An 88,800-nucleotide genomic window follows, 5' to 3' on the forward strand; every position below is an offset into this window, starting at 1 on the left:
GGGCTTCGTCGCGCCGGGCTGCGTCGTACCGGGCTGCGTCCCGCCGGGCTGCGTGCCGCCGGGCTGCGTCGTCTTCGGCGGCCGCACCGTCGGTGCAGAAGCGTCAGGCGAGGGCCGCGGCTCGGGCGTCGGCTTGGTGCGCGGCGCCTTCGCTCCCGCTTTATCGGCCGCTGTCGCGGCCCGTTTTGCCGCCGAAATCGCCGGCCGGGCCGGCTCGGGCGGCGGCTGCGCCGGGCGGTCGAAGCCGGCCGGCCGCCTCACCGTCGCCTCATCCGCGAACCGTTTCGAGGGCGGCGAGCAGCTGCGGCACGATGCGGTTGACGTCGCCGCAGCCGAGGGTCACGACGAAATCACCGTCGCGGGCGATGCTGGCCAGGTAGTCGGCGGCATCCTGCCAGTCGGGCACGTAGGCGACGTGGGACGGGTCGCGGAACTTTTCCGAGACGAGCGCACCGGTGACGCCGGGCTCCGGGTCTTCGCGGGCGCCGTAGACGGCGAGCACGATGGTCTGGTCTGCCGAGGCCTCGAGGGTGTCGGCGAATTCCTGGGCGAACAGCCGGGTGCGGCTGTACAGGTGCGGCTGGTGCACCGCGATGATGCGGCCCTCACCCACGACGGTACGGGCCGCGGCGAGGGCTGCGGCGACCTCGGTCGGGTGGTGGGCGTAGTCGTCGTAGACGCTGACGCCGCCGACCGTGCCGTGCAGTTCGAACCGACGCTGGGTGCCGCCGAATCCGGCGATGGAGTCGAGGCTGGCCACCGGGTCGAAGCCGAGGCCGACCAGCACGGCGAAGGCTCCGGCCGCGTTGATGGCGTTGTGCTTGCCGGGGATGCGCAGGGTGGCGCTGTAATCCTGGCCCTGCCAGGCGACGCTGAAGCTCACCGGCCCGGTCGTGGTGATGGAGTGCACCCGAACGGTGGAATCCGGGTGCTCGCCGAACGTGATCACGCGGGCCGCGGCATCCGCTGCTGTGATCGCCTCGGTGACCCGCACAGCGCCGACATCGTCGGAGGAGATGACGACGAGTTCGGTCGCCTTGCGGCTGAATTCGACGAAGGCGGCCTCGAACGCTTCGAGCGAGCCGTAGTGGTCGAGGTGGTCGGGGTCGACGTTCGTGACCAGCGCAACCGCTGTGTGGTACAGCAGAAAGGAGCCGTCGGATTCGTCTGCTTCGACCACAAACAGGTCGTCGGCGCCGCCCGCGGAGCTGACCCCGAGGGATTCGATCACGCCGCCGTTGACGAAGCTCGGGTCCTGGCCGAGGCCGAGCAGCCCGGTGACGATCATGCCGGTCGACGTGGTCTTGCCGTGCGCGCCAGCCACCGCTACCAGGCGCTGGTCCCGAATGAGCCAGGCCAGGGCCTGGGCGCGGTGCAGCACCGGAAGTCCGCGTTCATTCGCGAGCACGTACTCGGGGTTGTCCTGCCAGAGGGCGCCGGTGACGACGAGAGTGTCAGCCGCGCCGACGTTGGCCGCGTCGTGCCCGATGAACACGGTGGCACCGAGGTCGCGCAGCGCCTGCACGTTGGGCGATTCCTTCGCGTCAGAGCCGGTGACGGTGTAGCCACGGTTGAGAAAGAGGCGGGCGATGCCGCTCATACCGGATCCGCCGATGCCCACGAAGTGCACACGTCCGAGCTGGTCGGGGATGGTGAGGGTGAGGTCTGGTTTGATCACGGTGGTGCGCTCTTCTCGATTGCAGCCAACAGATGTCGGCTAGTAAATGTGCAGCCAATAAAACAGGTCGTGCGGGCACTACGTTACGCGTGCGGCCGCTCGCGCGGCGACGCGAGGGCGCCGTGAACGAGGTCGAGCATGCGGGCCGTTCCGTCGCGCACACCAACGGATGCCGCTCCCCGCGCCATAGCCGCCACCTTCGCCCGGTCACCCAACAATGTCACCAGCTCACCCTGAACCCAGGCCGGCACGAAGTCGGCGTCGTCGACCAGCAGGCCCCCTCCGGCTGCCAGCACAGGCGAGGCATTGAAGCGTTGCTCCCCGTTGCCGACCGGGTAGGGCACGTACACGGCGGGGATGCCGAGCGCACACAGTTCGCTGACCGTCGCCGCACCCGCTCGGGTCACGGCAAAATCGGCCGCGGCGAGAGCGAGGTCCATCCGGTCGCAATACGCGACCAGGTGATAGTCGGGCAGACCGGGGTCGACCACCTCAGCTTTGAGGCCGGTGATGTGGAGCACCTGCCAGCCGGCGGCGGCGAGAGCGGGGGCGCACTCGACCATGGTGGCGTTGAGTCGGCGTGCGCCGAGCGAGCCGCCGGTGACGAGCAACACGGGTCGGTGCACACTGAGATTGAAGAACCCGAGCGCCGCATCGCGGGTCGACGAACGGTCGAGTTCTTCGATTTCGGGCCGCAATGGCATGCCGACGAACCGGGCGTGCCGAATGGGGGTGCCGTCGAAGGCGACACCGACATGCCGGGTCAGCCGGGCACCGAGCTTGTTGGCCAGCCCCGGCTTGGCGTTGGCCTCGTGGATGACGATCGGCACCCCGGCCCGCCGGGCGGCGAGGTAGGCGGGCGTCGAGACGTAACCGCCGAAGCCGACCACCACATCGACGTGACGCGAGCGCAGAACCTGCGCGACGGCGTTCACCGCGGCGGCGAAGCGCGGCAGAAAACGTACGGCGGCCGCGTTCGGCCGGCGCGGAAACGGAACCCGGGGTACGACGATGAGCTCATAGCCGCGGGCCGGCACCAGGCGCGCCTCGAGACCCTCACTGGTGCCGAGAACGAGGACCGTGGCATCCGCTTCACGCGCACGGATGCGGTCGGCGACCGCGAGCAGGGGGTTGACGTGGCCGGCGGTTCCGCCGCCTGCCAAAAGGTACGTGGTCATGCCCGGTCAGCCTCGATGAAGTCGTTGGGGGGTTCGCTCGAACGGTCGCCGCGGGCAAAGGACAGTACGATTCCGATCGCGACGAGGGTGGTGAGCAGAGCGGTACCACCGGCCGAGATGAGCGGCAGCGGCACCCCGAGCACGGGGAACACTCCGAGCACGACGCCGATGTTGACGAAGGCCTGGCCGATGATCCAAACCATGGCGGCGGCGGTCGAGACCTTCGCCTGCACGGTCGTTGCCGTGCGCATGATGCGGAGGAAAGCGAAGGCCAGCAGGATGAACATGCCGAGCACTACGACGCAGCCGATCAGGCCGAGTTCCTCGCCGATGATGGCGAAGATGTAGTCGTTGTCGGCAGCCGGCAGCCACGACCATTTGGCCTTGGAGTTGCCAAGGCCCACACCGAGCACTCCCCCGTTGGCCAGCGCCCAGGTGCCGTGCAGGGGCTGCCAGCAGCTCTGCGAAATCTCCCCACTCAGCTCGGTGCAGCCCTCGTTGAGAAAACTCATGATGCGGGTCAGCCGGTTGGGGCTCGCGATGGCCAGCACGACGGCACCGCCAACCCCGATCAGCAGTGGCACAGCGAGCAGGCGCAGCTTGACTCCGGCGAAGAACAGCGCCCCGAACAGGATGCCGGCCATGATCATCACCGTGCCGAGGTCACCGCCGATCATGACGAGCAGCACCGCGCTGCCGCCGACCCCGAACACCGGGATGAACACGTGCTTCCAGTCGTCGAGCTGGTGCTGTTTTTTTGAGAGGATCACGCCGAGCCAAATGACCAGGGCCACCTTGATGCCCTCAGACGGCTGGAACTGGATCCCGAAGATGTTCAGCCAGTTGGTATTGCCTCCGGTGCCGCGTCCGAGCCCGGTCGCCACGACCAGAAACTGCAGAAAACAGGTGATCACGAGCGACGGCCAGGCCACGCGCTGCCAGAAGGCGAGCGGCAGGCGGCTGACGACGAGCATGAGCGGGATGCCGATCAGGGCGAACATGCCCTGCCGCAGCAGCCCGCCGAAGAAGCCCATGTCGGCCAGAAAGGAGTCCACCGACGACGAGGACAGCACCATGACGAGACCGAAAATGACCAGGAACAGGGTGGTGCCGAGCAGCAGAAAGTAGTTGCCGCCTTCGGCTTTGAACACCCGACCCAGGTTGATGCGAACCTGCGGCCCGGCCGGGGTGTGCTCCGCCGCCGGTTTCGTGGGTGCGGCGAACGGCCGCCCGCCTGCAGCCTGGCGCGCCCCGGGGGTGGGTCGGGAAACGCGAGACGGCGTGCTGCCCGGTTGGTGAGCCACCGGCCCGAGGCGCCCGGCGGAGGGGCGCGAGACGGGGTTACGCGAAGCGGGGTTGCGCGGCACCTGTACCATCCGCGTCACCTGCCTAGAAGTTCGTGTACTGCCTGATTGAAAAGCCGGCCGCGTTCGGCGTAACTCTCGAACTGGTCCATCGACGCGGCCGCCGGTGCGAGCAGCACCGTGTCACCGGCCCTGGCGATTCGAGCTGCCAAGCGCACCGCCGCCGTCATCACCGCTTCGGTACCGTTCGATCCGCTGCTGTTCGATCCAGTGTCGTCCGGGTCGATCTCGAACACGGTCAGGTCGGGGGCGTGTCGCGCGAATGCCTCGCGCAATGCCAGGCGATCGACGCCGATGATGATCGCGCCGCGCAGGCGACCGACGTGTTTCTGCACGAGCTCGTCGATGTCGACGCCCTTGAGCAGCCCGCCGACCAGCCAGACGACCGACTCGTAGGCAGCGAGGGAGGCGTCGGCGGCGTGCGGGTTGGTGGCCTTGGAGTCGTCGACCCATTCCACGCCGTCGCCGACGGCGACGGTTTCGATGCGGTGCGCGTCGAGGTGGAAGTCTTCCAACGCCGTGTGGATGGTGGCCGGCAACACCCCGTACGACCGGGCCAGGGCGCTCGCGGCGAGCACGTCCATGATCACGTGCGGGGCACCGAGGCCGGCCTCGACGAGGTGCGGCACGGTGGTCAGCTCGAGGGCGCGTTCGAACCGGTCCTCGAGAAAGGCCCGATCACAGACGATACCGTCGACGATGCCCAGTTCGCTCGGTCCGGGCACGCCGAGGCCGAACCCAATCGCCCGCGCGCCGTCCTGAACGTCGGCCTCCTGCACCATCGTGAGGGTCGCGGCATCCGCCGTGTTGTAGACGCAGGCGACGGCGGTGTTCAGGTACACCTTGGCTTTGGCGGCGCGATAGGCGGCGGCGGAACCGTGCCAGTCGAGGTGGTCGTCGGCGACGTTGAGGCAGAGGCTGGCCCAGGGTGCCAGAGCACCCGGTCCGCTCTGCGGCAGGTGGTGCAGTTGGTAGCTCGAGAGTTCAACGACGAGCACGTCCCAGCCCTGTGGGTCACGAATGGCGTCGAGTACGGGCACACCGATGTTGCCGCAGGGGGCGACGCGGCTGCCGTGGGCGGCGAGCATGGTGGCGGTGAGCTGCACGGTGGTGGTCTTGCCGTTGGTGCCGGTCACCAGCATCCACTCGGCCGGAGCACCGACCTTGTCGCGCAGCCGCCAGGCTAGTTCGATGTCGCCCCAGACCGGCACGTCGTGTGCGGCCGCCCAGTTGAGCAGCGGGTGGTCGGGATGGAAGCCGGGCGAGACGATGATGACCTCCGGATGCTGCGCCGCGAGCTCCGCAGGCACCTCGCGCAGGTCAGCCTGCACGAACGGCACCCCCAGCACGTCGAGCAGGTCGAACCGTTCGTCGGGTCCGGGTGAGGCCAGAACGAGCACGTTGGCGCCGAGTTCGGCGAGGGTGTCGGCGGCGGCGAAACCCGTCACGCCGAGGCCAAGGACGGCCACGCGCAGACCGCTCCAGTCGGCGTGCCAGCTGGTGAGCAAATCCAGACGGTCGGGTGAGGCAGCGTCAACACTCACTAGCGCGACAGCCATTCGAGGTAGAACGAACCGACGCCGGCGGCGACGAGCAGTCCGCCGATGATCCAGAACCGCACGACGACGGTGACTTCGGCCCAGCCCTTGAGTTCGAAATGATGATGGATCGGACTCATCAGGAAGATGCGTTTACCGTGAGTGATTTTGAAGTAGATGCGCTGCACGATCACCGATCCGGCTTCCATCACGAACAGGCCGCCGATGAGCACGAGGAGCAGTTCGGTGCGGCTGAGGATCGCCAGGGCGGCCAGGGCGCCGCCGAGGGCGAGCGAACCGGTGTCGCCGAGGAAGATCTTCGCCGGTGAGGTGTTCCACCAGAGAAAGCCGATCAGGCCGCCGACGATGGTCGCGGCCACGATGGCGAGGTCGAATGAGTCGGGGCCGAGGTAGCACTTGTACTGGTCGGCGGCATCCGCTCCTCCGAAGCAGCTCTGGTTGGACTGCCAGAAGCCGATCACGACGAAGGATCCGATGGCGAAAATTGAGGCCCCGGTGGCGAGGCCGTCGAGACCGTCGGCGACGTTGACGCCGTTCGAGGTCGAGGCGACAATCAGGCAGATCCAGAGCAGGAACACAGCGACGCCGATAGTGGTGCCGAGTTTCATGAAGTCGAGCGGCAGGTCGCGAATGAACGAAATGCTGGTCGATGCCGGAGTCTGGCCGTTGCGGTCGGCGAATTGTAGGGAGAGGATGCCGAAGGCACCGGCGACGATGACCTGCCCGAGCACCTTGGACCAGCCGCCGAGGCCGAGGCTGCGCTGATTGCGGGTTTTGAGGAAGTCGTCGAGAAAGCCGACCAGTCCGAGGCCGACCATCATGAACAGTACGAGCAGCGGCGACGGCGTGAACGGTCGTTGTTCGATCAGCATGGCGGTGAAATAGCTGATCAGAACGCCCAGGATGATGATGATGCCGCCCATGGTGGCGGTGCCGCGTTTGGCGTGGTGGCTTTTGGGGCCGTCGTCGCGAATGAACTGGCCCCAGCCGAATTTCTTGAACAGTCGGATGAACAGCGGCGTCAGAAACAGCGTGAACGCGAGGGAGAACGCGCCGGACAGCAGAAGGACTCTCACGAGAACAAGTCTCCCAGTCGATCGCCGAGAAATCGCAGACCCGCGGAATTGGACGATTTCACCAGTACCGTATCTCCCGGATTCACGCTGTTGCGCACCAGTTCGAAGGCTTCGTCCGGCGTGTCGACATAGGCCGATTCGCCGTCCCAGGATCCCTCGTTGATGGTGCTGATGTGCATGCGACGCGCACCCTGACCCACCACGATCATCTGGGAGATGTTCAGACGTACGGCGAGCAGGCCGATGCGATCGTGCTCCTCACCGGCCAGTTCTCCGAGTTCGGCCATCTCACCGAGCACCGCGATGGTGCGTCGGCCGGGGGTGCCGATCTGGGCGAGCGTCTTCAGTGCGGCGCTCATCGAGTCGGGGCTCGCGTTGTAGGCGTCGTTGATAACGGTGACATCGTCTTTACCGCCGAGCACCTCCATGCGCCAGCGTTCGGCCCTGGTGGTCGCTTCGAGTGCGGCGACGATGTTCGTCAACGACACCCCGAGTACCTCGGCGGCGGCGGCGGCAGCCAGCGCGTTCATGACGTGGTGCTCGCCGAGCACCGGGAAGGCGACCGGGGCGCTCTGCCCGTCGGCGAGGTGCAGGGTGAAAGTGGTACCGGTGCGTCCGGGGTGCAGGTCGCTCGCGCGCACGTCGACCTGGCCATACTCGCCGAAGCGAACGACGCGGGCGGGGGTGAGCGCGGCCATCTGCGCGACGCGCGGGTCGTCGGCGTTCAGCACCGCGACATCCGTTTCGAGAAGGTCGGTGACCATCTCCGACTTGGCGCGCACGGTGGCGTCGAGGTCGCCGAACTCGCCGGCGTGGGCGAGCCCGATGGTGAGCACGATGCCGACGTCGGGCCGGGCCAGGCGCACGAGGTGCGCGATGGCGCCTTCGCTGCTGGCACCCATCTCGATCACGAGGAACCGGGTGTCGGCGGTCACTTCGAGCATCGTCATCGGCGCGCCGACCTGGTTGTTGAAGGATCCGCGTGGGGCGACGGTGGGACCGACCCGTTCGAGCATGCTGCGCAGCAGGTTCTTCGTCGTGGTCTTGCCGTTGGACCCGGTGACGGCCACAATTTTGAGCGCTCCGGCTGCGCGCACCCGCGCGACGACCGCGGCGGCCAGGTCGCCGAGCGCGGCGACAGCATCGGTGACGACGATCTGGGTCACCGGCAGGTCGAGCAGTCGTTCAACGATGAGCAGTGCGGCACCGCGCTCAGCGGCGATGGGCGCGAACAGGTGCCCATCGGTGACCGCTCCGGGCTTGGCGACGAAGATGGAGCCGGGTTCGATCAGCCGCGAGTCAGTCTGCACCGAACCGTCGACGAGGTCGGTGTGTGCAGCGCCGGCGGTGAGGTGCAGCGCACCGTCGACGGCCTGGCTCATCTCGGCCAGGGAGAGGGCGATCATTTACAGCCACCCTGCGTCGCGCAGTGCCTGGCGGGAATCTTCTCTGGCCGAATACGGCAATTTCACGCCTTGTACCTCGTGGTAATCCTCGTGGCCTGGGCCGGCGTACAAAATGGTGTCTCCTTCGTGTGCGAGTGACAACGCCGTGCGGAATGCCGCACGCGGGTTGGCCACTTCGTAGAACTCGCCGTCTGGCACGGCGTCGCGCGCTGCCGCCAGCAGCACGGCACGGATGCTCGCGGCATCTTCGAATCGCGGGTGAAAGTCGGTCACGACCACGATATCGCTGCCCTGGGCGGCAATGCGGCCCATATCGGCGCGTTTCGTGGTGTCGCGGTCGCCGTCGGCGCCGAACAGCATGATGAGCTTGCCCGGGGTGAATTTGCGCAGGGCCGCGAGCGTGTTGAGAAAAGCGTCGGGGCTGTGGCCGTAGTCGATGTAGACGAGCGGGCCTCGATCGCCGGAGATACGCTCCGCGCGCCCAGGGATGAAAGCCACGATGCCGCCGTCCCGACGGAGCGTGTGCGCGATCGCGTCGAGGTCGAACCCGCTCTCGACGAGCATGACGATGGCCAGGGCGGCGTTGGCGGCCATGTACCAGCCGAGCAGCGGCACCCGGGTGTGCAGGCGGCGACCGTCGGGGCCGTCGAGTATGAACTCGGTGTGGCTGGCGGATTCACCGACCACGGTCATGCGCCAGTCGGCGTCCACATCGGCCCGATTGGTGATGGTCGTCACCGGGATGCGACACTCGTCGGCGAGGCGCCGGCCCCAGTCGGTATCGACGGTGACGACGCCGCGGTGTGATCGGTCGGGCTGGAACAGCTCGAGCTTGGCCTGGAAGTAGTCGTCCATCGCCGCGTAGTCATCGAGGTGGTCGTGGCTGAGGTTGGTGAACGCGGCGACGTCGAAAACGAGGCCGTCGACCCGGTAACGGCTCAGCGCCTGCGCCGACACCTCGATGCCGACGGCGCGCACCTCAGCTTCGTTCATGCGGGCCAGCAGTGCGTGCAGCTCACTGGCCTCCGGGGTGGTCAGCGCACTCGTGACGGCGAGGTCGCCGATGCGGCGTTCCGCAGTGGAGGTCAGCCCCGAGACGACGCCGAGCTGGTTCAGGATGCCGAAGAGCAGGTAGACGACGCTGGTTTTTCCGTTCGTGCCCGTGACGGCGAACAGGGTCGCCGGGTTGTCGGCGGTGCGGTAGACCCAGGCGGCGACAGCGCCGAGCGCGGCGCGGGCATCCGGTGTCACGAGCACGGGCAGACCGCTGGCTGCAGCGAGCGAAACGCCGGCCTCATCGGTCAGGATGGCCACAGCTCCGGCCTCGGCGGCGGCCTCGGCGAAGGCCGCGCCGTGCCGGTGCTGGCCGGGGACGCCGACGTAGAGGTCGCCTGGCTGCACCGTGCGCGAGCTCAGGCTCACACCGGTGACTTCGAGACCGTCGATGTCTCCACGTAGTTCTAGATCAAATTCGGCAACCAATCCCGACAACGACCGCGGAACGGGGTGCTCGGGACGGAGAGCCGACGGCGCCAATTCAGACACGCAGGGCTCGCTTTCTTACCAGGTGGAAGGGAGGTCAGGCGCAGTCGCGCCCGAGGGAACCGCCCGGTACTTTTTCAACACCTGGCTCATGATCTCCTGGAAGACCGGAGCCGGTGCGGCAGACGTATTCAGTTTAACAGGGTCGGCGATGCTGACCGAGACGACATACTGCGGATCGTCGGCGGGAGCGAAGCCCGATACCGAGACCAGATACCCGTTGGAGTACCCGCCCTTGCCGTCGGGCATCTGCGCGGTTCCGGTTTTGGCCGCGACGCGATACCCCGGGATATTCCACTTACTCTGTACCCAGCTCTTCTGGTACACCATTTCGAGTATGTCGCTCGTGTCGTTCGCCGCGCTCTCCGACAGCACCCGGGTGCCGGTCGCATCCGGCACGTTGGTCACAGTGCCGTCGGACTGGCGGCAGCCTTCCACCAGTTGCACCGGCATCCGCACGCCGTCGTTGGCGATGGTCTGGTACATGCTCGAGACCTGCAGGGCCGTCGTGGTCAGCCCCTGCCCGAACATGGTCGCGTAGCTGGTCTGGTTGTCCCACTCGCCGGCGGGATGCAGGATTCCGCCATCTTCGCGGGGGAACCCGGTTTCGGTGGCGCTGCCGACGCCGAAGGCTTTCATGTAGTCGTAGCGCTGCTGATCGGTGAGCAGTTCGCCGAACTTGGACATGCCGGTGTTGCTGGAGTCGATCAGCACACCCGTCATGGTCATCTGTTGGTCGGGGTGTGAGTGGCTGTCGTTGATGTTGGCGCCGTTAGACGGCAGATAGCGGTACGGCGCCACGACACCCGTTCCGAGCGTTGCGACGCCGGCATCAAGAACGGATGCCGCGGTGAGCGCCTTGAAGGTCGAGCCGGGTTCGAAGGACTGCGTGAACGCGCGCGAACCGCGATCGTCGGGGTTCTCGGTGCCGCCGACGTTGTTCGGGTCGACCGAGGGATAGTCGGCCACGGCGAGAAGCTTGCCGGTCTTGGCGTCCTGCACGACCGCGGTCGCCCAGGCCGCCCCGGTCTCCTGCGCCCGCGCCGCGAGGGTCTGCTGCACGAACCACTGCAGGTCGGAGTCGATGGTGGTGACGACGTCACCGCCGTCGACCGCTGCGGTGCTCGTGACGCTGCTGCCGGGGATGCGCACCCCGTCGGCACCCTTCTCATAGGTTTCCGAGCCATTCGTGGAGGCCAGGCAGGCATCCTGCCCGGACTCCAGGCCGGCCTGCGGCACCCCCTCCCCCGACAGAAAACCGAGCACGTTTCCGGCGACGGCTCCGTTCGGGTATACCCGGCTCGGGCTGTTCTCGGAGTAGGTCCACGGAATGTGGAGGTCCTGCACGGCGCGCAACACGTCGACGTCGACCTTCTGGGCGATATAAGCGAAGTTCGCCTTGGCGTTCGCTTCGAGTGCCGTCGACAAGGTCAACAAGATGGCATCACCGGTCTGGCCGGTCGCCGCACCGATTTCGGCAGCGGCCTCAGCCACCGAGATCTCCACCTTCTCACCGTCGACGATGCGCTTGAACGGCGTCGCGTTCACCGGGGACATGGTGATGTTGTAGCGCATGACCGTTCCGGCCAGTACGACGCCGTTGGCGTCGACGATCTCGCCCCGGGAACCGTAGACGACCTGACCGACCGAGCGGTTTCCCACGGAGTCGGCGGTGAGCGAATCGGCCTGCACCACCTGAATATCCACGAGCCGCACCAGGAACACGCCGATCACCGCGAACAGCACAGCCACGGTGAAGAAGGTGCGGCGACGGCTGGACCGGGAATTGGTCGGGTTGCTTCGGGTGCCGGTCGTACGGGCACTACTGTTGCGCACGCTCATCTGCCCATCATGGTCGACTCGAGCAAACTATCGGGTAGTGGGTGCCGCGAGTCCCGCAGGAACTACCGGGGCGCTCGTGATCGTCACGGCACCGCTCGTCGCGGCCGCGTCATCGGGAAGCTGGGTGAGCAGCGTACTGCCGGTCAGCAAGGCGTTGGGCACGAGGCTGGCCGCTCCGGCCTGCGAACCCGACGCCGAGGCCGGAGCGCCCGAAACAGCGCCGTTGGACAGGCGCAGGTAGACGGGGTTGGAGTTGGTGACCATACCGAGTGCCTCGGCGTTGGCGGCCAGGCTTTGCGGGGACGACACCCGCACCAGGTCTTCGCTCACGCTTGCGGCCGTGCGGCCCAGCTCGGACTGGCTCGACTGCAGGCTGGAAATCTCGTAGGCGCCCTGGGAGATTCCGACGCTGAGCAGCAGCTGCGCGACGATGATTGCGGCCATGCCGGCCACCGCGGTGAGGGCGTAGAAGATGCGCGGCCGGGCCCGGCGGCTCGGGGCGGGCGCGACGAGTCGAAAGCCGCGGCGGGCCGGCGCAGCGAACGGTTCACGTTCACTCGACTCGTGTTCGATGAACGCGCGTGCCAGGTTGTCGCTCATGCGGCGGCCCTTCTCAGTCTTTCAGCGGCGCGCAGCCGAACCGGCGTCGCGCGGGGGTTGAGTGCCTTTTCTTCGTCGGACGCCAGTTCGGCACCGCGCAGAAGCAGGGAAAAGAGCGGTTTGTGTTCGGGCAGTTCCACCGGAAGCCCGGCGGGTGCCGTTGAACCGGATGCCGCGGCGAGGGCACGCTTGACGATGCGATCCTCGAGCGACTGGTAGGCCATGACGACGATGCGACCGCCGACGGCGACCCGGTCGAGCGCGGCGGGAATGGCACGTTCGAGCACGGCCAATTCCTGGTTGACCTCGATGCGCAGGGCCTGGAACACCCGTTTGGCCGGGTGACCGAGTCGCTGGATGGCGACCGGGGTGGCCTTGGTGATCACGTCGACGAGCTGGGCCGACCGCACGAAGGGCGTCGTTTCGCGAGCTTCGACGATGGCTTTCGCGTAGCGCGCGGACAGTTTTTCCTCGCCGTAGTCCTGAAAGATGCGTTTGAGATCGCGTTCGCTGTAATCGGCGAGGATGCTCTCAGCGGTCAGGCCGGCGGTGCCGTCCATGCGCATGTCGAGCGGGGCATCCTTGGAGTAGGAGAAGCCGCGTTCGACGCGGTCGATCTGCAGGGAGGAGACGCCGAGGTCGAACAGTATGCCGGCGACCTCGGTGATGCCGAGGCCGTCGAGGGCCTCGCCGATGCCGTCATAGACGGTGTGCACGAGGTGTACCCGGCCTGCGAAACCTTTGAGGCGTTCCTCGGCGATGGCGAGGGCCTCGGTGTCGCGGTCGAGGCCAACGAGAGTCAGGTCGGGAAAGCGCGACAGAATCGCTTCGGCGTGGCCGCCCATGCCGAGTGTCGCGTCGACGAGCACGGCGCCGGGCCGTTCCAGCGCGGGTGCGAGCAGTTCGACGCAGCGTTCGAGCAGCACCGGGGTGTGGATTTCATTGCTGGGAATATTGTTGCTGGCCATAATGCCGGGAAAGTCCGTGAGGCCTGATTCCCCTCCATTTCGTCCTGGCACCGGGGAAGTGTGTCAGGGCAAAAACGGCTGGGAGTCAGACGTCAGGGGCTAGAAGAGTCCCGGAATCACCTCCTCCGTCGTGTTGGCGTACGAGGTTTCCTGCTCGGCGAGGTACGTGGCCCACGCTTCGCTGTCCCAAATCTCGACACGGCTGCCAGCACCGATGACGGTCAGTTCCCGGTCAAGCCCCGCATAGCTGCGCAGGTTGCCGGGGATGGTGACGCGGTTTTGTTTGTCCGGCGTTTCTGAACTCGCCCCGGACAGGAACACCCGGAGGTAGTCGCGCGCTTGCTTGCTCGTGACCGGAGCCTGGCGGATCTTGTCGTGCAGAGTCTCGAATTCGCGGGTGCTGAACACGTAGATGCAGTGTTCCTGTCCCCGCGTCATCACCACGCCGGTGGAGAGTTCGTCCCGAAACTTCGCGGGAAGAATGATGCGACCTTTTTCGTCGAGCCGGGGGGCGTAGGTACCAAGGAACACGCACCACCCCTTTCTTCCGGCCAGATTCAGGTCTTACTCCACTTTACTCCACCTTCAACCACCAACCTAAGATTTAGCGACTATTTTCGCGATTTGTCATGATTTATTCCCGAATTCACTGCGATCTGCCAGTGGAGGAAAATGGAGCGTGTTTCATCAAAAAACCTGACGCCGCCCTGGTTTTGGGCATAAAAAAAGGGCCGATCAGATGATCGGCCCTGCGAAACAGCTTTTCTATGGAGTTATGGGAGCCCGATGGAGGGGCCGGGTTTCGAAACGGTCGAGTTACTGACCGTCTTGACGACGATCCCACCGATCATTGAGGCGATCCATGAAGCCCTGGTTTGACTTGGCTTGCGCCGGGCGACGACCGGGAGCGGATGGTCCAGGTACGGACCGAATGGCCTTGCCGGGCGTCACAGCGATGAGCACACCACCGAACATGACGATGAAGCCAAGAATCCCCAGCCACAACTGCGCGATGGCAACTCCGGCGATGAGTGCCACGATGCCGGCGACGGCGAGCAGAACGCCGATCGCGATGGAACGATAGTTCGGACGAAGCCTCGACGCTCCAACGCTGGCGACGAAGTCGGCATCGTTGTGATAGAGGCTTCGCTCCATCTCTTCAAGGAGTCGCTGCTCCTGTTCCGAAAGCGGCATCTCATTCCCTCCAGTTACGGGATCGAGCGGGTGGGTTGACATAATCGACCGGACAAGCTCAAATCAGTTAAATCTAACTGCCCAATTCTAACCCCGCCGTGATGGCTAGGCTATACGGGTGCCCGAAAGCAAACGCCTGGTCGATCTGGTTCAATCCCGCATCGACGAGTACCTCATGTCCCGCGAACCAATTGTGACCCTGATCAGCTCTGATTTGGCTCCTCTAATCGACTACTCACGGCAGTTTCTCAGCGGTGGAAAGCGCTTCAGGGCCCAGTTTTGTTACTGGGGTACCCAGAGCATTCTGGCCCCGGATTCCCGACCGGAGCCGGGCCAGCCGACGGTGAGCGCATCATCGGATTCCGCGGTCGACCGGGGGGGCGCATCCGCTGCCCTGGCACCCCCCGCGACCGGGCTGACGGCGGGGCCGGAGGCGGTGGTGTCGGCCGCCAGCGCACTGGAGATTTTTCATGCCGCGGCGCTCGTGCACGACGACATCATCGATAATTCCGACACTCGTCGCGGTGCGCCGAGCGCTCATAAACTGTTCGAACGTTTGCACGAGAATGAGGGCTGGGCCGGCGATCCGGTCTCGTTCGGGCGGGCGTCGGCGATTCTGCTCGGCGACCTGCTGCTCGGCTGGAGCGATGAGCTGCTCGACGAGGCGCTCTACGACCTCACCGATCGGGTCTCGGCCCGGCGGGCGCGGCTGGAATTCAACCACATGCGCACCGAGGTCATTGCCGGACAATACCTCGATATTCTCGAGGAACGCGCCTGGCTGGCCCAGCCGGAAGCGGAGCTGCTCGACCGGGCCCTGCGGGTGATCGTCTACAAATCGGCGAAGTACAGCGTTCAGGCGCCGCTCGTGATCGGGGCGGCGCTGGCCGGCGCCACGGACGCCCAGCTCAACGCCCTGCGCGCATTCGGCCTGCCGCTCGGCATGGCCTACCAGCTGCGTGATGACTTGCTCGGCGTATTCGGTGATGCCGCGGTGACCGGCAAACCGAGCGGTGACGACCTGACCGAGGGCAAGCGCACGGTGCTGATCGCCCTGGCACGGGAGCGGCTCGACGACGCCGACCGCGCGTCGCTCGACGCTCAGCTCGGTGACCCCACGCTCGATGCCGGCAGCATCGCTGCCCTGCAGCGGCTCATCACCGCCAGCGGTGCCGTCGACCGGGTAGAGACACTCATCGAATCGCAGGTCGCTGAGGCCATTGCGTCGCTGCGGTTCGCGCCGATCAGCGCCGAAGCCAGGCAGAACCTGCTGGACCTGACCGAACGGGTCACCCGCCGCGCGTTCTGAGCGGGCGCTGTTCGGCCGCGCTGGTCAGGCCAGGGCCTGGGCGACCCGACGAACTTCGGCCTTGCGTCCGGCACGGAGGGCCTCGATCGGGGGAACGCCGAGGCTGTCGTCGACCTCAAGCAGCCAGGTCATAGCCTGCATGTCAGTGAAGCCGTCGTCGGCCAGCACGAACAGGGTGCCGCGCAGTTCGGGAACGGGGGCACCGTCACGCAGAAACAGCGCCGGAACCGACACGACGTTGTCCCGCCGGATGGCCAGCAGGTACTTGTCGTCGATCAGGTGCCGCACGCGGCTCTGGCTCATTCCGAGCAGGTTGACAAGGGCAGGAATAGTCAGCCACTCGGGCTCTGAAGACACGTCACTCACCCCTGTAGCTTCCCATAATTTGGGGCTGCGGTGAAACCTTCGGCCGCTTTTTTGTCGTGATCAGTGCTAATACGTGCCGCCCGTTCAATTGACTCCCCCTCTAAATTGTGAAAACCTCGGAGTGGGGATTGCTGCACGCGACTCGATGCTGTACGAACGTGAGGTACGGATCGGCCGTGTGCGCACAATGAACGGAGCACCATGTCGACCAGGCTGAAAACGAATACGACGGATGCCGCGGCGCCCGCCGGGCGCGGAGCGACCGTTGCCGATTTATCCGGCGCGCAGGGTGCTGCTGCTGCTGCTGCGAAACAGCGGGCGAAGAAGCCCGCTTCGCTGACCGTACCCATCGTGCTCGTGGGCACCCTTGCGATCAGCCTCAATCTGGCCGCGCCCGCCCAGGCTCAGGCCTTGGCGAAGAAGCCCCTCAAATCGAAGTTCGCCGAGACGACGCCCGTTCTGTCGGTGGCCGCAGTCGCCGCCGTGCAGGTCGCGCCGGCGCAGTACGCGGTCGTGGACGGCGACACCGTGAGCGGTATCGCCGCCCGGTTCGGCCTGTCGACGGCGGCCGTGCTGGCGCTGAACGGTCTCGATTCCCGGGCCCTGATCTTTGCCGGCCAGGTTTTGACCCTGACCCTGGCGGCTCCGCCAGCCGTTGCGCCGGTCGCGCCGGCGGCATCCGCTGGCAGCTACACCGTGCAGAGCGGGGACACCATCAGCGGCATCGCCACCGCCCACGGGCTGAAGACCACCGATGTTCTCGGGGCGAACGGCCTGACCGGGAGCAGCGTCATCTTTCCCGGCCAGGTTATTCTGCTGGCCGCAGCGCCGGCGATGGAGTCGGCGGTGCACGTGGCGCCGGTCGCCGCAGCGGCGGCCACGCACACGATCGCTTCGGGCGAGACCATCACGGCCGTGGCCGACGCAGCCGGGGTGAGCGTGCAGGCCGTGCTCGACGCCAATGGTCTTGGCTGGTCGAGCATCATCTACCCGGGGCAGGTGTTGACCCTCCCGGTCACCGGGCCACCGGCATCCGTTGCTGCGGTTGCCGCACCGATCACCGTGGCCACCGCCGGTGTGATCACCCCGATGTCCGACGAGATGCGCGTGAACGCCCAGACGATCGTGTCGGTCGGGCGAGGCGCGGGCGTGAGCGATGCCGGTCTCGTCGTCGCGCTGGCCGCAGCGGCCCAGGAATCGGGGCTGCGCAACGTCGACTACGGCGACCGGGATTCCCTGGGTCTGTTCCAGCAGCGCCCGAGCGCCGGCTGGGGCACCCCGGAGCAGGCACTCGACCCGGTTCGAGCCAGCCTCGCCTTCTTCGGCGGGGCGAGCAACCCGAACCCGGATGTGACCCGCGGCCTGCTCGACATTCCCGGCTGGGAGTCAATGACCGTGACCCAGGCGGCGCAAGCCGTTCAAATTTCGGCCTACCCTGACCACTACGCCAAGTGGGAAACGTCGGCGCGGGCCTGGCTCAGCCAAATCGGCTGACCCGTCCAGGCCCGGCGGGGCCCGGTGACCCCCGACCGGGACGGTTTCTGCGCGCCGCGCGTCGGTGCCCCCACCGAATTCCGTAGAATCAAGGAGTGAGCGTTCCCTCGACCGACCCGCTGATCGGCCGTCTAATCGACGGCCGGTATCAAGTGCGCTCCCGCATCGCGCGCGGGGGCATGGCCACGGTCTACCTCGCCACCGACCTGCGGCTCGAACGGCGGGTCGCGATCAAGATCATGCACGGCCATCTCGCCGACGACAGCGCGTTCAAGATCCGCTTCATTCAAGAGGCTCGGTCGGCGGCGCGGCTGGCCCACCCCAACGTTGTCAACGTGTTCGATCAGGGCCAGGACGCCGACATGGCCTACCTCGTCATGGAGTACCTGCCGGGCATCACGCTGCGCGACCTGCTCAAGGATTACGGCCGGCTCACCCCCGAGCAGACCCTCGACATTCTCGAAGCCGTACTCAGCGGCCTCGCCGCCGCCCACAAGGCTGGCATCGTGCACCGCGACGTGAAGCCGGAGAACGTGCTGCTCGCCGACGACGGCCGCATCAAGATCAGCGACTTCGGGCTGGCCCGCGCGGTCAACAACAACACGGCGACCGGCCAGGCGCTGCTCGGCACCATCGCCTATCTCTCCCCCGAGCTCGTCACGCGCGGCATCGCCGATGCGCGCAGCGACATCTACGCCCTCGGCATCATGACCTTCGAAATGCTCACCGGCGAACAGCCCTACGTGGGTGAAGCGCCCATGCAGATCGCCTACCAGCACGCCAACGACACCGTGCCGATGCCGAGCAGTCGGGTTCCCGCCATCCCGCGCGAACTCGACGAACTCGTGCTCTGGGCCACCGCGCGCGATCCCGAAGACCGTCCCCGGGACGCGCGGGTCATGCTCGACCAGCTGCACGATGTGAGCGCGCTCGTGCGCGACGCCACACAGGAGCTTGCCCTGCAGTCCACCATGGTGTTGCCCGCCAGTATGCGCACCGGTGCCAACGCCCTCGCGGATGCCGAAACGCAGGTTCTCGGCGGCAAGCTCGCTCCCACAAAACCTCCCGCCGCGACCCTGCTGGGCATCCACCCGGTCGGCACCGGCCCGGTCGATCCACCCGACAGCGGCGACCTCCTGAGCAAGAAAGCCGACAAACGAAAACGACGCGGGTTCTGGCTGTTTGCCCTCGTCATCCTCCTCGCCGCTGCCCTCGGCGGAACCGGTTGGTACTTCGGCTCTGGCCCCGGGTCTGACGTGTCCATCCCCGACTTCGCCGCCGCCTCGCCCGAGGCTGCGTCATCCCAGCTGACCGGGCTGGGGCTGGTTCCCGAGCTTGGCGGTGCGTTCAGCGCCACCATCGCCGAGGGACTTGTCATCGGCACCGATCCGGATGCCGGCAGTCGTGTACCGCAAGACAGCACCGTCACGATCATCGTCTCCCAGGGGCTGCAACCCGTCACCCTGCCGGCCCTGGCCGGATTGTCGCAGGAGGCGGCATCCACTGCCATTACCGACCTCAAAGCCGTGGTCGGCAGTATCGACCCCGTCTTCAGCGGCGATGTTCCCGAGGGGTCGGTCGTGTCGGCCAGCAAGGAGTCCGACGGTGCCGACGTCTCGGCCGGGGGCGCCTATTTCGAAGGCCTGACCGTGAACCTCGTCGTCTCGCTCGGGGCCATCCCGAACGTCGACGGCAAGACCGTGGCCGAGGCCACCGACATTCTGGCCGGCAAGAACCTGCTCGTGGTCTCCGGCGAAGAGACCTACAGCGACACGGTGGCCGAGAGCGACGTCATCACCGCGCAGGTACCGGAAGGAACCATTCGCGAGGGTGCCACACTCACCCTGGTCATCTCCCGCGGGCCCGAGCCGGTGATCGTGCCGAATGTCGTCGGCATGTCCTGGGCGGACGGCAAGAAGGCACTGACCGATCTGGGCTTCGAGTTGAAGTACAACCTGGCCGCTGATGCCATCGCCGCCATTCTCAAGGTCGCGTCGACGGATCCCGTGGCGGGCACGGCCGCGCCGAAGAACAGCGTCATCACCGTCAACCCGACGAACCCCTTCGGGTAGCGCAGCCCGAAGCATCCGCTCGCCGACTCGTGAGTTTCGATCACCGAGGTATGAGTTTCGGCCCGATTTCGGTGGCAAACTCACACCTCGACGACGCCCACCTCGAAAACTCACGGCTCGACGAAACTCGTCGCCTCAGAGCCGCTCTGCGTGTAGCGGCGGAGGCGGGTTGTTCGCGGAGTTGCGAGTTTTCGGGCGTTCCCGGGGACTCCGCACGCTTTTCGCGGAGGCCCCGGGAAGGCCCGAATGTTTGAGCGGGGAGCGGATGACCCGTTTCCGGCGCGGGCCGCATCCAAAACGTGCGGTAGCGCGGCGGGGAGCGGATGCCCCGTCGACGCCGCGGGTCGCCGCGCGAAACCGGAGCGGATGACCCGTTCCGGCGCGGGCCGCGACAGGAGCGCGAGTGTCGGCATCCGCTCACGGGCCCACCTTATGTCCCTGGGCCCAGTTTATAAACTGGGCCCAGGGACGGGGCCCAGGCCCCGTCCAGCGAAGGGGCTAGCGGGCGGCCAGCTCCTCGGCCACCAGGAAGGCGAGTTCGAGGGACTGCATGTGGTTGAGGCGGGGGTCGCAGAGCGACTCGTAGCGGGTTGCCAGGGCGGCCTCATCGATGTGCTCCGAGCCGCCGAGGCACTCGGTGACGTCGTCGCCGGTGAGTTCGACGTGGATTCCGCCCGGGTGCGTTCCCACGGCGCGGTGCGACTCGAAGAAGCCCTTAACCTCGTCGACGACGTCGTCGAAACGACGGGTCTTGTAGCCGGTCGGCGTGGTGACGCCGTTACCGTGCATCGGGTCGGTGACCCACAGCGGCGTCGCCTCGCTCGCCTTGATGGCTTCGAGCAGGGGCGGCAGGGCGTCGCGCACCTTGCCGGCACCCATGCGGGTGATGAAGGTCAGGCGGCCCGGTTCGCGGTTCGGGTCGAGCTTGTCGACCAGGCGCAGCATGTCGTCGGCCGAGGTGGTCGGGCCGAGCTTGACGCCGATCGGGTTGCGCACCCGCGACAGAAAGTCCACGTGGGCACCATCGAGGTCGCGGGTGCGTTCCCCAATCCAGATGAAGTGGGCCGAGGTGTTGTACGGCGTTCCGGTGCGCGAATCGATGCGCGTCATCGGGCGCTCGTAGTCCATCAGCAGGCCCTCGTGGCTGGTGTAGAACTCGGTGCGGCGCATGGCTTCGAAGTCGGCGCCGCACGCGATCATGAATTTGATCGCCCGGTCGATCTCCTTGGCTACCTTCTCGTAGCGCTGGTTGGCCGGGTTCGCGGCGAAGCCCTGGTTCCAGCTGTGCACCTGGCGCAGGTCGGCGAAGCCGCCCTGCGTGAAGGCGCGAATCAGATTGAGGGTCGACGCCGAGGTGTGGTAAGCCTTGACCAGCCGGTCCGGGTCGGCTTCACGCGACTCGGGGGTGAACGGGTAGCCGTTGACGATGTCGCCGCGGTAGGCCGGCAGTGTGACGTCGCCGCGGGTCTCAAAGTCGCTCGAGCGGGGCTTGGCGAACTGGCCGGCCATGCGCCCCATCTTGATCACCGGCATCGACGCACCGTAGGTGAGCACAACGGCCATCTGCAGCACGGTCTTGACACGGTTGCGAATCTGATCGGCCGTTGCACCGCTGAAGGTTTCGGCGCAGTCGCCGCCCTGCAGCAGAAAACCCTGACCTCCGGCGGCCTGGGCGAGCCGATCGCGCAGAATGTCGACCTCACCGGCGAAGACCAGCGGCGGCTGCGTCGCCAGCTCAGCGGATGCCGCAGCCACCCTGGCCGCGTCGGGCCAGGTGGGCTGCTGCTTGATCGGCAAGGTGCGCCAGTGGTCCAGACCCGTGATTACAGAGGCTTCTGCGGCAACGATGGGCTCGGTGGGGTCTACCACGGGATGATTCCTGTTTTCTCTGTTGAACCGGCAGCGGGTACCGGCCCGAAATGGATGAGGTGCGCCGCGCCAAAGCCGCAGACAGCACTTCTTTCAGCCTAGCGCGAAAGGCTCGCCCGCTTTTCTTTCACGGAGGAGGCGTAGACGTCGACGTATTCCTGGGTGCTCAGGCGCTGCAACTCATACATGAGCTCGTCGGTGACGCTGCGCAGCACAAAGCGATCGCCTTCCATCCCCTCGAACCGGGTGAAGTCCAGCGGCTTGCCGATGACGATGCCGATGCGTCGCACCTGAGGAATGCGCGTGCCGGTCGGCATGGCCTTCTCGGTGTCGATCATGGCCACCGGAATGACCGTCACACCCGATTCCAGCACCATCCGCGCCACGCCGGTGCGGCCGCGATACAGGCGGGCGTCCGGGCTGCGCGTGCCTTCGGGATAGATTCCGAGAATGCGGCCTTCACCGAGCACGCGCAGGCCGGTGTTGAGGGAATCCTCCGAGGCCTTGCCGCCCGACCGGTCGATGGGCAGCTGGCCGGCAGCGGTGAGAAACTGCCGCGTCGCCCAGCCTTTGACGCCCTTTCCGGTGAAATAGTCGCTCTTGGCCAGAAAAGCCACCCGGCGCGGCACGACGAGCGGCAGAAAGACCGAGTCGATGAACGACAGGTGATTGCTGGCCAGAATAACCGGGCCGGTCTTCGGAATATTCTCCAAGCCGATGATCCACGGTCGAAACAGGGTGAGCAACAGCGGGCCGATAACGATGTTCTTCATGAACCAATAGAACATTCGCACTCCTTTATCCGACTACGAAAGCCTAGTCGCCCCGCAGCAGAGCGGATGCCGCGCGCTGCCCCGCACACACGTCGCTCAGCGCACCGCGTGCAGCCGGGCCAGGTCGGCCGCGCCGACCACCCCCGCATCATTGACGAGCTGGGCGATCGCGAACTCCGCCTCAGGGTGATAGCCGCGCGCCGGCAGATAGTCGAGGTAGGCCGCCTTGATCGGTTCGAGCAGCAGGTCGCCGGCGGCGGCCACTCCCCCGCCGAACACGAACACCTGAGGGTCGAGCACCGCGCCAAGGCTCGCGCAGGCCTGTCCGAGCACGCCGCCCAGTTGGCGCAGCGCGGCAAGGGCGCCGCCGTCGCCGTCCTGGATCAGCCGTCCGACTTCTTTGCCGGTGAGTTTGCCTCGCCGCTCGCGGGCGCCGGCCAGACCGAGTCCGATGCCGCCGGCATCCGCGAATTCGTTGGCGATGCGCAGCAGCGCCCGACCCGATCCGTACTGTTCCAGGCAGCCGTGGGCACCGCAGCCGCAGGGCAGCCCGTCGGGCACCACGCGCAGGTGACCCAGCTCGGCGCCGGCGCCGAAACCGCCGCGGAACAGGGCGTTGTTAGTCACGATCGCACCGCCGACGCCGGTGCCGATGGTGAGGGTGACCATGTCGGTGTACGCACGTCCGGCGCCGAACCGAAATTCAGCCCAGCCGGCGGCGTTTGCGTCGTTCTCGATGATGATGGGCAGGTCGAGCCGGGCCTCGAGCTTGTCCCTGAACGGCTCGTTACGCCAGCTGATGTTCGGGGCGTAGTAGACCGTCGACTGGGCCGAGTCGATGAATCCGGCCGCAGCGACCCCTGCCGCCACGACATCCTCGCCCTCGGACAGGCCCAGAATCATAGCGACGACGGTGTCCTCGATCTCGCCCGGGCTTCCCGGCGTGGTCGGCTGTCGATCAGAGCGGATGATGCTGCCCGCCTCGTCGACGAGTGCACCGGCAATCTTGGTGCCCCCGATATCGATACCTATGGCGTGCACGGGGCACCTTTCGTTCGGGTGAGCGGATAGTGGACTAAAGGGACCGGGCGGCGATGCCTGACACCATCTAGAGTGTAGTAAACCAGTTTGCCGCTGCATGAAACACCCGCTCACTGCAGACATTTGGTTGCAGGGGCAGTGAATTGTTCAGCCGGTACCGAAGGAGCTACCGTGAAACAGTTTGAAATGCCCGCCGTCGTTCCCGCCGATCCTGGCGCCAACATCACCGACCTGCTCATGGACCGCCTCGCCGCGACTCCGGACCTCGTACTGTTCTCGCTTCCCCGGAACGGCCAGTGGCTGCCCGTCACCACCCGGGAGTTCCACGCTCAGGTTGTGGCACTGGCCAAGGGCCTTGTTGCCGCCGGCATCGAACCCGGCGACAAGATCGGGCTGATCTGCAAGACCCGCTATGAGTGGACCCTGATCGACTTCGCCGTCTGGTTCGCCGGGGCCGTTCTGGTGCCCGTCTACGAGACCAGCTCGCCCAGCCAGGTGCAGTGGAACCTCAGCGACTCCGGCGCCCTGGCCGTCATTGTCGAAACCGCCGACCATTTTGCCCGGTTCGATGAGGTACACCCGGAGTTGCCGGACATCCGTTCGGTCTGGCAGATCGATCTCGGCGACCTTGACAAGCTCGTTGCCGGGGGCGTCAACGTGACGGATGCTGAAATCGAACGCCGCCGCGCTCTCGCCGTTGGCGACGACATTGCCACCCTCATCTATACCTCCGGATCGACCGGCAAACCCAAGGGCTGCGTGCTCACCCATGCGAACTTCCTCGAAACCAGCCGCAACGCAGCGGTTGCGCTTCGGGAAGTCCTGGTTCACCCCGACGGCGCCTCCACCCTGCTGTTCATCACCACCGCCCACGTTTTTGCACGATTCATCTCGGTGCTCTGCGTGCACGCCGGAGTGCGCGTCGGCCATCAGGCCGACACCAAAACGCTGCTGGCCGCACTCGGCAGCTTTCAACCGACCTTTCTGCTCGCGGTTCCGCGGGTCTTCGAAAAGGTCTACAATTCGGCCCAGCAGAAGGCCGTCGCCGGCGGCAAGGGCAAGATCTTCGACGCTGCCGCGCACGTGGCCGTCGAGCACTCCAAGCTTGAGCAAGCCGGAACGTCGATTCCACTCGGCATGAAGATCAAGTTCGCCCTGTTCGACAAGCTGGTGTACAGCAAACTACGCGCCGCGATGGGTGGCAAAGTCGTCTGGGCGGTCTCCGGTTCCGCCCCGCTCGGCGCCCACCTCGGGCACTTCTTCAAGAGCCTCGGTATCGTCATTCTTGAGGGCTACGGCCTGACCGAGACGACGGCTCCGGCAACAGTTGGGCTCGCCACCCGGGCCAAAATCGGTACCGTCGGACCGCCGCTGCCCGGCGTCTCGGTGCGCGTGATGGATGACGGCGAGATCGAGGTGAAGGGTGTCAACGTCTTCAAGGAATACTGGAAGAACCCGGAGGCCACCGCTGCCACCTTCGACGACGGCTGGTTGAAGACCGGCGACATCGGCGACTTGGACGCCGACGGCTTTCTCACCATCACCGGGCGCAAGAAGGAGATCATCGTGACGGCCGGCGGCAAGAATGTCGCTCCGGCCGCGCTCGAAGACCCGATCCGCGCAAATCCGCTGATCGGCCAGGTCGTCGTGGTGGGCGACCAGAAGCCGTTCATCGGCGCGATCATCACCCTCGACCCCGACATGCTGCCGGTCTGGCTGAACAACCACCAGGAGGATGCCGGCATGTCGCTCGCACAGGCATCCGTCAACAAGTCTGTGCTGGCGGAGATTCAGCGCGCGGTCGACCATGCCAATGAGGGCGTGTCCCGGGCGGAGTCGATTCGCAAGTTCACCCTGCTGCCAATTGAATTCACCGAGGACAGCGGGCACCTGACGCCGAAAATGAGTATCAAGCGCAACATCATTCTGCGGGACTTCGCCGGTGAGATCGAGACGATGTACTCGAACGCGCCTGCTACTGAGGGAATTTCACTGCGCGAGTAGTTTGAGGCGGGCCCGGCTCTGCGTATTCATTGGTCGGGCTCAGTGCGGTTCTGGTGGGTCGGGTTGCGTTCGCGCCCGGCCCAGCTCAATTTCTGACGGGTCGGGCCCGGGAAAAGCATTCCGCTCCCCGCTCAGACATGCAACTCGCAACTCCGCGAAACACTTTTCCCGGTCCCTCATGCTTGAGGCTTCGCCCGAGCCCCGGCAGTGTTCCAACCGAAGAGATTGAAACGGTGAGCAGGCGGGCTAGAACCAGGTGGACTCTCGGATTTCCTTCATGGCGGCACGGCGGTTCTCTTTGTCCAAGCGGTCGATGTAGAGGTAGCCGTCGAGGTGATCGGTTTCGTGCTGCAAAGCCTGGGCCATGATTCCGGTGCCGGAGAGTTCGACGGGATTGCTATCGAGGTCGATGCCGGCGACGCGGGCGAAGGGGTAGCGCTTGGTGGGGTACCAGAGGCCGGGCACCGAGAGGCAGCCCTCGTCAACGAGCTCGGGTTCGCCGGAGAGCTCGATGACGGTGGGGTTGAGGATATAGCCGACGACGCCGTCGACGTTATAGCTGAACGCACGCAGGTTCACGCCGATCTGGGAGGCGGCGACGCCGGCCCGCCCGGGCAGGCGCACGCTGTCGACGAGGTCCTGCACGAGGCCGCGTACCCGGTCGTCGATAGTCGCGATCGGGTCGGAGGCGGTCTTCAGCACCGGATCTCCGAAGAGACGGATCTGGCGTTCGGGCACGGGGAAACTCCTCGGTAGGGCGGGTGGTGACGCGCGAGCGACGGGCGGCGGCCGGCTACGGGTTGCGGTCGGTGGGCAGACCCTCGACGACGAGCTCGGCGAGCGTTCGGGCGGCGAGCCGGGTGATCGGCTTGAGGTCTTTGTACGACACGACGCTGCCGGCGGCGAGCTGGGGGTCGTAGGGAATGCGCACAATTTCGCGGACCCGGGAGCGGAAGTGCGACTCGATCTCCTCGAGCCGCACCAGGTTGGTGCCCTGGGTGGCGGTGTTGAGCGCAACGATGGCGTTGCGCACAAGGTCACCGTAGCCGTTCGCTTCGAGCCAGGTCAGCGTCTCGGAGGCCAGGCGGGCCTCGTCGACGCTGCCGCCGGAGACGATCACAATGGAGTCGGCACGTTGCAGGGTGGCCCGCATGACCGAGTGCACGATGCCGGTGCCGCAGTCGGTGAGGGCGATCGAGTAGTAGCGGGCCGCGAGGTCGGCGACCACGTTGTAGTCGTTCTCGTCGAACGCTTCCGAGAGCAGCGGGTCGGTGTCGGAGGCGAGGATGTCAAGGCGGGTCTCGTCGCGGGAGACGAGCGCGGAGAAATCGGTGAAGTTGCCGATCGACGCGGCCTTCGACACGACGTCGCGCACGGTCGACCGGGTCTGCTTGCTGACCCGCTCCGAGAGGGTGCCGCGGTCGGGATTGGCGTCGATGGCGATGATGCGGTCGTCGCGGGCATCGGCCAGGGCCATGCCGAGAAGCGTCGTGACGGTGGTCTTACCGACGCCGCCCTTGCGAGTGAGGATGGGCACGAAACGGGTGCCGCCCTCGAACTGGCGGCGGATGCGTTCGCTCATCTCCTTGTACGCCTGCACCTTGGCGGAGTCGCCGAGGTTGACCAGGTGCAGGGTGGCCGCGTAGACGAATTCGGGCCAGGCGCCTTGCGGCGCTTTTCGAGTCTTGCGGTTGACGGCGAGCAGGCGATCCGACGTCAGCATGGCCGCCGACTCGGGAGCTGTGCTGCTCTCGGAGCGCACGCGGTCGCGCCGAACGGATGCGGCGGCATCCGTTCTCGAGAGCGATTCGATCGCCGAACTGGCCCCGGCAGCGCGGGCCGGCGCGGGAGTACTGATCTCGATGGTGTGGGTGGCCGGGGTCGACACGAACCGGGTGGTCGGCGTGACGGCACCGCTGACGGCGGTCGAGCGACCGGGGGCGGCCACCGTGCGACGCGGCCCGGCGGGCAGTTCGATCGGTACGCTCAGACTTTCGGGCAGGGAGGCCGCGAGGTTGTCGATCGTGTGCGGTGGCAGTTCGCTGTGGTAGCTGTCACCGTCGAAGTTGGCCCGGTCGACACTGGCCCGGTCGACACTGGCCCGGTCGAAGTTGGCACCGGTGTAACCGTCTCCGCGGTTGTCGTCGCCGCGCTGGTCCCCGCCGGTGGTGTTGGCGTTGTCGCGCTCGTCGCGGGTTCGCCGGGCGGCAGACACCGGGCGTGCAGGCGCGCTTTGGTCGTCACTACGTTTGTCTGACACGGTACATCCTCAACTGGTCGATAACGGCCCTAATCTTAGCGCGGGCGCACCGTGACCAGCAGATCGCCCGCATCCACCTGCTGCGTGTGCGGGATGGCAACGCGTTCGATGGTTCCCGCGATCGGTGAGGTGATGGCGGCTTCCATTTTCATGGCTTCGATCGAGGCGACGCTCTGGCCGGCTTCGACCTGGGCACCTTCTTCGACCTGCAGGGTGACCACGCCGGAGAAGGGGGCCGCGATCTCGCCGGGCTGGTTCGCATCCGCTTTCTCGGCAATTTTGGTCTGCACGGTGATGCTGGTGTCGCGCACGAACACGGGGCGGAGCTGGCCGTTGAGGATGGTCATGACGGTGCGCATGCCCTTGTCGTCGGCTTCGCCGATGGCTTCCAGGCCCACGTAGAGACGCACGCCCTTGGCGATTTCCACGGCATGTTCCTGGCCCTGCTGCAGGCCGTAGAGGTAGTCGACGGTGTCGATGACGGAGAGGTCACCGTACGTTTCCCTGACCTGTTCGAACTGGCGAGTCGGGGCGGGGAACAACAGCTGGTTGAGCATCGCGCGCCGCTCGGCACTCGTGGCCTCGAGCGCGGTGCGCTCCCCCGCAGTGATCTCGGTGATGCCGACGCGCACGTTACGTCCGGCGAGCACCTTGGTGCGGAAGGGTTCCGGCCAGCCGCCGGGCAGGTCGCCGAGCTCGCCGGCCATGAACCCGATGACGGAGTCTGGCACGTCGTAGTTGCCCGGATTCTGCTCGAAGTCGGCCGGGTCGGCTTTCACCGCGGCGAGGTAGAGAGCGAGGTCGCCGACGACCTTCGACGACGGGGTGACCTTGGGCACCCGGCCCAGGATGGTGTTCGCCGCGGTATACATGTCTTCGATCAGCTCGAAGTGGTCGGCCAGACCGAGCGCGACGGCCTGGGTACGCAGGTTTGACAGCTGCCCGCCCGGGATCTCGTGCGAGTACACCCGGCCGGTCGGCGCACTCAGGCCCGATTCGAACGGGCCGTACAGGGTGCGCACGGCTTCCCAGTAGGGTTCGAGGTCGGTTGTCGCCTTGAGCGAAATGCCGGTGTCACGTTCGGTGTGGGCGAGGGCAGCGACGAGAGAGGATGCCGATGGCTGGCTGGTCGTGCCCGCCATCGGAGCGGAGGCCACGTCGACGGCGTCCGCACCGGCCCGCGCGGCGGCCAGCAGCGTCGCGAGCTGGCCGCCGGGGGTGTCGTGGGTGTGCACGTGCACGGGCAGGTCGAACCGTTCGCGGAACGCGGCCACGAGTTTCTCGGCCGCGCTCGGCCGGAGCAGCCCGGCCATGTCCTTGATGCCGATCACGTGGGCGCCGCTGGCGACGATCTGGTCGGCCAGGCGCAGGTAGTAGTCGAGGGTGTAGAGGTTCTCGGCCGGGTCGAGCAGGTCGCCGGTGTAGCAGACGGCGACTTCGGCCACAGCGGTGCCGGTGTTCAGCACCGCGTCGATCGCCGGGCGCATCTGCGACACGTCGTTGAGCGCGTCGAAGATGCGGAAGATGTCGACGCCGGTGTCGGCCGCTTCGCGCACGAAAGCGTCGGTCACCTCGGTCGGATACGGGGTGTAGCCCACGGTGTTGCGGCCGCGCAGCAGCATTTGCAGGTTGATGTTCGGCAGCGCTTCCCGCAGGCTCGCCAGGCGCTCCCACGGGTCTTCGCCGAGGAACCGCAACGCCACATCATAGGTCGCGCCGCCCCAGGCTTCGACCGAGAGCAGTTGCGGCGTCAGGCGCGCCACATAGGGCGCCACGGCAACGAGGTCTTTCGTGCGCACGCGGGTCGCGAGCAGTGACTGGTGGGCGTCGCGAAAGGTGGTGTCGGTCACGGCCAGCGCGGTCTGGGCGCGTAAGGAGGCGGCGAACCGGGTGGGGCCGAGCAGTTGCAACTTCTGGCGGGAGCCGTCGGGGGCTGCGGTCGTGATGTCGAGCTGAGGCAGCTTGTCGCGCGGGTGCACCGTGGTCGGCGGCACCCCGTTGGGCTGGTTCACGGTGACCTCGGCGAGCCAATTCAGAATCTTCGTACCGCGGTCCTTGGATTCCCGACCACGCAGCAGTTCCGGGCGCTCGTCGATGAAGGAAGTACTCAGGTCGCCGGCGGCGAAGTCGGGGTCGTCGAGGACGGCCTGCAGGAAGGAGATGTTGGTGGAGACGCCGCGAATACGAAACTCCGCCAGCGCCCGCTTGGACCGCACCACGGCGGCGGCATAGTCGCGGCCGCGGCAGGTGAGCTTGGCGAGCATCGAGTCGAAGTGCGGGCTGATCTGCGCGCCCGTGTTGACCGTGCCACCGTCCAAACGGATGCCGGCGCCGCCCGGTGAGCGATAGGTGGTGATCTTGCCGGTGTCGGGTCGGAACCCGGCAGCGGGGTCCTCGGTCGTGATGCGGCACTGCAGGGCCGCGCCGCGCAGCCGGATCTCGCCCTGGGTCAGGCCGATCTCTGCGAGGGTCTCCCCCGCAGCAATGCGGATCTGGGCCTGCACGAGGTCGACATCGGTGACCTCTTCGGTCACGGTGTGCTCCACCTGGATGCGCGGGTTCATCTCGATGAACACGTGCTGCCCGGCGCGTTCTCCGACGGTGTCGAGCAGGAATTCTACGGTGCCGGCGTTGACGTAGCCGATCGACCGGGCGAACTTGATGGCGTCGGCGTAGAGCTGCACCCGAATCTCATCACTGAGGTTCGGTGCCGGGGCGATCTCGATGACCTTCTGGTGGCGACGCTGCACCGAGCAGTCCCGCTCGAACAGGTGCACCGTCTCACCGGAGGCATCCGCGAGAATCTGCACCTCGATGTGTCGCGGGCGCAGCACGGCCGCTTCGAGGAACATCGTGGCGTCGCCGAAGGCGCTCTTCGCCTCGCGCATGGCCTCTTCGAGCGCTCCGCGCAGCTCGCTCTTCTTCGCGACGCGACGCATGCCGCGCCCGCCGCCGCCGGCGACGGCCTTGGCGAAGATGGGGAAGCCGATCTCATCGGCCTGGCTGATTAGAAGTTCAACATCGGTCGACGGCTGCGTCGACTGGAGCACGGGAACGCCGGCTGCGATAGCGTGTTCCTTCGCGGTGACCTTGTTGCCGGCCATTTCGAGCACGTCGGCGCCCGGGCCGATGAAGGTGATGCCGGCTGCCGCCGCAGCATCCGCTAATTCGGGGTTTTCCGACAGAAAACCGTAGCCGGGGTAGATGGCGTCGGCGCCACATTCCTTGGCCACACGGATGATTTCACTCACGTCGAGATACGCGCGAACCGGATGCCCCACCTCACCAATTTGGTACGCCTCGTCCGCTTTCAACCGGTGCAGAGAGTTGCGATCCTCGAACGGGAACACCGCCACGGTCTTGGCTCCGAGCTCGTAAGCCGCGCGCATGGCGCGGATTGCGATCTCTCCACGGTTGGCAACAAGGATTTTCTCAAACATGCAAGCCTTTCGAGGGCGTACGCGGCGCACAGCTAACGGTTAGGTTCTCTAACACTAGTGAAGGTAACGTTGCTACTCATGCACGTACTCAGCGTAAGTTCCCTTAAGGGTGGTGTCGGCAAGACCACGGTGACCCTTGGTCTTGCTTCTGCTGCCTTCGCCCGTGGCGTGCGAACACTCGTTGTGGATCTTGATCCGCAGTCCGATGTGTCAACCGGCATGGATATCCAGGTAGCCGGTCACCTCAACGTCGCCGATGTTCTCGCTTCGCCCAAGGAGAAAACCGTTCGCGCGGCCATCGCCCCGAGTGGGTGGACGCGCAACCGTCCCGGCACGATCGACGTCATGATCGGCAGCCCGTCGGCGATCAACTTCGACGGTCCGCACCCGAGCATCCGCGACATCTGGAAGCTTGAAGAGGCACTCTCGACGATCGAGAAAGATTACGAGCTCGTGCTGATCGACTGCGCGCCCTCCCTGAACGCCCTCACGCGCACAGCGTGGGCCGCGAGTGACCGTGTCGCCGTCGTCACCGAGCCCGGCCTGTTCTCCGTCGCTGCGGCCGACCGTGCGCTGCGCGCGATCGAAGAAATCCGTCGGGGGCTGAGCCCGCGACTGCAGCCGCTCGGCATTATCGTCAACCGGGCCCGCACCGCCTCGCTGGAGCACCAGTTTCGGATCAAGGAACTGCGCGACATGTTCGGCCCGCTCGTGCTGACCCCGCAGCTGCCGGAGCGCACCTCGCTGCAGCAGGCGCAGGGCGCCGCGAAGCCGCTGCACATCTGGCCCGGTGACAGCGCTCTCGAAATGGCGGGCTTCTTCGACCAGCTGCTCGACCGGGTGCTGCGCACGGCGCGCATCGGTGAGTACGCCGAGGCTCCTGCGGTCTGAGTCGAGCCTGCGCTTCTGCGAGGTCGCTGACTCGGCACTTGCGGCGTCGCGGGGTGATTTGGGGGCGATGCGGGGGCAGTCATCTGCTCCTCGGCTCAGACATCGCCGTTGGTCCGGTGGAATCCGAATAAAGCGCTCGGATTCCGCCTCCGGAACGGCGAAACTCGCACCCCGCAGACAACCGCCCCCCGCATCGACTTCGGGATGGGCGCGTTCCCGATGCGATTCACGGCTGCTTCGCAGCGTGACGCGAAGAGCCCGCGGGGAGGAGGGCACGGCTGCTTCGCAGCGTGACAGCTGGCGGGGCGGCGCTAGGAGATTTTGCGGGTGGTTCGACGGGCGGCGAGCTCATCGGTGGGGTCGACGGGCTGCATGTCGAGTTCGACCAGGCTGGTCTCGACCTCGCGGAGCACTTTGCCGACGGCGATGCCGAAGACGCCTTGGCCGCGGCTGACCAGGTCGATGACCTCGTCGTTGGAGGTGCACAGGTAGACGCTGGCACCGTCGCTCATGAGGGTGGTCTGGGCCAGATCGCTGATGCCTGATTCGCGCAGCTGGTTGACGGCGGTGCGAATCTGCTGCAGGGAAATGCCGGTGTCGAGCAGACGTTTGACGAGCTTGAGCACGAGAATGTCGCGGAAGCCGTAGAGGCGCTGCGACCCGGAGCCGGCCGCACCGCGCACCGTTGGTTCGACCAGGCCGGTGCGGGCCCAGTAGTCGAGCTGGCGGTAGCTGATGCCTGCGGCACGAGCCGCAACGGCGCCGCGGTAGCCGGAGTTCTCATCGAGCTCGGGCATGCCATCGGTGAACAGCAGTCCTAACGAGTAGCGCGAAGCTTCAGCATCAGGCTTGAGCTCACTCATAGGGTTGCCTCTCGGGGGTTACGTCGTGCGGTGGCTGACTGCTGCGATCAAGCGAACATCAGACACTGTGGTGCGGAAAAGTGGTGCGGGATAGAACTGGCGCTGGTGGTGCTGGCTTGCGAACGTCGTGCTGTGACGGTTCCCTCTACGGTACCGAGGTGCGGGGCTTGCGGGCCTGACATTCGCGTGACCGGTTTTGGCGTGTCGGTCGTGCGGGCGAACCAGCAGGTGACCGACGGACTCCAGACAACGACGGCGTCGCTGGGTGCCGGAGTCAGTCTACGACCTACTGGGTCAGTCGGCCCAGTGCGGAGCGAATCAGGCTGCCACGAATGACCTCGAGCTGCCCGGCGATCTCGACGGCCATTTCGGCGGCCTTGGCCCGGCTGGACGCGTCTTTGCGGCGCGCGAGCGGCACGAGGGCGCTTTCGATGAGTCCGAGTTCGCGTTCGGCGGCCCCGCGGAAGCCACGGAGGTGGCGCGGCTCAATGCCGCTGCGCTGCAGCTCGACCAAGGCGCGCAACACGGGCAGCACGCCGTCACCGTAATACTCGGCAGGCAGGATGATGGACGCGGAGACGGCGTCGTGCAGCAGGGTCGCGGACGCTCCGGCCTCACGCAGGAGCTCGTCGCGGGTGAGGCGACGCGCGGTCCCGAGCATCGACGGTCCAGGGGTGGCTCCACCCGGCAGCACGGGCGACAGACCGGCGTCCAGGTCATCGACATAGGAGCGGATGACTTTCAACGGCAGGTACTGATCGCGCTGCATCGAGAGAACCAGTCTCAGACGGTCGACGTCACTGGTGCAGAACTTGCGGTAGCCGGATTCCGTGCGGGCCGGGGAGACGAGTCCCTGTTCTTCGAGGAAGCGCAGCTTGGACGGGGTCAGGTCGGTGAATTCCGGGGTGAGACGTGCCAGAACCTGCCCGATGCTGAGCAGCGGCGCCGAACCTGGCGCCTGCACTTTCGCTGCCGACACAGACACGGACCGGGCCTGGGCGGAATTCGCCGCCACTACTCGCTCGCCGCGCGGGCGAGGTCGAGGCGCGAAGCGTAGAAGGTGAGGCGGAACTTACCGACCTGCACCTCGGCGCCATCCGTCAACGCAGCGGTTTCGATGCGTTCGCCGTCGAAGTAGGTACCGTTGAGCGAGCCGAGGTCTTTCACCGTGAAGGCGGTCCCGTTGCGCAGGAACTCGGCGTGACGGCGCGACACTGTGACGTCATCGAGAAAAATGTCGGCGTTGGGGTGGCGACCGACGCTCGTGTGATCGGCGTCGAGCAGAAACCGGGCACCGGCATTGGGGCCGCGGCGAACGACCATGAGGGCCGATCCGGAAGGCAGAGCCGCGATGGACTCCTGCTCCTCAGCCGTCACGTTGGAGCCGATCGACGCGATCTGGGCGGCGAACTCCTGGCTGAAGTTCATCGTCGTGTCGGTGCTGAGCATGTCATGCACCGTCGTGGATTCGCCGGGCATTCCGCTGTCAGAGGATGCTGGGGTGGACTGCGCCTTGCTGGGCATTGCTTCGCCTGTCGTCGGGTTCTCTGGCTGAACTGTGGGCACGGGCTCGTTCTGTTCCTCGGAATTGTGCTTTCCGGAAAAATCGACCACCGTGCACCTCCTATCCTTCCAGCGTATCGGAAGATACACCCTCGAGGACCCTGGGCAGCCGAATCACTCGCATCGTTTCAATGGCATAGATGATGCCGGCCCACCAGTACACGAAAGCACCCCAGATGGCGAAGGCCCACCCCACCGGCTGCGACCACCATTCCAGTTGCGGAAAGGCCTGCCCGAGCATGATCATCGGCAGGGCGTAGAACAGGCAGAAGGTGGCCACCTTGCCCAGTTGGTGCACCGGCAACGGACCGAAGCCGAAGTTCGCCAGGATGATTCCCAGCGCCAGCAGGAAGACATCGCGTCCGACGACGACCAGAACGATCCACCATGGCACGAGGTCACGCCAGGCCAGCCCGATCAGCGCGGCAAAAATGTAGAGGCGATCCGCGGCGGGATCCAGGAGCTGGCCGAGCCGGGTGATCTGATGCCAGCGCCGGGCGAGAAAGCCGTCGAGCCAGTCCGTGAAACTGGAGATGCTGAGCACGACGAGGGCCCAGGCATCCGCTCCCTGGGCGAGCAGTACGAGGAAGACCGGCACCAGCAGCAGGCGCAGACAGCTGAGCATGTTGGGCAGGGTCAGCACCCGATCGCTGACCACTGTGTTCGCTGCCCCTGTCACGCTGCTGAGTCTATCGAGACGCGACCCGGTCAGCCGAGCCGTCCGCGCAGGGCGGGCCAGCTCGAGGCGAAACCGGGGTGGAGGGCGAGCTCGCTGACGGAATCGGCCGACACCCAGCGCAGGGCGATGCTCTCCTGGTCGCTGATTACGGGTTCGAATTCTTCCGTCGCCTCGACCACGACGGTGGTGTACGACCAGAATCCCAGGTCGAACAGGGAAGTGAACTTGAGCTGCACCAGGTGAGCGGGTACGCCGGCCTCCTCCCTGGCTTCACGCAGGGCGGCCTCGATCGCCGTCTCGTTCTCGTGGCGGGCACCACCGGGCAGGCCCCACGTGTCGCCGAAATGACTCCAGACCGCACGGTGCTGCAGCAAAACACCGAGGCGCCGGTGATGCACGAGCAGTCCGGCCGCGCCGAATCTTCCCCAATATTTGCGGCCGTCCGGAGCGTGCACCCACGCATCACCGCTGTCGCGGTTCGGTAAGGGTCGCGGGACCGCGGACCCACGCGCGTCGCTCAGGTCGGCGCCCGAACTCTCAGTCATGCACTAAGCATGCCCGTCCCCGACGCGAAAAAGAATTCATCCGCCCTAAACGGACATTATCGCGTGCACCGGGGCGGTACCGAGACGCTCACGACCGTTCAGGTCGGTGAGTTCGAGTACGACGCCGACGCCGGTCAGGGTGTAACCGGCCCGTTCGATCAGGCGGGTGGTGGCCGCGATGGTGCCACCGGTCGCCAGCACATCATCGAGAATGAGCACACGGGTGCCCGTGGGAAGCTGGCCGACTTCGAGTTCGAGCCGTGCCGACCCGTATTCGAGGTCGTATTCTTCGGTCAACACGGTGCCGGGCAGCTTGCCCCCCTTGCGCACGGCGAGAACGGCCGCGTTGGCGGCGTACCCGACGGCCGCCGCCAGCAGAAAACCGCGCGCTTCGATGCCGGCGACCGCGTCGAACTGTCCGCGGTGCTGGTCGGCCAGTTCATCGACGAGCGCGCGAAACGCTGCCGCATCGGCGAAGACCGGATTGAGATCACGGAACAGGATGCCCGGCTGGGGAAAATCGGGGTACGAGGCCAAGAGGGCCTTAACGTGCGCGGCGGCCGACAACGGCGGCGAGGGAAGAAGTTGAGTCACTGATTCATCTTAAGCGGATGCCGGTGCCTCAGCTGCCTCCCTGGGTCGTGACCGTGCCGGAGGGCAGATTCTCCGCACGGGGCATGACCGCGATCGCGCTCATCGCGTCGAGAAAACGAACGACGGCCAGCTGCTGGTCGGCGGTGAGTTCGAGGGCGACCTGCATCAGCTGATCGTGCGTTCCCGCCAGCGCGTGGCGCATTTCTTCGTGCGAGGACTGGGTGGCGAACAGCCGTTGCGCCCGACCGTCATCGGGGTTCACCTCACGGCGAATATGACCCGAAGCGGAGAGCCGCGAGAGCAGTTTCGCGGTGGCTGCCGACGAGATGTTCAGAAATTCGCTGAGGTTCTTGGGGCTGGCTGGACGGTGCTTGCGTTCACAGGCGATGAGGTGGCGAATGGCCATCAGGTCTGTTTCGTTGACGCGCATCTCCGCCTGAGCCCGATGACGCATGGCGGCGTCGGCCACCCGAAACCGTCGAACGGCACGCAAAACTTCCATGGCCGAAGAAATGCCCATTTTCTTGGGGTCGTACCAGTACGTCCCCTGTGTTGGGGGGTTACTCTCATCTTGGGACATACGCCCATGGTAACGTGAGCAGTCGCTAACTTGGTTAGTTATTTATTTGTTGATCAGTTGAACCGAGAAGGGGAGCCCCCGTGCAGACCATCGATGCTCTTGATGAACATGTGATCCTTCTCGATGAAGAGGGGCGCCACATCGGCACCGCTCCGAAGTACAGCGTGCACGGGTCAGAGACCGTGCTGCACCTGGCCTTCTCCTGTTACGTCTTCAACTCGCTCGGCGAAGTGCTCGTGACCCGCCGGGCGTTGAGTAAAAAGGCGTGGCCGGGAGTGTGGACCAACTCGTTTTGTGGGCATCCGCTGCCCGCCGAACCGCTGGCGCAGGCGGTCGAGCGCCGAGCGAGCCATGAACTCGGGTTGCAGATTGAAGCAATCGACCTGGCCCTGCCGCTGTTCCGCTACCGTGCGACCGACAGCAGTGGCATCGTCGAAAATGAAATCTGCCCGGTCTATCTGGCCCGCACCGACCAGGAGCCGACGCTGAATCCCGACGAAGTGGCCGAATATGCGTGGACCCGCCCGGCGGATTTGTATCGGGCGGTCACCGACGCCCCGTGGGCGTTCAGCCCGTGGATGGCCCTGCAGGTGCACGAGCTGGACAGTTTTCGTGCTTGACACTGTTCCGGCGGGCGTCGAGACCGAGCTGACCCGGTTCTTCGCGGCTGCGCGCCTGCGGGCGAGCGATTACGGCGAGCACTATGTGGCACTGTGGGATTCGCTGGAACAGGCCAGCAGCGGCGGCAAACGCGTGCGCCCCGCCCTGGTTTTGGCGGCCTACTCCGGTTTCGGCGGCCGCGACCAGTCCCTCGTCGCTCCGGTCGCGGTGAGCTTCGAGCTGCTGCACACGGCCTTTGTCATTCACGATGACGTCATCGACCGCGACCTGGCCCGCCGCGGGGTGGCCAATATCGCCGGCCGATTCAACGACCGCGCCCTGGCGCACGGCGCTGCCGCCGATCAGGCCGGGGTGTGGGCTGCGGCCGCGGCGATTCTCGCCGGTGACCTCGCGCTCAGCGAAGCGCACCGTGCGCTCGCCAAGCTTCCCGTCGACGTGCGTACCCGGTTGCGGCTGCTCGACCTGCTCGATCGGGCCGTGTTCGTCTCGGCGGCCGGGGAGCTGGCTGACGTCACCAACAGCTCGGCGCGGCATCCGCTCACCGTGGCGGAGGTCATCACCACCCTCGAGAACAAGACCGCCGTGTATTCGTTCGAAGCCCCCCTGCAGGCCGGGGCCGTGCTCGCCGGGGCATCCGCCGAGGCGATTCGTCTGCTCGGGCGCTTCGGACGCCTCGTTGGCGTAGCATTCCAGCTAACGGACGACCTGCTCGGAGTGTTCGGCGACCCGGTGAAAACCGGCAAGAGCGTGAAGGCCGACCTGCGAGAGGGCAAGCAGACCGCCATGATCGCCCACGCCGGCGGCACTGAGACCTGGTCGCTGATTGCGCCGTACCTCGGCAAGATCGACCTCAGCGACGAGGAGGCCGAACGGGCCCGCGAGCATCTGCGAGCTTGCGGCGCGAAGGCTGCCGCTGAAGGGCTCGCCTACGATCACTCCCGGCTGGCGATCGAAGCCCTCGATTCGGCCGTCATTCCCGCTGAACTTCGGGCGCGACTGACCGAGCTGGCCGACGCAGCAGTGAACCGGGCCCGCTAGTGGCCCCGCTGCGAACGTCGCCGCGAACGAGCGACTCGCACACCAACCTCAGCAAGTACGCGAAAACGGCACGGGCGAGTTCAACGACGGTCATCGGCCAGTACTCCACCTCGTTCGGGCTCGCCGCCCGGCTGCTCGACGCCCGGGTTCGCACGCCCGTGCGCACGATCTACGCCCTCGTACGCATCGCCGACGAGATCGTCGACGGGGCCGCCACCGAGGCCGGCGTCTCGGTCGATGAGCAGCGCCAGCTGCTCGACGAACTCGAACTCGAGACCGAACGCGCGATCGTGCGCGGCTACAGCACCAATCTCGTCGTGCACGCCTTCGCCGCGACGGCGCGGCAGTCGGGCATCGATTCCAGCCTGATCGGCCCGTTCTTCGCGTCGATGCGACGTGACCTCGACCCGGCACCGTTCACCGTGGAGGGTGTCGCCGAATACATTTATGGTTCGGCCGAGGTGATTGGGCTGATGTGCCTGCGCTGTTTCGTGCAGGTCTCGCCGCGCACCGCTGCCGAGCTCGCGGTGCTCGAAGACGGTGCCCGCCATCTGGGCGCGGCTTTTCAGAAGATCAATTTTCTTCGGGATTTATCGTGTGACCGTGAGGAGCTCGGCCGCAATTACTTTCCGGGGATTGACCCGCTGCATCTCACCGACGCTGAGAAGAACGTGATCCTCGACGACATCGATGCCGACCTGGCCATCGCCAGCGCCGTACTGCCGCTGCTGCCGCCCGGCTGCCGCCGTGCGGTCGCCGCGTCCCAGGGTTTGTTCACCCGGTTGTCCCACCGACTGCGGTCGACCCCGGCCGACCAGTTACTGCGCGCCCGCGTTCGGGTGCCCGACGGAGAGAAACTGATGATTGCCCTGAACTCCACCCTCGGCCGCGGCGCGTGGAAGCGATGACGCGCACCATCGTGATCGGCGGCGGCATCGCCGGTCTGGCCAGCGCTGCCCTGCTCGCTCGGGACGGCCACGACGTGACCCTGCTCGAAGCCCGCGCGGAACTCGGTGGGCGGGCCGGCGTCTGGGACACCGACGGTTTTCGTTTCGACACCGGGCCGTCCTGGTACCTGATGCCGGAGGTGTTCGAGCATTTCTACCGCCTGTTCGGTACTACCGCGGCGGAGCAGCTCGATCTGGTGAAACTGGATCCCGGCTACCGCGTGCTCTTTGAGGGGGACCCGACTCCGCTGGATGTTCTCGCCGACCGGGCCGCCAACATCCGCTTGTTCGAATCGGTGCAGCCGGGCGCCGGCCGTGCGCTGGACCGCTACCTCGATTCGGCGACCGAGACCTACGACATGGCCGTGAAACGGTTTCTGTATTCGAGCTTTGAATCGTTCCGGCCGTTTCTGGTGCCCGATGTGCTGCGGCGCCTCGGGCGGCTGGCCCGCCTGCTGCTGCAACCGTTGGACAAGTTCGTGGCCGGTTATATCACCGACCCGCGGCTGCGCCAGGTTCTCGGCTACCCGGCCGTTTTTCTGGGGTCGGCGCCGAACCTGACCCCGTCGATGTACCACCTCATGAGTCATCTCGACCTCGCGGACGGGGTGCTCTACCCGCAGGGCGGCTTCGGAACACTGATCGACAGCATCGCCGCGATCGCCAGCGCCGAGGGTGTGCGGATCGTGACCGATGCGCGGGTCACCGCGATTCGGGTGACCGACGATCGAACGATCGCCGGAGTGACCTACCTCGATGCGACCGGCCAGACCGTGCGCCTGGACGCCGACAACGTCGTCTCCGCCGCCGACCTGCACCACACCGAAACCATGCTTGTGCCGGCCGAACTGCAGACCTATCCCGAGCGTTGGTGGGACAAGCGGGTGTCGGGGCCGGGGGCCGTGCTGGTCATGCTCGGCGTGACAGGGGAGCTGCCCCAGCTGCAGCACCACTCGCTGTTCTTCACGACGGACTGGGGCAAGAATTTCGGTCAGATCTTCGGCAAGAACCCCTCGGTGCCGTCACCGGCATCACTCTACGTCTGCATGCCGAGCGCCACGGATGCGTCGGTGGCGCCGACCGGTCACAGCAACCTGTTCGTGCTGGTTCCGGTGCCGCCCGACGTGAACCTCGGGCATGGCGGCATCAGCGGCGCCGGTTCGCGGGCGATCGAACTGATCGCGGACGCGGCTATCGAGCAGGTCTCGCGCTGGGCTGATATCGGCGACCTGGCCGAGCGCGTCGTGGTGCGGCGCACCGTCGGCCCGGCCGACTTCGCCGACGACCTCAACTCGTGGAAGGGCGGCGCCCTCGGCCCCGCACACACCCTGCGGCAGAGCGCCTTCCTGCGCGGCTCGAACATGTCGAAGAAGATCTCGGGCCTCTACTATGCCGGCGGCACCACCATTCCCGGCATCGGCCTGCCGATGTGCCTGATCAGCGCAGAAATTCTACTCAAGCGGATGCGCCATGACACCTCGACCGGTCCGCTCGCCGAGCCGCTGCCGCCTCGGCCCCGGCGGGCCGCCGGAAATTCCGTGGAGTCTGCGCACGAGCGGTCGTGAGCGTTCTGTACCTGCTGACGCTGCTGGTCTCCCTCGCGGGGATGATCGTGCTGGACTGGCGCTTTCGCCTGTTCTTCTGGCGCTCCCCCGGCAGGGCGGCCATCGTGCTCGGCGCGGGGGTGTTGTTCTTTCTCGCCTGGGATCTGCTCGGCATCGGCCTGGGTATCTTCTATCGGGGTGAGACGGAGCTGATGACCGGACTGCAGTTGGCTCCGGAACTGCCGGTCGAGGAGCTGTTCTTTCTCACCTTTCTCTGCTACCTCACCATGAACCTGGTGCAGGGCGCCCGGCTCGTGCTGGACCGGAGGACGATGTGACCTACCTCGTGCTCAACGCCGTCTTTCTCGTACTCGCACTGGTGCTGGCCGTCGTCGCGGTGCTGCGCCGCGTGATCTCAGCCCGTTTCGTCGCTGCCGTGGCGGTTGCCCTCACGCTGACCCTGCTGCTCACGGCCGTATTCGATAACCTGATGATCGGAGCCGGTCTGTTCAGCTACGACCCGGACCACATCTCCGGGTTGTTCGTCGGTCTCGCCCCGATCGAAGATTTTGCCTACCCGCTGGCCGCAGCGATCCTGCTTCCGGCCCTGTGGGTGCTTTCGGGCGGTACCAGGTTAGGACGAACGGATGACTGAGCAGCTCGGCACGACCGGTTGGAAGACCCGGCAGGTCGTGCTGTCATCGCGGCCGCTCAGCTGGATCAACACCGCCTTCCCCTTCGCTGCGGCCTACGTCGTGACGACCGGACGCATCGACGCGCTGCTGATCGTGGGCACTTTGTTCTTTCTCATTCCCTACAACCTGCTGATGTACGGCATCAACGATGTCTTCGACTACGAGTCCGATCTGCGCAACCCTCGGAAGGGCGGTGCCGAGGGGGCCCTGCTGCATCCCGCTCTGCACCGCACGGTGATTGTCGCCGGGGTGTTGAGCGCGGGGATTGTGGGCGGGGCGATGGTCGTGCTGGCGGGGGCTAGGCATCCGCTGTCATGGGTGGTGCTGGTCGTGAGCCTGTTCGCGGTGGTGGCGTACTCGGTTCGCGGGCTGCGGTTCAAGGAACGACCCGTTCTCGACTCCATCACCTCGAGCACCCACTTCGTGAGTCCCGCTGTCTATGGCCTCGCGGTGGCCGGAGCCACGATCGACTTCGGCTTGCTCGCACTGCTCGGGGCGTTCTTTCTGTGGGGCATGGCCAGCCACGCCTTCGGAGCGGTGCAGGACGTCGAACCCGACCGCCAGGCCGGGATCGCGTCGATTGCGACGGCGCTCAGCGCCTGGCCGACAGTGCGTCTCGCGATCACCTTCTGGGCTCTGGCCGGCCTGCTCATGCTTGCCACACCGTGGCCGGGGCCGCTCGCCGCGGTGCTGGCGGTTCCGTATATGCTCGCGGCGATGCCGTTTTGGTCGGTCAGCGATGAAGACTCGGAAACAGCCAACCGGGGCTGGAAGCGGTTTCTCTGGCTGAACTTCTTCACCGGTTTTCTCGTGACCATGCTGCTGATCTTCTCGGTGCGGCAGGGCGCCTGAGGTACAGCCCGTTCGATTACAGTGAGTGGATGGAGCTCACTTCTGCCCGTGTCGACAGCTGGAGCTGGGGCGTGCGTCTGTACAAGACCCGCTCGATGGCGACGACCGCGTGCCGGGCCGGGCATGTGCGGGTGAACGGCGACAAGGTCAAGGCCGCGCAGGCCCTGCGCATCGGTGATGAAGTGCGCGTGCGCAGCGATGGCTTCGACCGGGTGCTGATCGTGCAGCGTCTCGTCGTCAAACGGGTCGGCGCTGTCGTGGCCGCCGAATGCTACGTCGACCAGACTCCCCCGCCCCCGCCGCGCGAAGAGGTGGCCCTGGTGCCGATGCGCGATCGGGGCGCCGGGCGGCCGACGAAGCGTGAGCGTCGGGAGATCGACGAGCTGCGCGGCCACGTCAACGAGTAGCCCGCCAGCCCAACGCTACGGCTGGGTCGGCGGCAGGGCGGGCCGGGGTCGGGCTTCGGCCTGCGACTGGCGGGACTGGGCCGATTGCAGCGCCGCGAGCATTCCGAGGGATTTCTTGATGCGGTCTTCGGCGTCATCGTCGATCTGACTGGCCGCCATGTTGGCCTCGGTGACCGCCCGCACGACCTCGTCGCGCTGGATCTTCACGCCGCGAGGCGCATCGATGCCGATGCGCACACTGTCGCCGCGGGCGTCGAGCACGGTGATGACGATGTCGTCACCGATGAGGATCTTTTCCCCCGGTTTGCGTGTCAGAACGAGCATCGTTCCAGCCTACCGTTCACGGTCGGCGGGCCGGGAATGCGGCGGCGCGGCCCGGCGGCCGGTCGGCGCCGCCGCCACCCGCCCGTCCATCCACTCCACCGGCAGCCCGAGGGCGTCGACCGTGGCCGGGGAGGTCGTGAATTGGCGACCGAGGGCGGCGACCGCGTGCACCTGAACGGCGGTGACGACCATATTCACCCAGCGGATGGTGTCCTCACTTTTACGACTCGCGTCGACGACCACCCAAACCTGGTCGGCGCCGATCGCGGTGAGTGTCGCGGTACGGGCGATGGCGTCTGAGGCGGGTTCCAGCCCGTAGGCGATAAAGGTGCTGTGGCCGCTGGCCACACCGTTGGCCCTGGCCAGCACGGCGCCGCGCCGGTCGTCGACTCGATCGATGCTGCCCTCGAGCAGGGTGCCCGAGACGCGGAGCTCCCCCGCGCCGGCAACCCGCAGCATGAGGCGGGCGATGGTGAGCGGGTCGTCTTCGAGCCCAACGATCAGCACGAGATCGCCCGGCCGGGTAAGCGGAACGGGAACGGGCGGTCGGGCGAGCATGGGTGCGGCAGCCGGTGCCGGCGGCTCGGCCGGCGCTGTGGGATCGACCGCCGCGTTCGGAACGACAACTCGTGAGGTGGCGAAGGTGAGTTCGTCCATGAGCCTGGCGAATCCGTCAGAAGCCGTCGACAGCTGCGGGGAGGTCTGCGCCGGGTACAGCCGGGATTCGGCCTCGTCGGCGTCGTCGAGCAGGGCAGCGATACCGAGCCGGGCCGAGATGTCGAGTCCGGCGTGCGCCGACTTCGTACGCTCTGCCGGTTCCGGCACTTCGACCGTGATCTCGTAGTGCTGGCGCGCGAAGAAGCCGCGGATGCCGCCGACGGTGATCCGCTCCGCCGCGACGATGGTGGCGTTGGAACCGTGTTCGGCGATTACTCGTTCCTGCAACTCCCGCAGGGTAGGACCCTCAAGCAGAAATCGTTTCGGCTCCACGGACCACACCCACCGTCTCAATGGTCACATTCGCCGACGTTACTTCCTGGTATGACAATACCGGCAGGCCACCGGTCTGGGTGGAGATGAGGCGGCGGATAGCCGGACGCAGGGCCGGAGCACACACGAGAACGGCGGTCTGGCCGCTCGCCTCCACGTTCGCGACCGAGCTGCGCACCGAAGCGAGCACCGTTTCGAGTCGCGCGGGATCCATGAGAATCTGGGTGCCCTGATCGGAGGGCCGCAGTCCCTCGAGCATGGCTTGTTCCAGGGTCGGATCGATCATGATCACACGCAGCAGTGTGCCGTCGAGATACTGCGCGGTCAGAGCGGGGCCGAGCGCCTGACGGGCGGCCTCGACCAGTCCTTCGGCCTCGTTCGACGCCTTCGCGCGGAGCGACAGTGCCTCGTAGATGCGCGGCAGGTCGTTGATCGGTATCTGCTCGACGAGCAGCCCCTGCAACACCCGCTGCACCTCGGCGAGGGAGAGCAGGCCCGGAATGAGATCGTCGACGGCCGAGGGATTGACCTGTTTAACCCCGTCCGTGAGCACCCGCACGTCTTCGCGGGTGAGCAACCGGGCCGCATTGGTGGTGATGATCGACGACAGATGGGTGACCACGACCGACACCCGGTCGATCACGGTGGCGCCGGTCATCTCGGCGCTGTGGCGCATCTCACTCGGCACCCATTTGCCGGCGAGTCCGAACACGGGCTCGATCGTGACCTGCCCCGGCAGGGTGTCAAGGGCGTCACCGAGGGCGAGCACCTTGCCGGCTGGTGCCAGCCCGCGCCCATATTCGACGCCGGCGATGCGAATGACGTAGGTCGACGACGGCAGGTCGACGCTGTCGCGGGTGCGCACCGGCGGTACCACGACTCCCAGATCCATGGCGATCTTGCGGCGCAGGCCGCGCACCCGGGCGAGCAGGTCGTCGGAGGCACCGGAGACGAGGTCGACGAGGTCGGGCGAGAGCATAATCTCCAGCGCGTGCACCCTCATCTGCTCGATCAGGTCCTCGGTCGTGTCCGTCTTGGGAGCGCTCTTCTCCGACGCCGTTGTGGCCTCGATGCTCGCCTGCTTGGTGGCCTCACCGGCCTTGATCCGTTGGGCGATCAGCATGAGTGCCGTCCCCACGATGAGGAACGGCAGCACCGGCATGCCCGGGATGAGTGCCATCAGAACGGCTGCGGCGCCAGCAATGGTCAGGGCGTTGCGCGACTGGGTGAGCTGAGCGGATGCCGTCGACCCGATGTCGGTCTCCGCGTTCGAGCGGGTGACGATCATGCCGGTGGACACGGCCATGAGCAGAGCCGGAATCTGCGTGACGAGACCGTCGCCGATGGTGAGCAGGGCGTAGGTGTTGACCGCCTCGCCGATCTCCAGACCGCGCTGCAGCATGCCAATGGCGATGCCGCCGATGATGTTGATGATGATGATGATGAGGCCGGCGATCGCGTCACCCTTGACGAACTTCGAGGCACCGTCCATGGCGCCGTAGAAGTCGGCTTCGGCCGACACCTCGGCGCGACGGTCCTTGGCCTGGGCGTCGGTGATCAGGCCGGCGTTGAGGTCGGCGTCGATGGCCATCTGCTTGCCCGGCATGGCGTCGAGGGTGAATCGGGCGCCGACCTCGGCCACACGCTCGGCACCCTTGGTGACGACGACGAACTGGATCACGACAAGAATGAGAAAGATGACCGCGCCGATGATGATCGAGCCGCCGACGGCGACGTGTCCGAAGGCCTCGATCACCTGGCCGGCGTAGCCTTCGCCGAGGACCAGGCGGGTGGATGCCACGTTGAGGCCGAGCCGGAACAGGGTAGCGACGAGCAGCAGCGAGGGAAAAACCGAGAAGTCGAGCGGCTTCTTCACGAACATCGTCGTGAGCAGGGTGACCAGGCCGAGCATGATGTTGAGAATGATCAGGATGTCGAGCAGGCCGGCGGGGATCGGCACGACCAGCAGCAGGATGATGCCGACCACGCCGACCGGAACGGCGAGTTTGATGAGATTGCGATTCACGAACGGCCTCCGGCGGTCTGCGGTGATGACGATGATGATGCGGCGGTGAGTGCGCTCATGGTGTGCGTTCCCGCCGTGCTGCCCCGCTTGTGCAGTGCCATGACGAAGGCCAGCACGCGGGCGACCGCGTTGTACAGTTCGGTCGGGATCTCGTCGCCGATCTCGCACGCCGCGTGCAGGGCCCGCGCGAGGGGAACGTCCTGCACGATGGGCACGTGATCGGTATCGGCCTGCACTCGAATGCGGGCGGCCACGTGGCCGACGCCCTTGGCGACCACGCGCGGTGCTGATTTGCCTGGCTCGTATTTGAGGGCCACTGCCACGTGGGTCGGGTTGACCAGAACGACGTTCGCGTCGGAGACCGAGGCGATCATGCGGTTGCGGCTCATCATCAGCTGGCGGGATCGGCGCTGCGATTTGATCAGCGGGTCACCCTCCGAGGCCTTGTTCTCGTCCTTGACCTCTTTCTTTGTCATCATGGTTTTCTTGCGGTTGCGTTTCATGATGACGAAGATGTCGGCGGCGGCGAGTACGAGCCCGGCCGCAACGGCCGCCTGCAGCAGCGCGCCCGTTCCCCCGGCAGCGGCGGCGAGCAACTCCGACACCGGCAGCCCCCCGGCGGTGAGCAGCACCGGCATCAGTCCCTGAATGACCAGGTACAGCACGAGCCCCACGGCGGCCGTTTTGGCGAGCACCTTCACGCCCTCCCAGAGCGCCTGGGTGCCGAACACCCGTTTCATGCCGGTGACGAGGTTGAATTGTTCGTATTTGCCGGTGAATTTCTTGAAGTGGATGCCGCCCTGCAGTGCTGCTCCGCCCAGAACGACGATGAGTACCACGACGAAGAAGGGCGTGAGGATATCGGCCAGCGAGGCCAGCCCGTTGCCGAGGGCTTCCACCGCTACGGTCGGGTCAGGGTTGCTGGCGAGGGTGCCGATAAGGTACATCTGATCGGTTCCGGCTGCCCCGCCGGCCGCGATGGTGGCCGGCAGCATGAGGCCGGCGGCGCCCACGCCGAGCCAGGCGGTGACATCCTGCGATTTGGACAGCTCGCCCTTTTCGCGCACCCGCTTCATGCGCTTCTGGGTGGCTTGTTCGGTCTTTTCGCCGGAGTCAGCGTCGGACATCTACTTCACCCCCATGAGGGCGTCCAGGGCCTGGCCGGTGAGGGACGACACGATACGGGGCAGGGCCACGAACACCGTCGCGGCCAGGCTCAGTGTGATGAGGATCTTCAGCGGAAAACCGAGTGCGAACGCGTTCAAGGCGGGGGCGACCCGCGTGAGCAGGCCGAGGCCGGCATCCGCTAGAAAAAGTACGACAAGCAGCGGGCCGGCGATCTGCACGGCGGCGAGGAACATCTGAGTGGTACCGGAGATGATCGCCTGCGCGGGGGCGGCCAGGTCGATGCCGGAGCCGAGCGGGATGGCGCTGTAGCTGCGGAACAGGCCGCCGAGCACGAGTTGGTACGCGCCGGAGGCGAACATGAGCGCGAGGGCGGTCATCTGGAACAGGCGGGTGAACTGGGCACCGTTGACCATCGACTGCGGGTCGAAGCCCTGCGCCATCTGGAATCCGCTGAACATGTCGATGAGGCCACCGGCCGACTGCACGGCGGCGAAAACCAGAAAAACCAAGAAGCCCAGGGTGGCGCCGACCAGAATTTCCAGGATGAGGGCCCCGACGAAACCGGCGGTGTTCTGGGAGACGTAGTCGGCGGTGACCCGCGGCGAGACGGCGAGAGCCAGGCCGATGGCGAGCATGGCTTTGATGCGTGCGGGAAAGGCCCGGTACGAGAACGGCGGTGCGATGATCAGAAAGGCGACCATGCGCACACCGGCGAGCATGACGGCTTCGATCCAGGCGAAGTTGAGGTTGAACTCCACGTCAGCCTCCTCCGAGCAGCGCGGGGATCTTTTCGAACATCTGGTTGGTGAACGCGACCGATTCGGCGATCATCCAGTGGCCGCAGATGAGCAGGGCCAGGGAGACGGCGACGGCCTTGGGCACGAACGACAGGGTGACTTCCTGAATCTGCGTGATCGACTGCATCAACGAAATGGCGAACCCCACCACGAGCGCGGTGATGAGTACCGGCGCCGACAGCTTGGCGGCGAGAATGAGCGCCTGCAGGCCGATGTCGAGTACCGCATTGGTGTTCATGTATTCAGCTGATAACTGCCGATGAGGCTCGTGATGATGAGCCCCCAACCGTCGACGAGCACGAACAGCAGAATTTTGAACGGTAGCGAGATCATGACGGGCGGCAGCATCATCATGCCCATCGACATCAACGCTGCGGAGACGACGATGTCGATGACCAGGAAGGGGATGAAGATGACGAAACCGATGATGAACGCGGCGCGCAATTCCGAGATCATGAAGGCCGGGATGAGGGTGAGCAGGGTCACGTCAGCCGGGTTGTCGGGGTTGGGCTGGTCGGCGGCCCGGGTCATCAGGGCCAGGTCTTCGCCGCGGGTGTTGGCGAGCATGAATTGCCGCAACGGCTCCGAACCCAGATCGAGCGCGTCGGTGAAATTGAGCGAACCGTCGAGGTAGGGCTGCAGGGCCACGGTGTTGATGTCGGTCAGCACGGGCGCCATGATGAACAGCGACAGAAAAAGGGCGAGGCCGGCGAGTACCTGGTTGGGCGGGATCGACGGCAGCGCGAGCGCGTTGCGGGTCATGGCGAGCACGACGAAAATCTTCGTGAAGCTCGTCATCATGAGCAGCAGCGCCGGTGCGACCGACAGCAGGGTGATGCCCAGAAGGGTGACGATCGCCGAGGAAGGAGCACCGTCGGGGCCGTTGATGTCAACGCTCAGACCGCCACCGCCGGTGTCGGACGGGTCGGTTGGATCGGTCGGCAGGGTCGGGTCGGTGGGACTGTCCGGCATGGCCGGGTCGACCGGCAGGGCGTGCACGACGCTCACGCTGAGCCAGAGCAGCGCCGCGGTGATGACGACAATCGCCAGAATCAGGAGGCCGAGGCGGGCAGAGGTCTGTCGGCGCACTGCACGGCTGGCCGCGGTGTTCACTGTTTGGGCCGAAGCAGGGCGGCCGCCTGGCGCCAGGTCGAGGGCGACAGAATCGACCCGGCCAGTGCGGCCGACGCAACTGGTGGTTGAACGGGAGCCGCATCATCCGCTGTAGCCGTGGCGAGGGATCGGGCGAACGCTATCGCCGGGGTCGAGGCCGGCCCTCCCAGCAGCGAGATGGCGTCGTCGAGGGTCGACGTGGTCGCGGGCGATTTCTCGTGCAGCACCGTCACCGCCTGCTCGGTCACGCCGAGAACGAGACGCGTTCCCTCGACCTCAATGACGACGACGGATGCCTTCTGCCCGATGGGCTGGCGACCCACGACGGTCACGGGGTTGGCGACATTTTTGCCGAGCGCCCCACGCGACAGGCGTCGCTGCAGGTACCAGAGCAGTGCGAGCACCACGCCCAGCGACAGAACGACGCGCGCCGCGACAATAAGGGTGTCCACTTACGACAGCCCCTCCGCAACATCGAGAATCTGCGTGATACGCACGGCGTAGTCCTGGTCGACGACGACGATCTCGCCGTGGGCGATGAGCCGGCCGTTGAGCAGAATGTCGGCTGGAGCGCCGGCGGACCGGTCCAGTTCGATGACCGCGCCCGGCTTGAGCGAGAGCACGTCCCGCACCGACATGCGGGTGCGGCCGATCTCCACCGTCAACGACATTTCCACGTTGCTGATACGGCCGAGGTTTCCCATGACGGTGCGGTCTGAGGCCGAACTCGGCCCGCCCACGGTGCCGTTCTGGCGCACGCGTATCGCGAACCATCCGGTGACGACTCCACCCGCGCTGAGTTCGAATACCGCGGTGTCGTCGGCGGCGAACAGCGCCGAGGCGTCTTCCATTCGGGAATCTCCGAGTACACCGATGCCCAGCACCCCGGATGCGCTTTCCAAGGCCGGACGCAGCACGTCCTGGCTGGAGACGAGGGACGGATTCGCGCCGGCTGCGGCGTCGAGCGATGCCGAGTCGCTGAGCACCACGGCAAGGTCGGCCGACGTCGTTCCCACGAAGGAGGCGACCACGGCCGAACGTACCCGAGAGGACAGTTCGACGCTTCCGGCATGAGCCAGAGCCTGCAACGGCACGGTCGTCGGCAGCACCCGAATAAGCGCTTCAACGGCGACTTCGGGGATGGAACGGGTAGAAATCATTGAGCAGTCTCCTCGGTATCAATGACGATGCAGGCCAGACGGGAACCATTCGCACCCACTGCCGCGCGGGCCAGGGCCTGGCCGTCCACGGTCAGGTCGAGCGGACGATGCTGGGGATGCGGAATGTGCAGGACGTCACCGACGGCGAGCGACAGAATGCGACTCGGCAACACGTGCGCGGTCTCGAGGCGCAACGATACGTCCACCGGGACGGCGGCGATCTGCGCCTGCAGAAACTGGGCGGCGTTCGAGGTCGTGCTCGTCGGATTCGCTTCGCCCAGCTGCGGCATCAATGCCGCCGCCGGAATGGCAACCGTGGCCGTAGCCGTCACCTTTTCCACCCGGATGGCGAAGGTGGCGACGACCATGAGATCGCCGGTCGCTGCCGCCTGCGCAAACTGCGAGTTGTACTGGATGGCCTCAACGCCCATCTCATTGACGATGAGTGGTCCGAATGAATAGCGGAGGTCTTCCAGGCTCTCGGCGATGAGTTTGCGAATGAGGGCTAGTTCTATCTGGGTAAAATTGCGTTCCAGGAGCACGGGCAGGCTGCTGTTACCGCCGAGCATGTGGTTGACCCAGGTGAGCGCCGACGTGGTGGGAAACTGAATGACGGCGCGGGCTTCGATTCCGGCGACCGTGCACAGGACCATCGCGGTTTTCGGCGGCAGCGACCCGGCGTACTCGTCATAGGTGGCCATGAGCACCTGCTCGCAGGTCACCATGCAGAGCACACGCACGCGCGCGGTCAGCTGGGTGCCCCACTGGCGGGCAAAAGTCTCAAAGGCGAGCTCGAGTACCCTGGCATGTTCGCGCGCCAGGGTCGTCGGGCGCCGAAAGTCGTACACCTCAACGGTTTTCGCCAATTTGGCGGGCGCACCGATATCTGCCTGAACGAGGACTGTCACGTTGGCACTATCGGTCGCGGCACCGAAAAGGTTAGAAACCGCAGGTGACGGATGCTCACGGTCAATTACCTAAAACAGCCTCCGGAATGAGAGCACGCACGCTATCGGGCTGATTGGAGAGCAGAACGATGTCCACGCGGCGGTTCTGCGCCATGTCTTCGGGCGCGGAGCCGGTCGTTGCCGGCTGGGCTGACCCGAAGGCCACGGCCGAGATCACCTCGCCCGCGACACCGCCCTGCTCGACCAGGCGCCGCAACACCTGGGTGGCTCGGCTGGCCGACAATTCCCAGTCGGTGGCGAACGTCGCCGACTGCCCGTGTTTGTCAGCGTGCCCCTCAACCGAGATCTTCTGGCCGGTCGCCACGAGGGCCGGGGCGGCCGCGTCGAGCACCGCTGCTGCGGCGGCGGTCAAATCGGAACTGTCCGGCGCGAAGAAGGTCTCGCTCCCGATCAGCCCCAGGGTGAGCCCGCGATCGGTAATTTGAAACTCCACCAGGTCGGAGACTCCGGCGGTGGCGAGGTTGCCGGTGATCTGGGCTTGCAACTGATCGAGCTTCGCCACTTCGGCGACGGCGGTCGCCGCATTCGCCACGGCTTCCGCCGTTGCATCGGCGGGATCGATCGCATCGGCTGAATGCGTGACTTCGGTGGGTGATTCCCCCTCGTTGTCGACGAGGTCGGCGGGAACGACGACGCCTTCGGCCGTATCGACCATGCCGGCGTCGACCGCGCCGAAGCCGGTGGCGAGGGAGTTAGCGAGTTGCTCGTATTTGTCCTGGTCGACGGTCGACATGGCGAACAGCACGATGAACATGCACATCAGCACGGTGACCATGTCCATGTACGACGCCATCCATCGCTCGTCGGGTCGAGTATCCTCCTCTTCGACCATTTTGCGGCGTTTTGCCCGCACACTCATGCGGCTTTGGGAAGGTCCTTGGCCTTGCCCTTTCCTTTGCCCTTGGCCTTGGTGGCGCCACCGGCGGCATCCTCTGCCCCGTCTTTGCCCTTGGCGCCGATTTTGGGCAGCAGCTCGGCCGGAACCATGGCGCGCAGTCGTTCGCCGAGCAGTCGCGGTTGGCTGCCGGCCTGCACGGCGAGGGCGCCTTCCATGACGAGGGTCATGCGGTCGACTTCAAGGTCGGCCAGTCGGCGCAGGCGCGAACCGAGCGGCAGCCAGATGAAGTTGGCCGACAGCAGCCCCCAGAGGGTCGCGACGAACGCGGTGGCGATCATGGGGCCGAGGGTGGCCGGCGTGGAGAGGTTTTCGAGCACGTGGGTCAGGGCGACGACGGTTCCCACGATGCCGATCGTCGGCGCGTACCCGCCGAGGCCGGTGAAGAACTTGGCCGCGTTGCGGTTGGTGCGCGCTTTCGTGGCGATCTCGTCTTCGAGCAGCATGCGCAGTTCATCACCGTCGGTGCCGTCGGCAATATTCTGCAGGGCGCCGCGCAGGAACGGATCCGTGACGTTGTCGGCTTCCTGATCGAGCGCGAGCAGGCCGGAACCACGAGCGGTTTCGGCCAGGCCGACCACCTGGTCGATGACGGCCTGCGGCGGGGTGGTCTTGCCGAGGAACGCTCCGGGCAACGCCTGGAAGGCGGAGGTGAAATCTTTCATGGTGCCACCGGCCAGACCGACAGCGAGGGTGGCGCCGAAGACAAGAACCATGGGCGCCGGCAGCAAAATAGCGGTGACCGACGAGCCTTCAAGGGTGATCATGGCCAGGAGCGCCCCGAAGGCGAGCACCAGGCCGATCAGAGTTGCGGGATCCACTAGAGCTTCCTGGGGCCTCGCGGCAGGTCGCCGGCGCTCGGGTCGTAGGCGAGGGCGATCACGTGTGCACGGTAGCTCGCGATCTTCTCGATCACGTCTTCCATGGACTCAGTGACGATGAAATTGGCGCCGTCGACCATGACCAGGGTGGTGTCGGGATTGGCGTGGATGCGTTCGATCAGGTCGGGATTGATCGCAAAGTGACTCTCGTTCAGCCGCGTCAGTACAATCATGGGCTCATCCCTGGGTCAGAACACCGCAAGCGTGGTGTCAATCGCTACTGTCGGCCGTTTGGGGACCGGCGTAAGGCATCCGCTTGGTGGACAATTCTGACGCGGGCCGGGCTCAGTCGACACGATTGTGGGGTGCGGGCGGCTCTGCACCCCACAATTTCGTCTACTGAACCCGGCGGGGGGCGCCCCGCCAGCCTCGGCGACGCAGATTGCGCGCGATTCGGGCTACCAGTTGGGACTCCTGGCGCAGGTCGTCGGCGTTGACGCGGGTGACGTGCAGCCCCTCCGACTCGACGTCGGCGGTGCGGGTGAGGTCGCGGCGCCACTGCCGCCGGTCGGTGCGGTGCTGGTCGCCCTCGTATTCGAGCAGCTCGCCGTACTGCTTGAACAGAAGGTCGGCACGGCACAGAAACCGGCCGGAGGCGGCGAAGATGTTCTCGTTGACGAGGGGGTGGGGCAGCCCGTTCGTCACCACGATCACCCGCAGCTCGGATTCGGGCGACGATTCTGCCCGGCCGTTGAGCAGCGAGAGTGCGTGGCGGAGCACGAGCTTGCCACGCCGGTTACCGTCGACCGCCCGGGCGAGCTCGGCATAGGTGGCCAGCGGTGACCTCCAGTTGATGAAGTAGTCCCCCACCGCGACCAGCTGCCGCAGGGTGAGGCTCTCCGCGAGGTCGCACCAGGTGCGCGCGGGGCTGGTGATGCTGAACCCGAGCCAGACGATGAGCTCGTTGTCACCGACCGCCAGGGCATGGCCGGCGACGCCGTTCACTCGCAGGGCACGTCCCGGCAGGGGCACGCTCACGTGCAGAATGTTCGTGGTGATGTTGGGCGGCAGCGGTGCGCCGAACAGCAGCGCGGCCGTGTGGTGACTGAAGAACGCGCTCACGGGCATCCGCTGCGCGAAGGCTCGGCACAGGTCTCGGGTAGTGACGCAAGCGGATGCCGGTGCGCGCACTCCCCAGAATGGTCGGGCCAGGTCGCTGGCACGCAGTCGACCGGGCGACAAGCCGTGCGCGGCGCCCTGAGAGACGGCAAAGGGGCCGGTCAGGAGGTGAGGTGGGAGCTGTCTGCGCGCGGTCATGCCACGAGGATGCCGCACTGTGCCCTCGGTGCTGGTGGTTATGCACAGGCCGGGCTTCAGTCGACACAAATGTGGGGTGCGGACGGCGCCACACCCCACATTTGTGTCTACTGAGCTGTTAGCGCTTCAGGTTGGTCAGCTCCTGCAAGACCTCGTCGGAGGTGGTGATGATACGGGCGTTGGCCTGGAAGCCACGCTGCGCGACGATGAGGTTGGTGAATTCCTGCGACAGGTCGACGTTCGACATTTCGAGGGCACCGCTCGTGAGGGAGCCGAGACCGGCTTCGCCGGGCGTGCCGAGCTCGGCTCCCCCGGAGTTGAAGGTGGCGCGATACGCGGAGGAACCGGCCTTCTCGAGCCCGCCGGGGTTGACGAAGGTGGCCAGGGCGATGCGGCCGATCGCCTGCTGCTCGCCGTTGCTGAACAGGCCGACCAGGGTGCCGTCGGCGCCGAGGGTGTAGCTGTTGAGCGTGCCAGCTTCGTTGCCGTCGGTGGCCTTGCCGGCAATGGTGGCGAGCCCGGAGAAGCCCTTGAGGTCGTTCAGGTTCATCTTGATTTTATCAACCTCAAACCCACTGATATCCCCGAAGTTTCCCGTCGGTCCGTTAGCGTCAGTCTCAGCGGTGAGCTGTACGGTAACTGGCACGGGTTCTCCTGCAACGGGCGTTTGGCCGACGGTCCATCCATCGATGCCACCGGTGCCGGTATCGCCCGTGCGGGTAAAGGTCAGCGAGATCGTGCGGGGGTTGCCGAGCTCGTCGTAGACGTCGACGGTGCGCACCAGCTTCTCGCCGACGGCAGTCTCCGACGGCAGGTTGCCGGAGAAGGTCGCGGCCGTCGATTTTTCCGCCGGAACGATGGCTCCGCCGGGCAGCGTGATGTTGCCGGTGGCTCCACCGTCGGCGACGACACCGTTGACGGCGCCCCAGCCCTGCACGATGGCGCCGTCTGGGGTGACCAGGCGTCCGGATGAGTCGAACTCGAAGGAGCCGGCCCGGGTGTACAGCGTTTCGCCGCCGAGGGCGGTGACGAAGAAGCCGTCGCCGTTGATCATGAGGTCGGTGGACTTGCCCGTGGCCTGCGAGGAGCCCTGGGCGAAGTTCGTGGAAATACCGGCAACCTGCACGCCGAGGCCCACCTGGGCCGGGTTGGTGCCACCGGCGGTGGGGGTGGCGCCCCCGGCGGCCTTGGTCAGCTGCGAGAGGGTGTCTTGAAACTGCGCGGCGGATGCCTTGAACGCGGTCGTGTTGACGTTGGCGATGTTGTTGCCGGTCACGTCGAGCATGGTCTGGTGCGAGCGAAGACCCGAGATACCGGAGTACAGAGAACGAAGCATGGGATGGAGCCTTTCAAGAAAGTAGAACGGAGTACGAGAGTGGGGGCGGGGCGGCCGCGGATCAGGCCGCGGTCGTCGCCTCCGCGGAGTCTTCGGCGTCTGCGGTGTCGTCGGTGGCTGCGGCGCGAGTCACGCCGGAGATGACATCGAGGGCGACGGCTTTGCCGTCGACGGTGACCATGGGAACCGCATCGGCGAACGACACCGACGAAGCGAGCCCGGTGATTTCGACGCCATCGGCGTTGGTGTAGGTGACCGTCTCCCCCACCAGCGCGGCCGCCGAGGTGCGCATCTGCAGGGAGAAGCCCTCTTCGCTCGCGGTGGCCATTTCGGTGAGTTTCTCCATCATGGCGAGCTGGGTGGTCTGGGCGATCATCTCGTTGGTGTCCATCGGCGAGCTGGGGTCCTGGTTCTGCAGCTGGGTCACCAGCAGAGACATGAACACCTCCGAGTCCATCGACTGGTTCGGGGTGCGCGTCGTGGTCGTAGACGTGTACATTCCGGTGGGAGCGGCGGCACTGGCCGCCAGGGCGTCGATTGTCACGGTTGTTCTCCTTCTAAGCCAGTACGTCGATGGTGTGGGTGGACCCGAATCGGGGTGGTTGGTTCTGCAGCGGAGTGTCAGGCGCCTGCCCGTCGGGACTGCGAGCGTTGGGATTGCGACCGTCAGCCTCGGAGCGGGGCTGACGGGTGGCACCCGGATCGCTGGCCTGGCTGTCGGAAGACAGGTTTAACTGCGCGCTCACGCCGGTGCCGGCGAGGTCGCGGCGCAGGTCGGGCAGAATCACCCGCAGGGCTTCGCGGGCCAGGTCGGTGGGAGCGAACAGCTCCACCCGAATACCCTCTCCCGTCACGTGTGCGCGCACGGTGACCGGCCCGAGGTTGTCGGGGTTCACACTGATGGTGAGCACGTGCTCGCCGGCCGCGGCACTGGCGAGCGAGAACAGCGGCTTCATGATCTGCATCGTGAGCGGCACGGCGGTGGTCGGTGCCGGCGCAGCGACCGGGGTTGCCGTCGCCAGCGTGGTCGCCAGCGTGGTCGGTAGCGTGGTCGGCAGTGCGACCGGCACGGCCGATGGCTCCCCGGCCGGCCCAGCGGATGCCGCGGCTGGTGTGGGTGCGCTGGCGTCGGTGCCGGTCAGCCGTATCGATTCGAGTGGCGCAGAACCAGCAGCTCCGCCAGTGCTCGCGGCGAGGGGCGCGTTGAGATTCGGCTGGTTGGCGGCCTGGGCGGCGCCGTTCTGGGCAGCACCGTTCGGGGCAGCACCGTTCTGGGCAGCACCGTTCGGGGCAGTACCGGGCAGGGTCGGCGCCGCGGTCGCGCTTGCCTGTGTCGCTGCGGTCGGGGTCGCCGGTGTGCCGACGGAAGCGGTCACCGAGGGAGTTTCGGCGGGAAGGGTGGAGAAATCCGTTCCGGTGACTACCGCGGCGGACTCTGACATCGCTGAGGCAGGGGTTCGGGCGAAAGCTGCAGTGGCCCGACCTGCCGCTCCCGGGGAAGCGGCTACGAGGTTGGAAAACGCTGTGGCGGACGAGACTGCGGTGCCGCTGGACGCGGCAGCCGTCGCTGCGCTGGGCGCGGTACCGGGCGCGGCCAGGGCGTTTCCTGGAATGGACGTGGCCGCCGCGGCACCGGTCGACGTGGGGATTGCTGCCGAGGACGCGGTGAGATGGGCTGCGGCATCCAGCGCCGCGCCGTCAAGCGCGCTGCCCTCAAGCCCGCCGCCGTCGAGCGTCGCCGGGCCGACCAGCCCAGCGTCAACGCTGGGCTCCGCCGTAGTGCCGGCGGCAGCAGCGGCTGCAGCAGAAGCAGCGCCGGTCGCCCAGGTCATCTCGGCCGAAAAAGATGCCGTCACGGAAGGCGTGGCATCCGCTGCAGTGGCGGCCCCACCGGCATTCAGTGTCGACGAGTCAGCAGGCGCAAATGCCGACTCGGTCGCCGTGCGGTCGGCCTTCTGCTGCCGCTCGGCGCTCGCGGCCGATGCGAGGGCGGCACGGTCGGCGAGCGTGTCGTGCATGATCGACCCGAACGCGTCGGCGCCCGGCGACGCCGGGTTCGACTCACGCAGGGGCGGCGATGCGGCCGGGGCCGCGCTGGGCCGAAACTGACCGAGGGTGAGCGTCATAGTGTGCCTCCCGTGACGGTTGAGTTCTGCTGGGCGAAAGCGGCGAATGCGGCGCTGAGCATGTCGGCGGAACCGGGTGCCGTTGCCGCGGTCGTGGGCGGAATGATGCGGCGGATGGTGGTGATGTCGGCATCCGTCATGTAGGCCTCCCGCAGGCAGACGGTGCGGCCGGGATACGGAGCGTGGATGACCTTGTTGTCGCCGGCGTAGATGAGAATGTGGTCGCCGCCGCCGGTGACGATGAGGTCGCCGGGCTGGGCTTCGGCGAGAGAGGCGACCTCGGTGCCCATCTTCATCTGGCCCGAGACGAGGCGCGGCAGTTCTATTCCAATGTCGGCATACACGGTTTGCACGAGTCCGGAGCAGTCCATGCCGCTGGAGTCTTCACCGCCGAACACGTAGGGAACGCCGAGGTATTTCTCGGCCGACGCGACGACGTCGGCGCCGGTCGTGCCGTTGCTCGCACCGGCCGCGCTGGGCGCGGTGGTACCGAGCGCCGCCGCGAGGGTGGCCGCAAAGCTGTCGGCCGAAGCGGATGCCGCCGCGGTCGTCGTTGCGGCGGCGGTCGTTGTGACCTTCTCGGTCGAGACGCTGGAGAGCTGCTGCAGCGTCGCCTGAATCTGGCTGATTCGGCCCATAGCCGCGATCATCGTCATGGCGTCTCCTGCTCTTCGGTCGGGGCGGTGCGGTTGCGGTTGCGGTGCCAGCGTGCGCCAGCGATCTCGTCGAGCACGGTCTGCTCGGCGTGCAGGTCGGATGCCAGCACGGCGGCGGCGTGCCGTTCGTGCAGTTTCTCCAGCGCTATCGACTCGGCTCGAGCCGCGTTGAACACCGATTGTGCCGAGTCGAGGGTCTCCTGGTGGTTGCGTCCCACGGCATCGAGTTCGGCGAGCATGCTTCGCGACGATGATCGGGCGGCGGCCATGGCGTTGAGTGCGGCGACGGTCTGGGGGCTGTTGCCGATGGAATTGAGGGCGGAGCGGGCCCGCCCGCGACGCGCCTCACTCGCGGCCACCCGGGCATTGGCCTCGGCGAGGTCGAGGGCAGCCTGATCCTGCTGCAGCCGACGCAGCCGCAGCAGCCCGGCGAGGGGAAAGAGGCGGCTCATGCGGCCACCCCGAACGCGCGGGTCAACCGGCCCAGCTGAGCCCAGGCCTGGTCGCTGGGAGTCTGGTCGTCCATCCGCTGCTGCAGAAAAGCTTTGATCGCGCCATCGTTGTCGACGGCGGCATCGACGAGCGGATTGGTGCCGGCACGGTAGGCGCCCACGTCGAGCAGGTCCTGGGCGCCCTGCCGGGCGGCCATCACCTTGCGCAGGGTGGTCGCGATCGCGGAGCGGTCGGGGCTGTTCACCCGGGAGGCGACACGCGAGATGCTGGCGAGCACGTCAACCGAGGGAAAGTGACCGGTGATCGCGAGCTTGCGATCGAGTACGACGTGCCCGTCGAGAATGGACCGCGCCGCATCGGCGATCGGTTCGTTGTGATCGTCACCGTCGACGAGCACGGTGTAGATACCGGTGATCGAACCGGTCTCGCCGGTGCCGGCGCGTTCGAGCAGCCGCGCCAGCACGGAGAAAGTCGACGGCGGGTAGCCACGGGTGGCCGGCGGTTCGCCGACCGACAGCCCGATCTCGCGCTGGGCCATGGCCACGCGGGTGAGCGAGTCCATCATGAGCATGACGTCGGCGCCCTGGTCGCGAAACGATTCGGCGATGCGCGTCGCGGTGAAGGCTGCGCGCAGCCGCATCATCGCGGGTTCGTCCGAGGTGGACACTACGACGATGGAGCGGGCGAGCCCTTCTGCCCCGAGATCGTCTTCGAGAAACTCGCGAACCTCACGTCCGCGCTCCCCCACCAGCGCGATGACCGACACCTGGGCATCCGTTCCGCGGGCGATCATCGACAGCAGCGACGACTTGCCAACGCCGGAACCGGCGAACAGGCCCAGGCGCTGGCCGCGACCGACCGTGGTGAGCGTGTCGAGAACCCGCACGCCGAGGTGCAACGGGGTGGTGATGCGCGCCCGGTGCATTGCCGAAGGGCTGTCGTGTTCGAGAGAGACGAAGGCGTCGGAGTGCAGCGGACCCTTGCCGTCGATCGGCCGGCCAAGCCCGTCGATCACCCGGCCGAACAGGCCACGGCCGGTGGGCACAAGCAGGGGGGAACCGGCCGATCGCACGCGGGCGCCGGCCTGCAAACCGGTGATGCGGCCCAGCGGCATGCACCGCACTCCCCCCTGCGTCGTGGCGACGACTTCAGCGTCGATGCCGGCTGTGCCCGGTTCGGCGCCGAGCGTGACGATGTCGCCGATGGCTGAGCGCAGGCCGCGCACCTCGACGCTCAGTCCGATGATTGACGTGACGATGCCGACGCGTTCGGGACGGCCGGCCTTCAATGCCTGAGTGAGTTGCTGCGCGCGCGGGCGCCACGGCGTGATCATGACCGCTCCTCGTTGAGGGCGGCCGTGGCCCGCGCGAAGGCGGTGCCGATGCGGGCGTCCAGAAAGCCGTCACTGAACTCGGTGATCGCATCGCCGCGTTTCAGCCGCGAATCGGCCTGAAAGCGGATGCTGCCGAGCGCGTGAGTCTGCTCGCCCAGAATTGCGAGATCATCCGGGTGCATGCGAATGGTGTGCACCTCGCTGCGGTCGAGCTGGTCGGGCTGGTGCAGCGCACGCTCGAGGGCGCGGCGCGCAGACGGCTCGGTGCGACTGAGTTCCACGCCGAGGATGGCCTCCGCGAGGTCGAGGGACATGTTCACGAGCGTGCTCTCGGCCTGCTGGATGAGCGGAATGCTGCGTTCGTCGAGGGCGCGGGCGGCAGCGGCGAGCAGCAGCACGGCATGGTCGATCTGCGCTTCGCCGTAGCGTTCGTTCTGGGCGTGCTCGGCGTTGATCTCGTCGGCGCGACGTTCGACATCCGCTGCGGCGAGACGCAGCCCCTCGGTGTAGCCGGCGGCGTGACCCTCTGCCCGGCTTTGTTCGGCGTCGCGGTCCTGTTCCTCGTCGCGCAGGCGCGGAAACGCCATGCGACCGAAACCGGTGTCAGTTGACATATTCGTCATCGGCATCGCGTTGCACGGTAATGCTGCCCTGTGCTTCCATGTCGCGGATCGCCCGCACGATTTTGGCACGGGCGTCTTCGACCTGGCGCATGCGCACCGGCCCGAGGCTCTTGGTCTCGTCGTCGAGCACGTCACGGTTGCGCTCGGAAAGGTTGGCGCGAATGACCTCGACGACGCCGTCGGAGGTTCCCTTCATGGCCATGGCCAGGGTGTTGGTGTCGATACCGCGCAGCACCTGCTGCACATCACGGCTCTCAAGCTTGACGATGTCGGCGAAGGTGAGCATGCGCGATCGAATCTCTTCGGCCAGGGCGGGGTCGCGCTCTTCGAGACTTTCCAGAAGCGCCCGCTCGGTGGCGGCATCCGCTCGGTTGATGATGTCGACGAGCGGCTGGATTCCGCCGACCACCTCGATGCTCTCCCGCGCGACAATTTTACCGGTGCGCAGTTTGAGCGTGTCGGTGACGACACGAATGGCTTCGGGGGTGGCGCTCGACATGGTGGCGATGCACTGGGCGACGTCGGTGCGCAGGCCCGGTTCCATACCCGCCAGCACAGCGGATGCCTGGTCGCGCCGCAGGTGCGCCAACACGAGGGCGATGGTCTGGGGCATTTCACCGTCGAGCAGGTTGAGCACGTCGCCGGGCTCCGACGGGTCCAGAAACTCGAACGCTTTGCCGGCCATCGACGTGGCGACGCGGTTCATGACGCCCGCCGCGCGCTCGGCACCGAAGGACGCCTCGAGCAGCCCCACGGCGAACTCGTGTCCGCCGCGCGACAGCCGGCGGCCCTTGAGGGTGATCTCGTGAAACTCGTTGAGGGTTGTCTCAGCCAGTGCCGGGTCGACGTTGCGCAGCTGGATGATCTCCCCGGCGATGACCTCGGCCTCGACATCGTTGAACTGCTTCATGACCTCGGTCGCGCGCTGGCGATCCATGTTCATGAGCACGACGGCCACCTTTTGGGTGCCGGTCAGTGAGGTTTGGGTCTCGGTCATGCGTGCTGCCGGTCATCCATGAATCCGCGCAGGAACTCGGCGGTGGCCCGCGGGTCGTTCTGGGCGAGCGAGTCGATCTCGGCGCGGCGAATGTCGGTGTCTGAGGGCACGAACTTGACGGTGGGAATGACCTTGGTCGGGGTGTTGTTCGGGTTGTCGAGAAACAGGGAGCCGGCCGACGCCGTCACGGCGAGCGGAACGGTGGCGTCCCCCAGGGCGTTCTGCATTTCGGTGAGGTCGCCGATTTCCACCGATTCCCGGCTCTGGCGGCGCGACCGGCGGGCGTAGAGAATCAGGCTGACGACGAGGGCGACCACGATTCCGGCGGTGATCACCGCCACCCGCAGAATCTCGGCGAACTGGTCGGCGGCCGCGGCATCCGTTGCGGTCTTGAGCGCGTCGGCGGCGGCGGTCGCCCCCGTGGTGTCGAAGGCCATGACCTCGACGGTGACCGCGTCGCCGCGGATGGCGTCGATGCCGGCAGCCGAGGCGACGAGCGAGGTGATGTCGGCCACGTTGAGGTTGGCGGCGGCATCGGCATCGACGGCCACGGAGACCGTCTGGCGGGTGATGGATCCGGCCGGGATGGTGCGGCTTTCGGTGACCTTGTTGACGGCGTTATTGCGGGTCGTCGATTCGCTCGAGAACGTGCCGTCGGTGGCGCCGTCGGCAACGGCGGCCGTATCGGAGCCGAGCACGCCGGCCGCGCTGCCGCCCGTTCCTGAGTAGGTCTCGGTGTCGACGGATTCGTTGAGGGCCAGGGTGTCGGTGGGCGCGGTGAACGTTTCTTCGACGCGTTCGGCCGATTCGTAGCTCATGTCCGCGGCAACCACGACGCTGGCGTTGCCGGCGCCGACGACCTGATCGAGCATGTCCTGCACGGCGGTACGCACGCGGGTCTCATAGTCGGAGGCCTGCTGGTCGGCTCCTCCGGTGGCGCCGACGCCGACAGCTGAGAGCACGGCGCCGGTCGAGTCGACCACGGCAACGTCGGCGGCGGTCATGCCGTCGATGGAGGCGCTGGTCAGATGCACAATCGCCTGCACCTGGTCGTTGGAGAGCGTGACGCCGTTCTGGGTTTCAACGAAAACGGATGCCGTCGGGTCGTTCTGCTCCGACACGAAGACGCTCTCTTCGGGAATGGCGAGCTGAACCGAGGCCAGCTTCACACCGTCGAGGGCTCCGATGGTCTTGGCGAGTTCACCCTCGAGCGCACGCTTGTAGGTGACCGACTGCTGAAACTCGCTCGAGGTGACGCCCATGGTGTCGAGCAGGGAGTAGCCCCCGGTGCTCGAGGTGGGCAGGCCGGTGGAAGCGGCTTTGATGCGCTCGTCGTAGACGTTGGCTTCGGGCACCAGAATGGTGGCACCGCCGTCGGCGAGTTCGTAGTCGACGCCGTCGGTGCGCAGCTGCTCGACGATGCTGTTGGCGTCTTCGCCGCTGAGGCCGGAGAACAGGGGGGTGTAGGAGGGCTTGGTGACCCACATGCTGAGCGCGGCGATGCCGAGCACGAGCACGGCGACGCCGATGATGGCGACCGTGCGCTGGGCGATGGTGAACTCGCGAATCGCGTTTCCGAGGCGTTTGAAGACGCTGGTGACTTGCCGGGGCATCAGGCTTGCATCCTCATGATCTCGTTGAACGCGTCGACGCCTTTGTTACGCACGGCGGCGACGAGTTCCATGGTCACCTGGGCGCGGGTGGCCGCGATGGTGGCGGTGTGAATGTCACCCAGGTCACCGGTGACGGCCTGGATTGCGAGGGTGTTGGAGGTGCCCTGCAGCTGCTGCAGGTTGTCGACGGCACCCGAGAGTGCGGTGCCGAAGCCCGAGCCGTCGGTGCGTTGTGTGGCGGTCGTGGCGGAACTGCCCATGACCCCCGAGAGTGCGGTGGTGGCGTTGATAGCGCTGAGTGGCATCAGCCACGTCCGATCTGTAGTGCTGCTTCATAGGCGGTCTTGGCCCGGTCGACGACGGCCGCGTTGGCCTGGTAGCCACGCTGGGCCATGATGAGGTGGCCCATCTGCTCGGCCATGTCGATATCGGGGTAACGCACGTAACCATCGGTGTCGGCGAGCGGATGCTCCGGCTCGTAGACGAGGGTTCCCCCAGCGCCGCCGAACGTGGCTGTGGCGCTCGCGCCGACGTTGCCGGGGCCTTCCTGCGCGAGAATGTAGCGTTCCTGGAAGGCAGCATCCGTTGTGGCGGTGACGGTGTTGGCGTTGGCGAGGTTGTCGGCGATGGCGTCGAGCCATTTGCGGTGCAGGGTCATGCCGCTGCCGGCGATGCCGATGGCGTCAACCATCAGGCGGTCTTCATCGCGGCGCGAATGGATGAGACCGGGCCCTCGACGGCCTTGGCGGCGAACTGATAGCGCAGCAGGGCGTCGATGTTGGCGAGGGTCTCGGTGTCGAGGTTGACGTTGTTGCCGTTGAGAAGGGTCGGGTCGAGTGAACGCTCAGTTGTGGCCGCCGAAACTCCGTTGCCGTCAGCCACCGATTTGGCCAGGGCGTTCTCGAAGGAGACAACCTTGGCATGGTAGTCGGGGGTGTTGATGTTGGCGATGTTGTTCGCGATGGTGCGCTGGCGCAGCGCGAGACCGTCCAGGGCGCTTGTGAGGGCCAGGGAGGTCACGGAATCCAGCATGATTACCCGCTTCGTCGACAAAAGACAAGACGGCCAATCCGTGGCCCGGTGGTGAGCAATCCGTGCTCACTGCTTGCTATCGGTTGCCTTGATAGAAGCGTTAGGTGTTCGTAAGAACATTCCGAAAGTTTGTTGCGCTACGCCGCGTTACCAGTGTTTTACTACCCTCGGACGGGGGTCAGCCGTTCACGTCCAGATAAACGGATGCCCGCGCGTCACGCTCCGGAGGCACCGACCGTATCGCCGCGAGGTGCTTGAGCGTGAGGGTGCGCGCCCGCTCCAATTCACCGATGAGCTTCTGCTGGTTGTGCAGCAGGTCTTGCACCCGCGCGGCGAGTTCGGCCGGAATCGCGCCGAGCCCGTTCGGTGCCGTCCACTCCCCTAAAGCTCCGGCTCCACCGCTGGGCGAGCTCCCCGACCCACCGACGGCCATAGCCCGCGCCGCAGCATCCAGCCGAATTTCGAGGTCGTCGAGCGCGGCCTCCCAGCCCGCCAGATCAGCCAATGCCGAGTTCACCGCTCAGGCTCGGAACCGGAGCCGGCGCGGCCGGAAGCATCTCGGCCGCTTCGTGCCAGGTGAGCCGCAGCGGCTCGAGCAGCGCGATGCACTCGTGGGTGCGGGCCGGGTCGCGGTGCGTGTTGGCGCTGACCATGGCGGTCGAGACATAGGTATAGAGGGAGAAGAGCCCCTCGCCGCCGTCCCAGGCGTCGACATTGAGCGAGGTGCTCAGCTCCGACACGATGGCCTGGGCGTGAATCAAATTGTCTGACGCCATCTGCCAGTCCTGGCGCTGCTGGGCGGCTTCGGCCCGGTTCAGGTCGAGCAGCAGGCGGTCGTAGAGCATGGTGAGCAGGCGCACCGGGGTGGCCGAGAGAACGGCGTCGCGGTTGTAGCGCGAGCGCTGAGCGTTGGTTCCCATTGTCATAGTCATCATTTTCCGTTGGAGGCGTTGAGGCCCTCGACCTGGGCGGTGAGCCAGGCCGACTGGGCATTCAGGTTACTGAGCTGAACCTCCATAGAGGCGTAGGTGCGTTCCAGGCTGGCCCGTCGGGAGACGAGGCGCAGGTCCCAGCTGTCGATTTGGGTGCCGAGGCTCTTGACCAGGCTTTCCTGGCCGGTGATCTTGCCGGTGATCATGCCGTCGTACTTATCCGAGGCGCTCGTGGCCGCGGAGGCGACGCGCGAGGAGATCTCGCTCAGCACCGACTTCACGAACGCGGGATCACTTTTCATGGCGGCGGCGAACTTGTCGGCGTCGAATTCCAGGGTGCCGGTCTTGGTGATGCTGATGCCGATCTCGCTCGGCGAGCGGCCGCCGACCGGGTATGACGCCGCTTCGAGAATCTTCTGCTTCACGTCCCGCACGGTGCTGTCTCCGGTGAAGACACCGCCAGAGATCACGGCTTTGCCGGAGCTGTCGGTGCTGTTGACCACGGCGGACTTCGTGGAAATCAACGCGAAGAGCGAGTTGAGCGAATCGACGAGGGTCTTGGCGATGGTGCTGACCGCAGCGTCGTCCCGGCTGACGCTCACCGTGACCGGGTCGGTCGACACGGCGGATACCGTGACCGCGACGCCGGGCAGCAGGTCGGCAAACGTGTTCGTCGACGAAGTGATTGCCTGCTCGGCGGCGGTTCCCTTCCAGAGGGTGATCGAGGCGTCCTGGGCGGTGCGGATGACGGCGGCGCCGGGGGCGGTGAGCAGGTTGGTCGAGGTGCCGCCGTCCACCATGGCGGAGGTTCCCGCGTGCAGGGCGAAAGCGCCGGCCAGTCCGGTTTCGCCGGCGACAAGCTGCAGGCGGTACTGCGTGACGCCGTCAACGCTGCCGGAGGCGATCTTGGTGGCGGTGATTCCGGCATCCGCCGTGTTGATGGCGCTGACCACGTCGTCGAGCGAGGTACTGGCGGAAGTGATTGTCGTCTTGGCGCCGTTGCTCGCGACGAGGGTGTAATCGACGGTCGGCGCCACGCTCATGGCGGCGGTGACTCCGGACTGGGCCTGGGCGAGCTGGGTCACGACGAGGTCGAGCGAGCCGGAGGTGGCGCTGGTCGATGCCGAAGTGGTGACCATCGACGAGCTGCTCTTTGCCGTATAGAGGTTGAGGGAGTCGGCGGTGACGCTCTTGTTGGCGAGGGTGGCGAGCGAGGCAACGGTGCTGTTCAGGCTCTGGAGCGCCGTCGTCAGAGTGTTCGAGGCGGTGACCTTGGCCTTGAGCAGCGTTTGCGGCCCGGCCTCGAGCGTCATGAGGGAATTGATCAGCGCGGTGGTGTCCATGCCGCTGATCAGGCCATCGACTGCGAGAGACATTGGGTGTCCTTCTGGTTCGTACGCCCGGTGCCCTGAAATCGGTTGATCAGAGCGGATGATGGTGGCTTGTTCGGGCCGTTATGAAAAATGCCCGGCGGCAGGCGAGGCGCGACGTTGTGTTCGCGCCGCGCCTGCTACCAGGCCCAGATCAGGTTCAATCTGTTCGTACGGTTGTGCTGGTATTACTGGAGGAGCTGCAGAACGCCCGAGTTGCTCTGGTTCGCCTGCGCGAGCATGGCGGTACCGGCCTGCGACAGGATGTTCGCACGGGTGTACTTGACCATCTCTTCAGCCATGTCGGTGTCGCGAATACGCGATCCGGCAGCGGTGAGGTTTTCCTTCGACACGGCCAGGTTCTTGATGACGCTCTCGAACCGGTTCTGCTGAGCACCGAGGTCGGCGCGTTCGCTCGAGATGGTCTTGATTTTGTCCGTCAGAGTGATGATCGCCGCGGCCGCACCTGTTGCGGAAGTGAAGTCCAAGCTAGAAGTTCCAACTTGTGCGCCGGTCGGAGTTCCAGTCGCGAAGCCGGCCGCGCTCGGCACTCCTGTCCCAACCGCTCCACCGGTCGTCGACTCAACGACGAGTGCGCCCGCGACAACGCTCGCCTTCAAGTTGGACGAGAATTTCGCGTTCTCGTTGAGGGCGGCAGCGAACTGTGTCACGTTCGCAAAAGTACCCGCAACGCCCAAGTTATCCGTGGTGACCGTCGTGCTGGAGGAGTCCGCGTTCGCAACTGTGAACGTCTGCACGCCCGCCACGAGCGCAGCGTTCGCATCACTGAGAGCGAACGTTGTGTGCGCCGGCGTGTTGGCCAGTGAAGTCGCGATGCTCGCGACGTCAGCAAGATCAACGACGATGCTGTCACCGCTGTTTGCGCCGATCTGGAAGCTCATCGAACTGCCCTTGAGCAGATCCGTACCGTTAAAGTTCGTGCTCGAGCCGATTCGCGATAGCTCTTTGGTCAGAGCAGTCGCTTCGGTGGTGATCGCCTCACGCGATTCCGAACTGTTCGAGTCGTTACCGGCCTGAACGGCGAGGTCGCGCATACGCTGCAGGATTGAGGTGGCCTCGTTGAGCGAACCTTCAGCAGTCTGGATGACGCTGATGGCGTCCTGGGCGTTGCGGCTGGCGACCGTGAGGCCGCCGACCTGCGACTTCAGGCCTTCGGAGATTGCGAGGCCGGCTGCGTCATCCGCTGCACGGTTGATGCGAAGGCCACTGGAGAGCTTCTCCAACGACTTCGACAGGTCGTTCTGTGTTGCTGCCAGGTTGCGGTACGCGTTGTTTGCCGCGACGTTGGTATTTACCTGCATGCCCATGATGAATCCTCCGTGATTGGGTCAAAGTACGCCGGCCCATCCATGGGCCAGCACCATGAGCTATCGACCGATTGCGATAGCGGGTTAGAAATCCGGGTGAACTGATTTCGACATTGCAGCGCACCCAGCCGACTCGTGACCTGAACCTCCGAACGCAGAAATGACCGCTGCAGAACCCAGCGCCTGCCGTTCGAACGGCAAGGCGAGCAATTCTGCAACGGTCAGCACGCGCGGGCGTGACACCGGCAACATCCGCTACCGGTGAAGCGCAGCTGTGTTACGCGGCGGGGCGCAGCAGCTGCAGTACGTCGGAGTTCGACTGGTTGGCCTGAGCGGAGACCGCGGTGACCGGCTGGGTGAGGATGCTCACGCGGGTGAGGTCCACCATCTGCTCGGCCATGGCACTGTTGGTCAGGCGCGAGGCCGCGGCGAGCGTGTTCTCGGCCGAGACGGCACGGGTCTTGCCCTCGAAGTTGACACTGTCGGCGGTGACGGCCGGTTCGGTGTTGGGTCGCTCAGTCGAGGTGATTCCGCTCGAGATGGCGACCGTCGGCTGCGCGAGGCTCGTCTGCGCTGCGGCGAGCTTGCGGTACGCGTCGGATGCCGAGGTGTTGTTGTTGACCTGCATGCCCATAATGGTTTCTTCCGTGAGGTGTTATGAAGCCGGCCCGTCCATGGGCCAGCGCGAAGGGAGGTGCAAATTCAGGATGCTGCGAGTTCAGCCGTGTCGAAATGCAGGTGTTCGTGCGCGGTGCGCGACATGCCCACCGTGGCGAGGTCGGCGAGCCGGGCAAGGTAGGCGCTGCGGCGAGCCGGAGCAATGCGCGACTCCGGCTGGTAGGCGGCCGCGGTCTCGATTTCGTCGGCATAGTGCGTGCTGAGTCCGTCGCGCAGCAGGCGAATGGCCTCGGCACGCATCTGGGAGACGGCAGAGTGGGTGGTGCCCAGTTCGGCGGCGATGTCTTTGACCGGCCGATCGTCGAAGTAGATCTGTTCCACGATGGCCCGCATCTTTTCGGGGAGAGCTTCGATGGCCGCCCGCAGGTAGACCAGGCGCTCGGTGGAGAGCAGCGATTCCTCGGGCATGGCGGTGTCGGCCACGAGAAACTCGGCGGTCGTGTCGTCGAGGGCCGAGAGGGTGCGAGCGGCGTCAGCGAGGCCGGCTGCGGCCGTCTCGCGGTCGACGCCGAGGGCATCCGCTATCTCGGTGACGTTCGGGGTACGTCCGAGCGCTGCCGCGAGGGTCTCCTGCACGGCGAGGGTTTCCTTGATGCGGCGGCGAGCCGAGCGGGTGGCCCAGTCGCTCGAGCGCATATCGTCGGCGAAAGCACCGATGATGCGACGGCGGGCGAAGGCTCCGAAGGGAACTCCGAGGGCCGGGTTGAAGGCATCCGCTGAGGTGATCAGGGCTACCGCGCCGGCCGAGGCCAGGTCGTCGCGGGAGAGGTGGCGGGCCTTGGCCCAGACCTCGGAGACGAGGTACCCGACGAGGGGCAGATTCTCGACCACGAGGGCATTGCGTTCCGTGCGATTCACGTGCGGCCCCCGAGCTTCTCATGCCAATTTTCTGATCTGCACGGAAGGGCTGTTGCGCCTCCCGCGGGAGGCCCCGATGCCTGCAAAATCAAAACTACTCGTAGTAGAGGGTAAATGGGTAGCGCAGAAAGACCCATTTGTGACTTGACGTGTCCTCTCTTTAGAGGACATGATGGGGCGATTCCGCAAGAGATGAGACTATTTTGCCTAACGTGGGGCATTTTGCGGCCGATAGTGCCAACGAATGATTTAGGCATGCGCACCCGTGTGAGCCTGAGCGTGAGCGATTTTTGGCTGGAGGAGTCATGGGCGCCAACGAATTATCTGCGTTGCTGTGGCGAGAACGTGAACTTCTCGAATTGCTCGTTTTCAAACTCGAAGAGGAGCAGCTTTTGCTGCAGGGCGGTAAATCCCGCTGGTTGCAACATGCCACTCGCGAGGTTGAGCAGGTTTTGGGCCACGTGCGCGAAGCCGGACTCGGCCGTTCCGTCGAGGTAGCCGCACTGGCAACCCAGTGGGGAACCGCCGAAGACGCGACGCTGCGTGAGCTCGCCGCCAGTGCCCCTGAAGGTCCGTGGGGCGAAATCTTCAACGCACACCTCAAGGCCATGGGCGACCTCGCCACCCAGATCAAAGAACTCAAAGACACCAACGAACGCTTCATTCGGGCGGCGGCGCGCTCCACCCAGGAAACGATGGCCACGGTCAGCGCCAATCCCAAGACCTACGACGCGAGCGGAGTGACTGGAACCCCGGTGACCGCCGCCCGCATTTTTGACCGCAACCTCTAACCTGCACGACCAACGAGAAGAACGGAGAACACGGTGAGCACATTTGGTGGCTTGAACACCGCGTACACCGGCCTCGTTGCCGCGCGCCAGGGCCTCAACGTGGTCGGCCAGAACATTGCCAACGCCAACACGGATGGCTACACCCGCCAACGCATATCGACCTCGGCTATTGGCGCCACGGCCTCGACCGGCGTCTTCTCCCAGGGTGCCCGGGTGGGCGAGGGCGTTGCCATGGACGGCATCGCCCGCCTCGCCAGCGCCCAACTGGATGCCCGCGTGCGAGCGACCGCCGCGACCGCCGGCTACACGGCGGTGCGCGCCAACTCGCTCGCCTCGGTGGAAGACTCGCTCAACGAGCCCGGCGAAGACGGCATCTCGGCCAAGCTCGATGAATTCTGGGCCGGCTGGCAGACCCTCTCCAACGGAACCGACACGGCAGCGCCCGCCGCGTTGCTGCTCGGCACGGCCGGCGAACTGCTCACCCTGATCTCGGAGGGCTACCAGGCCGTCTCCGACGAGTGGTCATCGGTGCGCAGCGACCTGAACAATATGGTCTCCGAACTCAATGGCGCTGCCACCCAGGTTGCCGCACTCAACGTGCAGATTCGGCAGACCCTCGCCACCGGCGGCACCGCCAACGAACTGCTCGACCAGCGCAGCGCCCTCACCACCACGATCGCCGCCCTCACCGGTGCCACCGTGACCGAGCAGGCCGACGGCACGGTCGATGTACTGGTGGGCGGCAACGCGCTCGTCTCGGGCGGCACGGCGCACCAGGTCAAGGTCGAGGCCAACGCTCCCCGAGTGATGCAAGACGCCGGAGACGTGAAACTGGTGTGGGCCGACAACGCCGACACCGCCGTGACAATGGATCTGGGCGAAATGGCCGGCGCGCTGTCGCTGCTTGGCTCGACCAATGCCACTGGTACGGGCGGCGCGCTGGCCGAGGCCGCCGAGTCCTACAATTCCTTTGCGACCGACCTGCGCGACAAGGTCAACGTGATCTACCGAACCGGCTTCACGCAGGCGGATGATGACGGCCCCGGTCAGAACGGCAACGACTTCTTCGCTCTCGCGATCGGCATACCCGCCGCGCAGGGTCTAAGCATCGTGCCGCAATCATCCGCTGATATGGCCGTTCGCGCATCGGCCACGTCTGGCGCCTTTGACGGCACCATAGCGGATGCCATCGCCCAGCTCGGCGCCGGATTCGCGACCGACAAAGACGGCGCGATCGTCTCGCCGAGCACGACGTGGTCAAATTTCGTGACGAAGACCGGCGTGCTCACGCAGACCGAGCTGCAATCGGCGGCGCTGGCCAGCTCGATGTCGTCGGGGGCCGCCAACCAGCAACTCGCCAACTCATCGGTGGACCTCGACGAAGAGAACGTGAACCTGCTCATGTTCCAGCACGCCTACCAGGGAGCGGCCCGAATGATGACGGCCGTCGACGAGATGCTCGACACCCTGATCAACCGCACCGGATTGGTCGGGAGGTAGCTCATGGTCGAGAGAGTGACCACCCAGACGCAGATGCGCTCCGCCCAGCGCAACCTGCAGGCGAACATGACGCACCTCGCACGTTTGCAGGAGCAGGCGAGCACGCTCAAGACCATCAACCGTTCCTCCGACGACCCGACAGCTGCGGCCGCCGCCATGTCGGTACGCGCCGAGATGCGCGCGGTCGACCAATACAGCGCGAACGCCGATAACGGCAACGACTGGCTGACCACGATCGAGTCGTCGCTCGGGTTCACCTCGGACATCATGAACCGGGTGCGTTTTCTCACCGTGCAGGGCGCCAACTCCGGCGCGCTCTCAGCCACGGCCAAGGAAGCCATTGCGATCGAGATCGAAGGCCTCAAGACCGACCTCCTGACCCAGGCCAACACGAAGTTTCTGGGGCGCAGCGTCTTTGCCGGCAACTCCGACGACGCCACAGCGTTCGCCACCGTCGTCGACAGCACCGGTGTGACGACCTATCCCTACTCGGGCGACCCTGCGGGTGAGGGCGGCGTTGAGCGGCGCATCAGCGCCACCAGCACCGTGCGAGTGGATGCTGAGGGCGGCACGATCTTCGGTACCGGCACCGCCTCCGTGTTCGGACTCCTTGACAATATCGTCACCGATCTGCGCTCTGGTGCTGAGGTGAGCTCCCACCTCAACGGACTCGACGATCGGATGGCTATCATGACCGGTCAGCGCAGTGAGATCGGTGCCCGCCAGGTGCAGATGGAACGCGCGCAGTCGACCCTGCTCGAAAAGACCGGCACGCTGGATGCCCAGCGCTCCGGCATCGAGGACGCCGACCTGGGCCAGGTCATCATTGATTTGAAACTGCAGGAAGTGACCTATCAGGCCGCCCTCGCTGTTACCGCCCGTGTACTCCAACCAACCCTGATGGACTTTCTCTCATGACCGCTACCCTCACCAGCCCGACCCTCCGCTTCGTCTCTCCCCCGCCGGGGCTGTCGCCGCTCACCGATTTCGTGCTCAACGAGATCGAGGGGGCGGCCGGGCTGTACTCGCTGCAGGCATCCGCTCAGCCGGCCACGCGCCTGTTTGTGCTCGATGCGGCCATCTTTCTGCCGAACTACACCCCGGCCATCTCGAGCGAGCAGTCCATCGCGCTGTCGCTGACGACGCCCGACGACGCCCTCGTGCTCGTGGTCGTCAACCCGGGCGAGAGCACCACGACGGTGAACCTGATGGCGCCGATCGTGGTCAACGCCCGCACCGGGGCCTGCGCCCAGCTCATTCTGGACGATCAGGACTGGCCCCTGCACGCCGAGCTTGGTACCGGCGACAACTAGCTCGTTCGGGGCGCGTTCCGGCCTCCCCCTCTTTCCGGGCCCGGGCCCGGTCACAGTGAGGCTCGGGCTCAAGCGCCCAGCTCCCAGCGCCCAGCGGGCTAGTGCGACTCCGCCTCGATCAGCGCCGCCTCGAACGCCACCCAGGGCAGCATCGCGCACTTGACGCGGGCCGGGTAGCGCGAGACTCCCCCGAAGGCCGCGGCGTCGCCGAGAATTTCTTCGTCGGGCTCGATCTTTCCGCGGGAGCGCAGCATCTCGCGAAAATTGTCGAGCAGGGCACGGGCTTCGGTCGCGCTGAGGCCTTGCAGAACGTCAGTGAGAATCGAAGCGGATGCCTGCGAGATGGAACAGCCGTCGCCGGTCCAGACCAGTTCGGCGACCGAGTCGGCGCCGTCGCCGGAACGCAGCGACACTCGCAGGGTGACTTCGTCGCCGCAGCTCGTGTTGATCTGGTGCGACTCGGCCACGCGCAGGCCGCTCGCGCTGCCGAGCGCCACGGCGTCGGCGAGCGGCGTCAGGTCGCCGCTTCCGTGCCGGGCCTTGGAGTGCTCGAGAATGATCGTCTGGTACAGCTGCTGCAGGTCGCTCATCGCGTGACTCCAAAGAATGGTGCGACCTCGGCGAGGGTGGCCAAAAACAGGTCGACCTCGTCGGTCGTGTTGTACAGGTAGGTGCTCGCCCGGGTCGACGCGGTCACGCCGAGCCGGCGGTGCAGCGGCTGCGCGCAGTGGTGGCCGACCCGCACGGCAATACCGGCGTCGTCGAGAAACTGGCCGACGTCGTGTGCGTGCACTCCGGCGACGTCGAAGGCCGCGAGCCCGAGCCGTTCCACGCCGAGCCCGGGGCCGAGCAGCCGCACGCCGTCAATCTGCGCGAGCCCGGCGACCAGGCGCTGGCCGAGCTGGGCCTCCCAGGCGTGCACTCGATCCATGCCGGTCTCACTCAGGTAGTCCACGGCCGCGGCCAGGGCGATGGCCTGCGAGATGCGCTGGGTTCCGGCTTCGAAGCGCTGCGGCGGTGCCAGAAACTCGGCTGTCGTCATGTCGACGGTCGTGATCATCGACCCGCCGGTGAGGAACGGCGGCATGCCGTCGAGCAGTTCGCCCTTGCCATAGAGGGCGCCGATGCCGGTGGGGCCGAGCATCTTGTGGCCGGAGAAGACGGCGAAGTCCACGTCGAGCGCCTTGACGTCGACCGGAAGGTGCGGCACGGTCTGGCAGGCATCGAGCACGACGAGGGCGCCGACGCGGCGGGCCAGGGCCACGAGTTCGGCGACGGGGTTGATGGTTCCGGTGACGTTCGAGCCGTGCGTGAAGGCGAGCAGTCTGGTGTGCGGGCCCACAACATCCGCTGCGGCGTCGAGGTCGAGGGTGCCGTCGCCCCGGACCGGAATGAAGCGCAGGGTGGCGCCGGTGCGTAGCGCGAGTTGTTGCCAGGGAATGAGGTTGGCGTGGTGTTCCATCTCGGTGACGACGATCTCGTCGCCGGCGCCGAGGCTGAACCGGCGGGCGGCCGGGCCGCCGAGGCCGAGCGAGGCGTTGGAGAAGCTGTACGCCAGCAGGTTGATGGCCTCGGTGGCGTTGGAGGTCCAGACGATCTCGTCGGTCTCGGCGCCGACGAACGCGGCCACTTTCTCGCGAGCCGCTTCGAAGGACTCGGTCGCTTCGACGGCGAGGGTGTGGGCGCCGCGGTGCACGGCGGCGTTGCGCTGCTCGTAGTACTCCTGCTCCGCTTCCATCACGCTGATCGGGTTCTGCGAGGTGGCTCCCGAGTCGAGATAGACGAGCGGATGCCCGTTCACCGTTTGGTGCAGCACCGGAAAGTCATTGCGAATGCGCTCAACGTCAACATTGGTCAGCGGGGCCAACTCTGGGTGCTGGGCGCTGGACGCTGGCGAAACTGCGGACGATGGTGCTGGGGACGTCATACCTCAAGGATATTCCCTCACCCCAAGCCCGGGCGCCGCAGAGCGGAGTATGACGCGCGAGTGTCAGATAGCGGTGGAAAACCCGGCCGGAGCGTGTGAGGCTTAAGGGGTGACGCAGACTACCGAACACACCGAACTTCGCGAGTCCGTCTCACTGGACCGACCGTGGGTGACCCTGGTCTGGGACGACCCGGTCAACCTCATGTCCTACGTCGCCTACGTCTTTCGCAGCTACTTCGGGGTCACCGCGAAGCAGGCCGAACGGCTCATGCTGCAGGTGCACAACAACGGGCGGGCCGTCGTCGCCACCGGCAACCGTGAGTCGATGGAACGTCACGTGGAAGCCATGCACGGCTACGGCCTGATGGCGACCCTGGCCAAGGCCGACGAATGAGCGACCAGCGCTTCACCCGGCAGCTTTCCGGCGCCCTGCTCGCCCGGTTTGAACCCATCGAGGCTGACCTGCTTCGCCTCGCCACGCGCCAGCTCGCGGACATGCTCGATGCCGGGGCCGCCGATGTTCAGCTCGCCGCGAGCGACGGCGTCTTCGGCCGTCTGCTGCCCGACGCCTACCGCGACGACGACGAAGCGGCGGCCGAGTTTCGCCGCTTCACCTCGGTCAACCTGCTCGAACGCAAGGCGCAGAACGCCCAGATCGTGCTGGGCTCGCTCGGTGCCGATGCCGGCGAAGCGGATGCTGGCGCGCCCGACAGCGCGGATCGCCAGCCGGTCACGATCACCCTCGACGCTGACGCGGTGCAGGCCTGGCTGCGCAGCCTCACCGACCTGCGGCTGACCCTCGCCGACCGCTTGCAGATCGCCCCCGACGGTGTCGTGCACCTCGACGGCGACGACACCCCGTTTCTGCGCGAACTCTACGAATGGCTCGGCATGCTGCAGGAAGATCTGGTGCACACCATCGACGTGTGATCGGCGGCTCTGCCCGACATCGAGCACACCCGCCGGTGAGGTAGCCTGCTTGGTGAAACCCCCTACCGTGCGCCCATGGTCGCTCGCACGGCTAATCCGGCCACTCTCAACCCAGCGCAGCCTTCCCCGGAACTCGACGGAGCCCCATGGACCTCAGTACGCTCACCCGCATCATCCCGGCTCGCCAGCGCAGCGACCTCGACGCACTCGGGCCAACGGTTGTGCCGCTGGCCGGTGGATCCGAGCTGTTCGCCGACCCGCGCGCCCATCTCACGGGTCTCGTTGATTTGCAGGCGTTCGGCTGGCCGGCGCTGACGTTCCCGAGCGACGGCCTCGTGATTGCCGCGACCTGCACCCTCGCCGAGCTCTCCCGGTTGCCACGGCAGGCGGGGTGGGCGGCGCATCCGCTGTTCTATCAGTGCTGCACGGCCCTGTTCGGCTCGTTCAAGGTGTGGAATGTGGCAACGGTCGGCGGCAACCTGGCCACCTCGCTTCCGGCCGGGCCCATGATCACCCTCGCCGTCGCGCTCGACGCCGAACTGCTCGTCTGGCGGGGCGACGGCAGCGACGAGATCGTGCCGGCCGGCGAGTTCGTCACCGGCAATATGACCAATGTGCTCGGGCCCACCGATGTGTTGCGTTCCGTTCGCGTGCCGCTAACGTCGTTGCAAGCCACCACGGCGTACCGCAAGATTGCCCTGTCGCCGCTCGGCCGCTCGGGCGCTGTGCTGGCCGGGCGGCTTGACCGAGCTGCTGATGGCGCTGATGGCCGTTTTGTGCTCACGGTCACGGCCGCGACGCTGCGTCCGGTGCAGTTGCGCTACCCGCGGGTGCCCGCCGCCAACGAGCTCGCCCGCGACATTGCCGCGATCGACTGCTGGTTCACGGATGCCCACGGCGCGGCCGACTGGCGACGCGCGATGGGGCTGCTGCTCGGCGAAGAGATTCGCGCCGAGCTCGCCCTGGTTGGCTCATGACGCTGGAACAGGCCGCGGCCGTCGCCACCGTCACCTTCGACGTCAACGGCGCCCGAGTCGAGGCGACGCCGACCCCCGGCCAATGCCTGCGTACCCTGCTGCGCGAGCACGAGCACTTCGAGGTGAAGAAGGGCTGCGACACCGGCGACTGCGGTGCCTGCACGGTGCAGGTCGACGGCACGCCCGTGCACTCCTGCATCTACCCGGCGTTCCGGGCGAATGGTAAGCACATCACGACTGCGGCCGGCCTCGGCCAGCCGGGCAGCCTAGCCCCGGTGCAGCAGCGTTTCGTTGACGCTGCGGGCTTTCAGTGCGGCTTCTGCACGCCCGGCATGGTCGTCACCGCCGCGGCGATCGAAGCGGATGCCGCCCTCACCGACCCGAGCGAGTTGCCCCGACTACTGAAGGGCAACCTCTGCCGCTGCACCGGCTACCGCTCGATCACCGACGCGATCGTCGACCAGCACACCCCGCCGGAAGGCTCCTGCCATGTCGCGCCGACGCGCGAACACGCCGAAGCCTCCACGCTCGGTCCGGTGCGGGCCACCGGCCGAGCAGGCTCCGGCGCGGTCGGCACCTCCCCCGGGGCGCTCAACGGGCAGCGGGTGGTCAGCGGGCTCGAGCCGTACACCCTCGACGTGGCCATTCCCGGGCTGCTCCACCTCGCCGTGCTGGGCAGCCCGCACGCGCACGCGCGCATCCGCTCTCTGAATGCGGTGAAAGCCGCGGCGCTGCCGGGCGTGCACCGCGTGCTCACCCACGCCGACTCCCCCAGCACCCTGTACTCGACAGCGCGGCACGAGAGCCGATTCGACGATCCCGACGACACCCTGGTCTTCGACCAGACCCTGCGCTTTCGCGGCCAGCGGGTCGCCGCGGTCGTGGCCGACTCGGTGGCGATCGCCGAAGCGGCCTGCCGCCTGATCGAGGTGGAGTACGACCTGCGGGGCGCCGTGTTCGACCCGCGGCTGGCGCTCGAACCCGGCGCCCCGCTCGTGCACGGCGACAAAGACCCGGTCGTCTCCCGCCTGGCCGACCCCGAGCGCAACCTCGTCGCCGAGCTGCACGGCGAGTACGGCTCCGTCGAGGCCGGCCTGGCCGAAGCTTCGACCGTGGTCTCCGGCCGCTGGCAGACCCAGCGCATCTCGCACACCCACCTGGAAACCCATGCCACGATCGGCTGGCTCGACGGTAATCGGCTGAACGGCGGCCGGCTGAACCTGCGCACGAGCTCGCAGGTTCCGTTTTTGGTGCAGAAGGAGATCTGCCGCCTGTTCGACCTCGACCCGGCCGGGGTGCGGGTGTTCACCGCGCGCGTCGGCGGCGGCTTCGGCGGCAAACAGGAGCTGCTCACCGAAGACCTGGTCACCCTCGCCGTACTGAAAACCAATCGGCCGGTGCAGTACGAATTCACCCGCACCGACGAGCTCACCATCGCCCCGGTGCGGCACCCGATGACCATCGACGTGACCCTCGGCGCCACGGCCGACGGTCGCCTGACCGCACTGCAACTGGGGGTGCTCGCCGACACCGGCGCCTACGGCAATCACGCCCCCGGCGTCATGTTCCACGGCACGAGCGAATCCGTCGCGCTGTACAACGCGCCCAACAAGAAAGTGGATGCCCAGAGCGTCTACACAAACAACCCCCCGTCGGGCGCGTTCCGCGGCTACGGCCTCGGCCAGATCATCTTCGCGGTCGAGTGCGCCCTCGACGAGCTCGCCCGCGAACTCCAGCTGAACCCGTTCGAGTTGCGCCGGCTCAACTCGGTGCGCCCCGGGAACGCCCTCGTCGTCACCCACGAGGAAGGCCCCGACCTCGTCTTCGGCAGCTACGGCCTCGACCAGTGCCTGGACCTCGCCGAGGCGGCGTTGAAGCGCGGCAATCGGGTCGCCGCCCCGGCCGGAGCCCAGTGGCGGGTCGGCACCGGAATGGCGTCGTCGATGATCGCGACGACGCCGCCGCGCGGCCACCGCTCGCAGGCATCCGTTCAACTGCTGCCGGGCGGCCGCTACCTGGTGCGGGTCGGCACGACCGAGTTCGGCAACGGCACCACGACCGTGCACGCGCAGATCGCCGCGACGGCGCTCGGCACCACCCTGGACCGCATCGACCTCGTGCACTCCGACACGGATGCCGCCGGTTACGACTCCGGCGCGTTCGGCTCGGCCGGGGTCGTGGTGGCCGGCAAGGCCGTGCTCGCCGCGGCGACCGCGCTGGCCGAGACGCTCGTTGAGGCGGCCGCGTCGTGCAGCGGGACCGGCGGGTGGCAGCTCGAGAAGGACGGGCTGCGCGGGGCCGCCACGAGCCTCTCACTCGACGAGCTCGCCGACTGGGCCGCCGCCAACGACGTCGACCTCACCGCCACCCGCCGTGAGGACGGCGCGCTGCGCTCGCTCGCCTTCAACGTGCACGCGTTTCGGGTGGCCGTGAACACCGACACCGGCGAGGTGCGCATTCTGCAGTCAATCCAGGCCGCGGATGCCGGCTTCGTGATGAACCCGGAACAGTGCCGCGGCCAGATCGAGGGCGGGGTTGCCCAGGCCCTCGGCACCGCCCTGTTCGAAGAGGTCGTGCTCGACGGCGCCGGCGCGGTGACGACCCGGGTTCTGCGCAATTACCATGTGCCCCAGCTCGCGGACCTGCCGGTCACCGAGGTGTACTTCGCGCAAAGTCACGACGTGCTCGGGCCGTACGGGGCCAAGTCGATGAGCGAATCCACCTACAACCCGGTCGCCCCAGCGCTGGCCAATGCGGTACGCGACGCGATCGGCATCCGTCCCACCGAACTGCCCATGTCGCGTGACCGCATCTGGCGGCTGCTGCACGGCTGAGCGGATGCCCCGCCCGGCTCGCGCAGGGTGGGGTCGCGTCGGAACGGGGCATCCGCTCCCCTCAGGAGACACGAGCGGCGGGGGCGGGTCGTCCGCGGGGTTGCGAGGTTCGCGGGTAAGCGGGCGGGCTCCGAGCGCTACATTTGCGCGGCATGACGGGGCATGTCAGGCACGTTTCCAAACCCCCGAATGCGCCGAATCCGATTTCAGTAGGGTGAAAACACCCCCTGAACATACCGGAGAGGACCGCATGATTCCCCCCGATCTCGTCATCCGCTCCGAGCGGGTGTTGACCACGCAGGGCTTCGTTCCGGCCGCCGTGCTCATCCCCGGGCTCGTCGACACCCACGTGCACGTCAGCGCCGACACGGTTGCTGGCGATGATCCGCGAGATAGGCAAGCTCCCCGAGCATCTGCGCCGCTCCATCACCTGGGACCGCGGCACGGAGCTGGCCGAGAACGCCCAGATCCAGACTGCCCTCGACCTGACGCTCTACTTCTGTGACCCACACTCGCCCTGGCAGCGCGGCAGCAACGAGAACACCAACCGTCTCCTGCGGTTCCGTGCGCCCGGGCCGGGTTCCGGGACACGGCCTGTACATCCGGGGAGAATTTCATGGAACCATACCGAAACCGCTGGACTTGACCGAGTAAGGAGATAATCTCCGTAGATATGTACGAATCTTCAGTCGCCACGGTCTACCGCGGCCACATCTTTCACATCAGTGGTGTCCCGACGGTCACCGAAGCGCGCGAACACCTCGTGTCAGTGCCCGACGGCGCCCTGGTCACGGCGGTCGACGGCACGATCGCCTGGGTCGGACCGTTCCGTGAGCTGCCCGCGGCCCACGCGGCACTGCCGGTGACCCGAACCGGGTTCATCATTCCCGGATTCGTCGACACCCACAGCCATTTTCCGCAGACCTACACAACGGATGCCTACGGCGGCGGCCAGCTGCTGGAATGGCTCGACGAGTGCGTGTTCCCGGCCGAATCGCGGCTCGAAGACCCGGGATTCGCCCGACAGGTGGCGCGCGATTTCACGCGTCGGCGGGCATCCGTCGGCACGACCAGCGCGCTCGTGTTCGGGTCAGCCTTTGCCCCGGCGCAAGACGCCCTGTTCGAAGAAACCCGGGCGGCCGGACTGCGCCTGGTCAGCGGGCGCGGAATCCAGACCGTCGGCACCGACTCCGCCCGAGCGCTGGTCACGAGCGAGCAGGCGGCTCTCGACCTCACGGCGGCCGAGATCGACCGGTGGCACGCCGTCGACACCGATAACGCGCAGACCGCGCTGTTGCAGGTCGCGATCGTTGCGCGATTCAGCCTCTCGGTCACGCCGACGACCCTGGCCGGGCTCGGCGAGCTCTACGACTCGGTGCGTGGGCGCGGCGTGTACTTTCACAGCCACCTCAACGAGAACGACCGGCCGGGCACCGGGGAGATCGACGCCGTGCGCTCGGTGTTCGGCACGACGACCTACCTCGACACCTACGACGGATGCTTCCTGCCGGGCTCGGCCCGCGGCGGCTCGTCGCTGCTCGGGCGCCGAAGCATCCTCGCCCACGCCGTGCACTGCCAGGACAGCGAACTCGCCCGCATGGCCGAGACCGGCACCTCGATCGCGCACTGCCCGACCTCGCAGGCGTTCCTCGGCTCCGGCACCATGCCGTGGCGCCGCACGACCGGGTTCGGCGTGAACGTCGCGATCGGAACGGATGTCGGCGGCGGCGACGAATGGCTCGTCGCGCGGGTGCTCAACGACTGCTACAAAGCGCACCTGTCGGAACCCGGCGACGCCAGTGTGGCCCTCGACCCAGCCGCCCTGCTGTTCACCGGAACCCTCGCCGGGGCGCGTGCCCTCGACATGGAGGCGCGATTCGGCAACTTCGACCTTGGCAAGGACGCGGATTTTCTGCTCATCGACCCCGACCGCTGGGAACCGCTCGCCCTCGTGCTGGCCAACGCCGTGCGCGCCGACGACGCCGCGCTGGCCGCCGAACAGACCCTGTTCGCACTGCTGCTCGCGCTCCGCGAGCCCGCGATCACCGGGGTCTACGTGCGCGGTCACCGCGTGGTCGTCGAGTAAGCGCGCAGTGCGCCCGGGCCGAGCGCCGCATCCGCTCGGCGAGCCGTGGGGTCTGATCGTCACGGCTCGGTGCGACTCAGCTGCCGCGAAAGGTGGAGTACGCGAACGGACTCAGCTGCAGGGGCACGTGATAATGCTCCGATAGGTCAGCGAGGCGACCGTCGGCATCCGTTTCGCCGGTCGCGAGCACCACCCAGGCGGTGTCGGCGCGCTGGTCGAGTTCGGCCGTAACGCCGGCAGCCGGCCGACCGGTGACGGAGTCGAGCACGTGCGTCGTGACGTGGCTGCGGGCCGCGCCCTCCCCACTCACTCCAGCCTGGCTCACAAGCGCAGCTCGATCAGGGCGGCGAGGCGCAGCAGGGCGATCTCGCGCAGCTCGCCGGCAACGATCCCCACCTCGACATCGTTGGGCAACAGGAGGCGCCGGTTGAGCTCGGCGAGAATCTCGGCGCGGGTGCGCCCGGCCACGCGAATGAGGAAGACCCGGCCGAACCGGGCCTCGTAGTCACGGTTGCCGGCCGCGATCAGCTCAGACAGCTTGACATCATCGGCATCGGGCGAGGCCTGCTCGCGGCGGGAGAATCGAGCGGCAGTGCTGGCGTCACGGGCCGATTGACCAATGCGCGGATGATGCACGAGGGCTTCATCCACCTCCGCGCGCGACAGCGTGGCCGACGCCCGCCGCGCGGCGTCCAGGAGCGTGGCGGCGTCGAGGTAGGGGCCGGTGGCGGCGACCTCGTCGACCCACCGCTCGACGCCGAGGCAGGCGAACAAGCCCATGCGCAATTCACGTGCTTCAGAGGTCAACATGGTGCCCAATATAGAAGAGATTTCGTCACCATGGTGCCTCGAGTTCGTCGAGGTCTTCGTACACCTGGGTGATCGCCGCTATGCGGGTGCGCGTCTCGCGCACGTGCGCGCCCATCGCGCCGGTCGCGAGCAGGTTGATCAGGCTCATCGCGGTGGCGTAGCTGTCGAAGGCGCTCGCGCTGTCGATCGGGCATTCCAGCCAGACCGCGGCGCCGTCGGCGTGCTTGCGCGCCGAGGAGTCGGCGATCAGCACGAGCGGAATCCCCCGCCGCTGGATCGCCAGGGCCAGCTGGCCAAAGCCCGCCGTGCGGCGGCGAAACCCGAACAGAACGGCCACATCGTGCGGGCCGAGTCCGGCCAGATCCTCCCCGATCGATTGCCCGGGCAGCGGCGCGAGCCGCACGCTGTGGCAGGTCTGCGCGAGCTGCTGACGCAGGTGCAGCGCCAGCGGGTAGCTGTTGCGCAGCCCGATCACGACAACGTTGCCGGCGTGCGCGATCAGCCGCGCCGCGGCATCCAGTCGGCCGTCTTCGAGGTTCTGCAACAACCGCCGCAGGTTCTCCTGCTCGCCGGCCAGGTGCGCAGCAAGACGCGACGGCGTGCCAGCGGATGCCCCCGGCCCGCCCACCGGGGCACCGTGGCTGCGCAGGGTGCGCGCATGGTCGCGCACCTCAGCGGAATCCTGAAACCCAAGCCGTCGAAACAGTCGGGAGACGGTCGCCTTGGAGACGCCGCTGAGCCGGGCCAGCTCCGACGCGTTGTAGACCGCCAGATCACTCAGATGATCGAGGATGAAATCGGCCACCCGCTGCTCCTGCGGCGTGAGCTCACCGTAGCTCCGGTCGATGCGCTTGCCGATGTTCATGGTCGCGGTCACGTCGTGGCCGCACGGGCGTCGAACTCGGAGTCGAGTTCATCGGCGTCGTACTGATCGGCGAGGTGCAGCACGGCGGCCTCGAAGGCATCGAGCGCGAGCGCTACGTCGGCTTCGGTGACCGACTCGTCGGGGTGATGGCTCACTCCGTCGCGGCAGCGCACGAACAGCATGCCAATATCGGTCAGCGCTGCAATCGCCATTGCGTCGTGGCCTGCCATCGACAACAGGCTCGGCGGCGCAGAATCGTCGGCGACAGCCAAACGGATGCCCGTGGCCACGGCCACCCGCAGGTGCGGACTGCAGTGCGCCGCCGGAGCTCCGTGCGTCTGAACGCTCGTCACCGTCAACGCCCGGCGGTCGCAGATCTGCTCCGCGGTCTGCTCGATCAGAGCCCACGCGCGGTCGCGTTGCGCATCGGACTCGCCCCGCAGGTCGAGACTGAATTCAACCCGCCCCGCAATAACGTTGACAGCATCGGGAAACACGGCGAGATGACCGACCGTGCCGGAGAGATTCGCTTCGCGGGCAATGCGTTCGATCGCGAGAATGACCTCGCTCGCACCGGCCAGCGCGTCGCGACGCAGCGCCCACTGGGTGCCCGAGTGTGCGGCGGCGCCCTCGATCACGATAGAGAACCGACGTGCACCGGCGATCGACGAGACGACGCCGAGCGCTATCCCGGCGTCGTCGAGCACCGGGCCCTGTTCGATGTGCGCTTCGAGATAGCCGATGAGGTCGGCCGGGGTGCGCGCAGCGTCGCCGATCACGGCCGGGTCGAGTCCGAAGGCGCGGTAGGCCGCGTCGAGGCTCACGCCGTTCTGGTCTTCCAAGCCCCACCATATATTTTGCCAGGTTCCGGCGAGGGCACGGCTGCCGAGCAGCGTCGTGCCGAACCGGATGCCCTCCTCGTCGCCGAAGGCGACCACCTCGAGCGCGAACGGCAAAGCCCGCCCGGAACGAGCCACGCGTTCGGCCACGGCGATGGCGAGCAGCACTCCAAGGCTTCCGTCATACCGGCCAGCGGCGGGCACGGTGTCGAGGTGCGAACCGAGCAGCAGCGCCGGCAGGCCCGGTCTGGCGCCGTCCAGCCGACCGCACTGGTTGCCCGCGGCATCCTGCCAGGTGGCCAGGCCGGCCGCCAACATCCACTCACCGGCGATGGCGTTCACGGCCGCGTGTTCGGGCGAGAGGTAGACCCGCTTGATCAGGCCGTTCGGCAGCGAACTGTGCCGCCCGAGCTCGTCGCAGCGATCAAGGATGTCGGCGGCGGTGATCAAGCGGGCCGAAGCGGCCGAGGAGGCCGGCGGCACCAGCGCGGTCATCGGGCGTCCTGACGAGCTGGAATGACGGTGACCGAGGTGACGGGCGTATCAGCATCGGCGTAGGAATCGTAGGCGGCGCCGACGCCGCTTCCCGCGGTAACGGATGCCCCGGCGCGACGCAGCACCGCTTCGAGCGCGGCGAGGGTGGTCAGCACGGTGTCCTGGCGGGCGTTGTAGCCGAATACGGTGCGGTCGAGCTGTTGCGTCTCGGTCATGTAGCCGGTCATGGCCGGGTCGTACTGGCCCACCAGGTGGGCCGCCATGGCGCGCAGCACCCGGGGATCGGCGTTGATCGGGCCGGGACCCAGGAGCAGCCGCGCTGGCGGGTTGATCGGAAGGCTGGACACGTGTTTCACTCCCTCGGCGTCGTGAAACAGGTGTTTCAGGTTCACAGTTTAGGCAGCGCACGTTTCACGCACGTTACGGGCATGTCGCCGGTTATTTACGCGAGCGTGTCAGCCAGCCCCACGGCAGCATCGATGAGCGCGAGGTAGCTGGACCTCGGCCCCACCAGGCACAGCCCGAGCGGTGCTCCGTCGACCTCGAGCAGCGGCGCAGACAGGACCGGAAAAGCGCCGATCGTGACCTCGTCACCCGAGTCGATGGTGAGAACGCCCACGTCGCGCGCGCAGGGCAGCCGGCCCCAGAGTACGGTCTGCCGGGTTGCCGGCAGATAGTGGGCCGAACGGATGCTGCCGGCCTCGGCCTGAACGCCCGCCCGCGACGGCGTCTGCGACGGCGATGGCGACGGCGACGGCGATGGCGACGGCGACGGCGAAAACTGCGGCTGAAGAATCTGAGCGCACATCGGGCACCTTCCGAGCGGGGACTGGGCTTTGGTCGACCGTATCGGCCCGATTGCGTGGGGGCTGACCAGTCGCGGTCGCTGGCGCGTCCCAGGCGCGTTAGCTCGCTGGGCCGTGAGTTTGGTGCCGAAAAGGCCGCGATCGGGGCCGGGCCTCACGGCTCGGCGCACGACAGGTGCCAGAGCAAATGGCTCGAGAACCTTACGATGGCAGACATGCAGATGCCACCTCCGGAACCTCAGTCCGCTGGCACCGCTGGCACCCCCAGCACCGCTGGCCACGCAAGCACCGGAAGCACCGCTGAAACCGCGAAGTTCGCAAGCACCGCAAGCACCGCTGGCACCGCTGAAACCGCTGGCACCCCCAGCACCGCTGGCCACGCAAGCACCGGAAGCACCGCTGGCACCGGAAGCACCGCTGAAACCGCAGAGTTCGCAAGGACCGCGAGCACCGCTGGCACCGCCGGCACCACCCGAATCGCCGGACTCGTGCTCGCCGCTGGTGCGGGCTACCGCTATGGGATGCCGAAGGCGCTCGTGCATGATGCCGCTGGTCGGTCCTGGCTGCAGAACGCCGTCGACGTGCTCGCAGCCGCCGGCTGCTCCCCGGTCATCGTCGTGCTCGGGGCGCGCGGGGCCGAGGCTGCGGCGCTGCTGCAGGCTGGCGATGACGATTTGGCCGCACGGAAAACAGCGTTGTCCGATAGCGCACCGGCCGGAGGCATGGGCCAGCTATCGGCATCCGTTCTGGTCGTGCAAGCCGCCGACTGGGCCGAAGGACTCTCCGCCTCACTGCGCGCCGGACTGCGCTGCGCCCTCGATCAGCCAGACCTCGCAGCGATCGCCGTCATTCCCGTGGACGTGCCCGATCTGAACGCGGCGACGGTGGCCCGGGTGGTGAGCGCGCGCACTGCCACAACGGATGCCCCGGGTGCGCCAGCCAGCATGGCGGCCGTCACGCACGACACTCTGCGCCAGGCCCGATTTGCCGGCCGGCCGGGGCATCCCGTCGTGATCGGCCGGTCTCACTGGGCGGTGCTTATTGAAACGGTGACCGGTGACACCGGCGCCCGCCCGTACCTGCGCGCGCACACGGTGGAGCAGATCGAGTGCGGCGATCTCGGCACCGGGGTCGACGTCGACCAGCCGCGCTGACCGGTTCGGCGCGACGAGCTCGAAGAGTGCGGTTTAACACCACTAAGCCATAATCTCGACCGGGCACGAGAAGTCTTGTGCCCACAGCTGCGCGCGAATTCTTAGCCAGCGCGCTGGTAGCCGGGCAGAGAAGAAAATGCCGTGGCGTGGCACACCCGGCTGAGCCTTGGCTCGCCGTGCCGTGCATGGCAGCGCTGGGATGAGAAAAACCACGGGGAAGATCAGACTTCAGTTGCGGTAGTCGTCGTGGGGATGACCCGGTCGCGGGTCATCCCCGTGTCGCTGGTCGAGCCCGTCGATGCTGTGCTGAGGTTGTCGAAGCAAATCGCCGGCCCGGGCCCCGCCGCCCTTTACCTGGCCGGCCGCGCGCGGGATGGCTGCTGGCTGTTGGGGTGGGGCTGGCAGCATGAGCGGGTTTTTGCTGGGCAGGGCGATGAGGGTCTGCGCCGGGTCGATTTCGACGGCGGGTTGCAGCCAGTATTGGTCGTCTCGGAGCAGGATTTTCCAGCCCCGGTTGTGGAGCAGCAGGTGGTGCAGGGCGCAGAGCAGAATGGCTTGGTCGATGTTGGAAAGTCCCTGCTCCGACCAGTTTTCGAGGTGGTGCGCTTCGGTCCAGGAGGGTGGTCGGTCGCAGTCGGGCCAGCGGCAGCCGCCGTCGCGCACGGCGAGGGCTCGGCGTTGTTCCCGGTTGAACAGGCGTTGGTCTCGTCCCACGTTGAGGGGTTGCCCGGCCTGGTCGAACAGGATGCCGAGGTAGCCGGTGTCGCAGAGGTGTCGGGCGATGCTCTCGGCTGAGACGGGGGCCGGGTTGCCCTCGAGATAGCCGAACGACCCTCTAGTCCCGGCACCGGCCAACGTTTCAGTGGGTGTAGCACCCCCGACGGTCCCGGTGCTCCCGGTGCTCCCGGTGCTCCCGGTGCTCCCGGCACTCCCGGTACTCCCGGTACTCCCGGTGGTCCCGACGGTCCCGGTACTCCCGGTGGTCCCGACGGTCCCGGTACTCCCGGTGGTCCCGACGGTCCCGGTGGTTCCGGTGGTTCCGGTGGTTCCGGTGGTTCCGGTAATTCCGGTCGTTCCCGTCGTTCCGGTCGTTCCGGTGGTCCCGGTCGTTCCGGTCGTTCCGCTGGTTGTGTTGGTGTCGGTGATTCCGGTGAGTCCAGTGATTGCGGCTGTTCCGGTCGCGGTGCGCTCGGCAGTTTTCGTCGGTGTCGGTGTCGGTGTCGCGCTGCTCGGTGAGGGGGTGCGGGCATCCGCTGTGGCGACTGGCGCGGCCGGGGCAGGGATGGTGGTGGGGCGGTCGTGTTCGGTGACGATGACCTGCACGACCGGGCGACGACCACCGAACAGCGTGTTCGGATCAGCGTCGGCGCCGAGCTTGAGCAACTGCGTGAAGGAGTCCGCGGCGATCTGATCCACGGTGCGCGGGTCGTCCTTCACGCTCTGCGCCCACTTCGCCCGCTCCGGGTCGACGAACCGCACCCCACCGCGGCGCGGGCTCGTCAACGCGTCATACGTCGCCATCCACAGCTCGCCCTGCTCCGGCAGCAGCAGCGCATGCAGCGTCACCATGCCATCGGCCCGCCGCCACAGCGCCCAGGTGGTATCGTCACGAGCCTGCTTCTCCCGCGCCAGAATGCCCGCCGCGTCGAGTTCGTCGCGCAGCCGGCGGGCTCGTTTGTAGGCCTGCTCGGTATTCATCCCCGCAGCCTCGGCCAGCAGCACCCTCAGCGCGGCAGCGAGCTTCT

General features: G+C 66.7%; 91 protein-coding genes and 1 pseudogene (1 of these 92 cut by a window edge). 24 read left to right on the forward strand and 68 right to left on the reverse strand.

Annotated features, from left to right (window positions below; genetic code table 11):
• From BMW72_RS09860 to BMW72_RS09920, 13 genes are all read right to left on the reverse strand, one after another.
• Window positions 1–261: the beginning of a cell division protein FtsQ/DivIB gene (locus tag BMW72_RS09860; RefSeq protein WP_092110061.1), read on the reverse strand. 1,032 nt of this gene lie to the left of the window's left edge; only the first 261 of its 1,293 coding nucleotides appear in the window; the start codon lies at window positions 259–261; its stop codon lies off the left edge, out of view.
• Between the two features lie 7 nt (window positions 262–268).
• Window positions 269–1,678, reverse strand: coding sequence for a UDP-N-acetylmuramate--L-alanine ligase (murC, locus tag BMW72_RS09865; RefSeq protein ID WP_092110063.1), 1,410 nt, complete (start codon window positions 1,676–1,678; stop codon window positions 269–271).
• Between the two features lie 83 nt (window positions 1,679–1,761).
• Complete coding sequence (locus tag BMW72_RS09870) at window positions 1,762–2,856, reverse strand: UDP-N-acetylglucosamine--N-acetylmuramyl-(pentapeptide) pyrophosphoryl-undecaprenol N-acetylglucosamine transferase (RefSeq protein ID WP_092110065.1); 1,095 nt, start codon at window positions 2,854–2,856, stop codon at window positions 1,762–1,764.
• Window positions 2,853–4,232 (reverse strand): putative lipid II flippase FtsW, encoded by a 1,380-nt coding sequence (gene ftsW, locus BMW72_RS09875; protein ID WP_092110067.1) that lies wholly within the window; start codon window positions 4,230–4,232, stop codon window positions 2,853–2,855. Before ftsW ends, BMW72_RS09870 begins: the two co-directional genes overlap by 4 nt.
• A 5-nt stretch (window positions 4,233–4,237) precedes the next feature.
• Entirely contained in the window at window positions 4,238–5,764 is a 1,527-nt protein-coding gene (gene murD / locus BMW72_RS09880; RefSeq protein WP_241984050.1) for a UDP-N-acetylmuramoyl-L-alanine--D-glutamate ligase, read from the reverse strand.
• Window positions 5,764–6,855, reverse strand: coding sequence for a phospho-N-acetylmuramoyl-pentapeptide-transferase (gene mraY / locus BMW72_RS09885; protein ID WP_092110071.1), 1,092 nt, complete (start codon window positions 6,853–6,855; stop codon window positions 5,764–5,766). The genes murD and mraY overlap by 1 nt, the downstream gene beginning before the upstream one ends.
• On the reverse strand, window positions 6,852–8,261 hold the full coding sequence (locus BMW72_RS09890) for a UDP-N-acetylmuramoyl-tripeptide--D-alanyl-D-alanine ligase (RefSeq protein WP_092110073.1): 1,410 nt from the start codon (window positions 8,259–8,261) through the stop codon (window positions 6,852–6,854). Before BMW72_RS09890 ends, mraY begins: the two co-directional genes overlap by 4 nt.
• The gene (locus tag BMW72_RS09895; RefSeq protein ID WP_092110075.1) at window positions 8,262–9,806 is read right to left on the reverse strand and encodes a Mur ligase family protein; all 1,545 of its coding nucleotides are present in this window, start codon (window positions 9,804–9,806) and stop codon (window positions 8,262–8,264) included. It lies immediately after the preceding gene.
• A 15-nt stretch (window positions 9,807–9,821) separates the two neighbouring features.
• Window positions 9,822–11,645: a peptidoglycan D,D-transpeptidase FtsI family protein gene (locus BMW72_RS09900; protein ID WP_092110077.1), complete on the reverse strand. Its 1,824-nt coding sequence runs from the start codon at window positions 11,643–11,645 to the stop codon at window positions 9,822–9,824.
• A 27-nt stretch (window positions 11,646–11,672) separates the two neighbouring features.
• Window positions 11,673–12,245 (reverse strand): cell division protein FtsL, encoded by a 573-nt coding sequence (gene ftsL / locus BMW72_RS09905; RefSeq protein WP_092110079.1) that lies wholly within the window; start codon window positions 12,243–12,245, stop codon window positions 11,673–11,675.
• Window positions 12,242–13,213, reverse strand: a complete 972-nt coding sequence (gene rsmH, locus BMW72_RS09910; protein ID WP_092110081.1) for a 16S rRNA (cytosine(1402)-N(4))-methyltransferase RsmH — start codon at window positions 13,211–13,213, stop codon at window positions 12,242–12,244. The genes ftsL and rsmH overlap by 4 nt, the downstream gene beginning before the upstream one ends.
• Window positions 13,214–13,312: 99 nt before the next feature.
• Complete coding sequence (gene mraZ, locus BMW72_RS09915) at window positions 13,313–13,744, reverse strand: division/cell wall cluster transcriptional repressor MraZ (RefSeq protein WP_092110083.1); 432 nt, start codon at window positions 13,742–13,744, stop codon at window positions 13,313–13,315.
• A gap of 285 nt (window positions 13,745–14,029) precedes the next feature.
• The gene (locus tag BMW72_RS09920) at window positions 14,030–14,407 is read right to left on the reverse strand and encodes a DUF3040 domain-containing protein (protein WP_092110085.1); all 378 of its coding nucleotides are present in this window, start codon (window positions 14,405–14,407) and stop codon (window positions 14,030–14,032) included.
• A 118-nt stretch (window positions 14,408–14,525) separates the two neighbouring features.
• Between BMW72_RS09920 and BMW72_RS09925 the strand changes: the two genes are divergently transcribed.
• Window positions 14,526–15,716: a polyprenyl synthetase family protein gene (locus BMW72_RS09925; RefSeq protein ID WP_092110087.1), complete on the forward strand. Its 1,191-nt coding sequence runs from the start codon at window positions 14,526–14,528 to the stop codon at window positions 15,714–15,716.
• A 24-nt stretch (window positions 15,717–15,740) separates the two neighbouring features.
• On the opposite strand, the gene BMW72_RS09930 is transcribed toward BMW72_RS09925, so the two are convergent.
• Window positions 15,741–16,073, reverse strand: a complete 333-nt coding sequence (locus BMW72_RS09930) for an Rv2175c family DNA-binding protein (protein WP_369831124.1) — start codon at window positions 16,071–16,073, stop codon at window positions 15,741–15,743.
• Window positions 16,074–16,283: 210 nt separating this feature from the next.
• On the opposite strand from BMW72_RS09930, the gene BMW72_RS09935 reads away from it, so the two are divergent.
• Both BMW72_RS09935 and pknB read left to right on the forward strand, forming a co-directional pair.
• Complete coding sequence (locus BMW72_RS09935; RefSeq protein ID WP_092110090.1) at window positions 16,284–17,576, forward strand: LysM peptidoglycan-binding domain-containing protein; 1,293 nt, start codon at window positions 16,284–16,286, stop codon at window positions 17,574–17,576.
• Between the two features lie 95 nt (window positions 17,577–17,671).
• Entirely contained in the window at window positions 17,672–19,648 is a 1,977-nt protein-coding gene (pknB, locus tag BMW72_RS09940) for a Stk1 family PASTA domain-containing Ser/Thr kinase (protein WP_092110092.1), read from the forward strand.
• 498 nt (window positions 19,649–20,146) lie between these two features.
• On the opposite strand, the gene BMW72_RS09945 is transcribed toward pknB, so the two are convergent.
• From BMW72_RS09945 to BMW72_RS09955, 3 genes are all read right to left on the reverse strand, one after another.
• The gene (locus BMW72_RS09945; protein WP_092110094.1) at window positions 20,147–21,517 is read right to left on the reverse strand and encodes a class II 3-deoxy-7-phosphoheptulonate synthase; all 1,371 of its coding nucleotides are present in this window, start codon (window positions 21,515–21,517) and stop codon (window positions 20,147–20,149) included.
• 98 nt (window positions 21,518–21,615) lie between these two features.
• Complete coding sequence (locus BMW72_RS09950) at window positions 21,616–22,305, reverse strand: lysophospholipid acyltransferase family protein (protein ID WP_092110096.1); 690 nt, start codon at window positions 22,303–22,305, stop codon at window positions 21,616–21,618.
• A gap of 81 nt (window positions 22,306–22,386) precedes the next feature.
• Window positions 22,387–23,331 carry an ROK family glucokinase gene (locus BMW72_RS09955; protein WP_092110098.1) on the reverse strand — a complete coding sequence of 315 codons (945 nt, stop codon included), beginning with the start codon at window positions 23,329–23,331 and terminating at the stop codon, window positions 22,387–22,389.
• Window positions 23,332–23,502: 171 nt separating this feature from the next.
• Here BMW72_RS09955 and BMW72_RS09960 point away from each other — a divergent pair, with 171 nt between their 5' ends.
• Window positions 23,503–25,335: an AMP-dependent synthetase/ligase gene (locus BMW72_RS09960; RefSeq protein WP_092110100.1), complete on the forward strand. Its 1,833-nt coding sequence runs from the start codon at window positions 23,503–23,505 to the stop codon at window positions 25,333–25,335.
• Window positions 25,336–25,581: 246 nt separating this feature from the next.
• Here BMW72_RS09960 and BMW72_RS09965 read toward each other — a convergent pair whose 3' ends face one another.
• Genes BMW72_RS09965 through BMW72_RS09975 form a run of 3 tightly spaced genes read right to left on the reverse strand, consistent with a single transcriptional unit; the run spans window position 25,582 to window position 31,035 of the window.
• Window positions 25,582–26,073: a peptide deformylase gene (locus BMW72_RS09965; RefSeq protein ID WP_092110102.1), complete on the reverse strand. Its 492-nt coding sequence runs from the start codon at window positions 26,071–26,073 to the stop codon at window positions 25,582–25,584.
• A gap of 55 nt (window positions 26,074–26,128) precedes the next feature.
• Window positions 26,129–27,595 (reverse strand): MinD/ParA family ATP-binding protein, encoded by a 1,467-nt coding sequence (locus BMW72_RS19265; RefSeq protein ID WP_241984049.1) that lies wholly within the window; start codon window positions 27,593–27,595, stop codon window positions 26,129–26,131.
• Between the two features lie 35 nt (window positions 27,596–27,630).
• Window positions 27,631–31,035: a pyruvate carboxylase gene (locus BMW72_RS09975; protein ID WP_092110104.1), complete on the reverse strand. Its 3,405-nt coding sequence runs from the start codon at window positions 31,033–31,035 to the stop codon at window positions 27,631–27,633.
• Window positions 31,036–31,113: 78 nt separating this feature from the next.
• Here BMW72_RS09975 and BMW72_RS09980 point away from each other — a divergent pair, with 78 nt between their 5' ends.
• The gene (locus BMW72_RS09980; protein ID WP_092110106.1) at window positions 31,114–31,926 is read left to right on the forward strand and encodes a ParA family protein; all 813 of its coding nucleotides are present in this window, start codon (window positions 31,114–31,116) and stop codon (window positions 31,924–31,926) included.
• A 311-nt stretch (window positions 31,927–32,237) separates the two neighbouring features.
• Here BMW72_RS09980 and BMW72_RS09985 read toward each other — a convergent pair whose 3' ends face one another.
• The 7 genes from BMW72_RS09985 to BMW72_RS10015 form a co-directional block, all read right to left on the reverse strand.
• Window positions 32,238–32,789, reverse strand: a complete 552-nt coding sequence (locus BMW72_RS09985) for a MerR family transcriptional regulator (RefSeq protein ID WP_092110109.1) — start codon at window positions 32,787–32,789, stop codon at window positions 32,238–32,240.
• Window positions 32,790–33,075: 286 nt separating this feature from the next.
• Window positions 33,076–33,774 carry a transcriptional regulator FtsR gene (ftsR, locus tag BMW72_RS09990; protein ID WP_092110231.1) on the reverse strand — a complete coding sequence of 233 codons (699 nt, stop codon included), beginning with the start codon at window positions 33,772–33,774 and terminating at the stop codon, window positions 33,076–33,078.
• Between the two features lie 29 nt (window positions 33,775–33,803).
• Entirely contained in the window at window positions 33,804–34,268 is a 465-nt protein-coding gene (locus BMW72_RS09995) for an FHA domain-containing protein (protein ID WP_092110233.1), read from the reverse strand.
• Between the two features lie 145 nt (window positions 34,269–34,413).
• Window positions 34,414–35,031, reverse strand: a complete 618-nt coding sequence (locus BMW72_RS10000) for a CDP-alcohol phosphatidyltransferase family protein (RefSeq protein ID WP_241984048.1) — start codon at window positions 35,029–35,031, stop codon at window positions 34,414–34,416.
• 29 nt (window positions 35,032–35,060) lie between these two features.
• Window positions 35,061–35,576, reverse strand: a complete 516-nt coding sequence (locus BMW72_RS10005; protein ID WP_092110111.1) for an NUDIX domain-containing protein — start codon at window positions 35,574–35,576, stop codon at window positions 35,061–35,063.
• A 45-nt stretch (window positions 35,577–35,621) separates the two neighbouring features.
• The gene (locus BMW72_RS10010; RefSeq protein ID WP_092110113.1) at window positions 35,622–36,170 is read right to left on the reverse strand and encodes an adenine phosphoribosyltransferase; all 549 of its coding nucleotides are present in this window, start codon (window positions 36,168–36,170) and stop codon (window positions 35,622–35,624) included.
• Window positions 36,171–36,198: 28 nt separating this feature from the next.
• Window positions 36,199–36,690: a MarR family winged helix-turn-helix transcriptional regulator gene (locus BMW72_RS10015; RefSeq protein ID WP_166787805.1), complete on the reverse strand. Its 492-nt coding sequence runs from the start codon at window positions 36,688–36,690 to the stop codon at window positions 36,199–36,201.
• A 140-nt stretch (window positions 36,691–36,830) separates the two neighbouring features.
• On the opposite strand from BMW72_RS10015, the gene idi reads away from it, so the two are divergent.
• Genes idi through BMW72_RS10055 form a run of 8 tightly spaced genes read left to right on the forward strand, consistent with a single transcriptional unit; the run spans window position 36,831 to window position 42,854 of the window.
• Window positions 36,831–37,370, forward strand: a complete 540-nt coding sequence (idi, locus tag BMW72_RS10020; protein WP_241984047.1) for an isopentenyl-diphosphate Delta-isomerase — start codon at window positions 36,831–36,833, stop codon at window positions 37,368–37,370.
• Complete coding sequence (locus BMW72_RS10025; RefSeq protein ID WP_166787804.1) at window positions 37,363–38,409, forward strand: polyprenyl synthetase family protein; 1,047 nt, start codon at window positions 37,363–37,365, stop codon at window positions 38,407–38,409. The genes idi and BMW72_RS10025 overlap by 8 nt, the downstream gene beginning before the upstream one ends.
• Window positions 38,409–39,317 carry a phytoene/squalene synthase family protein gene (locus BMW72_RS10030; protein WP_241984046.1) on the forward strand — a complete coding sequence of 303 codons (909 nt, stop codon included), beginning with the start codon at window positions 38,409–38,411 and terminating at the stop codon, window positions 39,315–39,317. Before BMW72_RS10025 ends, BMW72_RS10030 begins: the two co-directional genes overlap by 1 nt.
• Entirely contained in the window at window positions 39,314–40,921 is a 1,608-nt protein-coding gene (crtI, locus tag BMW72_RS10035) for a phytoene desaturase family protein (RefSeq protein WP_092110119.1), read from the forward strand. Before BMW72_RS10030 ends, crtI begins: the two co-directional genes overlap by 4 nt.
• On the forward strand, window positions 40,918–41,238 hold the full coding sequence (locus BMW72_RS10040; RefSeq protein ID WP_092110121.1) for a lycopene cyclase domain-containing protein: 321 nt from the start codon (window positions 40,918–40,920) through the stop codon (window positions 41,236–41,238). Before crtI ends, BMW72_RS10040 begins: the two co-directional genes overlap by 4 nt.
• On the forward strand, window positions 41,235–41,555 hold the full coding sequence (locus BMW72_RS10045; RefSeq protein WP_092110122.1) for a lycopene cyclase domain-containing protein: 321 nt from the start codon (window positions 41,235–41,237) through the stop codon (window positions 41,553–41,555). Before BMW72_RS10040 ends, BMW72_RS10045 begins: the two co-directional genes overlap by 4 nt.
• On the forward strand, window positions 41,548–42,447 hold the full coding sequence (locus tag BMW72_RS10050) for a prenyltransferase (RefSeq protein WP_092110124.1): 900 nt from the start codon (window positions 41,548–41,550) through the stop codon (window positions 42,445–42,447). Before BMW72_RS10045 ends, BMW72_RS10050 begins: the two co-directional genes overlap by 8 nt.
• A 29-nt stretch (window positions 42,448–42,476) precedes the next feature.
• Window positions 42,477–42,854 (forward strand): RNA-binding S4 domain-containing protein, encoded by a 378-nt coding sequence (locus tag BMW72_RS10055; protein WP_092110126.1) that lies wholly within the window; start codon window positions 42,477–42,479, stop codon window positions 42,852–42,854.
• Between the two features lie 15 nt (window positions 42,855–42,869).
• Here BMW72_RS10055 and csrA read toward each other — a convergent pair whose 3' ends face one another.
• From csrA to BMW72_RS10215, 32 genes are all read right to left on the reverse strand, one after another.
• Window positions 42,870–43,178: a carbon storage regulator CsrA gene (gene csrA / locus BMW72_RS10060; protein ID WP_092110128.1), complete on the reverse strand. Its 309-nt coding sequence runs from the start codon at window positions 43,176–43,178 to the stop codon at window positions 42,870–42,872.
• Between the two features lie 9 nt (window positions 43,179–43,187).
• Window positions 43,188–44,168: a hypothetical protein gene (locus BMW72_RS10065; protein ID WP_134360874.1), complete on the reverse strand. Its 981-nt coding sequence runs from the start codon at window positions 44,166–44,168 to the stop codon at window positions 43,188–43,190.
• Window positions 44,143–46,194 carry a flagellar biosynthesis protein FlhA gene (locus BMW72_RS10070; protein ID WP_092110131.1) on the reverse strand — a complete coding sequence of 684 codons (2,052 nt, stop codon included), beginning with the start codon at window positions 46,192–46,194 and terminating at the stop codon, window positions 44,143–44,145. Before BMW72_RS10070 ends, BMW72_RS10065 begins: the two co-directional genes overlap by 26 nt.
• Window positions 46,191–47,321, reverse strand: coding sequence for an EscU/YscU/HrcU family type III secretion system export apparatus switch protein (locus tag BMW72_RS10075; RefSeq protein WP_092110134.1), 1,131 nt, complete (start codon window positions 47,319–47,321; stop codon window positions 46,191–46,193). Before BMW72_RS10075 ends, BMW72_RS10070 begins: the two co-directional genes overlap by 4 nt.
• Window positions 47,322–48,080, reverse strand: a complete 759-nt coding sequence (locus BMW72_RS10080; RefSeq protein WP_092110135.1) for a flagellar biosynthetic protein FliR — start codon at window positions 48,078–48,080, stop codon at window positions 47,322–47,324. It abuts the gene before it with no gap.
• 1 nt (window position 48,081) lies between these two features.
• The gene (gene fliQ / locus BMW72_RS10085) at window positions 48,082–48,357 is read right to left on the reverse strand and encodes a flagellar biosynthesis protein FliQ (RefSeq protein WP_092110137.1); all 276 of its coding nucleotides are present in this window, start codon (window positions 48,355–48,357) and stop codon (window positions 48,082–48,084) included.
• A complete protein-coding gene (gene fliP / locus BMW72_RS10090; protein WP_241984045.1) occupies window positions 48,354–49,232 on the reverse strand; it encodes a flagellar type III secretion system pore protein FliP in 879 nt (292 codons plus the stop codon). Before fliP ends, fliQ begins: the two co-directional genes overlap by 4 nt.
• Complete coding sequence (gene fliO / locus BMW72_RS10095) at window positions 49,229–49,684, reverse strand: flagellar biosynthetic protein FliO (RefSeq protein WP_092110139.1); 456 nt, start codon at window positions 49,682–49,684, stop codon at window positions 49,229–49,231. The genes fliP and fliO overlap by 4 nt, the downstream gene beginning before the upstream one ends.
• Window positions 49,685–50,392 (reverse strand): flagellar motor switch protein FliN, encoded by a 708-nt coding sequence (gene fliN, locus BMW72_RS10100; RefSeq protein WP_092110141.1) that lies wholly within the window; start codon window positions 50,390–50,392, stop codon window positions 49,685–49,687.
• Window positions 50,389–51,300 carry a flagellar motor switch protein FliM gene (locus BMW72_RS10105; RefSeq protein WP_241984044.1) on the reverse strand — a complete coding sequence of 304 codons (912 nt, stop codon included), beginning with the start codon at window positions 51,298–51,300 and terminating at the stop codon, window positions 50,389–50,391. The genes fliN and BMW72_RS10105 overlap by 4 nt, the downstream gene beginning before the upstream one ends.
• Before the next feature lie 61 nt (window positions 51,301–51,361).
• Entirely contained in the window at window positions 51,362–52,219 is an 858-nt protein-coding gene (locus tag BMW72_RS10110; protein WP_174721722.1) for an OmpA/MotB family protein, read from the reverse strand.
• On the reverse strand, window positions 52,216–53,076 hold the full coding sequence (locus tag BMW72_RS10115; protein WP_092110143.1) for a motility protein A: 861 nt from the start codon (window positions 53,074–53,076) through the stop codon (window positions 52,216–52,218). The genes BMW72_RS10110 and BMW72_RS10115 overlap by 4 nt, the downstream gene beginning before the upstream one ends.
• The gene (locus BMW72_RS10120; RefSeq protein ID WP_092110145.1) at window positions 53,076–53,309 is read right to left on the reverse strand and encodes a flagellar FlbD family protein; all 234 of its coding nucleotides are present in this window, start codon (window positions 53,307–53,309) and stop codon (window positions 53,076–53,078) included. The genes BMW72_RS10115 and BMW72_RS10120 overlap by 1 nt, the downstream gene beginning before the upstream one ends.
• Window positions 53,310–53,472: 163 nt before the next feature.
• Window positions 53,473–54,393, reverse strand: a complete 921-nt coding sequence (locus BMW72_RS10125; protein ID WP_134450442.1) for a hypothetical protein — start codon at window positions 54,391–54,393, stop codon at window positions 53,473–53,475.
• A gap of 118 nt (window positions 54,394–54,511) precedes the next feature.
• Window positions 54,512–55,729, reverse strand: coding sequence for a flagellar hook protein FlgE (locus tag BMW72_RS10130; protein ID WP_092110149.1), 1,218 nt, complete (start codon window positions 55,727–55,729; stop codon window positions 54,512–54,514).
• Window positions 55,730–55,790: 61 nt separating this feature from the next.
• Complete coding sequence (locus BMW72_RS10135) at window positions 55,791–56,273, reverse strand: flagellar hook assembly protein FlgD (protein ID WP_092110151.1); 483 nt, start codon at window positions 56,271–56,273, stop codon at window positions 55,791–55,793.
• 13 nt (window positions 56,274–56,286) lie between these two features.
• The gene (locus BMW72_RS10140) at window positions 56,287–57,855 is read right to left on the reverse strand and encodes a flagellar hook-length control protein FliK (protein ID WP_092110154.1); all 1,569 of its coding nucleotides are present in this window, start codon (window positions 57,853–57,855) and stop codon (window positions 56,287–56,289) included.
• Window positions 57,852–58,511 (reverse strand): C40 family peptidase, encoded by a 660-nt coding sequence (locus BMW72_RS10145; protein ID WP_092110156.1) that lies wholly within the window; start codon window positions 58,509–58,511, stop codon window positions 57,852–57,854. The genes BMW72_RS10140 and BMW72_RS10145 overlap by 4 nt, the downstream gene beginning before the upstream one ends.
• Window positions 58,508–58,963, reverse strand: coding sequence for a flagellar FliJ family protein (locus BMW72_RS10150; protein WP_092110158.1), 456 nt, complete (start codon window positions 58,961–58,963; stop codon window positions 58,508–58,510). The genes BMW72_RS10145 and BMW72_RS10150 overlap by 4 nt, the downstream gene beginning before the upstream one ends.
• On the reverse strand, window positions 58,960–60,297 hold the full coding sequence (locus BMW72_RS10155) for a FliI/YscN family ATPase (RefSeq protein ID WP_092110160.1): 1,338 nt from the start codon (window positions 60,295–60,297) through the stop codon (window positions 58,960–58,962). The genes BMW72_RS10150 and BMW72_RS10155 overlap by 4 nt, the downstream gene beginning before the upstream one ends.
• Complete coding sequence (locus tag BMW72_RS10160; RefSeq protein WP_166787803.1) at window positions 60,294–60,911, reverse strand: FliH/SctL family protein; 618 nt, start codon at window positions 60,909–60,911, stop codon at window positions 60,294–60,296. Before BMW72_RS10160 ends, BMW72_RS10155 begins: the two co-directional genes overlap by 4 nt.
• Complete coding sequence (fliG, locus tag BMW72_RS10165; RefSeq protein WP_092110165.1) at window positions 60,901–61,917, reverse strand: flagellar motor switch protein FliG; 1,017 nt, start codon at window positions 61,915–61,917, stop codon at window positions 60,901–60,903. The genes BMW72_RS10160 and fliG overlap by 11 nt, the downstream gene beginning before the upstream one ends.
• Complete coding sequence (fliF, locus tag BMW72_RS10170) at window positions 61,914–63,530, reverse strand: flagellar basal-body MS-ring/collar protein FliF (RefSeq protein WP_092110167.1); 1,617 nt, start codon at window positions 63,528–63,530, stop codon at window positions 61,914–61,916. Before fliF ends, fliG begins: the two co-directional genes overlap by 4 nt.
• Window positions 63,530–63,835, reverse strand: a complete 306-nt coding sequence (fliE, locus tag BMW72_RS10175) for a flagellar hook-basal body complex protein FliE (RefSeq protein ID WP_092110169.1) — start codon at window positions 63,833–63,835, stop codon at window positions 63,530–63,532. Before fliE ends, fliF begins: the two co-directional genes overlap by 1 nt.
• The gene (locus tag BMW72_RS10180; RefSeq protein ID WP_092110171.1) at window positions 63,835–64,224 is read right to left on the reverse strand and encodes a flagellar basal body rod protein FlgC; all 390 of its coding nucleotides are present in this window, start codon (window positions 64,222–64,224) and stop codon (window positions 63,835–63,837) included. The genes fliE and BMW72_RS10180 overlap by 1 nt, the downstream gene beginning before the upstream one ends.
• Window positions 64,221–64,562: a flagellar basal body rod protein FlgB gene (locus BMW72_RS10185; protein WP_092110173.1), complete on the reverse strand. Its 342-nt coding sequence runs from the start codon at window positions 64,560–64,562 to the stop codon at window positions 64,221–64,223. The genes BMW72_RS10180 and BMW72_RS10185 overlap by 4 nt, the downstream gene beginning before the upstream one ends.
• Window positions 64,563–64,740: 178 nt before the next feature.
• Window positions 64,741–65,067, reverse strand: coding sequence for a hypothetical protein (locus BMW72_RS10190; RefSeq protein ID WP_092110175.1), 327 nt, complete (start codon window positions 65,065–65,067; stop codon window positions 64,741–64,743).
• Window positions 65,060–65,488: a flagellar export chaperone FliS gene (gene fliS / locus BMW72_RS10195; RefSeq protein WP_092110177.1), complete on the reverse strand. Its 429-nt coding sequence runs from the start codon at window positions 65,486–65,488 to the stop codon at window positions 65,060–65,062. The genes BMW72_RS10190 and fliS overlap by 8 nt, the downstream gene beginning before the upstream one ends.
• 5 nt (window positions 65,489–65,493) lie before the next feature.
• Entirely contained in the window at window positions 65,494–66,870 is a 1,377-nt protein-coding gene (fliD, locus tag BMW72_RS10200; protein WP_092110179.1) for a flagellar filament capping protein FliD, read from the reverse strand.
• A gap of 182 nt (window positions 66,871–67,052) precedes the next feature.
• On the reverse strand, window positions 67,053–68,192 hold the full coding sequence (locus BMW72_RS10205) for a flagellin N-terminal helical domain-containing protein (RefSeq protein ID WP_092110180.1): 1,140 nt from the start codon (window positions 68,190–68,192) through the stop codon (window positions 67,053–67,055).
• 277 nt (window positions 68,193–68,469) lie between these two features.
• On the reverse strand, window positions 68,470–68,820 hold the full coding sequence (locus BMW72_RS10210; protein WP_241984043.1) for a flagellin: 351 nt from the start codon (window positions 68,818–68,820) through the stop codon (window positions 68,470–68,472).
• Window positions 68,821–68,894: 74 nt separating this feature from the next.
• Window positions 68,895–69,728 (reverse strand): sigma-70 family RNA polymerase sigma factor, encoded by an 834-nt coding sequence (locus tag BMW72_RS10215; protein ID WP_092110182.1) that lies wholly within the window; start codon window positions 69,726–69,728, stop codon window positions 68,895–68,897.
• Between the two features lie 305 nt (window positions 69,729–70,033).
• Between BMW72_RS10215 and BMW72_RS10220 the strand changes: the two genes are divergently transcribed.
• Genes BMW72_RS10220 through BMW72_RS10235 form a run of 4 tightly spaced genes read left to right on the forward strand, consistent with a single transcriptional unit; the run spans window position 70,034 to window position 73,332 of the window.
• Window positions 70,034–70,519, forward strand: coding sequence for a flagellar protein FlgN (locus BMW72_RS10220; RefSeq protein WP_092110184.1), 486 nt, complete (start codon window positions 70,034–70,036; stop codon window positions 70,517–70,519).
• 33 nt (window positions 70,520–70,552) lie between these two features.
• Window positions 70,553–72,019, forward strand: coding sequence for a flagellar hook-associated protein FlgK (gene flgK / locus BMW72_RS10225; RefSeq protein ID WP_092110186.1), 1,467 nt, complete (start codon window positions 70,553–70,555; stop codon window positions 72,017–72,019).
• A 3-nt stretch (window positions 72,020–72,022) separates the two neighbouring features.
• Window positions 72,023–72,937 (forward strand): flagellar hook-associated protein FlgL, encoded by a 915-nt coding sequence (gene flgL / locus BMW72_RS10230; protein ID WP_092110187.1) that lies wholly within the window; start codon window positions 72,023–72,025, stop codon window positions 72,935–72,937.
• Window positions 72,934–73,332, forward strand: a complete 399-nt coding sequence (locus tag BMW72_RS10235) for a flagellar assembly protein FliW (protein ID WP_092110189.1) — start codon at window positions 72,934–72,936, stop codon at window positions 73,330–73,332. Before flgL ends, BMW72_RS10235 begins: the two co-directional genes overlap by 4 nt.
• 98 nt (window positions 73,333–73,430) lie before the next feature.
• Here the strand turns inward: BMW72_RS10235 and sufU are convergent, their stop codons facing one another.
• On the reverse strand, window positions 73,431–73,922 hold the full coding sequence (gene sufU / locus BMW72_RS10240) for a Fe-S cluster assembly sulfur transfer protein SufU (RefSeq protein WP_092110191.1): 492 nt from the start codon (window positions 73,920–73,922) through the stop codon (window positions 73,431–73,433).
• Window positions 73,919–75,259, reverse strand: coding sequence for an aminotransferase class V-fold PLP-dependent enzyme (locus BMW72_RS10245; protein ID WP_092110193.1), 1,341 nt, complete (start codon window positions 75,257–75,259; stop codon window positions 73,919–73,921). The genes sufU and BMW72_RS10245 overlap by 4 nt, the downstream gene beginning before the upstream one ends.
• 109 nt (window positions 75,260–75,368) lie before the next feature.
• Here BMW72_RS10245 and clpS point away from each other — a divergent pair, with 109 nt between their 5' ends.
• The 6 genes and pseudogenes from clpS to BMW72_RS10275 all read left to right on the forward strand — a co-directional run bounded on the left by clpS (window position 75,369) and on the right by BMW72_RS10275 (window position 82,086).
• A complete protein-coding gene (gene clpS / locus BMW72_RS10250) occupies window positions 75,369–75,653 on the forward strand; it encodes an ATP-dependent Clp protease adapter ClpS (protein WP_092110195.1) in 285 nt (94 codons plus the stop codon).
• The gene (locus BMW72_RS10255; protein ID WP_092110197.1) at window positions 75,650–76,189 is read left to right on the forward strand and encodes a DUF2017 family protein; all 540 of its coding nucleotides are present in this window, start codon (window positions 75,650–75,652) and stop codon (window positions 76,187–76,189) included. The genes clpS and BMW72_RS10255 overlap by 4 nt, the downstream gene beginning before the upstream one ends.
• A gap of 146 nt (window positions 76,190–76,335) precedes the next feature.
• The gene (locus tag BMW72_RS10260) at window positions 76,336–77,166 is read left to right on the forward strand and encodes an FAD binding domain-containing protein (protein ID WP_092110199.1); all 831 of its coding nucleotides are present in this window, start codon (window positions 76,336–76,338) and stop codon (window positions 77,164–77,166) included.
• On the forward strand, window positions 77,163–80,000 hold the full coding sequence (locus BMW72_RS10265) for a molybdopterin-dependent oxidoreductase (RefSeq protein ID WP_092110200.1): 2,838 nt from the start codon (window positions 77,163–77,165) through the stop codon (window positions 79,998–80,000). The genes BMW72_RS10260 and BMW72_RS10265 overlap by 4 nt, the downstream gene beginning before the upstream one ends.
• A gap of 377 nt (window positions 80,001–80,377) precedes the next feature.
• Window positions 80,378–80,560 (forward strand): annotated as a pseudogene (locus BMW72_RS19270) (IS30 family transposase); the annotation flags it as partial.
• 113 nt (window positions 80,561–80,673) lie between these two features.
• A complete protein-coding gene (locus BMW72_RS10275; protein WP_092110203.1) occupies window positions 80,674–82,086 on the forward strand; it encodes an amidohydrolase family protein in 1,413 nt (470 codons plus the stop codon).
• Between the two features lie 76 nt (window positions 82,087–82,162).
• Here the strand turns inward: BMW72_RS10275 and BMW72_RS10280 are convergent, their stop codons facing one another.
• The 6 genes from BMW72_RS10280 to BMW72_RS18730 are packed head-to-tail and all read right to left on the reverse strand — an operon-like array spanning window position 82,163 to window position 85,903.
• Window positions 82,163–82,411 (reverse strand): hydroxyisourate hydrolase, encoded by a 249-nt coding sequence (locus tag BMW72_RS10280; protein WP_241984042.1) that lies wholly within the window; start codon window positions 82,409–82,411, stop codon window positions 82,163–82,165.
• Window positions 82,408–82,896 (reverse strand): 2-oxo-4-hydroxy-4-carboxy-5-ureidoimidazoline decarboxylase, encoded by a 489-nt coding sequence (locus BMW72_RS10285; protein ID WP_092110205.1) that lies wholly within the window; start codon window positions 82,894–82,896, stop codon window positions 82,408–82,410. The genes BMW72_RS10280 and BMW72_RS10285 overlap by 4 nt, the downstream gene beginning before the upstream one ends.
• A gap of 25 nt (window positions 82,897–82,921) precedes the next feature.
• Complete coding sequence (locus BMW72_RS10290) at window positions 82,922–83,773, reverse strand: MurR/RpiR family transcriptional regulator (RefSeq protein WP_241984041.1); 852 nt, start codon at window positions 83,771–83,773, stop codon at window positions 82,922–82,924.
• Window positions 83,770–85,095 carry an allantoate amidohydrolase gene (locus BMW72_RS10295; RefSeq protein ID WP_092110207.1) on the reverse strand — a complete coding sequence of 442 codons (1,326 nt, stop codon included), beginning with the start codon at window positions 85,093–85,095 and terminating at the stop codon, window positions 83,770–83,772. The genes BMW72_RS10290 and BMW72_RS10295 overlap by 4 nt, the downstream gene beginning before the upstream one ends.
• Window positions 85,092–85,487, reverse strand: coding sequence for a hypothetical protein (locus BMW72_RS19275; RefSeq protein ID WP_092110209.1), 396 nt, complete (start codon window positions 85,485–85,487; stop codon window positions 85,092–85,094). The genes BMW72_RS10295 and BMW72_RS19275 overlap by 4 nt, the downstream gene beginning before the upstream one ends.
• 50 nt (window positions 85,488–85,537) lie before the next feature.
• Window positions 85,538–85,903, reverse strand: coding sequence for a hypothetical protein (locus tag BMW72_RS18730; protein ID WP_092110211.1), 366 nt, complete (start codon window positions 85,901–85,903; stop codon window positions 85,538–85,540).
• A gap of 213 nt (window positions 85,904–86,116) precedes the next feature.
• Between BMW72_RS18730 and BMW72_RS10310 the strand changes: the two genes are divergently transcribed.
• Window positions 86,117–87,055 (forward strand): nucleotidyltransferase family protein, encoded by a 939-nt coding sequence (locus tag BMW72_RS10310; protein ID WP_277871566.1) that lies wholly within the window; start codon window positions 86,117–86,119, stop codon window positions 87,053–87,055.
• Window positions 87,056–87,283: 228 nt separating this feature from the next.
• Here the strand turns inward: BMW72_RS10310 and BMW72_RS10315 are convergent.
• Window positions 87,284–88,800 (reverse strand): DUF222 domain-containing protein (locus tag BMW72_RS10315; protein WP_208598217.1); only part of this gene is annotated, 1,517 nt, incomplete at its 5' end.

The organism is Cryobacterium luteum (assembly GCF_900110125.1).
GTDB lineage: Bacteria > Actinomycetota > Actinomycetes > Actinomycetales > Microbacteriaceae > Cryobacterium > Cryobacterium luteum.

Bases quoted from the DNA above. Each gene is read 5' to 3' on its own strand.
- BMW72_RS09870 (WP_092110065.1), bottom strand. From the start codon at position 2,856: ATGACCACGTACCTTTTGGCAGGCGGCGGAACCGCCGGCCACGTCAAC.
- ftsW (WP_092110067.1), bottom strand. From the start codon at position 4,232: ATGGTACAGGTGCCGCGCAACCCCGCTTCGCGTAACCCCGTCTCGCGC.
- BMW72_RS09890 (WP_092110073.1), bottom strand. From the start codon at position 8,261: ATGATCGCCCTCTCCCTGGCCGAGATGAGCCAGGCCGTCGACGGTGCG.
- BMW72_RS09900 (WP_092110077.1), bottom strand. From the start codon at position 11,645: ATGAGCGTGCGCAACAGTAGTGCCCGTACGACCGGCACCCGAAGCAAC.
- ftsL (WP_092110079.1), bottom strand. From the start codon at position 12,245: ATGAGCGACAACCTGGCACGCGCGTTCATCGAACACGAGTCGAGTGAA.
- rsmH (WP_092110081.1), bottom strand. From the start codon at position 13,213: ATGGCCAGCAACAATATTCCCAGCAATGAAATCCACACCCCGGTGCTG.
- BMW72_RS09920 (WP_092110085.1), bottom strand. From the start codon at position 14,407: ATGCCGCTTTCGGAACAGGAGCAGCGACTCCTTGAAGAGATGGAGCGA.
- BMW72_RS09935 (WP_092110090.1), top strand. From the start codon at position 16,284: ATGTCGACCAGGCTGAAAACGAATACGACGGATGCCGCGGCGCCCGCC.
- BMW72_RS09950 (WP_092110096.1), bottom strand. From the start codon at position 22,305: ATGTTCTATTGGTTCATGAAGAACATCGTTATCGGCCCGCTGTTGCTC.
- BMW72_RS09975 (WP_092110104.1), bottom strand. From the start codon at position 31,035: ATGTTTGAGAAAATCCTTGTTGCCAACCGTGGAGAGATCGCAATCCGC.
- BMW72_RS09980 (WP_092110106.1), top strand. From the start codon at position 31,114: ATGCACGTACTCAGCGTAAGTTCCCTTAAGGGTGGTGTCGGCAAGACC.
- BMW72_RS09985 (WP_092110109.1), bottom strand. From the start codon at position 32,789: ATGAGTGAGCTCAAGCCTGATGCTGAAGCTTCGCGCTACTCGTTAGGA.
- BMW72_RS09995 (WP_092110233.1), bottom strand. From the start codon at position 34,268: ATGCCCGGCGAATCCACGACGGTGCATGACATGCTCAGCACCGACACG.
- BMW72_RS10005 (WP_092110111.1), bottom strand. From the start codon at position 35,576: ATGACTGAGAGTTCGGGCGCCGACCTGAGCGACGCGCGTGGGTCCGCG.
- BMW72_RS10015 (WP_166787805.1), bottom strand. From the start codon at position 36,690: ATGGGCATTTCTTCGGCCATGGAAGTTTTGCGTGCCGTTCGACGGTTT.
- crtI (WP_092110119.1), top strand. From the start codon at position 39,314: ATGACGCGCACCATCGTGATCGGCGGCGGCATCGCCGGTCTGGCCAGC.
- BMW72_RS10050 (WP_092110124.1), top strand. From the start codon at position 41,548: ATGACTGAGCAGCTCGGCACGACCGGTTGGAAGACCCGGCAGGTCGTG.
- BMW72_RS10055 (WP_092110126.1), top strand. From the start codon at position 42,477: ATGGAGCTCACTTCTGCCCGTGTCGACAGCTGGAGCTGGGGCGTGCGT.
- csrA (WP_092110128.1), bottom strand. From the start codon at position 43,178: ATGCTCGTTCTGACACGCAAACCGGGGGAAAAGATCCTCATCGGTGAC.
- BMW72_RS10075 (WP_092110134.1), bottom strand. From the start codon at position 47,321: ATGTCCGACGCTGACTCCGGCGAAAAGACCGAACAAGCCACCCAGAAG.
- fliQ (WP_092110137.1), bottom strand. From the start codon at position 48,357: ATGAACACCAATGCGGTACTCGACATCGGCCTGCAGGCGCTCATTCTC.
- fliN (WP_092110141.1), bottom strand. From the start codon at position 50,392: ATGATTTCTACCCGTTCCATCCCCGAAGTCGCCGTTGAAGCGCTTATT.
- BMW72_RS10110 (WP_174721722.1), bottom strand. From the start codon at position 52,219: ATGAGTGTGCGGGCAAAACGCCGCAAAATGGTCGAAGAGGAGGATACT.
- BMW72_RS10120 (WP_092110145.1), bottom strand. From the start codon at position 53,309: ATGATTGTACTGACGCGGCTGAACGAGAGTCACTTTGCGATCAATCCC.
- BMW72_RS10125 (WP_134450442.1), bottom strand. From the start codon at position 54,393: ATGACCGCGCGCAGACAGCTCCCACCTCACCTCCTGACCGGCCCCTTT.
- BMW72_RS10130 (WP_092110149.1), bottom strand. From the start codon at position 55,729: ATGCTTCGTTCTCTGTACTCCGGTATCTCGGGTCTTCGCTCGCACCAG.
- BMW72_RS10140 (WP_092110154.1), bottom strand. From the start codon at position 57,855: ATGACGCTCACCCTCGGTCAGTTTCGGCCCAGCGCGGCCCCGGCCGCA.
- BMW72_RS10145 (WP_092110156.1), bottom strand. From the start codon at position 58,511: ATGACGATGATCGCGGCTATGGGCCGAATCAGCCAGATTCAGGCGACG.
- BMW72_RS10150 (WP_092110158.1), bottom strand. From the start codon at position 58,963: ATGAGCCGCCTCTTTCCCCTCGCCGGGCTGCTGCGGCTGCGTCGGCTG.
- BMW72_RS10155 (WP_092110160.1), bottom strand. From the start codon at position 60,297: ATGATCACGCCGTGGCGCCCGCGCGCGCAGCAACTCACTCAGGCATTG.
- BMW72_RS10160 (WP_166787803.1), bottom strand. From the start codon at position 60,911: ATGTCAACTGACACCGGTTTCGGTCGCATGGCGTTTCCGCGCCTGCGC.
- fliG (WP_092110165.1), bottom strand. From the start codon at position 61,917: ATGACCGAGACCCAAACCTCACTGACCGGCACCCAAAAGGTGGCCGTC.
- fliF (WP_092110167.1), bottom strand. From the start codon at position 63,530: ATGCCCCGGCAAGTCACCAGCGTCTTCAAACGCCTCGGAAACGCGATT.
- fliE (WP_092110169.1), bottom strand. From the start codon at position 63,835: ATGCCACTCAGCGCTATCAACGCCACCACCGCACTCTCGGGGGTCATG.
- BMW72_RS10185 (WP_092110173.1), bottom strand. From the start codon at position 64,562: ATGCTGGATTCCGTGACCTCCCTGGCCCTCACAAGCGCCCTGGACGGT.
- fliS (WP_092110177.1), bottom strand. From the start codon at position 65,488: ATGACAATGGGAACCAACGCTCAGCGCTCGCGCTACAACCGCGACGCC.
- fliD (WP_092110179.1), bottom strand. From the start codon at position 66,870: ATGTCTCTCGCAGTCGATGGCCTGATCAGCGGCATGGACACCACCGCG.
- BMW72_RS10205 (WP_092110180.1), bottom strand. From the start codon at position 68,192: ATGGGCATGCAGGTAAATACCAACGTCGCGGCAAACAACGCGTACCGC.
- BMW72_RS10210 (WP_241984043.1), bottom strand. From the start codon at position 68,820: ATGCAGGTCAACAACAACACCTCGGCATCCGACGCGTACCGCAAGCTC.
- BMW72_RS10220 (WP_092110184.1), top strand. From the start codon at position 70,034: ATGGGCGCCAACGAATTATCTGCGTTGCTGTGGCGAGAACGTGAACTT.
- flgL (WP_092110187.1), top strand. From the start codon at position 72,023: ATGGTCGAGAGAGTGACCACCCAGACGCAGATGCGCTCCGCCCAGCGC.
- BMW72_RS10235 (WP_092110189.1), top strand. From the start codon at position 72,934: ATGACCGCTACCCTCACCAGCCCGACCCTCCGCTTCGTCTCTCCCCCG.
- sufU (WP_092110191.1), bottom strand. From the start codon at position 73,922: ATGAGCGACCTGCAGCAGCTGTACCAGACGATCATTCTCGAGCACTCC.
- BMW72_RS10245 (WP_092110193.1), bottom strand. From the start codon at position 75,259: ATGACGTCCCCAGCACCATCGTCCGCAGTTTCGCCAGCGTCCAGCGCC.
- BMW72_RS10255 (WP_092110197.1), top strand. From the start codon at position 75,650: ATGAGCGACCAGCGCTTCACCCGGCAGCTTTCCGGCGCCCTGCTCGCC.
- BMW72_RS10260 (WP_092110199.1), top strand. From the start codon at position 76,336: ATGGACCTCAGTACGCTCACCCGCATCATCCCGGCTCGCCAGCGCAGC.
- BMW72_RS10265 (WP_092110200.1), top strand. From the start codon at position 77,163: ATGACGCTGGAACAGGCCGCGGCCGTCGCCACCGTCACCTTCGACGTC.
- BMW72_RS10275 (WP_092110203.1), top strand. From the start codon at position 80,674: ATGTACGAATCTTCAGTCGCCACGGTCTACCGCGGCCACATCTTTCAC.
- BMW72_RS10285 (WP_092110205.1), bottom strand. From the start codon at position 82,896: ATGTTGACCTCTGAAGCACGTGAATTGCGCATGGGCTTGTTCGCCTGC.
- BMW72_RS10295 (WP_092110207.1), bottom strand. From the start codon at position 85,095: ATGACCGCGCTGGTGCCGCCGGCCTCCTCGGCCGCTTCGGCCCGCTTG.
- BMW72_RS18730 (WP_092110211.1), bottom strand. From the start codon at position 85,903: ATGTGCGCTCAGATTCTTCAGCCGCAGTTTTCGCCGTCGCCGTCGCCA.
- BMW72_RS10310 (WP_277871566.1), top strand. From the start codon at position 86,117: ATGCAGATGCCACCTCCGGAACCTCAGTCCGCTGGCACCGCTGGCACC.